This is a genomic window from Streptomyces sp. NPDC052052 (assembly GCF_040680455.1).
Classification (GTDB): Bacteria; Actinomycetota; Actinomycetes; order Streptomycetales; family Streptomycetaceae; genus Streptomyces.
In genome coordinates this window covers 1-114,669 of sequence record NZ_JBFAWU010000006.1, presented here as the reverse complement: position 1 = coordinate 114,669, position 114,669 = coordinate 1, and the positions used below count along the sequence as shown (strand labels likewise).

The window sequence follows — 114,669 nt, the reverse complement described above, 5'->3', positions numbered from 1 at the left end:
GGTCCGAGGACGCCACGACCGCCTCGACCACCGCCGTCCGTGGGTGTGTGTCCCCCGGGGCGGTGAGCGGCGTGGCGTGGGTCTCCACCACCGACCCGGCACCCTCGCCGTCCACGATGCGCATGACGACCGTACGGGGTTCGGGAGCGGTGAACACCGCCCGTACCGGCACCACCAGCCTGCCCGCGACCTTGAACGCGACCTCGACGGCGAACGCGTCGTCCCCCTGGCCCGGCGTCCCGCCACTCTCCGGTACGCCGGTCACCCTGAGCCCGGCGAACGCGTACGGGTGGAACCAGGAACCGTGCCAGGGATCCAGCCGGTTGGCGACCACGTCCTCCGGTTCGCACCGGCCCACCGTCGTGAACACCGCGTCCACCGCGCTCCCGGCGTCCGGCCGCACCGGCACGACCGGGCGCGCGAGCGGGGCCTCGCCGCCCGCCGCGTCCACCCGCACCCACACCAGCACCCCGTCGTCATGCACCGGATACGGCTCCCACCCGGCCCGCCGCCCGCCGTCCAGGGCCAGCCCGTGCCAGTGGCACAGCAGCGTTCCGCACACCACCCGTCCGTGCCGCAGCGGCGCACCGAGGTGGGGGCAGGCCCCCGGTCCGGCCCGCAGTGAACCGTCCCCGGCCCGCCACAGGACGACCTCCTCCCCCGCGACCGTGCGTCCGTGGGGCCGGCCCGCGGCACCGAACGACCGCGAGGCCCCGACGACGTACCAGTTGCCCGAGGGGCGGGCCGCGGACCGCTCCAGCGCACCGGCGATCAGGGAGGGCCGGGCCTCGCGCCAGGTCGGAGGCTGGCGCTCCCAGTCGGGCGCGCGCCGCAGCCGCAACGGAGAGGTCCAGCGCCGCCCGCTCACCGCCCGGGCCTCTTTGCCTCCGCGCCCACGGGGGTGGCCGACCTCGGGGGCGCGGACCGCAGCCGCGCCCCGGCGGCCCCGGCGAACCCCGCCAGCGCGACGGCCATCCGGCGCCGGACCGGGACCACGGCTCGCCGGTGCAGCACGGCGTAGCCGTCGGCGGCGATCGCGTCCAGGATCCCGCCGTACAGGGTGAACGCCGCACGGATACAGGGCCGCGCCCGTGGTTCCAGCATCGCGATGCCGGGCTCCGCCTCCCGGTACACGGCCCGGGTCATCGCCTCGGCCTCCACGAGGGCGGCACGGATACGGTGGTCGCCGCGCCCGGTCCGGCGGCTCCACTCCAGCAGCGGCCGCTCCACCCCGTGGGCGGCGAGCAGGTCGGCCGGCAGGTAGACACGGCCCCGGTCCAGGTCCTCGCCCACGTCCCGCAGGAAGTTGGTCAGCTGGAAGGCCACCCCGAGCGCCGCCGCGTGACCGGCCGCCTCCTCCCGGGCGGTGACCGTCCCCAGCACCGGCAGCATCTGCAGGCCGATCACCGCGGCCGAACCGTGCATGTAGGCGCGCAGGTCCGCGTAGGTCGGATAGTCCGTCACGTGCAGGTCGCTGCGCATCGATCCCAGGAAGTCCGCGAACAGGCCGTGGTCGATGGCGTACCGGTCCGCTGTGTCCGCCACCGCCCGCACCACCGGCTCGCTGCCGCCACCGGTCCGCAGCCCGTACGCCAGGTCGCTCTCCAGTCGGCGCAGCCGGCTGTCCCGCTCGGCGTGGGGCACCCGGTGGTCCAGGCCGTCCACGATGTCGTCCGCCCACCGGGCGAACCCGTACAGCGCGTGCACGGCACAGCGGCGTTCCACCGGCAGCAGCCGGGTGGCCAGGAAGTACGTCCGGCCGTGCCGCGCGTTGAGCCGGCGGCAGGCGGTGTACGCGGCGCGGAGGGCGGGGTCCCGGACCCCGGCCGCGTCCAGTTCACGACGGCTCATCGGTGGCCCTTCGACGTTCCGGCCAGGGGGGCGGGGTGTGCCGGCTGCCGGTGAGCCGGGCCGCCGCGAGCTTGCCGCTGATGAGGACCGTCGGGACCCCCACGCCGGGCGTGGTGCCGCACCCGGCGAGTACGACATTCTCGGCACCGCGTACGAGGTTGCGGGGCCGGAAGGGACCGGTCTGCGCGAACGTGTGCGACACGGAGAACGGGGAGCCCGCCGCATGCCCCTGAGCCGTCCAGTCCGCCGGGGTGACCAGCACCTCCCGTTCGAGCGAGGCCCCGAAGCCGTCCAGACCGCGGCGCTCCAGCTCCGCCAGCAGGCTGTCCCGGTACCGCGGCCCCAGACCGTCCCGCCAGCTGTCGGCGGACGGGCCGGTGGCGGTGTTCGGGCAGGGGGCCAGGACGTAGTGCAGGTGTCTGCCGTCCGGCGCGAGCGACGGGTCGTGCGTGGTCGGCCGGGTGATCAGCAGAGAGGGATCGCTCATCAGCTCTCCGGTGCGGGTGAGTTCCTCGAAGGTGCGCTCCCACGCCGTACCGAAGGACAGCGTGTGATGCGCCAGCTGCGGCCAGGTTCGGTCCGTCCCGGCGTGCAGGACCACGGCCGAAGGGGAGTGCCGCAACGGCACCGGGCGCCGGGGCGCCCGGCCCAGCAGCCGGTGGACGACGGGCAGATCGGGTGTCAGGACGACCGCGTCGCAGACGATCCGCTCGCCGGAGGCCAGCCGTACGGCCCGCACCCGCCCCGCCGGGCGCTCCAGCGCGTTCACCTCCGCCGACCAGCACAGCCGCGCCCCCGCCCCGGCGGCCGCGTCCGCCATCGCCCGGGGCAGCGCGTGCATGCCGCCCTTCGGGAACCAGACGCCGGCGACCGTGTCCATGTACGCGATCACGGCGTATGCGGCGAGCGCGCGGGCGGGCGCCACACCCGCGTACAGCGACTGGAAGGAGAACACCCGGCGCAGCCGCGGGTCCGAGACGAACGAGCCGATCCGGGGTCCCAGCCGGCCGAAGCCGCCCAGCGCGGCCAGCCGTGCCAGGTCCGGGGTCAGGAGCTGGAGGGGCGAGTCGAAGTTGGTGTCGATGAAACGACGCATCTGCGCCCGGTACACCCGCTCCAGCCAGCGGCGCAGCCGGCGGTACCCCGCGGCCTCCGCGCCCCCGGCGAAGCGCCGTACCTCGTCCTCCATCGCGTCACCGTCGGTGTGGACGTCCAGTCGGCTGCCGTCGGCGAAGAGCGCCCGGTACGCAGGGTGCAACGGGATCAGGTCGACGCGTCGGTACAGACTGTCGCCGACGGCCGCGAACGCCTCGTCGGCCAGGTGAGGCATCGTCAGGACCGTGGGACCGGTGTCCAGCCGGTAGCCGTCGACCTCCAGTCGCCCGGCCCGGCCCCCGGGCCCCGCCTCCCGTTCGAGGACCGTCACACGTCGGCCCGCGCCCAGCAGATGCAGTGCGGCGGCCAGCCCGGCCAGCCCGGCGCCGACCACCACCACATGGTCCGTGGGACCGGGCACCGTCCTCACGCGCCCTCCCCCTCGTGCCCGGCGGGCACCGCACCCACGGCCCGCGCCACCGTCCGGGCGAACTCCTGCCGTGCGCGGGCGTCCGCACCGGCGGCGGCGAACTGCCGCAGACTCGACGTGGCGAGCGACGCGATCTTCTCCTCCACCGCCGCACGTGCGCCGGTGCGTTCGAGGGCGGCCCGCATCCGGTCCGGCGCCGCCGCGTCCGCGGGGAACCGGCCCGGGGCGAGGGCGGCCAGTGCGTCGGCGTCGCCCGCATCGGTGGCGCGCCGGACGGCCACCGCCAGGAGATAGGTGAGCCTGCGCCCGCGCAGGTCCTCGTCCGCGGGCTTGCCCGTCGCGGCCGGATCCCCGAACGCGCCGAGCAGATCGTCCCGCAGCTGGAACGCCAGTCCCGCGGACAGCCCCGCGGCCCGCAAGGCGTCCGCGGTCCGGGCATCGGCACCGGCCGCGACCGCCCCCAGGGCGAGCGGCCGGCCCACGGTGTACAGGGCGCTCTTCAGCGCCGCGACGGTCATCGCCTCGTCCGGGTCCGAGGATCCGGTCGCCTGCGCCCGCAGATCCAGGTACTGGCCGGCCGCCACCTCTCCGCGCAGGGCCTGCCATTCCCGCAGCAGCCGAGAACCGTACGGCGAGGCTTGCGCGGTCTCGGCGAGCAGGTCGTCGGCCCACGCCAGCGCCAGGTCCCCGGCGAGCACGGCGGCAGAGGCGGAGTACGAGGCGGCCGACCCCCGCATGTCCGCCGCCCGGTGCAGCCCGGCGAACTCGGTGTGCACGGCGGGCGCACCCCGGCGCACCGCGGAGTCGTCCATCACGTCGTCGTGCATCAGGGCGCACGCCTGGAGCAGTTCCAGCGCCGCCCCGACCCGCAGGGACGTGTCCAGGCCGTCCTTGCCGCCCGCCGCCAGCCACCCGCACCACGTGAACGAGGCGCGCAGCCGCTTGCCGCCCCGCAGCACGAACCTCGCCACCCGGCCGGCCAGCTCTTCGGCGAACACCGCGTCCACCCGGCGGGCCTCCTCCAGCAGGACACCCAGACGAGCTGTCAGGACGGCCTCGGCCGCCCCGGCCGCCCCGGCCGCCGCGGCCGCCGTGTCCGGGGCCTCGTGGGCACCGGGCAGGCCCTCGGCGTCTTCCCGCTTCGCCCCTGGGCCGTACATGGAAAATCCCTCTCGTTCCGGCTGCGTCGCGCCCCGCGCCCGCACCCACCGGCCTCTCCTCGGACGACAGGACACCGGATACGGCGGGGCCTGCCCGGCCCACAGGGCGGCGGCCCCGGCGGGGTTCACTCCAACGTGCGGACCTGGAGCGGCGGATGGCCCCGAGGGCGACTGAGAGGCGTAAGGCCGTCTCACCGACCGCCCTGCTTGCCGCACTCGCGGCATTCGTGCGCGAGGAGGAACGCAGGACACCCCACGCACCCCTCGCTGCCTCCACAGCGCGCACCGGCCCCGGTCCGAGGCCCGGGGCCGGTGCGCCGTGGGGCGGCTATGTGCACTTCTCGTCGATGTTGTACTGGAGCGCCCGCGGATAGTCGTGCCGGCTGAGCCGGACCCGGGCCAGGATCGGGGCGTGGTTGATGTCGTTGCCCGGATCGGCGATGTCGCGCAGCAGCGATTCCAGCTCGGTGTGGGTGGTGAGCTCCCTCCCGTGCATCCGGTCCTTCTCCGAGCCGAAGACCTCGGCCAGCTTCTCGTACTGCCAGGGGTGCAGCACGTTGTAGAAGTCGGCCCCGTCGGACGGCTTCTCCTTGTAGTAGCAGGGGCTGACCAGCATCTGCTCGATGCCGTAGAAGCCCTCGTTGTCCAGGACGAAGACCACCGGCCGCAGGTGGTGGCGCACCTGCGTGGACAGCTCCTGGCAGATCTCCTGGAACGAGCCGTCCCCGACGAACACCAGCGGCCGCTTGAGCGGCTGCTGGCGGGCCAGCGCCACCCCGGTGGCCGCGCCGACCGAGTAGCCGATGGACAGCCAGCTGTTCTGGGCCACGAAACCGGCCCGTTCCGCCATCCGCAGGTTCATCGAGCCCAGCAGTGCGAACGCCGCGTCCGAGACCACCGTGAACGGCGAGGTGGCCTCCGGGCCTTCGCCGTCCGCCTGGCCGCACAGGAAGTCGTTCATGTGCTGGAAGAACCCGTCGTACGTGAGCTCCTCGGGGTAGTCCGTGCTGCTCAGCCCGGTCAGGAAGGCGCTCGTGCTCGCCGGGACCTTCCGGTCCCTGGCGTGTGCCCGGGCGAAGAGGTCGGTCTCGAACGCCCGCTTGCCGAAGGCGCGGCCCAGCGCGTCCCGCAGCGCCGGGACGAACCGCGCCAGCTGGACGTCCGGGAAGTACTGCGCGCCGACGCTGACGCCCTCGCGGGCGGCGACGATCCAGTCGTCTCCGATCGACTTCTCGCCCGCGAGGTTCTTCGACGTCGACCAGGTGCCCAGGCCGATCCGGCACCCGGCGGCCTTGAACGCCTCGCGCACCTCCGGCAGGCTCGCCTTGCCGTTGTAGACGCCCATGAAGCCCGGGGTGTACTCGGATACCACGGACTTCGCACCGACGGTGGTGCAGAACGGGATGCCGGTCAGCTCCACCAGCGAGACCAGCTCCCGCTCCAGCCGGTTCCGCTCGAGCTCCTCACCCGCCCACAGCACCGGCGTGCCGAGCCGTTCGACCAGCTCCACCGAGGCCTCCACCGCCTTGGCGAGCATCTGCTCGTTCCTCTTGGTGAACGGCCGTTCCTGGCGCCGGAGTTCGCCCTGAGGAGCGGCGCACGGGGCATTCCAGAGGTCGTCCATCACCTCCAGGTAGACGGGCCTGCGCTCGGTCAGGGCGGCAGTGATCGCGCTGTCGATCTGCGAGGGCGCGAGCCCGGGGTTGGAGATCACCTGTGCGTCCACCGTGACCTGCCGGTAGACCTCCAGATTGCTCTCCCTGCGCTGACTCATGTGCGAGGTGAGCAGGCCGACCGCCTGGTAGTTGAGCCACTGCTCGTACGGCGGCGCCGCGTTGATCGCGATCACCGGCACGTACTCGACGTACGCGCCGCCGATCGGGTTGAGCATGCTGAACGCGCCCACGCCGTAGGTGACCGCGACCGCGGCGACGCCCTGCTCGCCCTTGGCGAGGTCCGCGTCGGCGGCCCGCACCCGGGCGTAGGCGTCGGCGGCGTAGCCGCCACCGATCTCGGTCGGGGTGCCGACCCAGCGCACCTCGGTGGTGTCGTGCATGATCGTCAGGAACGGGCCGAGGTGGTCGCCCGGCACCCCGAACAGGTGCCGGATGCCCAACTGCTCCAGTCTGGTGGCCAGGTAACGGGCCACCGTCCATTCGTTGTTGCCGCTCACTTGCTGAACACCTCCGCTTTGCGTGCGTGACCGGTCCGCACCTCGGCCCGGATCTCGGGTTCGGCGCGGGGCGGTGGCGCGGGCGCCTCGTGCACGGCGATCGCCGCGCGCACGGCGGTCTCCACCGCGCCCTCGATCCAGGCGTGCTTCAGCGAGACATGCTCGCCGGCGAAGTGCACCGGGCCCTCAGGTTTGACCACGTCGAGGTGGAAGCTGGTCATCTGGTGCGGGGTGTACACCGCGGCCTCGCCGAAGGCGTACGGATCGCGCAGCCAGCTCTGGGTCTGGCCGTAGCCGGTGTAGAACACCTCGATCCGCCGGCCGTGCACCGACTGGAGGTTGCGCAGCGCGTACACATACCGCTCGGCGTCGGCCATCGAGTCCCAGCGCGCCGCGTCGTCCGACCAGCTGTAGCTGGCCAGCACCACGCCGCCGTCGCTCTCGGGCACCGGGTGCGAGGGGTAGTACAGGAAGCGGTTCGGGTTGTCGGTGGTCGAACCGCCGCCGAAGCAGTGGGTGGCGGGACGCACACTCGAGCCGCGCAGCGGGGTGTGCCGGAAGACCTCCAACTGCTCCTGGCTGATCCGGCTCGCGTCCACGCTCCGGTGGGCACCGAGCAGCACCCTCGGTGGTTTGGGCGGCGGCCGGTGCCCGTTGGGCGCGGCCGCCCTGGCCGCCTCGGTGTCCTCCTCGCCGGCCCCCTGGTAGTAGTCGTACAGGCCGGGCTCGATGGATTCGAGCTCCTCCTTCCAGTCCGCCTCGGTGAATTCCCACCACCGGCGGGAGAACTCCAGCAGAACCTTGGTGGCCTGGTCGTAGTGCGTCTCGATGATCGCCCGGCGCTTCTTGTACGAGTACGGGGGCGAGACCTGGACGAACCGCAGTGCGGAGAACGGGACGGTGACGATCGCGAAGTCGCCCTCCCAGAGCGTGGGTTCAGCCTCCGGGTCGCCCTCGGGCACGGTGTGGACGACGACCCGCGGCCCGCCCGGTCCGACGTTCTGTCCGTCCCCGCCGTCGCGGCGCGGGTCCCAGTACTCCATCCGGATCATCCGCTCGCCCATGGCGAGTTCGTCCCGTAGCTCCTCGGCCAGAGTGTGGGGCAGCCGCCAACTGCCGCCGTCGATCTCCCAGTAGGTGGCGTCCGGGTTGATGTCGCTGCGGCCCAGGAAGGTGTGGAAGAAGGACAGGTGCAGCCGCGAGGTCATGTTCTCGATGGTGCCGATCGCCTCGATGGCCTCGTCGCTGAAGCCCGCGTACTCGCGCAGGAAACGGCCCATCGAGTAGCCGTCGAAGTCCTGGATCACCCGGGCCCAGCCGTCCAGCCACTCGGCGAACGGCTTGCGCACCCGCTTGCCGTCTTCTGCGATGTCCGAGTAGTAGTCGCGGACCGGCTCCAGCGCCTGGTTGACCATCTCGGCGGCGGTGATCCGCGCTTCGTCGCCGGTGAGGTGGAAGCCTTCGTTGACGCCGCTCGGGTCGGCGGCGTACTCGCTGCGGCGGGCCTGGATCCGGTTGGTACGGATCCAGCTGTTGAAGCGCTTGTCCGGTTCACGGAAGTGCGGGCTGTCCTCGCCGTACTTCCAGACCTTGCCGTCCTCGAAGGACTCGTAGACCACCGGCGGGACGGGCGGGTTCTGGTTTCCGGTGTCGGGATCGACATCGACGTTGTAGAACAGCTTCCGTTTCAGGCCGAGGCTGTCGACCAGGGCCAGGGTGAGGGGATGGAAGCTGGGCAGCCGCATCGCCCCGGCCTCCCCGTACTGCGCCGGGTCGTGGAACGGGCCGTCCTGATCGCCGGTGGAGCGGAAGGTCTTGATCCGTCCGCCGACCCGGTTGGCGTTGGCCTCCAGGACGGTGACGTGGTGCCCGGCGTCCTTGAGCAGCTTCCCGGCAACCAGACCGGCGATCCCGGCGCCGACGATCAGCACGTCCTTGGGCTCGTCGGTCTCCGGGATGCCTTCCTTGATCAGGACGTCGAGGTAGCGCAGTTTCAGGTCCTTGTCGTCCGGACTGACCAGCAGCAGCTCGCGTGCCAGCTGCCGGGAGGTCTCCTGGAGGGCGCGGTCGTGGGCCGTTCCCTCGCGGGTGGGGCTTTTGTTCATGGCTTCTCCTCGCCGTTCAGGAGCCGGCTGACTTGTGGGGGAGGTCCTGGCCCTCGGCGAGCAGCCGCAGCGTGCTGATCGAGGGGGTGAAGGCGTAGAGCGCGCCCGTGGTGTGGACGAAGCGCTTCATGTCGACCGTGCCGAGGGTGCCGTCCGCGAGCTCGATCGAGGCCTTGCCGGCGAGGCCGGTGACCTTGTCGAACCCGTTGGGGGCCTCCTGGCCGGACTGGCTCTCCCCGGGGGGGAACGCGTCGTCGTTGGACCAGTGCTGCTGGACCAGTTCGAACTGCTCCTCCAGCGAGGTGCCGTAGCAGACGAACATCAGCCCGCGGTCCTTGCCGTCGTCCCGGCTTCCTTGGAACTCAGGACCGTACGGAATGCCGCGGCGCATCAGGCGGTGGCTCTTCGGCTTCTTGTCGACGATTCCGGCGAAGGCGCGCGGATGGGTGCGGCGGATGTGCGCGGCCCAGGGGGTGTGCCGGCCGATCGGGTCGTCCGCGTAGTCGAAGCCGTTGCGGTCCGAGCCGAGGCCGGTCACGGCGCTGCACGGCGGGGCGAGCGGTGTGCCGTCCTTGGCCCGGCCGACCAGACAGGCGCCGAGCCGGCTGCTGTCCATGTTCCCGGTGAAGTTCTTGACGCCGTCGGCCACGGCCTTGTTCCAGCCGGCGACATCCTGGCGAAGGCGGCGCACGACCTGGAGGGAGCCGTTCTTCATCCAGGCCGGCGCCTTCCGGTCGCCCTGTTCGCTCTTGTAGCCGAAGACGAACTCGCCGGGTTCGATCAGCTCGGCCCCGACATGGTTGTCGCGGAAGCCCTTGTGATCGGCGTCCTCCCGGTGGAAGTCCTTGACGCCTGGCTGGGAGATGCCGTCCTTGTAGCCGAAGTGCTCGTGACCCTTCAGGTCGCCCTTCAGGGTGCGGCCCTCGTCCACGTGGACGCGCGTGATCTGGTGGGTCTGCTCGACCGTGTCGAGGTTCTTCAGCTTCTCCTTCAGCAGCGCCTCGGTGTCCGCGGCGACGATGAGGACCGCGTGCACGACCTTGTTGCCGGTTCCGGCCCCGAACAGCCAGGTCTTGGGGTCGCTCTCGCCGGTGTCCCCGAGGTCCTCGGCCCGTGCGGCCGCGCCGGCACAGAACGATGTGAAGGTGCTGAGGTCCTTCTTGATCTGATCGGGCTTGTTGGCGATCTTCAAGAGGCCCTCGAAGGAGAGGGAGACCCCGCATCGGACGGTGGTGATCGACGGGTCGCGGCCGAAGGCCCGGCGGGCCAGCGAGAACTGCTCGTTGAAGTCCTCCGTCTCGTTGGTCGTCGCGACGGTGTTGAGGATCGCGGAGAGCCAGCCGCGCCCCTTGGCGGCGTCCGGGAAGTGCAGGTAGCGGAAATCCATGAAGTCCTTGTTGAACGCGGCAAGGATGTTGCCCTGGATGTCGGTGGACCCACGCAGCTCCGGCTGGGGCAGCTGCTCGATGGACGGGACGGCGGTGGGACGGGTGGGGGTCGTGGTCACGGTGGGGTTCCTCGCGTGGGGTGGAGGGCGGCGGCGGATTCGTAGAGGGATGACACGATCACCGTCGATCACAAAATGTGATGAATGCAACACTTAAAGTAACTACGTGCAGTCATGAGCCCTGTCAAACGGAGGCCACTCCCGATTCCCGCTTCCCCGAGCACGTCAGGGACGCAGACCGACACCGGGGCCGGGATGGCACGGATCCCAGGGGCGCTCCTCCCATTCAGGAGCGAAGCGGCCGGGCAACCCGAACCGGGTTCGACGCACAGCCGGGGTCGAATCGGTCGGCGACTCCCGGCACTGCCCGGCGAAGGCCGTTCAGCGGGTTTCGAGCGACGCATCCGCGTCCAGCACCCGCCCCGAGCACCTCGCCGGCTGCAGCATCCCCTCTCTCGCGTGCAGAACGTCACACCCTCCCCGCTCCGCGGCGCACGAACTCCGGACTTGCGACCAACCCCGGTGTCTCACATGCGAGTTGACCACATGAACGAGTGCGAGGGAGCAGGTCAGGACACCCTCTTCGCTCCGTTGCGGCCGAGGTATTGACGCTCGTTCAACAAGTAAATAGCTTCTGTACATGCGACCCGTAGGGCGCTCGGCATGGAACCACGAACAGCCGGCCCCACCACGGCCCGGTCAACAGGGGGCCGTGCGGCCTGGAAACTCGGCGCCGTCATGTTCGTCACCTCCGCGACTGTCTGCAGGGGACGTCGACCGTCTTTCTGCGCGACCACGGCGTCTTGCGCAACACCGATGAAACGGACCGCCGTTCCGGAGCGGCCCGCCACCCCGCACGTTCCTCACCAGGAGCCCCGATGACCGACACCACCCCGGACACCCCACCCCGCTCGGCGACGTTCACCACCCACTCCCCCGCGACCGGCACAGCACTCGCCGAGCATCCGGTGGACGGTCCGCAGAGGATTGCCCATGCGGTGGCCCAGGCGCGGAAGGTCCAGGCGGACTGGGCCGCACTGCCCGCGTCCCGGCGCCGTGACCAGCTGCTGCGCTGGAAGCGGGCCCTCGCCTCCGACCTGGACACCGTCGCCCGGACCATCGCGGAGGAGACCGGCAAGCCGCCCGGTGACGCCGCGCTGGAGGTCGTCCTCACCCTGGAGCACCTGGGCTGGGCCGCCCGCAACGCCGAACGCGTGCTGCGCCGGCGGCGGGTGGGCACCGGGGTGTTCACCGTGCACCAGCGGGCCTCACTGGTGCACCGGCCGCTGGGTGTGGTCGGTGTGATCGGGCCGTGGAACTACCCCTGCTACACCCCGATGGGCTCCATCGGATACGCCCTGGCAGCCGGGAACGCCGTGGTCTTCAAGCCGTCCGAGCTGACCCCGGGCACCGGTGTCCTGCTCGCCGAACTGTTCGACGCGGCTGTGCCCGCACACGCCGGGCTGCTCGCCACCGTGACCGGCGCCGCGGCCACCGGAGAGGCCCTGGCCCGCTCCGGGGTCGACAAGTTGGCCTTCACCGGCTCGCCCGGGACGGCCCGCAAGGTGATGGCGGTGTGCGCCGAGACGCTGACGCCCTTCCTCGCCGAGTGCGGCGGGAAGGACGCCGTGATCGTCACCGCGGACGCGGACCTGGACGCCGCCGCCGACGCGATCGTGTGGGGCGCTCTGAGCAACGCCGGACAGACCTGTGCGGGCGTGGAGCGCGTCTATGCCGTGCGCGAGATCCATGAGGCCCTGTGCGAGCGGGTGGTGGCCCGTGCCGGAAAGCTGCGCCCGGGCGCCGAAAGCGGCGCAGCCTACGGGCCCATGACCCTGCCGGGTCAGATCGGGATCGTCGAGCGGCACGTGACGGGAGCGGTGTCGTCGGGCGCACGGGCCCTGCTGGGCGGACCGGAGTCCATCCAGGCTCCGTACGTCACGCCGGTGGTACTGAGCGACGTGCCGGAGAACGCGGCGGCGATGACGGAGGAGACCTTCGGACCGGTCGTCGCGATCAATGCGGTGGCCGACGTGGACGAGGCGGTGTCCCGGGCCAACGACTCGCGGTACTCCCTGGGGGCTGCGGTGTTCTGCCGGAACCGGCGCGCCGGAGCGGCGATCGCGGCACGGCTGCGCGCCGGGGCGGTGTCGGTGAACTCGGTGCTGGGCTTCGCGGCCGTGCCGGCGCTGCCGTTCGGTGGTTCGCAGGACTCCGGCTTCGGGCGCATCCACGGTGAGGAGGGGCTGCGGGCCTTCACCTCCGTGCAGTCGACGACGGTGCAGCGGTTCACCCCGCCGATCGCACTGACCTCCTTCGAGGTACCCGCCGCCGCCCGGGAACGGGCGGTGCGGCTGGCCCGGGCGCTGCACAGGCGACGCTGAACCACCCGGCCGGCGGGGCGTCCAGCGGGGGCCGGGCACCGGGCCGCGAAGGCCCGGGCCCGGTCCTCCGCGAGGCGTCCCGCGCCCCGCTCCGCACAGCGCACGCGGGACGGCCGCCCGCCCGGATCGGGCGGGCGGCCGCTTGCCCCGCGCGGGGAGCGCGGGAGGTTGCGAACGCGGGGAGCGCCAGGACCTTGCGTACGGCGGGGAGCGCACCGGAGTGCGCCCGGCTCAGTCCTGGTAGAGCCTGGACAGGGCGTCGGCGTACTTGTCACGGATGACCCGGCGCCGCATCTTCAGCGAGGGCGTCAGCTCGCCGGTCGCCGGACCCCACTCCTCGGCCAGCAGTTCGTACCGCTTGATCTGCTCGGTGCGGTTGAGCCGGGAGTTGGCGGCGGCCACCGCGCGTTCCACCTCGGCCCGGACGGCGGGGTGCCGCACCAGCCCGGCGACGCCGCCGTCCACCTCGACGCCGTTGGCCGCGGCCCAGGCAGGGGCGGCCTCCGCGTCCAGCACCAGCAGGGCGACGAGGTAGGAGCGCAGGTCGCCGTGCACCAGCGCCTGACCGATCAGCGGGTGCTCCTTGAGCGCGTTCTCCACCAGGGCCGGCGAGACGTTCTTGCCCGTGGAGGTGATGATCATCTCCTTCTTCCGGTCGACGAGCCAGAGATAGCCGTCCTCGTCCGTGCGGCCGATGTCGCCGGTGGCCAGCCAGCCATCGGCGTCCAGGGCGGACCGCACCGATCCGTCCGTCCGGAGGTAGCCGGAGAAGACGGACGCCCCGCGCACCTCGATCTCGCCGTCCTCGGCGAGCCGGACCTCCACCGACTCCACGGGGCGTCCCACCGAACCGATCCGGAAGCCGGTCCGGGGGCTGTTGGTGGTGGCCACGCCGGTGGTCTCGGTCAGCCCCCAGGCATCCATGATCACGACACCGAACCCGGCCCAGAACCTCACGACGTCGACCGGCATGGGCGCCGACGCGCTGGCCGCCCAGGTCACCCGGTCCAGTCCGGCCGGTGCCAGCAGCGGCAGCAACACCTCCTTGCGGGCACGGGCGTAGCGCTCCTCGAGCTCGGCGGGCGGTGTCTCGCCCCGCTCGCGGTACCCGACGTGCTCGCGGGCCACCTCTGACGCCTCGTCGATGACCGCCCGCTGCTCGGGCGGCATCAGGGAGAGGACGGCCCGCACGGCGGCGCAGAGCTTCTCCCAGATCCGCGGCACGCCGAAGAACTGTGCGGGGCGCACCTTGCGCACCACCTGGCCCACGCCCGCGGGGTCGGCGCAGAGGTAGACGTGCGAGGCCCGGTGGCAGGGCAGGTAGATGCCCAGCATCCGCTCGGCGATATGGGCGAAGGGCAGGTAGCAGATGTGCTCGACGTGCGGCGGCAGCTCCACCACGGCGTCCAGTGCAAGGGCGTTGGCCATCACCTGGTGGTGGGTGAGGACGACACCCTTCGGCTCCCCGGTGGTGCCGGAGGTGTAGACGACGGTCAGCGGGTCCTCCGGGCGCGCGGCGTCCAGCTCCTTGGCGAAGTGTTCCGGTACCGGTTCGAGGGACAGCGCGGCGTACGGGAAGTGGCTGCCCTCGGCACCCGCCTCGGCCACCACCAGCCGCTCCAGCGGGGTGTCCGCGTCGGCCAGCAGCGGCTCCCACACCTCGACCTGCGCCGTCCCTTCCACCACGGCGACCCGGGCCCGGCAGTTCCGGGCGATGTGGGTGATCTGCTCGGGGGCGGCGGTGCCGTAGACGCTGACCGGGACGGCGCCGAGGCGGACCAGCGCCAGGTCGGACAGCCAGTGTTCGGGCCGGTTGGCCATCATCAGCAGGACATGGTCGCCGCACCTGACGCCGAGCGCCGCGTAGCCGGCCGCCAGGCTCTCGGTGTGCTCGTGGATCTCGGCCCAGGTGAGGGTCGTCCAGTCGTCCTCGTCGTCCGCCGAACGCCAGGAGAGGCCGGGGAGTTCGGGGTATGCGCGGGCGTTGCGGGCCAGCAGCTGCGGCAGCGTCCGGTCGGCTGGTGCGTCCGGCAGTTCGCCGGTGGTGCGGGGCGCTGAGGTCATCGGGGCTCCTTACGGGTCGGAGGGGAACGTCCGGGGCGGTGGGCGCCCCGGTGTGCGTGCCGGGGGGAGCGCGGTCGGAGTGCGGCGGGCCGCCGTGGGGCCGGCCGGGGAGTCGACGGCCCACGGTGACCGGTCCCTGCTGTGGCCGGAACCGTCCGGGTCCCGTTTCCCTGTCAGAGCCAGTTCCTCACGCGCTCGATCAGCCGGGCGGCATCGGATCCGACCGGGGTGACGTTGAGCATCGTCACGCCCGCCTCACGGAAGACCTCGACGCGGTCGCGGACATAGCCCTCCGGGCCGGCCAGGCAGAGCTGTTCCAGCAGTTCGGCCGGCACGGCGGCCTCCGCATCCTTCTTGCGCCCCGCCAGGTAGTGCTCCTGGATGGTGGCCGCGGCGGCCTCGTAGCCGTAGGCACAGACCAGGTCGTGGTAGAAGTTGCGGCCCGATGCGCCCATGCCGCCGACGTACAGGGCGACGGTGGGACGCATCAGCTCGCGGGCCGTCTCGGCGCCGTCGCCGATGGCGAGCAGACCGCCCGCCACGACCGACAGCGGTCCGAGCGCGGGGTCGCGCTTGGCGGCGCCCTCGGCCAGGGACCTGCCCCACACCTTGGCGGCGTGTTCCGGCGCGTAGAGGAACGGCAGCCAGCCGTCGGCGAGTTCGGCGGTCATCCGGACGTTGGCCGGGCCGAGCGCGGCGACGTACACGGGGATGGTGTCGCGGACCGGATGGTTGAGCAGTTTCAGCGGCTTGCCGCGGGTGCCGCCCTTCTCGGGCGGCAGGGGCAGGTCGGTGATGCCGTGGTGCTCGATCACCTCGCGCCGCCAGATGCGCCGCGACAGCTCGATCACCTCGCGGGTGCGACCCAGCGGGCGGTCGTAGCGGCGGCCGTGCCAGCCCTCGACGACCTGCGGTCCGGAGGCGCCGATCCCGAGGAGGGCGCGGCCGCCGGTGAGGGCATCGAGTCCGGCCGCGGTCTGGGCGATCAGCGCGGGCGTGCGCGAGTAGACGTTCAGGATGGCCGAGCCGATCCGCATCCGTTCGGTCTTCGCGGCCAGATATCCCATGATCGTCGGGGAGTCGAAGCCGTAGGCCTCGGCCACCCAGAGGGCATCGAGTCCCGCGGACTCCAGGGCGGCGGCCCGGTCCGCGGTGGCGCGGGGGTCGGCCGCGTACGTCAGGGGTGAGGACAGTTCCATCAGCCGTGGTCCTTCAGCAGTTCGGGCACGTCCCAGTCGGAGGCCACCTCGGCTGTGTGGGTGCCGGGGACGACGGGCGGTTCGACCGGGACCGTACTGAGCGTTCGCTAGGAACGTACGAGCGTGCAGTCGATCGGTCAACGCTCTTGCTGCAATTAGTTTTTGGCGATACTCATCAGGGAAGTGAGACGAAGCCTGACCCCATTCGCCACGATTCCCTGATCGACCGCTAAGCTCCTGGACGGAGAGCATCCGGACTCACGGCCCTACGATGTCGCCCGTCGACGCACGTCCCGAGGAGAGTCGTTGAGTACCGAGCCCAGCCAGGACACCACGGCCACAGCGCAGCACTGGCGCTCCTACGGGCCGCTCGACCTGCACCCGATCCTGATGCACGCCATGGAGGCCTTCAACGAGCACGGCTACCACGGCACTTCGGTCCGGGACATCGCCGGCCGGGTCGGCGTCACCGTGCCCGCGCTGTACTACCACTTCGAGAACAAGCAGGCCCTGCTCGCCACCCTGCTGGAGACGTCCATCAAGGACGTCCTGGACCGCTGCCGGGCGGCGGCCTCGGAGGCCGGGACCGATCCGCTGGCGAGGTTCTGCTGCATGGTCGAGTCGATCGTGCTCTCCATGGCGCACCGCCGGTCCCTGGCCTTCCTGGACACCGAGATCCGCAGCCTGGAGCCAGAGAACCGGGCCCGATACGTGGCCCTGCGCGACTATCTCCAGCACATGCTGCTGGACACGGTCGAAGCGGGCCGCACCGACGGTGTGTTCACCACGCCGATCCCGGCCGACGCCGTTCGCTCGGTCCTCATCATGTGCCAGGGGGTGGCCAACTGGTTCCGCCCCGACGGCCCGCTCACCGCGGAGGAGGTCGCCGAACGCCATGTCCTGCTGAGTCTCGGCACCGTGGCGCACCCCGGCGCGGTCACCGGCCATGCAATGCCCCCGTCCTCGCGGCGGGCCCCCCTCCGGCGCCCCTCATCCGCGCGGCCCGCCACCCCGCACGGCTCGGCCCCTCACACCTCCCCGTGACACGGGCGGGCCGGGCATCCGTGCTTCTGCCGCGCCCCGAACCACCTCCGCGGTCTTCCCAGCGACGAAAGGAAACCCCATGAACCTGCTCGAAGCCCGCGCCCGCTTCCGGTCGCTCTGCGCCGCGGAGGGCCCTGTGGAGTCCGCCGAACTCGACGACATCTGGGCCGCGTTGGAAACGGTCCGCCCCGAGGAGATCCTCGGCGCGTGGAAGGGAGGCGAGTTCGACACCGGACATCCCCTCAACGGCATGCTGCCGAAGGCGGGTTGGTACGGAAAGACGTTCCACACCCTGCACGACGCGAAGCCGCTGCTCTGCCGGGACGAGACAGGCAAGCTGTACTCCAATGTCGAACTCGGCATGGGTGAGGCCAGCCTGTGGACCGTCGAGTTCCGCGGCGAGTCGACGGCCACGATGATCTACGACGGCCGGCCGGTGCTCGACCACTTCAAGCGGGTCGACGAGACCACCCTCATGGGAATCATGAACGGCAAGGACGTCCCCGCCGAAGGCCCCTTCTACTACTTCTTCCTCGAACGCGCCCCCGAGACCGCCGACGGAACGCCGGAGCCCGGGGACACTGCGTGAGGCGTGCCCGTGCCGCGGTCACCCGGACACCGGGCGCACCGTTCACCGTCCTGGATGTGGAGGTCGAGGACCCACGGCCGCGCGAGGTGCTGGTCAGGATGACCGCGGCCGGGGTGTGCCACACGGACCTGGGGATGCAGGCCACCTGGCCCCGGCAGCTCACCCCCATGGTCTTCGGCCACGAGGGCGCCGGCCGGGTCGAGGCGGTGGGCACGGAGGTGACCGGCGTCGTTCCGGGCGACCACGTCTGTCTGACGTTCGCCAGTTGCGGCGCGTGCCCGCAGTGCGAGGCGGATCATCCGGGGTACTGCCGGGCCGCGCGGTCCCTCAACTTCTCCGGCGGACGCGGCGACGGCACCACCGCACTCCTGCTCGACGGCGCCCCTCTGCACGGCGGCTTCTTCGGACAGTCCAGCTTCGCCACCTACGCCGTCGTCCACGAACGGGGAGTGGTCAAGGTGCCCTCCGACCTGCCGGCCGCGGTCGTCGCGCCGCTGGGTTGCGGAGGGCAGACGGGCGCGGGGACCGTGCTCAACCGGCTGCGCCCCGAACCGGGCACCTCACTCGTGGTCCTCGGGGCCGGCGGGGTCGGGCTGAGTGCGCTGATGGCCGCGGTGGCCGTGGGCTGCGACCCGGTGGTGGCCGTCGACCCGGTCGCCTCCCGGCGGGGCCTGGCCCTCGAACTCGGCGCCAAGGCGGCCCTGGCCCCGGGCGAGGGGCTGGTGGCGGATCTGCGTGACCTCACCGATGGCGGGGCGCACCAGGTCGTCGACACCACGGGCCGCCCGGAGATGCTCCGCCAGGCCGTCGGGGCACTGCGCCCGCGTGGCGAACTCGCCCTCCTCGCCCTCGGCGGTGAGGTGACGTTCGACGTGATGAGCCTGCTCGCCAAGGGGGTTCGGGTCCACGGAGTGATCGAGGGGGACTCCGACCCCGCCCGCTTCATCCCCGAGCTCGTCGGCCTGCACCGGCGCGGGCTCTTCCCGGTGGACCGGCTGATCACCACGTTCTCCTTCGAGGACATCGACGCCGCCGTGGCCGCGATGCGCGACGGCAGCGCGGTCAAGCCGGTCCTCACGTTCGCCTGACCGGGCCCGCCTGGGCGGACGTCGCGGTCAGGTGCGCCGTCCCATGGCCGCTCGCCGTGCGGGCCTGCCTCGTCGGTGCCACCGGCGCACCTGGACGTGATGCCGGATGTGCGTCCCGGGCGATCCGCATGGAGGTGGTGCCGGATGTGCGTCCTGTGCGGGCCGCGCCGGGAGGGCCCGAAGCCTTCGAGCAACGTGTGATTGACTGACCGCATGGCCCTGTCCCCGTATTCGCCCGTTCGGCCGTGACCGCCGATCCGACCACGGCCGCTCGGCCCCGCAACCGCAAGCAGCTCATCGTCGAGGCGGCCGGCCGGGTCTTCAGCGAGCGCGGCTACCACCGGGCGTCCATGGAGGAGATCGCCGCCGGCGTGGGCATCACCGCGGCGGCCCTGTACCGGCACTTCCCGAACAAGTACGCACTGTTCGCCGAGTGCGCCGACGTCATGGTCGACGGGCTTGTCGCCGCGCTCGACGAGGTGCCGCCCGGGGCGCCCCTGACGGATGTGTTCACCGCCGTCACGCGGGTCACCGTCGCGCATCGCGCGTCGGGTGGCCTGTACCGGTGGGAAGCCCGGTACCTCAACCGTGTGGACCGGCGGCATCTGAAGGCGAAGTTCGGGCGCCTCGTCGTGCGGGTCGACGAGGCGGTGCAGCGCGAGTACCCGTTGCCCGACGAGGGCCTGCGGGCCGTGGCAGCCCTCGGTGCGATCGGGTCCATTGCGATGCATCACACCTCCTTTGCCCAACGTCGGGCCGAGGAGCTGCTGTTGGAATGCGCGCTGCGGGTGGCCGCGACCGATCCGGCGGCGTCCCGAAGGGGCGCACGCCCCGTCGAACTGCCCGTCCGGACGGTTCCGCCCACGCGACGCGCGGAGATCCTCGGGGCCGCCATCCCCCTGTTCGCCCGGGACGGGTTCGCCAGCGTCACCAACGGACAGATCGCTGAGGCGGTGGGACTGGCGCCGTCCGCGCTCTACCGCCACTACCCCAACAAGGTCGACATCCTGGCGGCGGCGTGCCTTCAGGCGGCGGGACTGCTGGCCCAGGCGGCGGACCAGAGCATTCATGAGGTGTCCGGCCCGCACGAGGCCGTCGTCGCGCTGGCGGCGACGTATGTGGCGTACTGCTTCGAGCACACCGCGCTCAACAGCGTTGCCGAAGCCGAGCTCGCCGGCCTGCCGGCCGACCTGCGGCGGCCCTTGGTCCTCGCACAGCGTGAACACATCGCCGTCTGGGAGCAACAACTGCGGCTGGCCCGGCCGGAGCTGGACCCGCGCCGGGCGCGGGTGCTGGTGCACGCGGCGTTCGGCGTGACGGTCGAGGCCGGACGCAGACTGCGGTGGCAGGACACACCCGGCCACCGTGACGCCGTGACCGCTCTGGTCGTCGGCGCCCTGGGTCTCTGAGCGGACGCAAGGACCGAGCACGTGAGGGGGCGCGGCGCCGTGAAGCGCCTCGCACGGAAACCACCAAGGCGCCCGCCCCTCGGCGCGCTTGCCGCGGGGCGGGCATCTGTGGACCGGATCGCCGGCTCAGCCGGCCGCCCTGTTCCCGGTGGGGATCGTGATGCCGGTCGTGGTCGGGGAGGTGCCCTTGTTGAGGAACAGCATGGCCAGGGCCCGCACGAACTGGTCGACCATGTAGAAGGTGCCGGGCATGATGGGCGACAGCCCCTCGTGGAAGAGGATGTAGGCCGGCCACGCGGTCTTGATCAGGGCCGCTGACACGTAGTCCCGTTCCAGTCCCAGCCAGTCGCCGACCTCGTTGCTGAGGACATAGCGCACGAACTCGTTCAGGAACCCGCGCGTGACACCGAGGTCGATCTCCGCGGTCAGGCCGAGCAGATCCTCGGCCAGTGCGATGCCCTCGGTCGTCGGGGTGAGGATCGGGGTGAGCACCTGCGCGGACTGCGCTTCCGCAGCCGCCCAGGTCTGCGGAATGTGCTCGACCGGCACACCCAGCAGGTAGAGGGCGACCTGCCACGAGTGCAGGAAGGCTTCCTGGTCCGCGGCCGGGAACGGGACCTTCCAGTCGAGCAGCTTCCTGCGGACGTAGGTTCCGAGGCTGTGGAAGGTGACCAGGATGTCGGCGGCGCTGATCGGGATGGACTCGTCGGTGACCGCCGCCCACTGCGGTGACTGCGGCAGCAGATGACGGACCGCGGCGTGCACCACTCGGGTCTTGTTGGCGGTGACGACGAACTGCCCCGTCGGCTCGTAGGCGTCCAGCTGGGACAGGTCGTAGCCGAACGTGAACGTCTTGGCCGCGCGGTCCTTCATGTTGGCGCCACCCGCGGACCAGTAGACGCTTCTGGCCTCGCGCGGGATCACGGTGCTCATGATGCCGCTGCCGAGGCCGTACAGCATGAACAGATAGAGGTCCCTGCGCCGGTTGAAGTCGGCGGCGCGGCGCAGCTTGGTCATGTCGGCCCACGAGGGCAGCTGGTTGACCTGCTGCAGATATGCGGCGAAGTCGGTCGGCAGACCACTGGGCAGCGGGTCGTTGTTGTTCACCCACGTCGCCCACGCGCTGTTGATCGACGGAACCTTGCCGGCGTCGACCATCGAAGCCATCAAGGGATCCGCCGCACTGTCCCAGACGTACTCCGGCCCGGTGCCGGTGCCGGTTCCGGCCAACGAGGGCCCCGCCCACGCCTGACCGGTTTCGGTCACGCCCACCAGGCCGAGCGCGACACCGAGGGACAGTACTCTTCGCCTGCTGAGATTCTGCATTGACTTACCCGCTTCCCTGAGGACGAGACGGTGCTATGCATCTTTTTTCACAAGGCAGTTAGGCGACCATCATGCTGCGCACGCTGCTGAGTGATGTGATTTCCTATTAACATAGCGACGTCCGCCACCGTCGGCAATGGTGCTGACGCAGGGGCGTTGCAGACCTTCCCGAGCCGCACTCCGGTGCGGATCCCATGACCACGGGGTACCGACCCGAAATGGGCCGACACGCTTACCGACGCGGACCGGCGGGCGCATCTGGATCCACTCCATCCCCCCGCCCTTGACGGCGGTCTTCCCACGCTTGTTCTGCAGGTACAGGTCCTCGGATGAGGACGGCGCCGGCCGGGGAAGGGAAGCGGCAGTGCTCAGAGCGCGGGGCTCTCGGCGGCGGCCAGGATGTCCTCGATGAGGTCAGCAGCGCGCGGGGTGCCGCCCTCGGCCCGGCCGGCGGCCTGCAACTGCTTGGACCGGCCGATCCGTTCCGGATCCGTGACCAGGTCGTTCAGCGCCGCCCGAAGGATCTCGGCGGTGGCATCCGCGGTGTCCACACGCCGGGCGACGCCGAGTTCCACGAGCCGGTCCGCGTTCATGAACTGCTCGGCTCCCTGCGGCACGGCGATCATGGGAACGCCGGCGAGGAGCCCTTCGCCGCAGCCGCCCATGCCTGCGTGAGTGACGAAGGCGTCGGCCTCTTCCAGGATCGCGCGCTGCGGGACCCAGGCGTGCACCTCGACGTTGGGCGGGATGGTGCCGAGCTCCTCGGGGTCGGTGTACTTGCCGATCTGGAGTACGACGTGCCAGCCGGGCAGGTCGCCGAAGGCGGCGATGCACTGGCGGTAGAACGCCGGTCGGCGCGTGTACGCCGAACCGAGCGAGATCAGCAGCACATGGTCTGCGGCCGCCGGGCGGGTCCAGCCGTCCGTGTCCGTTCGGCTGTCGAAGCAGGGGCCGACGAAGGTCACCGTGTCGGTGTCGACTCGATCGGCGTGCGGCTGCATCGCGCGCGGGATCAGGGCGAGGGCCCGGGCGGGCGGGCCGGAGAACGTGTCCACGTCCGTGGTGGCCGCCCCGCAGTCGGCGAGCCACCGCCCGAACCTGTCCCGGTACGCGTCGGCGCCCGGCAGCTTCCGCAGATGCGCCGCGACGTCCTCCTGATAGCCTTCCCAGCCGACGAACGTCGGGGACAGCTGCACGAGGGGACGGCCCTGCACTTCGGCGAGGGCGCGCGCGGCATGGGCGCCGATGTCGTAGAGGTACAGGTCGGCCGGATCGTCGGCGTAGGCGGCACGCAGGTGCGGGAGCGCCTGGACGGCGTCGTCGAGGAAGAGGCTCGCCGCGGCGATGGGATCGGCAGGCCAGTCGTTGTCCGCGACGGGCAACGTGGAGGTGCAGGCCACCAGCTCCGCGCCGGCGGACTCGATCAGGTCGGCCACGAACGGGTCGTTGGCACAGGTGACCCTGTGCCCGCGGGCCACCAGCTCACGGATGAGCGCGAGGCTGGGCAGGACATGGCTGACGATGGGGACGCCGACCATCGCGACATGGGCGCGGCGACGGGACATGGGTGATCACTCGTTTCTGGCGCGGGGCAAGTGCGGGCGGCCTGGCGGGGACACGGTGTCACGGCCGGTCGGTCTGCGCGGCAGCCTCCTCCAGGTCGGCGACGGTGCCCGACATGATCGTCCGTACATGCCTGGTGATGTGCCGCAAGGGCCAGTCCCACCACGCGACGGCGAGGAGCCGGGCGATGTCCGCGGCGTCGAAGCGGGTGCGGATGAGCCGGGCGGGGTTGCCGCCGACGATGCCGTAGTCGGGGACGTCGCCGGTGACCACGGCGCCGGCGGCGATGATCGCGCCGTGGCCGATGCGCACACCGGGCATGACCGTCGCGCCGTGGCCGAACCACACGTCGTTGCCGACGACCGTGTCGCCCCGACCGGGCAGATCGGTGATCAGGTCGAAGTGCTCCGCCCAGGAGCCCCCCATGGTGGGGAACGGGAAGGTGGAAGGGCCGTCCATGCGGTGGTTGGCGCCGTTCATGATGAACCGGGTGCCCGTCCCCAGCGCGCAGTACTTGCCGATGACGAGCCGCTCGGGACCGTAGTGGTACAGGACGTTGCGCGTCTCGAACGCGGTCGGGTCGTCCGGATCGTCGTAGTAGGAGAAGTCACCGACCTCGATCAACGGCGACTTCACGAGCGGCTTGAGCAGCACCACACGCGGGTGCTCGGGCATCGGATGGAGCACGGCGGGATCAGCGGGAACGGGCGGCATCGTGGAGGCGGTTCCTCTCAAGTGAGCCTAGAGCGACAACTGTCGCATTAAAATGCTGACACAGCCCTGCCGCCTTGCTCAACCGGATACCGGTGACCCATGACAGACCCACTGGACACGACGACGGACCGCCGTCCGGGCGGTCGCACCGCCCGCATCCGCGCCCAGGTTCTCGATGCGGTGCGCGCCGAACTCGCTGAAGGCGGTCACGAAGGACTCACCGTGGAGGGTGTCGCGACGCGGGCCGGAGTGCACCGCGCCACGGTCTACCGGCGTTGGCGCGATGTCGGCGGCCTGCTCGTCGACGTCATCGACGCTGCCGGCGAAATCGACTGGCAACCGCCGGACACCGGCTCGCTGCGCGGCGATCTGACGGCCCTCAACCAGGAGATCCAGGAATCCCTGGTCGTACAGCCGTCGCTCGCCGTCGCCCTGATGGCCGCCTCGTTCCACTCCGAACAGGCCGCGCGGGCCCAGACGCAGCTGTGGACGGACCGGTATGCCCAGTGCGAGATCCTCGTCGAGCGCGCCATCGAGCGCGGTGAACTCCCCGCACAGCACACGGACGCGCGGAGCCTGCTGATCGCCGCCACGGCACCGCTCTACCACCAGCTGGTGCTCCTACGTGCCGATCCGGACCCGCAACTCCCGGAACGGGCTGCGGAGGCAGCAGTCCTGGCTGCTGCCTCCGGTGCCTTCTACGTCCGCCGGGAAGAGAGCGTGTGATCGCGGCGGCAGGGAGTGAACATGATCTGACGTACCATCAGAAACCGGAGGCCCGATCAGCGGGCCTCGAACCGGAACCACTGCTAACGCCGATCGCGGCACCGCCTGTCCTCGCGCCCGATCCAGCACCGCGCATGACCCGGTGCTCCCTGTCCGTTCGCCGCAGCTGTACGAGAACAGGGCCTTCACCAGCGGTTGCGCGCCTCCTCCGCCCATCCGGTGAGTCCGTCGAGTTCCACCCAGGTGCCGTCGTCGGCCCGTGCCCGCCCCGTGAAGTGGCCGAAGCACTGGTGCGTCTCGCCGGCCACCACCCCGAGGCTGGTCCTGGCGATCTTCTCGTGGAAGGGATGGAAGGCGGCCTCCACGCGGGGGCCGCTGATGCGCCACGGGCGCAGCCAGTCGGAGCGGTCGTAGGTCCACTCCAGCTCGTCACCGATCTTGTGCAGCCGGCCGTCGACGAACAGGGCGTTCTCCGTCGATCCGGTCCCGTCGGTCCACTTGCCGCCGAGCTGGACGGCGCGTCCCGGAGCGCAGCCCGCCGCCCAGTTCCAGGTGACGGAGTACGGCCATTTACCGCGCCCGTGGTCGAGGACGGCGAAGGAGTCGGTCTCGCTGATCGGGATCCGCTCCGTGCCGAGCGTGAGGAGTCCGCGCACGGGGCGGCCGAGGTCCTTCACGGTGTACTGGAATCGGTGCCGGCTCCAGGGCACGACGACGCCGAGCGACTCGTGGCCGTCCGGCAGCGGTACCTCGACGTCCAGGCGGATGCCCGGCGCGGTGGCGGTGACGGTGGTGCCGACCGGGTGCTGGACGAGTTCGATCGTCACACCGCCGCCCCGCACCGAGGCCGTCCCGGCGCCGCTGCGCTCGGGCATACGGACGCCGCGGGCCAGCGGTGTCACGGCGTCCTTGGACAGCTCGCGGCCGGTCGACCGGTCCAGGACGTAGATGCCGTGCACCCCGGCGTAGTCGAGCGAGGAGGCGACCAGCCCGACGATGTGCGAAGGGGTGACGATGCCCCAGTACTCCCAGCGTTTGCCCCGTCCCCAGCCGCGCAGGTTCGAGCGGTGCAGTGGGCGCCGGGTCCAGCCGACCGCGGCGGGGTCGAGCCGGCCGTCGGGCAGGCACAGGTCGACAGGGGCGGTGATCTCGCGTTCGGCGGTCATGACAGCCGGAGCCTTTCGTTGATGGTGCGAACCAGGTCGGCCGGCAGCTTGAGGACGGCGCGGTCGTAGGTGAGCAGGCCGTTGATCTCGTCCTCCACATCGGTGAGCTGGGTGTAGACGGTGGCGCTGAGACCGCCGCGGGTGACGGCGGGGAGGATCTCGCGGTGGTGCAGCCGGGCGAAGGCCGCGGCGAGCTCCTCCGGTGACGTGAAACGCTTGTAGCCGAAGTGCCGTTGCCCCCATACGTGGTTATCGACGGTCATGCTGTAGCCGCCGTACTCCGACAGGACGAGGGCGCGCCGGTCCCGCACACGGCGCCCGGGACGTCGGCCGGCGGCGGACCGGCGCCGGAGGCACGGGGCCGGGGGCCTGAACCGGCGGAAGTACACATGGAGGCTGCGCAGGTCGCCTGCGCCCTGGTCGTGCCACCCGCTGGCGTGGTCCACCACCCGCGTCGGATCCAGTTCCGCCAGCTCCCCGGCGATCCGGGCCGCGTCGAACTGCCCCCACCCCTCGTTGAACGGCACCCAGACCGCGAGGCAGGTCACGCTGCGCAGATGCTCCACCGTCTCGCGCAGCTCGGCCTCGAAACGCGCGCGGCCCGCCGGGTCCGACCGGCCGAACCACGCATGCCGCCGGTCGTCCAGTCGCAGCGGCGTGAGCACCGGTGCGGTGATCACGGCGGGCCGGTAGGGCAGGCCGCCGTTCACCATGTCCTGCCAGACCAACAGGCCCAGCCGGTCGCAGTGGTGGTACCAGCGCAGCGGTTCGACCTTGATGTGCTTGCGCGCCATCGTGAAGCCGAGCTCCTTCATCGTGACGATGTCGTGGACCATCGCCTCGTCGCTGGGCGGGGTGTAGAGCCCGTCCGGCCAGTAGCCCTGGTCGAGCACTCCGGCGTGGAAGTACGGCTCGCCGTTCAGCAGCAGGCGCGGTACGCCGTCACGGTCCGGACCGACACCGAAGGAGCGCATGCCGACGTAGCCGGTCACCCGGTCCTCGCCCAGTTCGACCTCGACGTCGTAGAGGTACGGGTCCTCGGGTGTCCACAGGCGGGCGTCCGGGACGGGCAGCACGATCGGCCGCCCCGCCGGGCCGGTCGTCTCCGCCACCGGCCGGCCCTCGGCCAGCACCCGTACCCGCACCGTGCCCGCGGCGCCGGCGGCTTCCGCGTCACGCGCGTGCACGGTGACCTCCACGGCGGAGTCGGACAGGCGGGGCACGAGGGTCAGCCGTTCGACATACGTCGCGGGTACGCACTCCGCCCACACCGTCTGCCAGATGCCGGACTGTGCGGTGTACCAGATGCCGCCCCGGCGCAGCCGCTGCTTGCCGCGTGACCCGGCGCCGGTGTCGTCCTGGACCGCGACGACCAGGGTGTTCTCCCCCTCCCGCAGCGCAGCGGTGAGGTCGCAGACGAACGGAAGGTAGCCGCCTTCGTGCCCGCCCACCTCGACACCGTTCAGCAGGACCCGGCAGACCTGGTCCACCGCACCGAAGTGCAGCAGCACCCGGCCGCCGGGCCGGGTGAAGCCGTCGGGCAGGAGGAGCGCCCGCCGGTACCACAGCGTGTGGCCGGGCATGAGCTGCCGCCGGACGCCGGACAACGGGGCCTCGGGCGAGAAGGGGACGATGATCTCGCCGTCGTAGACCTCGGGTTCGGTGCCGTACGCGCCGGTCCCCCCGTCGGCGGCTGCGGGCTCGGTGTCCCTGATTGCGTACTCCCACCTGCCGTTGAGGTTGAGGTGGCTGTCGCGTACGAGTTGGGGGCGCGGGTACTCGGGGAGCACCGCGTCGGGGTCCAGCGCCGCACCCCAGCGGGTCAGCAGTTCACCGGACACGTGTCAACCTCCGTCGTTCATGGGATCTGTCGTACACCGACGCACGGGCCGGGCCGGCGGGCCCGAACCCTCCGGTCCACGCTGCCCGGCCGGTGCGGCGGGGCGGGTCGTCGGGTCCGACGCGTACGGTGCAGGCGCTCGGCTCCGTGCCGAGCGGCCTCAGGCGCTCTGCGGCGGCGATCACGACAGCCACGCCGTCGTGTCGGCCGGCAGGCGGTCGCCGTCCAGCGGGCCGCTCGCCAGCAGGACGGAGCCGGGCAACGGCACGGGCCGCGAGCCGAAGTTGGTCACGAGCGTGAAGCCCGGCTCGCGCCGGAACGCCAGCACGTCGGGGCCGAGGTCCAGCCAGGTCAGGCTGCCGTCCCCGGTGCCGAGTGCCGGGTGGCGGCGGCGCTCGGCCAGCGCCCTGCGGTACAGGGCGAGCGTCGACTGCTCGTCGGCGCGCTGCGCCGCGACGCTGAGCGCTCCCCAGCCGTCCGGCTGCGGAAGCCAGGTCGGCACCGGCCGGTCCGCGAAGCCGTACGGCGGCTCCTGACCGGACCAGGGCAGCGGCACCCGGCAGCCGTCCCGGCCGATGTACGTCCGGCCGGTGCGCTCGTACATCGGGTCCTGCCGCTCTCCGTCCGGGATCGCCAGGTGCTCGGGGAGGCCCAGTTCGTCGCCCTGGTAGAGGTACGCCGACCCGGGCAGGGCGAGCTGGAGCAGTGCCGCCGCCCGCGCCCGCCGGGTGCCGAGCGGTAGGTCCACCTCGACCCGGCCGAGCAGGACCTCGGCGGTCGGGGCGCGGACCAGGTCCTGGTGGATCCCGTACCGCGTCACTTGGCGGGGCACGTCGTGGTTGCCCAGCACCCACGGGACCGATCCGCCCGTCTCGGCCGCCAGCCGGTGCGAGTCCTCGATCACCGCGCGGAACTCCGCGGCCGACCAGGGGGTGGGCATGAGCCGGAAGTCGAAGAGCTGGCTGAGTCCGTCCCCGGCGAGATAGGGGCGGGCCAGGTCGGAGGAGCCGAACCAGATCTCGGCCACGGTCGTCGGGTCGCCCGGGTAGGACCGCAGGATCTTCCGCCAGGAACGGTAGAGGTCCAGCAGCTCCGGCTGGTGCTCGTAGGGCAGCGCCGCGTCTGCGGGCGCCAGGTGCGAACCGGGCGAGGCCTCGGACAGATCGGGCAGGCCGTCCTGTTTGAACAGCAGATTGGCCACGTCGATGCGGAACCCGGAGACGCCCCGGTCCAGCCAGAACCGCAGTACCTGCTCGAACCTCGCGGCCACCTCGGGGTGGCGCCAGTTCCAGTCGGGCTGGCCGGAGTCGAACAGGTGCAGGTACCACTGTCCGTCCGCCACCCGGGTCCAGGCGGGGCCGCCGAACTTCGACTGCCAGTTGTTGGGCTCGTCACGGAAGATGAACCGGTCGCGTCCCACCCCGCGCAGCGCCTCCTGGAACCACGGATGCTCCACGGAGCAGTGGTTGGGCACGATGTCCACGATCACCCGGACACCGAGCCGCCGCGCCTCGGACACGAGCGTGTCGAAGTCCGCCAGCGTGCCGTAGCGGGGGTCCACGTCGCAGTGGTCGGCGATGTCGTAGCCGCCGTCCGCCAGCGGCGAGGGGTAGAACGGATTCAGCCAGAGCGCGTCGACGCCGAGGTCGGCGAGGTGGTCCAGGTGCGAGACGAGGCCGGTCAGATCGCCCTGGCCGTCGCCGTCGGCGTCCGCGAAACTGCGGGGGTAGACCTGGTAGACGACGGCGTCGCGCCACCATTCACCGGACACTTCGGATCCTCCATATCAGCAGAGCGCCGCAGACGGCGAAGACCGCGGCCACGCCGTACATGAGCGGATAGCCGCCCGCCGACGTCACCAGGGGCGCGGCGATGACCGGCCCGAGCATGTTGGACGCCGAGTTGGCCAGGCTCACGATTCCCAGGTCCTTGGCCCGGTCGGCGTCGGTGGGCAGGAGCTGGGTGACCATGGCCTGGTCGACGGCGACGAACATGCCGTAGCCGGCACCCAGCAGCCCCGAAGCCACCAGGGCGGCGCTCCAGCTGGTGAACAGGCACAGGACCACGCCGGCCGCGGCCATGGTCAGCCCGCCGGCGCAGACGGCCGGCCGGCGGCGCCCCGACCGGTCCGACAGCCAGCCGGCCAGCAGGGTCGGCACGACACTGCTCAGCGTGAACACCGCGACGAGGACCACCACGCCCTTTTCCACGGTGGAGTCGGGGAAGAGCCTCTCGTAGTGGACGGCGTCGCGCAGGAAGTACTGCAGATAGCCGATGCCCATGGCAAGGGTGAGCGTGATCAGCAGTCGGCTCAGCCATGCCCAGGCGAAGTCGGGGTGCCGGCGGGGGTTGATCCAGAAGTTCCGGGCGAACTCGGCGAGGCTGAAGCGTCGTTCGTCCTCGTGCTCCGGGTCGCGGTTGACCAGACCGAAGGGCAGCACCAGGACGAGAACAAGGACGGCCATCGCCAGGAACCCGGCCCGGACCCCGGTGAGCAGGACGGTCGCCACCACGCCGCCGAGCAGCGGCCCGCTGAGCTGACCCACGCCCGCCAGCGCGGACGCCTTGCCTCGCTGCGGCACGGGCACCTGGTCGGGGACGGTGGCGATCGCCGTGGCCAGGGCGGCGGTGAAGGACAACTGCGCGACCACCCAGCCGACCACCAGACCGGCGACGGTGGTCTGGAACGCCAGGAACACCAGCGAGGCCGCACAGACCAGCGCGCCGCCGATGATCCAGGGCCGACGCCGGCCCAGCCTCGAGCGGGTGCGGTCGGACAGGGCACCGAACAGGGGGTTGGCGATTACCGTGCACACCGCGCCGACCGCGAAGACGAGTGCGAGGGACGCCTCCTTGTGGTCCGGATCGATGTCCGCCACCTGGGAGGGAAGCAGGATCTGGGTACCGACCGTCATCGCCATGACGATCCCCATCTGGGCCAGGGAGAGCAGTGACATCCAGCCGAATGAGACTCTGGCTGGGCCTGCGGTCATGGACGTGCTCAATCGATCCTCCAAAACGTGATGAGGTATCACGTTAGGACATGATGGGGCGTTGTGTTAAGAGAGGGGATCATGGAGCTTTCCGGAGTGCGTCGCCGACCTGTCCAGCAGCGCAGCATCGAGCGGGTGGAGCGCATCCTGGACGCGTGCGGGGAGTTGCTGGACGAGGCGGGTTTCGACGCGCTCACCCCGGCCGAGGTGGCCCGCCGCGCAGAGGTCCCGGCCGCCACGCTGTACCAGTTCTTCGACGGCAAGACGGGCCTGATGCAGGCACTCGCGATGCGCAACCTGGAGCTGCTGCTGGACCGGCTGCGGCGCCGCGCCGCGGCGGAGCCCCTGCTCGGTTGGCCGCGCGCCGCGGAGATCGTGGTCGAGGAGACGGCCGCGATGCGCCGGGCCGTCCCCGGCTTCACGGTCGTGGACTTCGCCGACACCCGCCCGGGCGGCACGCGATTCCTGCCGCCCGGACGGACCGAGGGCGACGACATCTTCGCCGAGCGCCTGTACACCTTCGCGGTCGAGGAGGCCGGGCTGCCCGAACTGTCCGACCCCTATCGCGTCATGCGTCTGACCATCGAGGCCGCCGCGGTGGGCCTGCGGCTGGCCTTCCAGCACTCCCCGGACGGCGACGCTGCGATGATCGGCCAAACCCGGCGTCTGCTGACCGCCTACCTCACCGACGTGACCTGCTGATCCGGGGAACGCGGGGGTGGACCCCCGGTGCCGGCCCGGGACGGCTGGACCAGGACCTTCACCGACATCCGGCTCTGCGCGGCCGCCGTCGACCGGCTCGCCTTCAGCGGCACCACCGTCGACCAGGACCGGATGGACCCGCCACACCCCGACGGCCCGCTTCCCTCACCGACGACGGCGGACCGTCCGCATCATCTTCACGAGGCTGATTCGTCCGGGTGTTCAGAGGACGCACGGCCACGGGCACGTCGCAAGAGGTCCTTCGCCAGGAACACGACCCAGACCGCCAGAAAGAGCGCCGCGACGACCCGCGCCCAGGAGGCAGTGCCGCTACTGGCTGCTGTCCACCCATAGAACACGATGCTCAAGCACATCCCACCTGGGCTGGCGAAGAACTCTTCTCTCGCATTTCGTGACATCCCCACCCTCCTCCGCCACTCCCGGCCCCACTCGGGATCCGTCCCCCGTCCCCAGACGTTCGAGCCGGCGCTGCCGGAGTTGCTCTGCCCTGCCCTGCCCATCAGGAAGAGTAGCGCGATGGGGAATGCCGGACAGAGACCGGAACTGACGGGACGCCGGGCCCCACTTGTGGACCCGAGTCGGACGCTGCCGGCCGCCCAGGACCCGATCGGGCGCCCCGTGTCGCCATGGTGCGGCGCTGTTCCTGGCGGGGCTTACGCCTCGTACTCCTCGTCCTCGTCCTCGTACTCCTCGTCCTCCTCCTCCCCGTTCTCGTCCTCCTCCTCGTTCTCGTTCTCATACTCCTCGTCCTCGGGCTCCTCGCCTTCTGCGCCTTCCGCGTCCTTCTGTTCAGCCTCCTCGTCCTCCACGGCTTCTTCGTGGGACACGACGACTTCGCCATCCCTGATTTCGCCACGCCAGCCCTCGGGCTCTTCCTGCGTGAGGGAGACATACCGCTGAAAGTTCTTGAAGTCGAGCCGCATGCGGCGCCCTTGGGCACGCCAAAGGTTGCCCGTCTTCTCGAAGAATCCGGACGGGTAGTACTCCACGACCAGGACGATGCGAGTCAGGCTGGGGGCCAACTCATGGAAGCTGACCGCCCCCCGGGTAGTGCCCTTGGCGCCCTCCGATGTCCAGACGATGCGGTCGTCGGGAATCTGCTCCTGGACAGTCGCTTTGAAGCTGCGCGAGGAAGGGCCGACCTTGACCTTCCAGTCACTGGTCATCTCATCGCTCTTCGAGACGTCGCGAACACCCTTCGCGAAGCTACTGAAATGGTCGTACTGCGACCAGTGGTCATACGCGAACCGCAGGGGCACTCCCACATCGAGAACCTCGATGATGTTCATGACCTTGCCGCCACTCGACTTGCGCTTCCCCTTTCCGCCCCCAAACGCTTCCTTCACCTTCCCCACGACGCTTTCCTTGACCCCCTTGGCCTTCTCCCCGACGAATGCCTTCAGTGGCGATTCACCCCGGAGGATGCGGGAGCCGATCGCGGGAAGCGATCCGGTCTCGGCCACATCGGTGAGCTGCTCCGTGACGCCGGCCAGTTTGTCGCCCGCCTTCTCGGCGAGTCTCTCCACCTGCGCAGTAAGGAAGTTGGACAGCTCTTCCCTAAGCCTCTCCGCACCCGACTCTTCCACTGCGGGCTGGTCAATTTCCGTTCTGGTCATGGCGGGCTACCTCCGGCGCTCGGCGCGCTTGGATGCTCTTTGTTTCGACGCCGACGTCTTCCGGGCCGCGGTCTTCTTCGCCGGAGTCGTCTTCCGGGCCGCGGTCTTCTTGGCCGGAGTCGTCTTCCGGGCCGCGGTCTTCTTCGCCGGAGCCGACTTCCGGGCCGCGGTCTTCTTCGCCGGAGCCGACTTCCGGGCCGCGGTCTTCTTCGCCGGAGCCGACTTCCGGGCCGCGGCCTTCTTCGCCGCCCGAGGCTTCTCTTCCTGGGCGGGAGCGGCCTTCTTGCGTGCCGCGCCTCCTCGGGGTTCTCTTCCGGGCTTCGCCGGTTGTCGAGAAATGCGCTGCTTCGGCTGCGTCTCTTCCGGCTCCTCCTCTTCTTCTTCCTCCCCCTCTTCCTCCTCGTATGCGCCTTCCGGCTCCTCTTCTTCCTCTTCCTCTTCGGGCTCCTCCTCTTCCTCGTACTCAGCTTCCTCTTCTGGTTCGTACTCCTCCTCTTCCTCCTCTTCCTCCTCTTCCTCCTTTTCCCGCTTCTCGCCAAGCTGGGCGGTACGGTCGCTGAGGGCGTCGGCCAGCGAACTCATGCCTCGGTCGGCAGCAGCCGCCACCGCCTTTCGCCCAGCGTCGAAGACTTCCCCCTTCAACTGCTCCTGCAACTCGGCGAACTGGGGAATCTCGCCGAGTCTGCGCATCCCCTCGGCGGCAAGCTGTCGGGGTTCGAGGCCGAATCGCCTGCCCGCCAAATAGGTTGCAATGGTCAGCGCCAGCCGGCCCTTCTTCGTCCGGCCCAGCACATATCCGCCCACCACTGCAGCCGCAAGGGTCACCTTGGCCGTGTCATCCATGAATGCGTCACCTTCGATCGTTTGGCGCAGGGCCGATTTGTTCGTCATTCAGCCGGCGAACACCGGCCGTTCCTCGCTTCGTACGACTGCCGCGGGCTCATGCCTCCGTCTTCAAGCTCCTGGCGAGGACGGGGCACTCCTGGATCGTGCGACTCACGACCGGCAGCCTCTTCGATGCTTCTCCCCCACGCAGATCACACCGCGTACCGGTGTGAGGGGGAACGCGAGTAATCCCGTGTCAGACTCTGGCGGCCGGGATGTGAGCGCCGCTCGACGTGTTCGCGCTGCGCGGGCGAAACGCTCCGTCACGCTTCGGGAGTCTTCGCTGTTGCCGCGATTGACAGGGAATTACACGGTGAGCAGGTATCCCGGGACGTCCCGTCCAGTGGCTACCCGCACGGACCACGGGTGTATGAGCTCGCGGAGAACTCGTCGACCGGCTTCATATCCGGCACGTCGACGTGCCTCCGCCGGCAGCCGTCGGGAAACGACGACTGCGGCAACCTGCCCGTGCCGGATCGCGCTCGGAGAGGCAGACGGGATACGACCGCCGCCGGCGTTCCTCGGCAGCGGTCGCAGGCATGGGTCGGCCTTCCGGTTGTTGTCACTCATCGGCGGCACCCCGCCGGTAGCGGCGAAGGGCGTGCGGCAGACCGTTGTCGTCAACGATTTCCCGGCGTGCGGCCGACATTCTTCTGCCATGCATGCAAGTCTGATCGCTCTCGGGCCCCCCGCACCTTGAGCAGAGCCATCGGGCGTTCCTGCTGAGCTGAACTGCCCCGGATGCACGCAAGAGGCGCGTCAAGAATGGTGGTGGGAGGACTCCCTGTCGGCCCGTACGACGGATGCTCATCGAAAATGGCCGACGCCCTGATGCCCCCGGCCGGATGTCTACGCCGATCCGGTTCGTACGGCGACGGACCGTCGTGTGCGTGCCCGCTCAACCATTCGGCCCCAGACGCCATACATGGGGGTCCCTACCGCGTACCGGCTCTTCCGCCAGAAGCTCTCGGAGAACGGACGGCTACCAGTAGTGCTTTCGACCGCGCACGGCGTGCCCGACGGAACCCAGGATCCAGAGAATGACTCCGATCACGAGGAGCACGATACCGATGGTCCACAGGATCGACAGGCCGGTCACCAGACCGATGATCAGCAGAATGACGCCGAGAACAATCATGGCGTCCTCCGTCCTCGCAGGTCCTTTCAGTATGCGCCTCACCCATGCACGCAGCGATGCAGGCCAGACGGGGGCCACAGGGGATCCCCCGGCACGGCCGGCATGACGCGACCGGCGGACTGCGTCACATGGCTGGGGTGTCTCCAACGCCGACCGAGCCGTGCACGCCAGCCCGAGGTGCGGTCATCCCAGGCCGTATATCATGAAATGGTCCTGAATGGGCACGGGCAGCGTGTCGTCTCCGATTCCGGAGAGGGAACATGGCCGCAGGCGAAGAGGACGAGACCCAGCACGTCCGGCGTCCGTCGAGCAAGCACAGCACCAGGAAGACCAGTGCGGGACGGACCAGCAGCCGAACGAGCGAGACGAAGCGGGCTCGCAGAGTTTCGGCCCCGCGAGCCATGCAGTACGCATCCGAGCAGCTCCAGGAGCTTCTGGGGCGAGCCCCCGAGTCCGTCTCGGCTCTGAAACCGACCGAGGACGGCTGGCAGGCGGATGTGGAAGTGCTGGAGCTGGAGCGTGTCCCCATGACCACCAGCGTGATGGGGACCTATCGCGTGACGCTGGATAAGGAGGGCGAACTGGTGGCGTACGAGCGCACCCGTCGCTACACCCGAGGGCAGATCGACCGGCGCAGCTAGGTCCGGACCGCTACGCAGCACCGTTCGCAGGACGAGCGGACGGTACGCCCGGAGCCAGGCGTAGGCCGCTGAGAGGAGGCACCATGACTGTGGTGCCGCAAGGCGGAGGAACCATTTCCAGGGGTGGCGGAGGAGGGTCCGGGAACCTCTACGACATCCTCGATCTGATCCTGGACCGCGGCCTGGTCATCGACGTGTTCGTGCGGGTGTCGCTGGTGGGCATCGAGATCCTCAAGATCGACGCCCGCATCGTCGTGGCGAGCGTGGACACCTACCTGCGCTTCGCAGAGGCCTGCAACCGCCTCGACCTGGAGGAGGGGCGCAAGGCACCCGCCGAGCTGACCGACCTGGTCGGCGAGGTGACCGAGAGCGGATCGCACGGCAAGGCCAAGGGAGCCCTCAGCGGGGCCGCCGAAGTGGTGACCGACGCCCTCAGGTCGAGACATGAGGACGACGAGGAGACCGAGGAGAGGCGGGAGCGGCCGAGGCGTCGGCCTGCCGCCCGGCGCCGGAAGGAGTGAGCCATGGCGGTCTACGTCTACTCCATTGTCGGGACCACTCATCTGCAGCGCCTGGACGGCCTCGACGGAGTGGGGAACCCGCCCTCGACCCTCCGCACCGTGCACACCGAAAAGCTTTCTGCGGTCGTCAGCGACGCTCCCGAGGAGCTACGGCCCAAGCGCCGCGACCTGGCCGCGCACCAGGCCGTCCAGGAGCGCCTGATGGCCGACGGTACGGTTCTGCCCCTGCAGTTCGGCTTCACCACCACGGACGACGACGCCGTACGAGCGGTGCTGGAGGACCGTACGGACGAGTTCACCGAACGGTTGCAGGCGCTGGAGGGCTGTGCCGAATACCACCTGAAGGCCGCCCAGGACGAGGATGCGCTGCTGCGGCAGATCCTCCAGGAGTCCGACGAGGCACGGCGACTCAACGACGAGATCAGAAGCGGCAGCAGCAGCCCGGAACTGCCGCTCGCCCTCGGGGAACTGGTCTCCCAGGAAGTGCAGGCACGAGAGGATCAGCTCGCCGCCCGGGTCCTCGATGCGCTGCGCGGATTCGCGCGCGAGGAACGCTCGTCACAGGTGACCGGGAACGACTTCCTGAGCGCGTCCTTCCTGGTGGAGCGGGACAACGAGAAGAGCTTCCTCGGCGCGAAGCGGGATCTCGCCAAGGAACTGGGTGAGGACTTCGACCTCCGGCTGATCGGTCCGCTGCCCGCCTACAGCTTCGTATGAGGAGTCCTCATGGGACTGTTGACACAACTCGCCACCCTGCCACTGGCGCCGGTACGCGGCGTGGCGTGGGTCGTCGAGCGCGCCATCGAAGCCGCGGAGAACGAGTACTACGACCCCGCGCCCATCGAGCGGGAACTCGCCGAACTCGAGCGGGCGCTGCTGGCGGGAGACATCGACGAGGAGACCTTCGACCGGCGCGAGGACGAGCTGCTGGACCGACTGGACGAGATCAGGGCCCATGTCCAGGACACCGGTACCTGATCGCGGCAGTCGCCGCGAAGGCGGAGCGCCGCCACACGCTCCCGTCGCAGCGCCGGAACACCCGGGATAGAGGTGGAGCGTCGTGAACCAACCCGTCGCCAGGAGGATGGGCGACTACCCGTCCAGGGCCGCGCCGTACGGCGGTCAGGGCTCCTCGGCCAATCTCGCCGACATCCTGGAGCGGGTCCTGGACAAGGGGATCGTCATCGCGGGCGATATCCAGATCAACCTGCTGGACATCGAACTGCTCACCATCAAGCTGCGCCTGCTGGTCGCATCGGTGGACAAGGCGAAGGAGATGGGCATCGACTGGTGGGAGCACGATCCTGCACTGTCCTCACGCGCCGATGACGGCTACCACTCACTCGCCCAGGAGAACAAACGGCTTCGCGCCGAGATCGAGGCCATGCGCGCGGGCGGTGAGCTGCCCCCGGCCGAGGACGAGAAGAGCCGCCCTGCCGCCCACCACACCCCACGTAGATCACGCACCAGACGGGCCGAGCCGCAGGAGCGGGATGAGCCATGACCGAGGTCATCACCTACGCCTACGCCGTGACGCAGGACGCCGACGGAGCGCTGGAGAAGGAGTTGGCCGGGCTTGCCGGAGTGGCGGACGCGCCGGTGCATCTGGTGCGTACAGGGCACCGCGGTGACGTGGTGGTCGCCGTCAGCCCGGTGCCCGCCGAGGACTTCCAGGAGGCCGCGCTGCGCGCACACCTCGAGGACCTGGACTGGCTGGAGTCGGTCGCCCGCGCCCATCACCGAGTGATCGAGGCGCTGGCCGCACGCACCACCGTCCTGCCGCTCCGGCTGGCCACCGTGTATCTCGACGACGAGCGGGTGAGGCAGATGCTCGATGCCCGCCGCGAGGCGTTCGCCGAGCGACTGTCCGACCTGGCCGCGCAGGTGGAATGGGGCGTCAAGATCTACGTCGAAGCGCCGGCGGCCACCGGAACCCCGGCGGAGCCGTCCGCAGAGCCGGACCTGAGCCCCGGACGGGCCTATCTCAGCCACCGCCGAGCGCAGCGCCACGCCCGCGACGACGCCTACCGCGACGCCGAACAGGCGGCCCGGCGTGTCGAGGAAGCGGCGCGCGAGGTGGCCGTTGACCGGGTCCAGCACCGGCCCCAGCAGGGCGAACTCGCCCGCGGGCCGGGAGAGAACGTCGTCAACGACGCCTACCTCGTGCCGCTGGCGCAGGCCGAACAGTTCCGGACCGCCGTGATGCAGGCCGCCGAGGGGCTTCAGGGGGTGCGGGTCGACGTCACGGGCCCCTGGGCGCCCTACTCCTTCGCCACGCCCGCCGAAGCCGAACCCTTGAGGAGAGCAGCGCCATGAGGGCGGCGGGCGGCGGACCGCCGGCCCTGGCGGAAGAGCCGCTGCCGGACCGGCAGATCGCACTGATCGACCTGCTGGACCGGCTGCTGAGCGGAGGTGTGGTCCTCACCGGTGACGTCGTGCTCTCGATCGCCGAAATCGATCTCGTACGCATCTCGCTGCGCGCGCTGATCGTCTCCATCAGCAAGGAGAACCCCTCCCCGTGGCCCGCCCCCGCACCGCTGCGAGGCAGCCATGACCGATGAAACCCGCAGGCCCGCCGACCGCTCCGCCGAAGTCGCCGACGCGGCGGCCCGCGCCTTCCGGCTGCTGCCCGCCGCACCGCAGGACGTCCTGCCGCCGAGGGGATCGCAGGCGCGGAGAGCCACACACCGGGTGAGCACCGACCCCGACACGGTGGAACGGGACCTGATCAAGCTCGTTCTCACCATCGTCGAGCTGCTGCGACAGCTCATGGAACGCCAGGCACTGCAGCGGGTCGACGCCGGAGACCTCACCGAGGAACAGGAGGAGCGGCTGGGCGCCACACTCATGATTCTGCACGAACGCATGGTGGAACTCTGCGCTCGATACGACCTGTCGATGCAGGACCTCAATCTGGATCTCGGACCTCTCGGAACATTGCTGCCACCGTCCGAATAGCACGTGACCGAAGGCCCATAAGGAGCAGACATGGGCTTCAGGAAGAAGACCAAGAACGTCAGTGAGATAGCCGAAGGGAAAGCCAAGGAAACCCTCGGGAAGGCCGTTGGCAACGAAAAGCTGGAGAGCAAGGGGCGGGCCGAGAAGACCAAGGGCATGCTGAAGCAGGCCGTGGAGAAGGGCAAGGACAAGTTCCGCCACTGAAAGGCACGCTCAGGCCCCAACAGTCACGGCCCCGCCGCCGCACTCCGTGCACCGACGGGGCCGGCGACGTGTACCCCGGCCCCGGCTGCTCCCGCCTCGCGGGCACCTGGGCCCGAGACGAAGCCGATCGCATGGCACCCAGCCGCCACGGCCGTGCTCGGGCGGGTCAGTGGTCGCGCAGCAGGCTGCCCGCCCCCTCGATGCGTTCGGTGACGCCGTTGTCCCGCAGCGCCATCCACCAGGTGGCGGCGTTGATCGCGATGACGGGCAGGCCCAGCCATCGCTCGGCCTCGTCGGCGAGCCGCACCATCGACAGGTTGGTGCCGCACTGGACGAGGGCGTCGACGCCGGGCAGGGCGGCGAGGGAGGTCAGGGCCTCGCGCAGTTCCTTCTCGGTGACATGGGCGATGGACACCGCGGTGGGGCAGCGCAGCCCGGTGATGCCGGCCACCTCGAAGCCGAGTTCGGTGAAGAAGCGGCGTACGTTCTCGTCGCCGACCGGCTGATAGGGCGTCACCACCCCGATGCGGCGGGCGCCGAAGAGGCGCAGGGCCCGCTCGCACGCCTCGGCGCCGGTGGCCACCTGCAGTCCGGTGATGTCGTGGATCTGCTTGATGAACTCGCGGTTTCCCTCCACCCCGCCCCAGAAGGTCTCGGCGGACATGCCCATCACCATGTAGTCCGGCTCGCAGGTCAGGACCCGCTCGCAGGCGCCGCCGATCTCGGCACGGATCTGTTCCAGGAGGCGTTCCATGCCGGCGTCGCCGTCCATGCCCTGGTCACGGATGTGGATCCGGGAGAAGTGGGCCGTGACACCGGGCACGGTCATCCGGTAGAAGTCGGGCTCCACGATGGTGTTGGTGCTCGGGGCGATCACGCCGAATTTGCGGCGCCAGCCGAGGGCATCGGTCATGGGGTCACCGTCCGGGGGTCGGAGTCGGGGTCGGGGGCCGCCGGGCCGGAGGCCGAGGCGGTCAGCGCGGGGGCCAGCCGCCAGGCGGCCAGGACCGCGGCGGCCTGGGTGAGGGTGTTGCAGGACTGCTCCACCCACTGGAGGGCCACGCTCTGGTCGGGGCGTGAGGCGAGCGGGCCGAGGACGTACATGCCCAGCAGCCAGAACCCGGCCGCCGAGGCGGCCAGGGTGTCGCCGGCGGCGCGTGCCAGGAGGATCAGCCGCACGGCGCACACAGTCACGGCCGCGATGGTGAGGATCATGACGGGGACCGTGGAGGCGAACGCCGCCGAGGCGGCGGCCGCCACGGCCCACAGCCCGGCGAACACCCAGGGCAGCCGGGAACGGTCCGGGGTGCGGCCGTCCATACTCGGCGCGGCGGGCAGCGGCAGGCGCAGCAGGGCGAGGGCCAGGAGCAGGAACCCGGCCGACAACAGGGGGAACAGTGCCTTGTTGAGCGGCTGGATGTCGGGACCGTCGAAGGCGACGATCAGTTTCCACACGGCCTTGGACAGGCCTCCGGCGCCGATCAGTGCGGCGCCGGCCGCGGCCCACGTGCGGCCGGCGCGGCCGGTGCGGGCGGCGGGCGCGACGAGGCGGGCCGCCGCGACGGCGGTCAGCAGCACCGGGACGAAGTCCTCGACAGCCAGCGACACCGGGTAGTCGAGGTCGCTCATCGGGTCGCCTCCTCGTCCTGGCGCGCGGGCGCCTCTCCCCCGTCCGCCTGCGACGGCGGTGCGCCTGCCGGCTGGTCGGGCATGATGTGGCGGCGGCGGAAGGGTGCGGTGGCGAAGCGCACGGCGGCCTTGCGGTTGGTCAGCCAGGCCACCCGGCCGCCGTTGCGGGTGCGGCCGGACAGGACCTGGTCGGCGAGCCAGGGGGTGACGGTCTCGACGGTGTCGGCCAGGATGTCGAAGACCTTGCGGGCCTTCTCGTACTCCTGCGGGCTGTACCCGTGGGTGAGGACGTCGGTGACGACCATGCCGGGCGAGAGGGCCATCGCCCGCACGTCGTGCGGGTGTCCCGCGGCGGCGTGTGTGCGGAGATCGGCGGCGAGGGCGCGGGTGAGGTAGGTGACGGCGCTCTTGGTGGCGCCGTAGGCGCCGAGTCCGGGCAGCAGGCGGCCGTCCGAACCGAAGCCCTCCATGTTCCACACGGTGCCGCGGCCGAGTTCGAGGAAGCCCTGCACGGCGACGGCCGAACCGTTCGCCACGCCCATCAGGTTGGCGTCGACGACGTCACCTGTCTCGTTCTCGGTCAGCTCCCACAGCGGTCGGCGGGCGGTGGTCGTACCCGCGTTGTTGATCCACACGTCGACCGTGCCGAACGCGTCCAGGGCAGCTCTCCACAGCGCGGCGAGTTGGTCGCGGTCGGTGACGTCGGCGGGCCGGCCGATCAGCCGGTCCGGCGGGGCGTCCAGGTGGGTCACGGCCGCCTGGACGGCTTCGGGGGTGCGTCCGCACAGGGCGACCCGGCAGCCCCGGTCCAGGAAGGCGCGCGCCAGCCCGTGACCGATGCCGCGGGTGCCGCCGGTGACGACCACGACGGGTCCAGTGGCGGTCATGGCGCGCTCCAGTCGAGGACGCCGTGCACGACCGCGGTGAGGAGCTGGCCGTCGAAGATCTCGTAGGTCACGGCGAGCCGGCCGCCCGCGTTCATGCCGGGGGTGGCGTCGAGGGCGTACTCGCGGCCGACGACGCGCTGCGCGCGGCCGTCCGCGAAGTGCCAGACGGGGAAGTTGGCCCGTCCGAACGCCTGGGCGTTGCCCCAGGCGCCGGGTCCCTCCCAGAACTCGCGGGTGCCGTCGCGGCGGCGCACCACGGTGGCCTCGCGGTCCAGTCCGCTTCCGGTCCAGGTGAGGTGGTGCTCGGTCCGCAGCAGGTCCAGCGGGGTGAGCCGGTCCTCGACGCGGACGGTTCCGAGGGGCTTCTGCTGGGCGTCCCACACCTCGCACTCCCCCGTGAACGCGCCGGCCTGCTTGGTGGGCAGGATCCACGGCACGGGCCCGCAGCGGGTCTCGGCGGCGAGGTGGGCGGCGATCGCCTCGCGGGTGGCGGGGTTCTCGTCGTGGTCGGTGGTGCGCTTGTAGACGCCGTTGAAGCAGCCGACGACGGTCCAGCCCTGGTAGAGCACCGAGGAGTAGACCTGTGTCTCGCCGTCGGGCAGCACGTGGTTCCAGGTGTTGAGACCCACCTGCCAGCCGGGCCCGTAGTAGCGGGCGTCCACGAAGGTGCCGTAGGGCTGTCCGCTTCCGTGGAAGTCGGGGCCGACGTAGACCCGGGTGTCGTCGCCGTCGGTGACGCCGAAGGCGAACGGGGCGGCGAGCCGGAACCGGCCGGCGAGCGGGCCGCCGCCTTCGAGGCCGCCGTCCATGCGATAGACGGTGGCGCCGTCGGTGTACTCGGAGGAGCGGCGGATGTCCTCGTAGCCGCACCAGGTGCCGGTGGCGTCGAACAGGGAGGGCCGGCCGTGCCATTCGCCGGCGATGCGCTGCTGCCAGACGCTGGGGCCGGCGTCGTCGGCCGGGGCGGGGTTCTCGGTCACGGGGTCTCCTCCACGGCCGGGCGGCCGGTGATCAGCAGGGAGCGCAGGCCGTCCGCGACGTCGGTGCCGACGAGGCGGTCGACCTGGGCCCAGACCGGGTCGACCTCGCGGCTGAACAGCAGGGACCGCATCCGGTGGTCCCGGTCGGCGAGGCCGGAGTCCTTGACCTCGTCGGCGGCCTCGGCGGGGAAGTTCTCGGCGAGGGCGAGCCAGTGGTCGAGGTAGGTGTCGGCGAGCGGGCCCACCTCGGCGAAGGCGGCTGCGTCCGCGCGATGGGCGAGCATCCACGGGGACATCAGGGCCCGCTGCCGGGGGGTGATGTGCGCCGCGGTGAATCCGGTGACCTCTCCGGCCTTCTCGAACGCGGCCGTGAGGGGGACGTAGACCTGTTCGGTGTAGGCACGGTTGGGAGCCAGGTCGGCGCGCTGCACCAGGTCGAGGTGGAAGGCGTGGATGTCGCCGGTGCGCACGGCGTCCAGGGTGAAGTGGGGCAGCGGGCCGTCATCGGCGCCGAACGCGAACACCATGTGGCTGTCGAGGCCGATGGGGGCGACGACGAGGGAGATGTGGACGACGGCGGCCACCTGACCCTCGCCGGTGAAACAGCGGACGGAGCCGGCCGGGCCGGGGAAGGCGTTCGAGGTGAGTTCGGACCACGGGGTGGCGATCTCGGTGACGTCGGTTTCGGCGACGAGGCGGTCCAGGATCCGCAGGGACAGCGCGGTGGGCGGGCTCTGGGGGTCGGTGGTGTGCGACATGACGGTTACTCGCTCTCCGGTTGCTCGGCGGACTGTTCGGCGCTCTCCACCGTCGGGTGGAACCCGTTCGCCTTCTGCTCCCAGGCACGGGCGAACTCGGGGATGTCACGGCGTCCCGGCGAGGCGATCACGGTGGAGGTGCGTTCGGGCACGTCGCCGGTGATGCGGTCGGCGGCTCCCACCGCCCAGCCCTTGGCGGCGAGTTCCTGGCGCCGGCGGCGGTAGGCCACCGAGATCATGTCGGAGCGCAGGTGGAGTTCGGCGCCGAGGTCGGCGGGCAGGAGTTCGGGCCGGGTCGCGTCGACGACGGGGGCGTCCTGGCCGAAGATCCGGTACACCCGCTTGCGGGCGTTGGCATCGGCCCAGGAGCCGGTGAAGAAGTCGCGCAGGGCGATCCACTTGACGAGCGTGGTGGTCTCGTCGATCGGGATGTTGGTGTCGTAGATGATCATGTTGCCGAAGGGCAGCCGCACATGCAGCTTGATCAGGTTGGGGAGCATCCAGCCGGCCGTGGTGACCACCGGCGGCCGTTCCCTGCCCTGGGCCTGGCGGTCGGCGTAGAGCTTGGCCCACAGCCCCTTCGCGCTCGGCGGGTGCATGGCGACGGTCGCGAACGCCGACCACTCGTCGGGCTGTTCGACCGTGTACTCCTCGACCTCGGGCCGGTCGGGGTTGCCGAAGGCGCGGCCGTGGACGAACGGGGTGTGGGCGATGTCGCAGCCGTTCTCCAGCACCCGCTCGTAGTTGGAGTTCCACAGGTACTCCCCGGTGACCGCCCGGAAGCGGCCGCCGTTCTCGACCAGGTCGTCGAACTCGGGCCACACCGGGATCGGCGGGCGCTCCTCCTCGGGCAGATCGCCCATGAACACCCAGACGAATCCGTAGCGTTCACAGACCGGGTACGCGTCGACGCGGGCCTTCTTGGGGATGCCCCGGCCCGGCATGTTCGCCGGGATGGTCGTGCACGCCCCCTCGGGGTCGAACTTCCATCCGTGGTAGGGGCAGACGACGCAGTCGTCGGAGAGGGTGCCGCCGGAGAGGGCGGCGCCGCGGTGGGCGCACAGGTCGGACAGAGCGACGGGCTTGCCGTCCTTGGTCCGGTACAGGACCAGGCTCTGGCCCAGACAGACCACCTTGACGGGCTTGCGGCCGACGCGGTCGACGAACTCGACCGCGTACCAGAAGTTCTTGAACATGGCGGGGAAGCGCTCCTCGGGTCGTACGAGGTGGTGTGGGTCAGCGGCGGTGAACAGCGAGCAGTCCGGGGTGCGGAGGACTGAGCAGTTCGTCGAGGCGGCGGCCGGCGGCGGCGTCGTCGCGCAGCCTCGCCACGCAGAACTCGGTGACGAGCCGGCCGAGCAGGGGACGCGGCGCGGTCAGGTCGTCGCCGGTGTCCTCCAGGAAGCCGCGGGCCGTGGTGGGGTCGTGCGGGTGGCAGGCGGTGAAGTGGCCGGCTCCGGCGAGCCGGGCCCATGCGCTGGCGCCGCCGGCGTCGGGCACCGCCTCCTGGAAGGTGCGCAGCACCGGGTCGTGGGCGGCATCGTCGTGGGCGTAGCGATCTGCGCTGGCCGCGATGACGCCGTCGTGCTCACCGGACAGCAGGAGCACCGGCGGGCCCGCTCCTACCGGCAGGACGGTGCCTTCCGGCCAGCCGAGCATGGTGGCGACCAGGGTGTGGGCGCCGTAGGCGAACACCGCCCGTACACCCGGCGTCAGGGCGGCGGACTGGAGGGCGACGGTGCCGCCGGCGGAGTGGCCGCCGAGGGCCACCCGGTCGAGGTCCAGCAGGCCGTCGAGCGGGGGGCGTCGGGCGAGTTCGGCCAGGGCGCCCAGGAGCGCGCCGATCAGGGGGCTCGTGGGACGGGAACCCCAGCCGGCGGGCGAGGCCGCCTCCAGGTCGACGGAGGGGGTGAGGCCGTAGCTGCCGGCGAACAGTTCGCCGACCAGGTCGGCGGTGACGGCGACCAGCCCGGCGCGGGCGAGTTCGACGGCGAGCCAACGGTAGGCGTCCTGGCCGACGTTGATGCCGGGCAGCAGCAGGACCACCGGGTAGGGAGCGCCCGACGGATCGGCGGGCAGCTCGCCGGTCAGTCGCTCGGTGTCCGAGCCGGTGGGGCGGGCCGGGTAGAAGACGCGCAGGTGGGCGGTGTCGAAGGGTTCCTTCAGGCCGGGGACCCGGCACGCCCACCACAGCGCTCGGACCGTCGGGTCCGCCACGGAGTCGGTCATCGGGGCCTCGGCAGTTCGCGGTCGCCGCCCCACAGGCCGCGCACCAGACGGTCGGTCGTCTGCTGGCCGAAGTAGCGCACGCCCATGACGTTGGCGGGGTCGCGTTCGGCGATGTTGCGCCGGGTCGCGAGGTCTGCGGCGGCGAGCGTGTCCCGCTCCTCCTCCGGGACCCTCTCGGCGGCATCGACCCAGCCCAGCCAGCGGTCCACATGGGCGTGGGTGAGCCGGCGCACCAGGCCGATGTGCTCCTCGTCGCGCGGCAGGGAGTAGCAGTACGCGGTGGGCGAGAGGCTCGCCCGGATGAATCCGGCCCGGCTGGTGAACCAGTCCAGCTTCGGGTGGCTGTCGCGGACCTCCAGCCACTCCTCTTCCAGCGGCGCGTAGTAGCGGTCGTAGGCGTCGCCGTCGGCGAGGAGGTTGGTGCGGGGCACCGAGTCCAGGAAGAACCAGCCGCCGGGCCAGCACAGCAGGGCGACGGCGAGGTGGGGGACGCGGATCTGCGGTCCGAGCCACACCGTGAGGTGGAGGTTGGCGAAGCCCTGGGTGGGGTTGCCGAGCCAGGAATGGACCATCCAGTCGACCTCGGGGCCGCTGTAGGCGGCCAGGGAACCGCCGGGACTCTCCGGCGGGTTGCCGTAGGAATCGAGGGCGAGGGTGGAGGGGTCGCGGGTGAGCTCGAAACGCCCGTCGATCTTCGCCTTGAGTTCGGCGAGCAGTTCCTGCCACTGATGGAAGGTCTCGGTGACGTCGGTGACGGGCGCCGTGTCCGTCATGTCCTGCACTGCCTTGAGAGTCTCGCTCATGGCGCTCCTCGGGGATGACTGGGACGGGAGGGTGACGAGGGGCCCGCCGCCCGTCGCGTACGACGTGGACGGGCGGGCGACGGGCCGCCGCGGCGGATGCGAGCGCCGGGTGCCGGGGCGGCGTGCCCCGTGGTGCGGGGCATGTGCCCGGTGGTGCCGGTATCGGGCGCGGGGCGGACGGATGTCAGGTGGTGCGAGACCCAGGGGTGGTGCGGGAGCCGGGCTCCGGAGCGCCCGGGTCCGGGGCGGTGAGGGCGCCGGCCAGCCGCCAGGGCCGGCCGTCGACGAGGTCGGTGCGGCGGGAGACCAGTCGGCGGACCGCCTGGTCGGGGTGGACGGCGGCCAGGGTGAGCGGGCCGTCGGCAGCTGTGGTCAGGGGGTGGCTGATCCGGCCGGTGAAGCCGCCCTCGCGGCTCTGCCAGAGGCCGAAGTCGGCGGGCAGCGCGTGGATCGCTCCCTGGCCGTGTCCCGCTGCGACCACGTTGATCCTGTTCTCGGCGGAGCGTTCGGGCAGGCCGAGGGTGTGTTCCCAGGACTCCGTACCGGTGTGGCAGACAGCCGCGGTGTCCGCGCCGGCGAGCGCGGCCAGCCGGAAGGTTTCCGGGTGGAGTGCGTCGTCCCCCACGACGAGGGCGACGCGGCCCCAAGGGGCGTCGTGCGTCAGGGGCGGGGCGGCCTTCTCGACCGCCCAGCCCGAGTGCCGGGCGCTGGGGTGGAGTTGCGGGACACGCAGCACCGGCCCGTCCGCACCGAGCAGGAAGCCGGTGTGCACCCCGGCCTCGGGAAGGGTGCAGGCGACCAGGGCGCCGGTCCCCCGCAGCGCACCGGCCAGGGCGTCCAGGGCGGCGGCCGTCAGGGAGGGATCCGGGCCGTCGCCGGGGACGACGCCGTCGGGCCAGAGGAAGAGCTCGGGCAGCACGATCAGCCGTGCCCCGTCCCCGGCGGCGCGGCCGACGAGCGCGACCGCGTCGCGGAGCGCGGCCTCACCCCGGCCGGACGGGCGCAGTACCGCGGCGGTGACGCTCCCGGCGCGCTCCGAGGGGAAAGGGGCAGGTGGGCGTGGCTCGTTCGCGATCGGGCCGTAGAGCCAGGGCCGGCGGGCCGCGAACAGGTCGGTGCCGTCGGGGCGCCGCTTGTCGTCGGCGATGCCCGGCTCTATGTCGGCGACCACGACCGTCTCCCCGGTACGGGGAGCCCGGGCCGCCACGCTGCCGTCGGGGCGGACGATCTGACTCTCCCCCGCTCCGTGCAGCGCCTCGGGCGGGACACCGAGGCCCGCGCTCACGGCAGCGAGGTGGCTTTCCGGGATGAGAGGGCCGATCTTGTTGGCGGCCACGACCCAGACCTTGTTCTCGGCGGCGCGTACCGGTATGTGAAGAGATGCCTCGTCGAGGGCGAAGGAGTTGAGGCTGTTGAGCAGTACCTGGGCACCGCGCAGGGCGAGCCCCCGGCACACCTCGTTGATGACCCCCTCCATGCAGGAGTACAGGCCGAACCGGCCGAGCGGGGTGTCGATCACGGGTCCGGCGGTGTCGGCCGGGTCGAGATGGTCGTTCTCGCTGCCCATCAGCGTCTGCTTGTCGGCGCGTGCCAGGAGTGCGCCGTCGGGCCCGAACAGCAGGCTCGCGGCGGTGATCCGCATGCCGTCGTCGCGGTCCGGGGCGACACCCTCGGTGGCGAGGGTGACATGCAGCTTGACGAACATCCCATGCCTCGCGGCGGCTTGCGCGACGGCCGTCAGGAACGGGTCGGCCGGCCGACAGGCCTCGCGCAGTGCGTGGGTGCGGTCGCGGTACCAGGAGAGGTGGTTGCAGAACTCGGGAAGCACGACCAGTTCAGCGCCGCGGGCGGCGGACTCGTCGATCGCGCGCAGTACGGCGGCGAGGTTGGCCTCTCGGTCCTCCCCCACGGCGAACTGGGCCGCGGCCACCCGTACGGAGCCGGCGACGCGGACCATGGCATCCTCCTGTGGTTCCCCTAGCGGAACAGTGTTTCCCAAACATACACTCGCAACCGCCCCCGCGACAGGGGGGATTCCCCGATCGGATACCGGAGGGCCAGCCGTGCTCACCCATGTCGTCCTGATGCGGTTCGCAGACCCGGACGATGCGCCCGAGGCGCGTCGCCGGCTGGCCGAACTCGCCCCGCTGGTCCCGGAGATACGGTCGATCGACCTCGGCCTCGATGTCGTCGGCACAGCGGTGTCCTACCACCTGTGCATGATCACCCGGCATGACGACGAGGCCGGGCTGAGCGCGTATCAGAACCATCCGCGCCATCTTGAGCTCGCGTCCTGGCTGCGTCCGCGCCTGGCGGACCGGGCCGTGGTCGACCATGTGGAGCCGGACGCGGCCTGAGCCGGGGCGAGTACGGCAGGGGTGCCGCGAGCCGGGCTCGCGGCACCCGCTCACGCGTCAGTCGCCACTGCCGGCGAGGGTCTCGATGGTGCCGGCCGCGACGAGCGACTCGTAGGAGGCGCCGCCGGGATAGTAGGTCGCGGTGGTCCTGCCCGAGAAGGCGTCCACCGCCCAGCCGACAGCCAGGGTCTGCAGTGCGGTGACGTTCTTGGCCTGGGAGGTACCGCAGCCCAGCGATCCGACCGTGTCGGTGCTGGCACCCTCGGCGTCCACGTGCGATCCGGTGGTGAGTCGCACACCGACGAAGGACGCGTCGGGGTAGGCCTCCTGGAGCGCGGTGGTACCGGCCGCATCACTGTTGCACAGGTAGGGCGGCGAGGAGATCGTGCGCACCCGGAGCGAGGTGGCCGACAGCCCGGCCAGTGACGCCTCGGTGTTGTCACCGATCACGGACTTCACCGGATCGAGCAGCACGAGGCCCTTGAGGCGGGCGAACGTGGTCGGTGCGGCGCTGTGCAGCCGCTGGGCGACGTACTCCACGGCCTCACCGCCGGCGGAGTGGCCGGAGAACAGCAACGAGGAGGGCAGCGGCGTGCCGCTGCGGCCCGCCTTCGCCGCGGCGCGCGCATAGCTGGTCGCGAGGGCGCCGGACGAGTCGTCGGCCCCGCTGAACCAGGTGGCCACGTTGTTCAGGAACGGCTTGTTGTTGCCGAGGTTCTGCAGGGTGCAGCCGAAGATGTCGGCGCTGGGCAGGCTCGGGACGAACACCAGGTAGCCGGCGGCCGCGTAGTGGGTGGCGAGGTCCGCCATGTTGCCGCCGGAGCGGGCGAATCCGTGCTGGAGCCAGATCAGGCCCTTGGGGGTGCCGGACGGGAAGTACCAGTCCGCGTCCGGGTGGTAGGTGAAGGCGGCACAGGGGACGTCGACGGTGGTCGATGCCGAGGTGACGGCCTGGTCCGCCTGGGCGGACGAGGGGACGGCGAGAGCCGACAGGGCCGCCGCGACAGCGGGAACGAGGATTCTCAGGCGGGACAGCACACGCATGGAGACCTCCGAGTACGGGGCGGCCGCCGTTTCCACTGTAGAAACACCGTTCCGCTCCCGATGATGAGGGAGATGACAGCGAAGACTCTGACGCACTGTCAAGAGGACACCCCCGCAAGGCCTTCCCCTCGATGTGCCCGGTGCGCGCCATTCGCGACGTCAGGCAATCCAAAAGTTTCACCGCTTACGGTCGACCCTCTGGCGCCCGCGTCCCTCTGAGTGGAACTCTGTTTCCCACCAAGGAACACCCCCCGTGTTCCCTCCCCTCATCGGAGAGTCCGTGAGAAACCGAAGAGCACGTCTCCTGATCCCGCTGCTGGCCCTGGTCGCCGCTCTGTTCGCGGTTCCCGCCCCGGCATCCGCGTCCACGGCGACCACCGTCGCCATGTACCAGACGTCCTACGGCGGTGACGACGCCGACATCTACTACCCGTCCGGCGCCTCCGACCTGCCGGTGGCGCTGCTGCTCCAGGGCGCGAAGGTCGACCGCTCGTACTACGCCCAGTACGCCTCCGCGATCGCCGCGCAGGGCTTCGTGGTCGTCGTGCCCAACCACTACCGCCTGATGTTCGTCGAGACCGAGCGCTACGCGGCGGAGCACCAGGTGACCAGGACGGTCACCTGGATGAAGGACGAGAAGTACAACTCCTCCTCGCCGCTGTACAAGCGCATCGACAGCGGCAAGTTGGTGCTGCTCGGGCACTCCTTCGGCGGGGCCGCCGGGCTTGCCGCGGCCGAGGACACGTGCAGCCTGGTCTTCTGCCCCGCGCTGAGCTTCAGCCTGCCGAGCCAGGTCAAGGCCGCGTCCTTCTACGGCACCAACAACGGTTTCCTCGGCATCTTCGCCGACATCGACAACAAGGTGCCGGTGCAGCTGGTGCAGGGCACCGCGGACGGCATCGCGCCACAGTCCGACGCCGAGAAGACCTACAGCCACCTGCTGAACACGCCTCGGCAGATCGTGCGGGTGGCGGGCGTCAACCACTACGGCATCACGGACGTGCAGAGCCCGTCGCCTGCCGAGAGCGAGACCTCCGCGCAGTCCCTGACACAGAGCGAGAGCATCGAGGTCGCCGCGCGATGGGCCGGTCGCTTCCTGCTGGCCCAGCTCGGTGACGCGGGCGCGGCCGACTACGTGTGGAACATCGGCGACGCCTCCGACCCGGGCGTGACGGTCACCGGCGCACCCTGATCGATGTCCCCGGTGCCGGGCGGGTGGCCCGTCCCGGCACCGGGGACATCGCCCTGCACCGGGACCGCCGGGGAACGTCCGCCGCGAGAACTCGGCTTCGCCTCGGGACATGACCTGCCGGCGGTCCGAAATCCCCACAGGATTCCGGGATGGGTACGGCTCGCACGGACAACCAGCGGGCCGGCCTCAGGCCGGCTTGCGCCATACGGAGATGTGCTGCGTGGAGTCCTGGGTGAACGGCGTCCCGTCCCAGTCCTCGACGCGACGTTCCAGTTCGAGTCCGGCGATCCGTGCCATCAGGTCGAGTTCCGCCGGCCAGGCGTACCGGTGCCGGGAGCTGCCGCGGCGGTAGCGGCCGTTGTCGCCCTCGCGGGTGAAGTGGTGCGAGACGAGAACCTGCTCGACCAGGTCGAAGGTGTCGAAGCCGAGATGCTGTTCGGCAAGGTCGAACGGCACCGCGACCTGGCCGGGCGGCAGGAACCGCAGGGGCGGAATGCCCAGCTCGATGACGAACCGGCCGCCGGGCTCCAGATGACGTGCGGCGTTGCGGAAGCACTCGACCTGCTCGTCCTGCGTGAGCAGGTTCGTGATGGTGTTGTAGACGAGATAGACCAGGCTGAACTCGCCGGGAACGACGGTGGTGGCCATGTCCCCGAGGGCCACGGGCAGCGTGTCCTCGTCGGTCTTGCGCCGGAGCACCGCCGCCATGTGCGCGGACAGTTCGATGCCCACGACCGGCACGCCGCGTTCCCGGAGCGGGACGCCCACGCGGCCGGTCCCGATGGCGAACTCCAGGGCCCGGCCATCTCCGGCAAGCTCGGCGAGGAAGGCGAGAGTCGGTCCGAGAGCGGCTGCGGAGGACCTTTCGGTCTCCTGCGCGTCGTAGCGTTCGGCGGCCTGGCGGCCCCACAGTTCACTGCTCGTCATGGGCGGCAAGTTTGCCCCGTACGAGGGGACGCTGTCGACGCATTTATCCACCGCCGGATTCCGCTGTCACCACGCATGGGGCGAGCGTCCGGCGCCGCGATCACGCCCCGGCTTCCGCGGCCCCCGGCACCGGATAGGCGCCCGGCGCCATGCCGCCGCCGCCCGGGCGGAAGGCCGCGGGGGCGTGCACCACGCACGGTTGCGTGTACTCGGCCAGTCCTTCCGCGCCGTACTCGCGGCCGTGACCGCTGCGTTTGACGCCACCGAAGGGGGCCCGCAGGGACATGCCGGTGCGGTTGTGGGTGTTGACGAAGCAGAAGCCGGCGTCCAGCCGGTCGGCGAACGCGAACGCGCGGTCCTCGTCGGCGCTCCACACCGACGCGCCCAGGCCCAGTTCGCCGGCGTTGGCCCGGTCGACCACCTCGTCCTCGCGGTCGTAGGGCAGCACCGGGACCAGGGGGCCGAACTGCTCCTCGCGGACCACCGGGGCGTCGTCGCCGAGACCGGTGAGCAGGCGTGGGGCGACGAAGTGGCCGGCCGACAGGTCGGTGTCCGGGCAGACCGTGCCGAGCGGTGTGGCCCGGGCGCCGCGGCGCAGCGCGTCGTCGGTGAGCGCGGTGAGCCGTTCGGCGGCCGACGCGGTGATGACCGGGCCCACGGTCACCCCGGGGTGCAGCGCGTCGCCGAGCCGGACGACCCGGTCGGCCGCCGTGGTGAAGGCGGCGGTGAAGCGGTCGTGCGCGCGCCGGGGGACGTAGACGCGTTTCACCGCCATGCACACCTGTCCGGCGGTGGCCAGGCAGGCCATCACCAGCCGGTCCATGGCCTCGTCGGTGAGCGCCGCATCGTCCAGCAGGATCGCCGGGTCGTTGCCGCCCAGTTCCATGGTCGTCGGGGTGAGCGCCGCCGCGGCGAGCGCGCCGACCGCGCGGCCGGCCCGTTCCCCGCCGGTGAACGCCACCTTGAACACGCCGGGATCGCCCACCAGGGCGGCGGCGGTCGCCTCGTGGCCGTGCAGGACGTGCAGCAGGCCCGGTGGGAAGCAGTCGGACAGGGCCCGCAGCAGGCCGTCCAGGGCCAGCGGGGCCAGCGGGGAGGGCTTGACCAGCAGGGCGTTCCCGGCTGCCAGGGCGGGGGCGAGTTTGAGCACGGTGAGCACCACCGGCGCGTTCCACGGGGTGAGCGCCGCGACCGGGCCGTAGGGGCGTCTGCGCACCCTCAGGCGGCCCTGCCCGTCGTCCACCTCATGGTCGGCGAGCAGCTCCGGGGCAGTATCCGCGTACCAGCGCAGTACGGCCGCGGAGAAGGCCAGCTCACCCCGGCAGTCGGCAAGGGGCTTGCCGGACTCACGGGCCAGCAGGACGGCCGCGTCGGCGGCCCGGCGTTCCAGATCGGCGGCGGCGCCGCGCAGCGCCTCGGCGCGCGCGGCGGCGGGTTCCGCCGCCCAGGACCGGGCGGCCGGACCGGCCGTGGCCACCGACCGCCGGACGTCGGCGTCCCGCGCGAGCGGGACCGAGCCGACCAGTTCGGCTGATCGGGAAGGATTATGACGGTGGATCAGTTCGTGGTCGGCCACGGGCTCAGCTCTCCTCGGGCGGGCGCCGCGCACCGCTCAGGAGACGGGGCGCAGCGAGGCGATCATCGAGCTGCGCAGCAGGGCGCTGCGCGCACGGGTGGGATCCGCGGCGGTGGCACGCAGTTCGGCCAGCAGTGACGCACGGGCCTCGGGGTCGCGGACCCGTAGCCGTTCCCAGTTGCGGTGGGTCTGCGCGCCGACGTAGGTGAGGGCGCAGGCCCGGCGGTCCTCGGCGGCCGCGTCGAGCGCGGCGTTTGCACCGGGCTCGCCGTTGACCAGCGCCGCCAGGGCGGCGCCGAGGAGGACCGCGTCGTGGATGCCGCTGTTCATGCCCATGCCGCCGAGCGGGTTGTTGACGTGGGCGGCGTCGCCGCACAGCAGCACCCGGCCCTGCCGGAAGCCGGCGGCGACCCGTTGGTGCACCCGGTAGAGGCTGGCGTGCGCGACCCGCCAGTGACGGTCCGCGCCCATGTCGGCCCGGAGCTGCGCCAACCGTTGCTCCAGACGGGCCAGTTCGGACTCGTCCGAGGTGCCCTCGGGGGTGGGCAGGAGGATCCGCCAGTGGTCCGGGGTGCGCAGCAGCACGAGCCACTCGTCGGGGTCCATCACATAGGCGATCGGCGCCAGGTCGGGCAGTTCGTCGGTGAGGTCCTCGTCGAGGGAGGCGACGAGGAAGCGTTCGGGGTAGGTCATGCCGTCGAAGCCGACGCCCAGCGAGCGTCGTACGGCGGAGTGGGCCCCGTCGGCGGCCACCAGGTGGCTGCCACGCACGGTCCGGCCGTCGTCGAGGACGGCGGTGACCGAGGCTTCGTCCTGGCGGACTTCGGCCACCCGGCATCCGAAGCGCACCTCGGTTCCGGGAAGTTCGGCCAGCGCGCGGGCCAGCAGGGGTGTCAGTTTGCTCTGTTCGCACTGCACCCGGTACGGGTACGGAGTGTCGTCGCCGAGGACGGCGAGGTCGAGTTCGGCGACCGGTCCGGTGCGGCGGTCGCGGTACTGGAAGGTGCGGGCGATCAGTCCCCGGGACAGCAGCTGCTCGACCACGCCGAGACCGTCCAGCATCTCCAGGGTCGGCGGGTGGAAGGTCGAGGCCCGGGACTCGGCGGCGAGTTCGGCGCCCGCCTCCAGGACGGTGACGGGTACTCCGGCGCGAGCCAGCACCAGCGCGGCGCTGAGCCCGACCGGGCCGGCGCCTGCCACGAGTACCGGCGCGGCGGGGGCCGCCCGTCCGGCCGGGGCGCTCATCGAGTGCCTCCGTCGGGTCCGGTGGCGGTGTGCAGGGCGAAGCCTCCCTCGACGCCGGTGACCCGGCTCCCGGTGAAGTGCAGCATGGTCTCGTCGGTGCCCTCGTCGACCAGGCCGGACAGGCCCCAGGCGGGGCGGGGGGTGTCCATGTGGAGGCTGAGCACCGAGGAGCCGTTGACCTTGACCTCCCCGGCCCGGATCCGGGCGGCCGCGGCGAGGGCGGCCTCCTCGTCCTGTCCGGTGACGTAGGCCTCCAGGCCGTAGCCGGTGGCGTTCGCCAGGGCGATGGCCTCGTCGAGGTCCTCGTAGGGGTGGACGGTCGCCACCGGGCCGAAGATCTCCTCCCTGGCGTGTTCCTCGGGGGCGCCGGTGAGCAGCAGCGGGGCCAGCCAGTTGCCCTGGTCCGGGACCGGGGTGAAGGCGTGTTCCTTGGCGCCGCGGCGGGTGAGCGCGGCGACCGCGGCGCGGGCCGAGTCCCGGTGCCGGGCGTGGGCGAGCGGCCCGTATCCGGTCGCGGGGTCGAGCGGGTCCCCGGTCCGCAACCCGGCCAGCACCTCGCCGATGGCATCGACGAGTTCGGCCTGGCGGGCGGCCGGCACGACGAGGCGCCCGAGGGCGCGGCACCACTGGCCGTTGAGGGTGGTGAGCAGTTCGGCGGCGATCCGCGCGGCGGTGGCGGTGTCGGCGTCTTCCATGACCACCAGGGCGTTGTTGCCGCCCAGTTCGAGCTGCGCGGGTTTCAGGGCGTGTCCGCAGGCGGCGCCGACTTCACGTCCGGCTGCGGTGCCGCCGGTGAAGGAGACCGCGCGCACCCGGTCGTCGGCGACCAGCCGGGCGCCGATGGCGGCGTCGCCGTGCAGGAGCTGCAGCACGGCGGGCGGCGCGCCGGCGCCGGTGAGCCCCGCGGTTGCGGCCTCCACCAGCAGCTGGGTTCCGTAGGGGTTGATCTCCGGGGCCTTCACCAGCACGGGGCAGCCGGCCGCCAGAGCGGAGGCCGCCTTGTGGGCGGCCATCGGGGCAGGTGCGTTGTAGGGGACGACGCACAGGGCGGGGCCGAGCGCCTCCCGCCGCACGGTGACGGTGCGGCCGTCGGGGCGGGTGGCGGTGGTGCGCAGCACCGAGTCCCGCAGCCGGGCGGCGGCCAGCCGGAAGGCGCCGCCGAGGATGACACCCAGGACCGCGGTCTGGGTGTGCGGCACCCCGCTGCCGAAGGAATCGGCCAGGGTGATGTCCCCGGCGCGGGCCTCCACCGCGTCGGCGGCCGCGTCGAGGGCGTCGGCCCGGTCGGCGTCGGGCAGCGTGGCCCAGACGCCGGATCGGTGCACCCGGTCCGCGGCGTCCAGGGCGGCGTCCGCCCGGGTGTCGGTGCTGGCGCGCACCGGGTCGAGGTCCTCGCCGGTGAAGGGGTTCTGCCGGTGCGGGCCGCCCGGCAGCGGCGGGCAGTCCCCCGGTCGTCCGTCGACGAGGTCGGCGACCGGCCCGGGGACGAAGGACGTGGTCATCGACCGCTCTCCACCGTCGCGAACAGTGCGTTGGCCCGGTCGTCGGAGGCCATCTTGGCGGCCTCCAGGCGTCCGCGCTCCGCGGGGAAGGTCATCACCAGTCCCATGGCGAGGTCGCGCAGGGTCCGGCCGATGAGCCCGTCGAGGGTGGCCCCGGAGGTGCCGCACGCCTTGAGCGCGCCGAGCGCCACGTCGAAGCACGCCTCGGTGACGGAACCCTTGCCCAGCCGCCATTGCCGGAACACCTCCGGCTTGGGCCGCAACGGCGGCTCGGAGGTCTCCAGTTCGAGCTGGCGGCGCAGCCAGAGGTACGCGGTCTCCAGACGTTGTGTCATGTCGCCGATCAGTACCTGGTGCATGGGGCTGGAGGCAATGGGGCGTCCGGTGTCGGCGAAGGTCTTGCTGGTGAGGCGGTCCAGGGCGTGGTCGTAGACCGCCTGGGCGGCGCCCGTGTACACGGCGGCGATGGCGAGCTGGTTGCCGACGAAGCTGCCCCGGCTGACCTGGAGCATCCGGGTGAAGGCGCCGGGAACGGTCAGCGCGTCGTCGTCCGTCACGATCACACCGTCGAGGCGGATGCCGTGATTGGCGCTGCCGCGCATGCCGATGCCGTTCCACGGCCGGCGGGAGGACACGCCGGGCGCCTCGCGCGGCACGAGGAAGAGGGCGAGTCCGTCCACGCCGTCCACCCCGTCCAGGCGGGCGGTGACGAGGTAGACGTCGGCGACGCCGGTGGCGCAGCCGAAGGACTTCTCGCCGTCGAGCCGCCAGCCGCCCTCGGTGCGGCGGGCCGTGGTGGCGATGGAGATGTTGGCTCCGGAGCTCTTGACCGACTCGCTGGCGAAGTTGCCCAGCCACTGTCCGCCGGACATCACCTTCAGCACCCGCTCGGCAAACGCGGTGACCTCGGGGATCTCGCCTTCGTCGAACAGACCCGCGCGGATCGCCTCCAGGGGCAGCAGGCCGCGCGAGGCACTGGTGTTGTGGAAGAAGAAGGCGAGCGCGGTGGACGGACAGGCGGTGCCCATGGCGTAGGTGGCTGCCGCGAGGTCGCGCAGTCCGCCGCCGAGGCCGCCGTACTCCTCGGGTACCACCAGGCCCAGCAGGCCGGCCTCCCTGAGCAGGCCGACGTGACCGTGCGGGAACTCCCCGGCGGCGTCGGCCCCGGCTGCGGCGTCGCGCAGGGCGGGCAGCACGGACTCGACGCGTCGGGCCCGGTCCTTCTCCTCGGGGGTCATGTCATCGATGAGTTGCTCGCCTGTCAGGCGTGATGCTGTCATGCGTCGGCTCCTCGGCGCGTGCGGAAGGGTGGGCGGGGGACAGTGGTGCGGGGTGGAGCGGTGTACGGTCCGGGCGTCGGCGGAGTCCGGTGGGCGGGCCACAGGCGCCGGTCAGGCGGGCCTGCGGGGCCGTGCGCGCCGCACGAGGCGGCTCAGCTCGGCCCGGCACTCGGCGAGCGGACCGGATTCGACGGGCACGCCGACGCCCATGCGGGAGCACAGCAGCAGCAGTCGCTCGGTGTCCAGCGTGCCGTCGCAGCCCGCGAGGGCGGTGTCGAAGTGGCGGACGCCGCTCTTCATCGCGGTGAGCGCGTTGACCAGTCCGAGACCGTGGTCGTCGCGCAGGCACAGCCGGAGCGGGACCACGCCGGCCAGTTGGACGGCGTCCTGGAGCAGCAGTCTCAGGTGCAGCGGCGAGCTCTGCTCGGGCGAGGCATCGGCCCCGGCGTCCACGGCCTCGTCCAGGGCGATCTCGTCGCAGCCGACCGCGCGCAGGGCCGCCACGAGGTCCAGCACGCGGGGAGCCCGCGAGGGGTTCAGGGCGTCGGGGATCCGTCCGACGACGGTGGCCGATCCGGCCAGCGGGGACAGCAGGGCGGGCACGTCGGCGAGGGGCACTCCGGGGCCTGCCGGCGGGTCGGCCACCGTGAACTCGACAGCGGTGGCTCCCGCGGCCACCGCCGCGGCAGCCTCCTCGGGGCCGGACACCAGGGCCGACACCGGCAGCGGGCGGCCGTCGACCGCCCGCGCGGCCGGGGGCCGGCCACCCGGCTGCCGGACCCGCACCCCGGCGAGGGAGAGCGTGTCCAGCAGCCGGGCGCTGGGCCGGCGGGCCGCCGCACGCAGTGCGAGGTGCCCGGCCGTACCCACGTCGGCGACCGTGACCGCTTCAGGGAGCGGATCGGCGACCTGGCCCCAGGCGCGGGAGTGGAAGAGCAGCGGTGAGACCAGCCGGGGCACCCGTGCGTCGAGCACCTCTCCGACGAAGATGGTGTGGTCCCCGCCCGGGTAGGCGTGCCGGACCTTGCAGTCGACCCAGGCCGCGGCGTCCGCGAGGACCGGGCTGCCGGTGACGCGGGTCTCCCAACCGGCGTCCGCGAAGCGGTCCTTGACGCCCGGCTCCATGCCGGCGAACCGCCGGCCCAGGGCTATGTGGTCGCGGCCGAGCACGCTGACCGCGAAGACACCGTGCTCCTCGATCAGGTGATGGGAACGGATCCTCCGGTCCATGCAGACCAGGACCAGGGGCGGGTCGAGGCTCAGGCTGCAGAAGGAACTGGCGGTCATGCCGTGGCGGCCGAGGGCCCCATCGGTCGTGACGATCGCCACGCCACTGGGCCAACGTGCCAGCGTCTGCCGGAACGTTGACTCGTCGACGGCGGCTCGCATGGCGCCTCCCGGCAGTGTGTTCGATGAGGTACGCATCCCGAGCGGGTATTCACCGTTGTTTCCTCTAGCGGAACGGTGTCACGATGAGCGTAACGACGGCCCTTATTCGGTGTCAATGCCGAACGGTGACGCTCGGGCGACTGCGTTTCCCTTGGGGAAATCCCGGCCGTATGCTGGGCATGGTCGCGGAGTTGCCCCGACCGGCCCCCAACGGCCCGGCACCGCAGAAGGAAGAGTGTGAGCGAGGAGAACAGCAGCAGGTCGATCGCCGCCGTCGAGCGAGCCATGGACGTACTCCTGCTCTTCGGCCGCAGCGGCCGGGCGGATCTCGGCGTCACCGAGATCGCGCAGGAACTCGACATCACCAAGGCGGTGGTGCACCGCATCCTCACCGCCCTGCGCAACCGCGACCTGATCATGGCCGATCCGGTGACGCGGCGTTACGCCCTCGGCCCGGCCGCCATCTCGCTGGGCCGCGCCTACCTGGCCCGGACCGACCTGCGCACCATGGCGGCCCCGGAGCTGCGGCGACTGGCCGCTCAGTGCGGCGAGACGGCGACGCTGTCCATCCGGCGCGGCGACACCCGCCTCTACGTCGACCAGGTCGTCCCGCAGCAGGAACTGCGCATCGAGGTGGCACTCGGCATCCCCTACCCGCTGCACGCGGGAAGCTCCTCCAAGGCCGTGCTCGCCTTCATGCCCGAGCCCGAGATCGACGAGTACCTGAGCCGGCACGAACTGGAACCGCTCACCGAACGGACCGTCACCGACCCTGCCAAGCTGCGCAAGGAACTCACGACGATCCGGCGCCGCGGCTACGCCACGTCGGTCGGGGAACGCGAGAGCGGGTCGGCCTCGATCGCGGCGCCGGTGCTCGGCCACGACGGACACGTGGTGGCCGCGCTGAGCGTGGCCGGTCCACTGTCCCGCTTCAAGCCCCGCATGGCCGACTGCATTCCGCTGCTGATGGCCGCTGCGGAACGCGTCTCCGCCGAGTTCGGGCACCGGCCCGGCACCACCTGATTCTCCGGCCGCCGGCCCGGGCGCTCCCGGGCCGCGTGGGCACCCGACCCCCGTACGGGTGCCCACGCGGTCACAGCGACGCGCCCGGCTTGAGCACCCCCAGGGCCGCCGCCGCGAGCACGCAGCTCCAGATCCCCAGGACGTACGGCACACAGCCGTTGACCGCTCGACGCAGGGCGTCCTCCGTGGCGGGAGTGGACCCGTCCTTGGCCAGAGCGGCGAAGGCCGCACCGAAGGGCCGCAGGGTCAGACGGATGCCGAGGCCGCAGGCGATGGCCGTGGCATAGAGCATCACCTTGCCGCCGAGCCAGTGCGGACGGGTGGTGACGCCGAACGGCTCGGCGGCGAAGAGTGTGTAGGCGCCCACGCCGAGCAGGACCGCCGTCAGCCCGATGCGTATGACCCAGTCGGCGCGGCGCACCAGCGGATACCGGCCGGGGTGATGGTGGTCGGACACCGTCAGCCACAGCCAGCACGCCGCGGCGGCCCAAGCGGCCGCGGCGGTCCACCCGTTCAGCAGGGAGGCGCCGTGCGGGTCGAGGGCCATCAGCGTCACCCCGCTGGGCAGGAAGAGCACCAGACAGATCTTCGGCCCCAAATCCAGCACACCCATGATGCGCAGGGCGGTCAAACGCGCCTCGAAGGTCAGGTCGGAGGCCAGGACATAGCGGCTGGAGACGTAGACACCGAGGTCGCCGCCGAGCCAGAACACGAACAGCACCACATGCAGCAGGATCCACCAGCCGTGCGGATGAGCACCCATGACTGTTCCTCAGTTTCCTTCAGTGGCTGGCAAGTCCGCGGCGGAAGGGACAGACTTCGGCGGCGGCACGGTTCGGTCCTCCGACGCGGCGGTGTCCGGTCGCGAGGCGGGCGGGAAACCGCCGGCCCGGCCGAGCAGTGCGGGCACCGGGTTGCCCAGGCGGTCGCCGAGCCCGCGGCCGATGTCGGCGGCAGCCTCCAGATCGATGCCGGTGCGCACCCGCATGCGCTCCATCAGATAGACGAGATCCTCGGTGGCGATGTTGCCGGTGGCGGCCGGGGCGAACGGGCAGCCCCCGATGCCGCCGAGCGACGCGTCCAGCCAGGTCGCCCCGGCGTGCAGGGCGGCCACGGCGTTGGCGTAGCCGGTGTTACGGGAGTTGTGGAAGTGGCACCGCAGCCCGGCGCCCGGAGCGGCTGCGGCGACCCCGTGCAGCAGGCGGGTCACCGCGTCCGGGGCCGCGACACCGATGGTGTCGGCGAGCACCACCTCCGTGGCGCCCGTCAGCGCGCCGCGCCGGGCGATTTCCACCACGTGCTCCTCGGGCGTCTCGCCCTCGAAGGGGCAGCCGAAGGCCGCGGCGATGGTCAACGAGGGCGCCACACCGGCCGCATGGGCCCGGGCGGCGACGGCCTCCCATGCGGTGAAGGCGTCCTCGGTGCCCACACCCTGGTTGCGGCGGCAGAAGGTGTCGCTCGCCACCACGACGCAGTTCACCTCGTCCACACCGCTGTCCAACGCGCGTTCCAGCCCGCGCAGGTTGAGCACCAGACCGGAGTAGCGCACTGCCTCGGAGCGAGGAACCAGCGCCATCACCTCCTCGGCGCCCGCCATCTGCGGCACCCGGCCGGGGTGGACGAACGCCACCGCCTCCACGCGCCGCGCACCGGCGGCGACGGCGCGGGCGATCAGTTCGGCGCGCTCGGCGGGAGTCAGGATCTCGGACTCGTTCTGCAGCCCGTCACGCGGGGCGACTTCGACGATACCGACGGCGGACGGGGCCGTCGTCGCGGATGTGCTCTCCATGACCGACATTCTGCCTGCCCGGTTCCTCTGGCGGAACAGCGTTTCCCAAATCTACACTCGGCTCATGACTGGACCCCTCTCCGATGTCCGTGTGGTGGAGACCGGCACCTTGCTGGCCGGCCCGTTCTGCGGTCAGTTGCTCGGCGACCACGGCGCCGAGATTGTCAAGCTCGAAGACCCCGGCCGGGGCGACCCGATGCGCCAGTGGGGCCGGGAACGCCCCTATGGCACGTCGCTGTGGTGGCCGGTGGTCGCCCGTAACAAGAAATCCGTCACCTGCAACCTCCGCCATCCCGAAGGCCAGCGCCTGGCACGTGAGTTGATCGCCACCGCGGATGTACTGGTGGAGAACTTCCGCCCCGGGACCCTGGAGCGCTGGGGGCTGGACTACCCGACCCTCTCCGCCCTCAACCCCCGCCTGATCCTGGTCCGCGTCACGGGCTACGGCCAGACCGGCCCCTACGCCCCCCGGGCGGGCTTCGGCTCCATCGGCGAGGCGATGGGCGGCATCCGGCACATCACCGGGGAGCCCGACCGGGCCCCGTCCCGCACCGGCATCTCACTCGGCGACGCGCTGGCCGGCACGATGGCCGCCTACGGGGCGACGATGGCCCTGCACGCCCGGGAACGCACCGGGCGCGGCCAGGTCGTCGACTCCGCGCTGTACGAGGCGGTGCTGGCGTACATGGAGTCGCTGATCCCGGAGTGGGAGATCGGCGGATACCGGCGGGAGCGCACCGGCGCGGTCCTCCCCAACGTGGCGCCCAGCAACGTCTATCCGACGGCCGACGGCGCCGACGTGCTGATCGCCGCGAACCAGGACACCGTCTTCGCCCGCCTCACCGAGGTGATGGGACGTCAGGATCTGGCGGCGGACGAGCGGTACGCCACGCACGGTGCGCGCGGCGCGCACCAGCCGGAGCTGGACGCGGTGATCGCCGAGTGGACCGGGCGCCAGAAGGCCGAGACCCTGCTGGCGGCACTGCACGAGGCGGGGGTCCCGGCCGGGCGGACATACACGGCCGAGGACATGCTGAGCGACCCGCACTTCGCCGCGCGCGAGGCCATCGTCCGGCTGCCGCACCCCGACTTCGGGGAGATCCCCATGCAGAACGTGGTCCCCCGGCTGTCCGACACACCAGGCGAGGTGCGCTGGGCGGGGCCCGCGCTGGGCGCGCACAACGAGGAGATCTGGGGCGGCGTCCTCGGCCTCGACGAGGCCGAACGCGCCCGGCTCGCCGCGGACGGAGTGATCTGAGGTGGCCGGCCGGCTCGCCGGCGACTACGCGGCGGCCGGTTTCGGCCGCCGCGTGGGCTGGGGCGAACGCCCCGCGGTCCTGCTCGTCGACGCGGTCCGCGCCTATGCCGACCCGGGCTCGCGGCTGTGGCTCGAGACGGCCGGAGCCGCCCTGGCGGCCATGGCGGCGCTGGCGTCGGCGGCCCGCGCTGCCGGGGTGCCGGTGGTCTTCACCGCCGTCCACTACGACGGCGACCCGGCCGCGGACGCACCGCACTTCCACCGCAAGGTGCCGGGCCTGGACGCCTTCCGGGCGGACAGTCCGTACGCGGACTTCACCGACGTCTGCCGGCCCGAGAAAGGCGACCTGCTGGTGCGCAAGCACTACCCGAGCGCCTTCTTCGGCACCGGTCTGGACCGCGAGCTCAGCGAACTCGGGGTGGACACCGTGGTCGTCGGCGGCTTCTCCACCAGCGGGTGCGTACGGGCCAGCACGCTGGACGCGCTCCAGTACGGGTTCCGGCCCCAGGTGGTGCGGGAGGCCGCGGCCGACCGGGATGCGGAACCGCACGAGGCCAATCTCTTCGACCTGGACTCCAAGTACGCCGACGTGATCGCGCTGGACGACGCCCTCGCCCGACTCTCGGCGCACAACCCCGGACCCGCCCCGGGCTGACGGCTCGGGGCGGCCGTACCGCCGGGTGCGTGCCGGCCCGTGCAGGCCGTACTCCGGCGACGCGTGGGCCCGTTCCCGTGACACATCCGGTGTCACGGGAACGGGCTCACGTGGGGCCGGGCCCCCGTCAGCTGCGCCTCCGGCGCGGGAGCAGCAACAGCGCCGAGGCGCCGCAGAGCACCAGGGTGCCGGTGGCCAGCAGACCGACCGGGATGCCGTCCAGGGTCCCCGTGGCGGCCAGCGTGTCGTCGGAGCCGGTCGTACCGCCGGACGAGGTCGAGGAGCCGCCGGAGGAAGAGCCTCCCGAGGTGGAGCCGGAGGAGGAACTTCCCGAGGCCGAGGACGACGCGGTGGCCGACGGGTCAGCCGACGGGTCGACCGACGAGGAACCGCCGGCCGACACCGTGAGCGGCACCTGCACCAGTTCCTTGGTCGCGGTGATGAAGACGGCGATCACACAGGCGCCCGGTGCCTGGGTGCAGGTCGCGCCGCCCGCCTTCTCCTTGATGGTCACCTTGACGCTGGTCGCGTCGTTGGAGGAGGCGTGCCAGACACCGGAGGCATCGGTCTTGCCGACGTACGCGGAGTCGGCCGAGGTGTCGCAGTCGGTCGGCCCCGAGGGGGTCGGCTTGCACAGACCGAGCGGCGCGAAGGACTGACTCTTGCTCAGCCCCTTGGCGGAGACGGTGACGGTGTCGCCGACCGCGAGTCCGGTGGTCTTGCTGACGGTCAGCACGCCTGCGGCGGAGGCCGCCGGGGCGGTGAGGACGGCGGTGGCGAACGCCACCGCCCCGGCACAGGCCAGTGCCGTGGACCGGTGGAGCACGGTGCGCATCAAGGGGTACCTCCAGTACGGGTGAGTGGGACGGGCTTCGGGCGGTACGGGAGCAGGGACAGGCCGGCGCAGAGCGCGACCACGGCCAGGCACGCGGCCCACAGCGCCGTCGACGGGCCGTCCCAGTCGGAGCCGGCGGTTGCGCCGGCGGCCGTCGTCTGTGCGCGCCCGGTGCCGGACGAATCCCCGGTGACGGTGCCGCCCTTCAGGCCGATGGGGATGTTGACGGTGTTGGGCGGGCGCAGGGAGGCGGGAGTTCCTGCGGGCAGCGGGGCGACGCCGACGACGCACTGCTTGATACGGCAGTCGGTGCCGGCCACCATGCGGACCACGGTGAGCGTGACCTCGGGCAGCCTCCCCTGACCGTCGATGTTGACCAGCTCGGCGCCGCCGCCCAGCTCGCAGTCCTTGTTGTCGTGGTAGCCCTCCTTGCACAGTCCCACCGCGACCGTGGTGAGTCCGGGCCTGAATCCCTCACCGTTGACGGTGATGTGCTCGCCCTCGACGAGGTCGACGGCCCGCGACACCGTGACGGTGGCGCCCGCGTCCGCGGCGCCGGCCGCGGTGGCCGGGCCGAGCAGGGGGATCAGCAGCGGGCCGCAGAGGGCCACTGCCGTGGCGGCGCGACGGGCGCGCCGCCGTGCGGAGGGGGTCATGCCGGTTTCCTTTCGTGAAGATCCGCCGCCTCGTCCGCCCCGGACGGCCGCGGTGGCGGAACGGCGGAGCCGGGGGCGGCGGGCGTGCGGCGGGTCCGGCCGGCGCGGGGCGGGCGGCGCTCGGTGAGGTCGAGCAGCCGCCCGCCGAGCGGTGTGGCGGCGGTGCCCGCGGTGGCCACCAGTACCGTCGCGCCCTGGCCTGCGATTCGTCTGACGAGGGAGGCGAGTTGAGGGTCGTCGGCGAGTGCGGCGACGGCCGGTGAGGTCAGGTCGAGCAGCAGCAGCCGGGGCCGTGCGAGGAGCGTCTGGGCCAGGGCGAGTACGCAGCGTTCGGCGGGTTCGAGGTCGGCGGGAGAGTCTTCGAGCCGCTCGCGCAGCGCCGGGAAGGCGGCGAGGGCGCCCTGTTCGAGCTCCGGCGCGTGGGCAGGGCCGTGCCGCTCGGCGGCGGCGCGCAGCGCCTCGCCCACCGAACGGTCCGAGGCGAGCTGCGGCAGCACGCCGCCGCCGGTGTTCACCGGGTCCACGGCCGCCGACAGGCCGAGCAGCCAGCGCGAGCGCGCGTTCATCCGCCGTACGTCCTGGCCGTGCAGCCGGAAGCTGCCGCCGGCCGGCCGGTCCAGGCCGGCCAGGACCCGCAGCAGGGCGGCCGCCCGCTGCCCCGACCGCTCGTCGCGCAGCACCAGCACGTCGCCCGGTGCGGCGACCAGGCGCAGTCGCCGGATCTCCGTACGGCCTCCTCGCCGTACGGTCAGGTCATGCACCCGCAGCAGCGGTTCGGCCGCCACTCGGTGCGCGGCCGCGAGAGCAGCGGTACGGGCCGTCAGGACGGTTCCCACCAGGGGAGGCAGGGCGCACAGGGCGAGGGCGTCACCGGCGTCCAGGACGCCTCGCAGACCGGACAGGGCGCCGATTCCGAGGAGCGCGCCGAGCAGCACCCAGCCCGCGTACGCGTCGGGGCGACGGCCGGTGAACGCCCGGTCCAGCAGGCGGCCGGTGAGCGCGGCGCAGGCGAGCAGGGCGCCGAGGGAGACGGCCAGCCTGTCCGGGCCGGAGGCGGTGGCCAGTGCGAGCAGGGTCGCGCAGGCGCCGGCCAGGAGCGTCGCGGCGCCCCGGCGGGCGCGGGCGGCTGACACGCCGTCGGCGGGCAGGCGCCACAGCAGGCACAGCAGGGCGGCCCCGGCGGCGGCCGCTCCGAGGCGGCCGGCCTGCTCCGCGCCCAGCAGTTCGAACCGGAAGGTGAGGAAGTCCTGGGCGGCCAGGGCGCCGGCGCCCACGGCGAAGCCGAGGGCGGCGTGGGCGATCCGTGCGACGGACGTGTCGGGTCCGCTCGCGGCACCGGCTGCGGGGGCCCGTCGCCCGGCTCTCCCGAACCGCCGGAACAGCCCCGGCCGGGTCGGTAGCTCGGCCACCTCCTGGGCCTCCGCGGGACCGGCCGGTCCGAAGTGGCCCGGGGCTGCCGGGTCCTCGTGCGGTGCGCCTCCGGCGGTCGCCGCCCCGGGGTACTCCGGGGCGGGTTCCGTCAGGGCGCGGCGGGACAGGGCCGCCGGAAGGAGGAGCAGCGCACCGGCCGCCGCGCAGAGCAGCACGGCAGTCGCCGGGCGGTCCGGCAGCAGCGCGACGACCGCGCCGCTCACGGCGAGGCCGGCCAGCGCCCCCGGATACCAGGCGGCACCGATGCGCAGGGCGAAGGCGGCGGCGCCCAGGGGCGCGGCCACCAGGACCGCCCCGCAGAACACCGCGGCCCCCGGCACGGCGCCCGCGAGGGCGACGAGCAGGCAGGCCGCCAGTGCGCAGCGGAGGGCGCCGCGCGGGTGGCCCCCGCACCGGGCGACGAGGCGCCGGGTGAGCGGCAGCGCGGCCAGGGCCAGGAGCGCCCCGGTGAGCAGGACGTACCGGACGGCGGCGCCGGGCATGCCGAGGACCCCGCCGAGTTGCTGGGCGCCGAGCACGAGGACGCCGGGCACCAGTCCGGTGGCGGCTCCGGCCGCGGCGGCGTGCGCCGTGAGCGGAGGCCGGTGCGAAGTCGCAGGGGAGAGCGGGTTCACGTCCGCCCCCCGGCCTCAGTGGTGGCGGTGGCAGCGGTGGCGGGACCCTGCGGGGCAGGGGCTGAACAGGGGGCCAACAGGGCCTCCAGTGCGTCGAGTTGCGTGGGGTCGATGAGGGCGGGCCGGTCGGCGAGGCGACGCAGCAGGCCTTCCAGGCCGAGAGGTTCGGCCGGTTCTGCCGGGTCACCGGGGTGGGCGGGCAGCGTGGCGAGTACCGAGGCGAGTCCCTCGGGGGTGACCTGGACGGCCGCCGGGGCGGGGAAGACGGCCGGGGCGGGCGGCGGGACCGGGGCGGGCGGCCGGTTCAGGCGGCGGCGGATCGCCCAGCCCGTGGAGAAGACGGTGAGCAGGACCGAGGCGCCGGCCACGGAGATCAGCCCCCAGGGATAGAGGTCGGTGGTGACGACGAACGTCCGGGAGGCGTACTCGCCGCCCACCGAGTAGCGGCCGAAGGCGGCCAGCGGCATGGTCACCGGGACGCGGTAGGTGGCTTGCTCCCCTGGTTTCAGCGGGGCGGTGAGAGGGGCGGCGATGTCGGTGTCGACGCGTCCGCCGGCGCCCCAGCGGACTGTGAGGGGGGTCCGGCCCAGGGTGGCGGTGCCGGTGTTGCGAACGGTGACGACGAGAGTGCGGTGCGGGCGTCCGCCGAAGAATTCGGAGAGGCCGCCGTTGCCGGTCAGTTCGGCGTCGACGACGGTCACCTCGGGCGCGGTGGTGCCGGTGTCGGGCACCACGCCCTCGGGGACGTCGGCCACGGCGATGTCGGCCGTGGCCGTGCGGGCGTCCTGGCCCGCCCCGGTGGTCGCGCGGATCACGCACGGGCAGTCCGCCGGCGGGCCACCGGCCAGCAGGGTCAGCCGGAAGGTGCCGTCGGCGGCCACCAGGGCGACCGCGCCGCGGGTGGTGTCGCAGTCGGAACTGCCGTGGACGGCGCGCAGCCCGCACACCTCGGCCTGCACGGTGGCGCCTGCGGGCCAGTCGGTGCCGGTGACGGTGACGGGACGGCCGGGGACCAGCCGGGTGGCGTCGGTGGTGATGCCGGGCCCGGTGGTGTCCGCACCGCCTGCCGCCCCCGCGGGCGCGGCGGTGAGGACGACGGCCGCGAAGGCCGCGGCCAGGGCGCCCGGAAGCGGGGCGAGCAGGCGGTGGGCGGCCGGCGGTGCGGCGGACCGGCGAGTGGTCATGCGTGCTCCAGCGCGAGGGTGCGGCGACGTCGGCGAAGCTGGGACAGCCCGACGGCGACGAGGGCCGCGATGACGGCCACGACGGCGAGGGTGGTCCAGGACAGGGCGAGGCGGTGGACGCGGGCGGTCGTGGCGGGCGTCCCGGTCGCGGAGACCGTGACCTTCGCGGTGAGGAAGTCGAAGGGCGGCGAACGGCCGGTGTCCAGGGAGAGTTCGGTGTGCTGACCGGGCAGGATCAGTGGCAGGGACTTCGTGCGGCCGCCGACGGTACGGCCGAACAGTCCGGTGACCTCGATGGCGGCCTTGCCCTGCACCGGGGTGTTGCCGGTGTTGGTGACGGTGTAGTGGACGGTGGTCGTGCCCGACTCGAAGGGGGCGTCGCCGGGCGCGTGGTCGAGCCGGACCTTGCTCACCGAGAGGCCGGGGGTGAGCGGTCCGGAGACGGTGAGTTCCAGCCGGACCGCGATGGCGCGCTGGATGCTCACGTCCACCCCGGAGTCGGTGGCGCCGGCGCCGCGCAGGGCGTTGTCGAGGGCGATGACACCGCCCACGTGGGTGCCGGGGGTGGCGTCCTCGGGGACGGTGATGGTGAACGGGATGTCGGCGGCGCGGCGCTTGGGAATGACCAGCGCGTTGGTGCGGAGCTTCACCCACTCGCCGATGTCGTGCTGGGCCTCGCCGGCCTGACGGTAGGCGAGACCTCCGTCGCGGGGGGTGTTGTAGGCGTCGGCACCGTAGACCTGGAAGGAGATCGGCTCGGTGGAGAGGTTGCTGATGCGCACCGAGTCGCGGATGACGGAGCCGGGTACGGCGTCCAGTTGGAACGCCAGGCGCCGGCCGGTACCCGAGCCCTTGTCGGTCGGCTGTACCGACCACGCCTGGGAGCTCCCGTCCGCGGCTGCGGCCACGGGCGCGGGCAGCGAGCCGACGAGGGTGAAGAGCACCGCGAGCACGGCGATCGGGACCGAACGGGCGGCCGCGCGGCCGCGAGCGGTGAGACGCATCGGTCTGTCAGATCCTCCGGACGGCCGCGGGCCCCGGAGTGCGGGGCCCGCGGCGGGCTGGGACCGTGGCGGGGACGAGCGTCCGCCACAGGGGCGCCGGGAGGTTCCCCGGCGCCGGCTCAGGAGAGGGTCAGGCGCAGGACGGCCGCGTACTCGCCGCTCTGGCTGATGGCCGGAACGTTCAGGGACAGCGCGGCGTTGGCGTCGAAGTCGCCGCCGGTGACCGAGGTGGGGTCGTCGCTCGCGGCCTGGGTGCACAGCGGAGCGGCCGTGGTGGCGCTGAGGGCCCCCGCGCTGCCCGCGGTGACGGTGGACGCCGCGGCGGCGCCGTCGTGGACGTCGCAGGCGGGCGTCCAGGACAGGTTGCCGGCCGGGATGGAGGCGCCGGCGGCGTTGGTGAAGTCGGTGACCGTGCCGACGAGCGACCAGCCCCGGGTGCTGCCGCGGAAGTCCTTGACCTCGACGGCGTTGAGGTTGCCGGTGGAGGAGTGCTCGGTGCCGTCGACGGTGACCGGCGAGAGGGAGACCTCGCCCGCGTCCTGGGACATGGTGAGCGCGCCGCCGGAGACGACGACCTTCAGGGTCTGCTCGGAGCTGCCGCCGTCGGCGAGCGCGGTCCAGCCGGCCTCGGCGGAGTCGGCGCCGGTGCCGTGCTTCTCGGTGGCCAGGATCTTCACGGTGCCCGCGACGGGAGTGAGGGTGGCGGAGAAGCCGCCGCGCGCGTTGACGGGCGCGGTGAGGGTGTCACCGACGGGCGTGCCGTCGGCGTCGACGCCGGTGACGGTGACCTCGTCGCCCGGGTCGAAAGAGGCGCCGGTGACGGTGGTGGGCGTGCCGGGTCCGCCGCCGGACGGGCTGAGCTGGATGGCGCGGGTGCCCAGAACGCCGAGGGGCACGGTGGCGCTGAGCGAGCCCTGGCTGATGACCAGGCTGTGCGGGCCGGGGGTGGCTCCGGCGCCGATCTCCACGGTGCCGGAGAGCTTGCCGTCGCCGTCCACGGTGAGCGAGGAGGTCAGGACGTCCGCCGCACAGGCCGAGGTGCCGTCGAGGCCGCACAGTTCGACGCCGTCGACGACTTTGCCGGCGGTCCAGCCGGTGCCGCCGAGGGTGACGACATCGCCGTGGCGGGCTCCGGTGCTGTCGGCGGTGGGCCGGTTGGAGATCGACTGAACGACCGCGGCCGCGGAGCCGGTGCTGCCGTCGGTGACGGTCACGGTCGACAGCACCGGTGGGGTGCCCTGGATCGAACAGGTGATGGAGAGACCGTAGTTGGTGATGCTGAGGGTGAAATCACCGGGCGCGAGCTGGACGGTTCCCGGCTGAGCGACGGTGAGTTGTCCGGTGAGGGCCGGGATGGGGATCTGCGCGTAGGCGGCCACGGCGGGGTTGGACGCGGGTGCGCTCAGCGTGACCGGGTCCTGACCGGAGACGGAGACCTTGGCGGAGACGGCCACGGTGTTGGCGCTCAGCGCGACCGGGCCGTTGGCGGGTCCGTCGGCGAAGGACAGGGTGAGACCGACAGGGGTGCCCGCGGTGGTGGTGTCGGCGGCAGTCAACGTCGCCGTCGTGTTGAACGCCGAGTGGGACGAGGCGAAAACACAGTCGTAGGACGCCGCGCCGCTGCCGGCGAGCGCCGGGCTCGCACCGCCCAGCACGAGCGATCCGGCCGCGGCAACGACGAGCGCGGCGAGCGATGCCGCCGTGCGGGTCGAGCACGGTGCGATGGTTTTGGTTCTCATAGCGGGAAGCTGCCCCCTCCATGGTGCGGCACGTGCACTCGCACGGGCCGTAGAACCCGGGCGCCGACGGCGCTCGGAGCGTTTCTTATGAGGAAACGGTGTTTCGATTCGGTGGGTGACATGGAGCCACCGCCACACCCCTGTGTCAAGACACATACGGCCTCGGGGCGGTAAATCCCCTGTTTCGAAAAGGTCTTGAACACCACTCCAAGAAGGGAAACACCGGACCGCACAGGGAAACATGGCACTTGACGGGGGGCGAGCGCACTCCCTAGGGTCGGATCGGGAAACCGCCCCGGCCCGTCCGGACCGCCCGGCACCCGGGACCCGCCGTCACTCCACAGCCCCGCCGCACCGCAGCCGGTCGAACCGGGCCGCGCCCCCTGGTACCACCGTCCGGGGCGGCTCACGGCCTCTCGCAACGGCCCCCGGGAGCCCGCATCCGAAAGAGGACGCCATGAGTTCCACCGCCGAGTCCGAGTCCGAGTCCGAGTCCGAGCCTGTCGTCCGCCCGGGCTGGACCGGTCGCTTCTACGAGGACTTCGCCCCCGGCGACCTTTACGAGCATCCGCTCGGCCGCACGATCAGCGAAGCGGACAACACCTGGTTCACGCTGCTGACGATGAACACCAGCCAGATGCACTTCAACCACGTCTACGCGGAGCAGAGCGAGTTCGGGCGCCCACTGGTCGTGTCCACCCTCACGGTCGCCGTCGCCGTCGGGCAGAGCGTCACCGACCTCACCCAGAACGCCTTCGCCAACCTGGGCTGGGACGACATCCGCATGACCGCTCCGGTGTTCGCCGGCGACACCCTGTGGTCGGAGTCTCTGGTCGTCTCCACGCGCGAGTCCTCCTCCCGCCCACAGGCCGGCATCGTCACCGTGCGCACCCGCACCATCAACCAGCACGGCACCGAGGTCTGTTCGTTCCTGCGCACCTTCTACGTACACAAGCGGGGAGCTCCGGCCCTCGCCGATGTCCGCCCCCGGCCCGCCACCCCACTGACCACGCGTCCGGCCTCCGCCACGCGCCCGGCCACCGCGCCGGAGCAGAGGTGAACGCCCCGGCCGTGCCCCGCCTCGGATACGCCCCCTGGGGCGAGGACCTGGCCGAGCTCACCACCGCCGGGCGGGCCGCCGAGGAGGCGGGCGCCGACACCCTGTGGGCGTCGGAACTCCACCGCAGCGCGACCGTCACCGCCGCCGCGCTGGCCTGCGCCACCACCACCGCCCGGATCGGCACCGCCGTGGCACTGGCCTTCGTCCGCTCCCCCATGACCTGCGCGCTGGAACTCCTCGACGTCGACGAACTCTCCGACGGCCGGGCCGTCCTGGGGCTCGGCACGGGGGTGCGCCGGCTCAACGAGGACTGGCACGGTGCCACGTTCGACCACCCGGCGCAGCGACTGCGCGAAACCGTCGACTGCGTACGGACGTTCATCGCCCGCTGCGCCGACGGCGACCCCTTCGAGGCGGGCGGGCCGCTCGTCCCGATGCGGGTACGCGGCTACCGCCGCCCCCTCCCCCGCCGCACCCGCGTCCCCCTCCACCTGGCCGCCGCCGGGCCGCTGATGTGCCGGCTCGCGGGCGAGATCGCCGACGGCTGGATCGGTCACGAGCTGGGGTCCCCCGCCCATCTGCGGGACACCGTGCTGCCCGCCCTGCGCACCGGGCTGGACCGGGCGGAACGCAGGCCCGAGGAGCTGGAGGTGGTGGCGTCGGCCTGCGTGTCGGTCCACCCCGACCCTGCCGAGGCCCTGCGCCGCGCCGCCGGCAACGTCGGCTTCTACGCCTCGGTGCGCACCTACGAGCCGCTGTTCGCGGCGCACGGCCTTTCGGAGCCGCAACGCCGGGTCATGGAGGAGTTCCGCCGCCCCGGAGCCCGAGCCGGCGGCCTCGCCACGGCCGTCGACCCGGCGATGACCCGAGCACTGACCCTGTGCGGCACCCGCGATCAGGTAGCCGAACTCCTCACCGGCTACGCGGGCATCGCGGACAGCATCAAACTCACCACGCCTGTCCACGGTCTGACGGACCATGAGATACGCGAGTCCCAGGCCCACGTCGTCGATCTCATCCGGGAGCTGCGCCCATGACCACGCCCCCCTCCCCCGCCCGACGCCCACTGGAGGACGTTCGGGTGATCGCCGTGGAGCAGTACGGCGCCGGGCCGTTCGGTACCTGGCACCTGGCGGAACTGGGCGCCGAGATCATCAAGATCGAGGAACCCCACTCCGGCGGGGACGTCGGCCGCTACGTCCCGCCCTACCAGGGGGGCGAGGACTCCCTGTTCTTCGAGACGTTCAACCGCGGCAAGCGCAGCGTCCGCCTCGACCTCACCCACCCGTCGGGCCGGGAGGTCTTCGAGGACCTGGTGCGCCACAGCGACGCCGTCTACTCCAACCTGCGCGGCGACGTACCCGCCCGGATCGGCATCACCTACGCCGACCTGCGCCACCTCAACCCGGCCGTGGTCTGCTGCTCGCTGAGCGGCTTCGGGCTGACCGGACCGCGGGCCGCCCAGCCGGGCTACGACTACATCCTCCAGGGCCTGGCCGGCTGGATGGACCTGACCGGCGAACCGGGCGGCCCGCCTGCCAAGTCCGGCCTGTCGCTGGTGGACTACTCGGGCGGCTACGTCGCCGCGCTCGCGATGCTCGCCGGGCTGCACGCGGCCCGCCGCGACGGCGTGGGCTGCGACTGCGACGTGTCGCTGTACGACACGGCCGTGTCGATGCTCACGTACCCGGCGGCATGGCACCTGTCGGCCGGCTTCGAACCGCAGCGCACCCGGCACTCGGCCCATCCCTCGCTGGTGCCCTTCCAGGCGTTCGAGGCGGCGGACGGCTGGCTGGTGGTCGGCTGCGCCAAGGAGAAGTTCTGGCGCAGGCTGGCCAAGGTGCTCGGCCATCCCGAGTGGGCCGAACCCGGCCATCCCTACGCCGACTTCGCGGGCCGCCGCGAGTGCCGCGAGCAGCTGGTGCCCGAACTGGAGGCGCTCTTCGCGACCCGGACGGTGGAGGACTGGCTGGCGGTTCTCACCCCGGCCGAGGTGCCGTGCGGACCGGTGCACACCGTGGCGCAGGCGCTCGCCGACCCGCACACCGAGGCGCGCGGCCTGATCGTCGAGAGCGACCACCCCCGCTTCGGCACCGTGCGCTCCGTGGCCAGCCCGGTACGGGTCGGTGACCGCCCGGCGGGAAAGGCGCCGCGAGCGCCGCAGCGGGGCGAGCACACCGACACCGTCCTGCAGGACCTGCTCGGCTACGACGCCGACCGGGTGGCGGGGCTGCGCGCGAAGGGGGCCTTCGGTGACTGAAGCCGCACGGTCGGCCGGCTCGAACGCCGCACCGGCGGTCTGCGCAACCGATTCCGGGCAACCGTCGCCACCCAGCCTCCAGGAGCCTGGTCAGGGCCACACGCACCCCCATGCGGCCCCGCACGCGCACGGCCCGCACGACCACCGGCATCCGCACGGCCACGGTCCCGGGCACTCCCACGCGCACGGCCCCCACGACGCCACGGACGCACCGGCTGCCGTTCAACTGGCCTGTTGGGCAACCGAACTGACCCCGTCAAAGGTCCCCAGCGTGATCCGTCGCGTCGTCTGCCGTCAGCTCCTCGACGGGCTCGGCTGCGCCCTCGCCGCGGCCCGCTCCGGACAGGCCGCGCCCGCGCTCGCCGTCGCGGCCGCGCTCGGCGGACCGCCGGAGGCCGCGGTGCCGGGGCTCGCCGAGCCGCTCGGGGCACCGGCAGCGGCGCTCGCACTGGGCGCCCTGGTGCACGCCCTGGACTACGACGACACCCACCCCGGGGCGCTGGTGCACGCCACGGCGTCGGTGCTGCCCGCCCTGTTCGCGTCGGCCGCCGCGGCCGGTGCCGACGGACCGGCCCTGCTGACCGCCGCCACCGCCGGCTACGAGACCGCCCTGCGGATCGGGCTGGCCGCGCCGTACCGGTTCCACGCACGGGGCCTGCACGCCACCCAGGTCGCCGCGGTCTTCGCCGCCGCCGTCACCGCGTCGGTACTGGAGCGGCGGTCCGCCGAGGTGACCGCCCACGCGGTGGGCATCGCCGGGAGCAGCGCGGGCGGGCTGCTGGAGTTCCTGGACGCCGGCAGCGACACCAAGGCCCTGCACCCGGGGCTCGCCGCGCACGCCGGACTGCTCGCCGCCCGGCTCGCCGCGGCCGGGGCCGAGGGCCCGGCAACCGTGCTGGAGGGACGCAACGGGGTGTACGCGGCGCTGGCCGACCAGCCCGTGACCGCCGAGGCCCTCGTGGGTGACCTGGGCGAGATGTGGCACGTCAGCGCGGTGGAGAGCAAACTCCACCCCTGCTGCCACCTGTTGCACCGTACCCTGGAGGCGGCGGCCGTGCTGCGCGGCCGACTCGTCCCGTACGGCGGTGCGCAGGCCCTGGAATCCGTCGTCGCCGAGGTTCCGCCGGGAACCGAACCGGTGGTGTGCGTGCCGCGCCCGCACCGTGTCGCGCCGCGCACCCCCTACGAGGCGAAGTTCGCCCTGCCGTTCAGCACCGCCCTGATGCTGTGCGACGGCACCCTCACCCTGGACAGCTACCGCGCCGACGCCCTGGACCGCCCGGACGTGACGGCACTGGCGGCCAGGATCTCCCACACCGTCCGCCCGTACGACGGCCCCGACGCCGAGGCGCCCGGGGTGCTGCGGGCGCGGCTGCGGGACGGCACCGAGCTCGACGTCCGGGTCGACGGCGGCCCCGTACGGCCGCCGGACGCCGAACGCGTCACCGCCAAGTTCCATGCCAACGCGGGCGGGGAGACCGCCCTCACCCGCGAACTCGCCGAACGTGTCCTGCGCCTGGACCGCGAGGAGAGCATCCGCGAGGTGCTGTGCCTCGCCTCGGCGGTCCTGGCCGGACACCCGGCCCCGTGACCCGCCCGCCCGACCGCACCCGTCCCTCTCCCCTCCGGAGGCCCCGTTGACCGCCGCACACCCCCCGGCCACAGGCCGGGCCGACGTGACCGTCCTCGGACGCGGGCCGGGCCCCGGCGTCCAGGCCCGCGCCGCCTACCGGGCACTCGGCGCCCGGCTCGCGGACCTCGACGGGGTCCGCCTCACCGAGTTCGTCACCGTCGCCGCACTCGACGCCCACCCGGAGCTCGCGGCGGCCCGCTCCGCCGCCTTCCCCGACGCGGCCGACGGCGCGCGCACGGTGGTGGTGGAGTCACTGCCCGACCCCGACGCACTGCTCGCCGTGCGGGCCGAACCGGCCGACGTTGGCGGGGTGTTCGCGGAGGGCACGGTCCGGCTCCCCACCGTGCTCCCGGTCGACGACCACGGCGAGATCGCCCATCCGGACGACTTCCCGGCCCAGTACGCGTACTGCCTGCGCAAGGCGGGACAGTTGCTGAAGAACGCCGGGCTGAGCCTCGACCACGCGGTGACCACCTTCGACTACACCACCCCCGCCACCCGCCGCGCGTACCCGAAGTGCGCCGAACCCCGTCGCGAACTCCTCGGCGGGGCAGGGGTGTTCCCGGGTGCGGGCGGCATCCTGATGAGCCGGCTGCACGCGCCGGGCATCCTCGTCGCGGTGGACGTCACCGCGTCCCGGTACCCGCTGACCACCGTCAACCCCGGCTGGCGGCGCTACGACACCCTCACCTACAGCCCCGGCGTACGGGCCGGCCGCACCCTGTTCATGTCGGGGTTCGGGGCGCTCGACATGGAGACCCAGCAGGCGATCCACGCCGGGGACGTGGTGGCGCAGACCGAGTCGGTGATGCGTGCCGTCCTGGAGGTCGTGGCCGCGGCCGGCGGTGGTCCGGAGCACCTGGTGTCGCTGGAGGAGTATCTGTGTCCGCCCGCGGCCGGCGAGCGGGCCGCCGTGGCCGCCGCCCGCGCCCGGGTGCTCGGGGACTCGTCCCGGCCGGCCGTGACCTCGGTCGGCTGCGCCACCCTGCTGCGGCGGGAGTTCCTCACCGAGATCTTCCCCACCGCCGTCCTGCCCGCCGAGGACTCCGCCGCCGCACCGGGAGGCACGAAGTGACCACGGGCATCCTCCTCACGGACGAACTGCGGGCCCGACTGACCGGCCGCACCGCCGTCTACACCGCTCCGGAGGAGCTGGGACGGGCGGCGATCCGCTACTTCGCGCTCGCCACCGGCAACACCGACCCGCTGCACCTGGATCCGGAGTACGCGCGCGCCCACGGCCATCCGGACGTGATCGCCCCGCCCACCCTGATCTGCGAGACCAACCAGTACGCGGACCTCCCGCCGGACGAGGAAGGCTACCCCGGGCACACCTGGGGCATCTCCCTCCCCGGCACCCGGACGGTGCGCGGCGGCAACGCGTACACCTTCCACCGCCCGGTCCGCCCGGACGACCGGATCACCGCCACCTGGACCCTCACCTCCGTCACCGAACGCACCACCGGCGACGGACTGCCGATGCTCGTGGTGCGCTCGCACTGCGCCTACACCTCCGGCGGGGAACTGCTGGCGGAGAACGAGGAGACCGTGCTGTACATCGCCCTCGCACCGGCCGGCGACGCTCCCGACGCAGGCGCCGGGAGCAGCCGATGACCGGCCCGCAACTGCTGCCCGGCTCCGTGGTGCCGCCGCTGCGCCGCGATTTCCCGCTGTCCCGGATGGTGGCCTACGCGGGGGCCACCTGGGACTGGCACCGCCTGCACTACGACACCGCCTATGTGACCGAGCGGGGGCTGCCCGCGCCGGTCGTCGACGGGCAGGTGCTGGGCGCGCTGCTCGCCGAGCAGTTGCAGCGCTGGCTGGGCCCGCAGTGCGCCCTGCGTACGCTGCACTTCCGGTTCGCGCAGCCGGTGTTCGCCGGGGAGAGCGTGCTGTGCACCGGCCGGGTCACGGCGGTCGACGGCGACCTCGTGACCGTCGAGCAGCGGGTCGAGGTGACCGGCACCAAGGCGCGCACCGCCGTGGCGTCGGCCGGGGCGACCCTGACGCTCGCCCCGCCACCCACGGGGCCGGGCCCCGGCGGTCCCAGGTGACGGCGGCGATCGTCGGGGCGGCCACCTCGGACCTGGGTGTCACCGGCCTGCCCGCGCTCGCCCTGCTCGCCCAGGGCGTCACCCGGGCGCTGGCCGACACCGGGCTGGCCCTGGCCGACGTGGACGGCCTGGCCACCGCGGGCACGGGCCGGTTCGCCGCCACCCAGGCCGCCGACTACCTCGGCATCCGCCCGGCGTGGACCGACTCCACGTTCGCGGGCGGCAGCGCCTTCGAGATGTACGTGGCCCGGGCCGCGCAGGCGCTGGCGGCCGGGCAGTGCCGCACCGTCGTCATCGCGTACGGCTCCGACCAGCGCTCGGCCCGTCGCCGCTCCCTGACCGGGCCCTACGACCCGGCCATGCCGGAGGCGCAGTTCGAGGCACCGGCCGGGCCCCTGTTCCCGGCCTCGCACTACGCGCTGGCCGCCCAGCGCTATCTGCACGTGCACGGCCTGGATCGCAGCGCGCTGGCGGAGGTGGCGGTGGCGGCACGGGCGTGGGCCCTGCTCAACCCGGAGGCGTACCGCCATGCCGCGGGTCCGCTGACGGTGGAGCAGGTGCTGGCCGCGCCGATGCTGTCGAGTCCGCTCACCACCGCCGACTGCTGTCTGGTCACCGACGGGGGTGGCGCCCTGGTGATGACCACCGCCGAGCGGGCCCGCGACCTGCGGCGCCCTCCGGTGCTGGTGCTGGGCTACGGCGAGGCCACCTCGCACACCGGATCAGCCGGCCCCGACGACCTGTTGGACGGCGGCGCGCGGGCGTCCGCGGACCGGGCATGGGCACGTTCCGGTCTGGGCCCCGCCGACATGGATGTCGTCCAGGTCTACGACTCGTTCACCATCACCACGCTGCTGTCCCTGGAGGCCCTGGGTCTCTGCCCGCCGGGCGAGGCCGGGGCGTTTGTCGCCGGGGGGCGTATCGCTCCCGGCGGGGAGCTGCCGGTCAACACCTCGGGCGGCGGGCTGTCGTACGGGCATCCCGGCATGTTCGGGCTGTTCCTCTTGATCGAGGCGGTACGGCAGTTGCGCGGGGAGTGCGGGGCCCGCCAGGTCCCCGGGGCCCGGACCGCCGTCGCGCACGGCACCGGCGGGATCCTCTCCACGCACGCCACCGTGGTCCTGGCCCGGGACGACGCCCGGTGAGCGCGCCACGGAACGACCCGGACCCCACCGCAGCCCCCGAGGCGGACGTCCCCGTCCTTCCCGGCCCGCCGCCCGCACCCGCGGACGCCGTCACCGAGGCGTTCTGGGAGGCGACCCGCGAGGGGACCCTGACCGTCCAGCACTGCCCGGCGTGCGGGGGCCACCAGCATCCGCCGCGGGTCCTGTGCGTGCACTGCGGCGGCACCGAGGGCCTGCGCCAGGTGCCGGTGCACGGTCCGGCGGTGCTGGACTCCTTCACCACCGTGCACCGCGCGCCGGACGGCCGTGCGGTGCCGTACACCGTGGGCCGGGTACGGCTCGCCGAGGGCCCGGTGCTGCTGGTCCCGCTGATCGGCGACCCGGACTCCTTCCGCTGCGACCAGCCCGTCCAACTCGTCTGGCTGCCGCTGCCGGACGGCCGACGCCAGCCCGCCTTCACCCCGGCGCCCGGCCCGGCGCCCGAACAACCGGAGCAGTGAACCGTGGACTTCGCCCTCAGCCCCGAACAGGAACTGTTCCGCCGCACCCTGCGGGACTTCGTCGCCCGGGAGATCGAACCGGTCGCCCGCGAGTGGGAGGAGTCCGGCCGGCACCCCGCCGAGATCATCGACACGATGCGCGCCATGGGGCTGTTCGGGCTCACCGTGCCGGAGACCTACGGCGGGCTGGAGGTCGACATGGTGTCCTTCGCGCTGGTCTTCGAGGAGATCTCGCGCGGCTGGATGGGCATCGCCGGAATCCTCGGCTCGCACTCCCTGGCCTGTCTGCTCATCGCCCGGCACGGCACCGAGGAGCAGCGCACCCGCTGGCTGCACCGGATGGCGACCGGCGAGTGCCGCAGCGGCATCGCCCTGACCGAGCCCGACGCCGGTACCGACCTCCAGGGCATCCGTACCACCGCCCGCCTGGAGGGCGACCACTACGTGGTGAACGGCGCCAAGACCTGGATCACCAACGCGCGCCACGCCGGTGTGCTGCCGGTGCTGGTGAAGACGGATCCGCAGGCCCAACCATCCCACCGGGGCATGAGCATCCTGCTGGTGGACACCTCGACCGAGGGATTCACCGTCACCCGGGACCTGCCCAAGCTGGGTTACAAGGGCACCGAGACCTGCGAACTGCTGCTGGAGGACCTGCGGGTGCCTGCGGACTGTCTGCTCGGCGGTGTCGAGGGACGGGGCATGCAGCAGGCGCTGTCCGCGCTGGAGACCGGCCGTATCAACGTAGCGGCCCGCTCGGTGGGCATCGCCCAGGCTGCCTACGACGAGGCTCTGACGTACACCGGGCGGCGGCACGCGTTCGGCAAGCCGATCCACGACTTCCAGGCGGTGCAGTTGCGGCTGGCCGACATCGCCACCCGTCTCCAGGCGGCCCGGCTGCTGGTGTACTGGGCGGCGTCGCGAGCGGACGGCGGGGCTCGCGTGGACACCGAGTCGGGGATGGCGAAGCTGTTCGCCTCGGAGACAGCGATCACGGCGGCGCTGGACGCGATGCGGCTGCACGGCGGATACGGCTACTCGAAGGAGTTCGTGGTGGAACGGCTCTACCGGGACGCGGCGTTGATGAGTATCGGGGAGGGTACCAACGACATCCTGCGCACCGTGATCGCCCGGGGGCTGACCTCCGGCGCGACCAGGATCGGGTGACCCGGTGGCCCGCTCCTACCTCTATGTGCCCGCCGACCGTCCGGCGATGCTGGCCCGCGCCCTGGAGCGCGGCGCGGACGCAGTGATCGTCGACCTGGAGGACGCCGTCGCCCCCGGCGCCAAGGACGCGGCACGCGAGGCCACCGCAAACTGGCTCGCCGGGCTCACACCCGGCGGCCCGACCGAGGTGTGGGTCCGGGTGAACCCCGGCCCGGTGGGCCTCGCGGACGCCGCCGCCGTCGTCGGCCCCGCGCTGTACGGCCTGTGCCTGGCGAAGTGCGAGACCCCGGCCGACGTGGCGGCGGTGGACGGGGTACTGAGCGAACGGGAGGCCGCGCTGGGGCTGGCGCCGGGGTCCGTCGCGCTGTCCCCGCTGCTGGAGTCGGCCGGGGCGGTGCTGACGGCACCCGCACTGGCGGCGGCCCCGCGAGTGGCGCACCTGCAGGCGGGTGAGGCTGACCTGCGGGCCGAACTGGGCATGGAACCCGGCCCGGAAGAACGGGAGTTGCTGCCGATAAGGGTCTCGCTCGTGCTGGCCTGCGCCGCTGCCCGGGTGGGGCCACCGGTCGGTCCGGTGAGCACCGACTACCGCGACACCGAGGCCCTGCGCCGCTCCACCGAGGCGCTGCGGGCCCTCGGCTACCGTTCCCGGGCCTGCATCCATCCGGCGCAGATCCCGGTGGTGCACGAGGTGTTCACCCCGTCACCGGCCGAACTCGACGCGGCGCGCGACCTGGTGGACCGGTTCGACGCCGCGCTGCGGGAGGGCCGCCCGGTCATCGTCGGCGCGGACGGCCGCATGGTCGACGAGGCCGTGGTGCGCACCGCCCGCCGCACCCTGGCGGCGGGGGGCTGAGGACGTCGGTCGGGGGGTGTCTGTATGTCTTTCGTCAAGCAGGAGCTGGTCATGCGGCGATTGCTTCGGGGAGGCGTGATTCGTAGAAGGTTCCGTCGCGGAGCATGGCGAACAGGACGGTGATGCGGTGTCGGGCGAGGCGGAGGAGGGCTTGGGTGTGGGTCTTGCCCCGGGCCCGGCAGCGATCGTAGTAGGTGCGGGAGGCGGGGTCGTGCAGGGCGGCGAAGGCGGAGAGGAACATCGCGCGTTTGAGCTGCCGGTTGCCGCCTCGGGGTGCGTGCTCGCCGTGGATCGAGGTGCCTGACTGTTTCGTTGTCGGGGCGAGGCCGGCGTAGGAGGCGAGGTGGGCGGCGGTGGGGAAGCTGGTGCCGTCGCCGACGGTGACCAGAAGGACTGCGGCGGCCCTGACGCCGACACCGGGCAGCGACGTCAGGACCTGGGAAAGAGACATCCGATGCAGTTGATCTGTCAAGACGGCGGTCTGGGAGGCGTGTCGGTGGTGTGTGGCAGCATCCACGGCATGACAAGTACAGGGATAGGCCGCGGACTGGATTTGTTCCGAAAGGGCGACTTCCCCATATACACGCTGACCTTCGTGCGGGATCTGCCCCCTGCGGAGCTTCTCACCCGCATGGGCGTGGATCCGGGGACCCTTGCACTCCGCGACGCCGTAGACCTGGCAGACGACTTGGGTGACGACCTTCTCGACGAGGAAGAACCCGTCGTCACCAGTGGCATCGACGGCTCGTGGACGTGGGCCTGGGAACAGGGCGGCGTGCATGGACTCGATGAGAGGATCTTGAGTCGCGTCTCCGTCGGCACAGAAGCCGTGGTGCTCCACTACAACGAGAAACCGATGCACTCGTTGAAGTACGCGGTGGGCGGCGAGATCATCGTCGGCTTCCACACTCTCCAGGCGATCGAACCGACCGGGCAGGACCCGGCAAGACTTTATGGCGTCATGAGGCCCCTCGGGCTCGTCCCTGGCCAGGTCGCGCCCCTGCACAGCGTCCTGGCACTGGTAGAGACCGCTTTTGACATCCGCCTGCGGCAACCCGACGACGTAGACGACGAGCGTTGGAGCGGCAGGCTGCTTCCCCTGCCGGACTGAACGCCTCAAGCGGCGGCCCTCAGCGCAGGAGTTCCAGAGGTGGGGAAGGCCGTGCCCTCGTCGTAGGGGGTGCGCTTGGGTAGGCACGGGGTCACATGGCAGACAAGCTCTTGTACTCCGCAGCGCAGTACGGCCAGGATGCGCGTATGGCCCCCTCCCTCGTCTCCCGTCGGCACGTGGATCTGCTGCGTACGTCGGCGGCGCTCTGTCGGGCCGACCGCAGCTGTCGCGCGGCCTGTCGCTGACCCGCACGACTCGCCCGTAGCCGATCGGGCTCTTCCTGACGGCCCCGTACCGGTGACGGGTGCCTCGCCCGTATCCGGCGGCGGCCACCGCCCCGTCGTCGACGCTTTCCGACTTTTCCGGCCCCCGCAGGGGTGTGCCGTGCCCCGTTCACCCACTCGTTCCGCGAGGTTCGTCATGCCCGAAACGCTCCCGTTGCTGCACTGGTTCCTGCCCACCGGCGGTGACGGCCGCGATCCCGGCGGAGTCACCGCCGTACAGGCGCGCACCGCCTCCGCCACCCGGCGGCCCGCCGACATCGGCTACCTCGCCCAGGTGGCGCGCGCCGCCGAGCACGCGGGATTCGCCTCACTGCTGACCCCGGTCGGTCTCGGTTGCGTCGATCCGTGGATTCTGACCTCGGCGCTGGCGCAGCACACGGAGCGGATCGATTTCCTCGTGGCGTTCCGCGCCGGTCTCGCAAGTCCGACACTGCTGGCCCAACAGGCCGACACCTTCCGTCGGTTGATGGGCGGACGACTGCGTCTCAACATCGTCACCGGCGGCGACCCCGTGGAGCAGCGCGCCTACGGCGACCAGCTCGACCACGACGCCCGCTACGCGCGCACGGACGAGATGATGGCGGTGCTGCGGGATCTGCTGGACGGCAAGCGAGTCGACCACGAGGGCAGCCATCTGCGGGTCGAGAACGCCCACTTGACAGACCCCGCGACCGATCATCCGGTGCCGCTCTACTTCGGCGGAGCGTCACCCGCGGCCCAGGATGTGGCCGTGCGGCGCGCCGACGTCCAGCTCCTGTGGGGCGAGCCGCCCGCCGCGGTTGCCGCCAGGGTGGAGCAACTCCGAGTACGTAATCCCGCGTTGCGTTTCGGACTGCGCCTCCACATCATCAGCCGGGACACCGCCGACGAGGCGTGGCGCGAGGCCGATCGGATTCTCAGCGGCCTCGACCCCGAGGCGGTGCGTGCCACGCAGGACCGTTTCGCCCGGATGGACTCCACCGGGCAGGCGCGCATGGCCGCCCTGCACGCGGGATCGGCCGACGCGGACCGGCTGACCGTCTCACCCAACCTCTGGGCCGGGATCGGTCTGGTCCGCGAGGGCGCGGGCACCGCGCTGGTCGGCTCGCACGACGAGGTCGCGGCCAGGCTGGACGAATACCGGAGCCTGGGCATCGACGAGTTCGTCCTCTCCGGTTACCCGCATCTGGAGGAGGCGTTCCGGGTGGGCGAGGAGGTCGCGCCGCGCCTGCAGGCGCTTTCCGCTGCGGACACCGTCACTCCGCCTCCCGGGAGGACGCCCCCTTCGCCCTCCGGGCTCCGGTCCCCGGGCGCCGGTTCATGACGGGTCCGTGGTGTCCCGGCGCCGGTTCGCTGCGGGCCCGTGGTCACCCGGCACCGGTTCATGACGGGCCTGTGGTGTCCGCACCGCTCTCGGCGAGGATTCCCCGGCCGAAGGGGTTCATGCCTCCGTCATATTCACCCCTTGCCGTCCGTTCGTACGCTCCCCCATGATCTACGGCATGTCAGCAGACGAACGAGCGGACCACGGACCGGTTCCGCACCTGCCGCGTCGGGTGCGGATCGGATACGGGCTCGGCTCCCTGTGCACCGGCACCTTCGCCACCGTGCCGGGCCTGATCCTGCTCTACTACCTCACCGACGTCCTGGCCGTACCCGCCGCTGTCGCGGGCGCGGCGGTCTTCCTGCCAAAGGCATGGGACGTCCTGATCAACCCGCTGGTCGGAGCGGTGTCCGACCGCAGCAGGCTGCGAGGCGGACCACGTCGGCCGTTCCTGCTGATCGGCGCCTGCACCCTCCCTCCGCTCTTCGCGCTGATCTTCGCCGCGCCCCCGCTGCGTGGCGCCGCCGCGGCCGGCTACGTGGCGGTGCTGTTCCTGCTGGCCGCCACCGCGTACGCCGTCTTCCAGGTGCCGTATGTGACGATGCCCGCCGAGATGACCGAGGACCCGGCCGAGCGCGGGCGGGTCCTCGGCTGGCGGGTGGGCTTCCTCGGCGTCGCGATCCTGCTGTCCGGCGCTCTCGCCCCGGCGATCGCCCACGCCGACGGCGACAGCCCGGCCGGCTACCGGATGATGGGGGTCGCCGTCGCCGTCCTGCTCGCGTCGGGCATGTTCGGCGCCTGGTTCACCACCCGCTGGGCGCCGTCGGTGGCCCGCAGCGAGGCCGAACCCTCGCTCCGCGCCCAGTTGGCCGCCGCCCGTTCGAACCGGCCGTTCCTCTTCCTGGTCGGCATGTGGACCCTCCAGGCCCTCGCCATCGGCGTGATGCTCGCGGGCGTCCAGTACTTCGCCACGTACACCCTTGGCTCGCCGAGCTCGGTCACCGCGCTGTTCGTCTGCCTGATCGGCCCGCTCGTCATCGTCATGCCGCTGTGGAACCGGCTGGCCCACCTGCACGGGGTGAAACGGGCGCAGTGGTGCGCGTCCCTGCTCCTTCTCGCCGGGACGCTGCTCCTGAGCCTCACCCCGACGGCCGGACCGGCGATCGGCTACGGGGCGGTCGCCGTCATCGGTGTCGCCTACGCCGGGCTCCAGCTGCTGCCGCTCACCATGCTCGCGGACACACTGGCCGCCGACGTGGCCCGCACCGGGAAGCGGCGGGCCGCGACGTTCACCGGGCTGTGGACAGCGGCCGAGACCCTGGCCTTCGCGCTGGGCGCGGGGCTGTTCGCCCTCGTTCTGGCGGTGACCGGGTTCCGCTCCTCCGACGCGGATCACCGGTCGGCCCAGCCGGAGGCCGCGCTGACCGGCATCACCGCGGGCATGAGCCTGCTGCCCGCCGTGCTCGCCGCGGCCAGTCTGTGGTTTCTGCATCGCTACCGCGAGGACAGCACCGCGACCGCCCCTCCGGCGTCCGCACCTCCCTCTCCGGCGTCCGTGCCCCCGCCGCCCCTCCCCCGCACTCCGTAATCCAGCAGGAAGAGATCCACCGTGCCGACTGAACCCACCCGCGCCCTGCCGGCCGGCCGCCCCGCGGCCGACGTGCTCGCCGAGCTGCGTGACCTGCGCACGTCCGACGCACCCACCCGGGGCGGCCGCACCTTCGCCTACGTCTACGACGCGGGCCTGGACGGCCTCGACGAGCTGACCGCCGCCGCGTACACGGCGTACGCCACCGTCAACGGCCTCGACCCCACGGTCTTCCCCAGCGTGGCTCGGCTGGAGAACGACCTGGTGGGCGCCGTCGCGGCACTCCTCGGCGCCCCCGGCGCCCAGGGCACGTTCACCAGTGGCGGGACGGAGAGCATCATGCTCGCCGTCAAGGCGGCCCGGGATCACGCGCGTACGGTACGAGGGATCACGGCGCCGCAGCTGGTTCTCCCGTCCACCGCGCACGCCGCCTTCCACAAGGCCGCCCATTATCTCGGCCTGGAGACGGTCGTCGTCCCCGTCGACCCGGACACCTTCCGCGTCGACGCCGACGCCGTGGCCGCCGCGCTCACCGACCGCACCGCGCTGGTGGTCGCCTCGACGCCCTCGTACGCGCACGGCGTGATCGACCCGGTGGCCGAGATCGCCGCGGCCGCCGCCCGGCGCGGGGTGCTGTGCCATGTCGACGCCTGCATCGGCGGCTGGCTCCTCTCCTATCTGCGGCGCGCCGGACGTGAGGTGGAGCCGTTCGACCTGTCGGTGCCCGGGGTCACCTCGCTCTCCGTCGACCTGCACAAGTACGCGTACGCCGACAAGGGCGCCTCCGTCGTTCTCTACCGGGACGCCGAACTGCGCCGGTACCAGTACTTCGCCCATGCGGGCTGGCCCGGCTACCCGGTCGTCAATCCGACGGTCCAGGGAACGAAGTCCGGTGGCCTGCTGGCCCAGGCGTGGGCGGTCCTCCAGCATGTCGGCGACGACGGTTACACCGCACTGGCCGGGCGGGTCGCGGAGGCGTCGGACCGGTTGCTCGCGGGCCTGCGCGGGACCGACGGCATACAAGTGCTGGGGGAACCGGCCGCCGGACTCGTCGCGTTCACGGTCCTCGGCGGCCCGGTGGCCGACGACCCCGACCTGAGCCTGCTGCTCCACCTCGCCGACGAGATGCGCGAACGGGGCTGGTACCTCCAGCCCCAGCTCTCCTTCGACGGCCTGCCCCCCAACCTCCACCTCACCCTGACCCCGGCCACCGTCGACCAGGTGGACGCACTGTTGGAGGACCTCGCCATCGCGCTCCGGGCGGCCCGCACGCTGCCGCCGGTGACCGTGGACCCGGCCATCGCCGACCTTGCCGCCGGACTCGACCCTGCGACACTCGGACCGGACGAGGTCGCGGCCGTCCTGGCCTTCGCGGGGCTCGACGGCAACTCGGGGCTGCCCGGCCGGATGGCCCCCGTCCTGGTCCTGCTCGATGCACTGCCCCAGCCCCTCAAGGAACGGCTCCTCGCGGAGTTCATCGGGTCGGTGTTCCAGATCTGACAGTGCGTCAACAAGGGTCACTTCCCGCCATGTCGGACGAATAGTCGTCTTGGCCGGGGCCTTCTGTGAAGCGCGCGTTGCAGTCGTGCGGACGACTCGACGCGAGGGCTTATGACGGGGCGCGAACGGGGCTAGTGTTCGCGCGCACCCAGTGATGCACCCCCCATAACCCTGTTGCTGAAGAGGCCCCGGTGACCCCTGTTCCTGTGCCACCCCTGCCCCGCCGTCGAACGAGATTCCGTACGGCCCTCGTCTCCGTTCTCCTGGCGCCCGCGCTGCTCGCTCCTCTGCTCGTCGCCGGCCCCGCGCAGGCCGCCGCCGGCGTCGATCCCCTCCCGGCCGTCGGCGACCCCTGCCTCGGCCAGTGCCAGGACATCCTCCCGGCGGGGCAGAACGGCCACGCCACCCTCGCGGGAATCCTGCTGCACCAGAGCATCGGTACCCGTCCCAAGCACTCCGCCGACCAGATCGAGCCCTACGACAACCTGCTGCACGACTACTCCGGACTGACACCGGACCAGCTCGCCGCCTACTTCAACGACGCCTCTCTCGGCGTGCCGACCGGTCAGGTGGAGAGTACGGAGTCCCCGCGGTCCGACGTCACGATCACCCGCGACAAGGCGACCGGCACCCCGCACATCAAGGGAACCACCCGCGCCGGGACCGAGTTCGGCGCCGGATACGCGGCCGGCCAGGACAAGCTGTGGCTGATGGACATCCTGCGCCACGTGGGCCGCGGCGAGCTGTCGTCCTTCGCGGGCGGCGCGGCCGGCAACCGCGCCCTGGAGCAGAGCCTGTGGGCGGTGGCGCCGTACACCGAGAGCGATCTCCGGACCCAGCTGGAGCGCGTCCGCGACTCGGGCGCCAAGGGCGCGCAGGCGTACGCGGACATCCAGAACTACGTGGCCGGCATCAACAAATGGATCGACGACACGGTCGCGGCCAACAGCTACCCCGGTGAGTACGAACTGACCGGCCACGGCTCCTCGATCAACGACTTCACCGCCACCGACGTGGTGGCGATCGCCGCGGTCGTCGGGGCGATCTTCGGAGGCGGAGGCGGCGGCGAGGTCGAGAACGCGCTCGCCAAGCTGGAGTTCCAGCAGCGCTACGGCTCGGAGGCGGGCAACACCGCCTACGCCGCATGGCGGGCGCAGAACGACTCCGAGGCAGTGACGACCCAGGGCCAGGGCACCTTCCCCTACGCGAACACCCCGGCCTCGCCGACCGGCGTCGCCGTCCCGGAGCGCGGCACGGTCCAGGCGTTCGCCCACGCCCGGAACGGCACCGGAACGGGCGCGACGACGGCCGCCACGACGACCGCGGCCACCGGTGTGCTGCCCGCCGACCTGATCACCGCGAAGAAGGGCATGTCCAACGCCCTGGTGGTGTCGGGCGAGCACACCGCCTCCGGCCACCCCGTGGCCGTCTACGGACCACAGACCGGCTACTACGCACCGCAGTTGCTGATGGTGCAGGAGCTCGATGGCCCCGGGCTGCGCGCCCGCGGCGCCTCGTTCCCCGGCCTGAGTTTCTACGTGGAGATCGGCCGCGGCCTCGACTACTCCTGGAGCCCCACCTCCGCCAACCAGGACATCACCGACACCTTCGCCGTGGAGCTCTGCGAGCCCTCGGGCGCCACGCCCACCACGGCTTCCTCGAACTACCTGCTGCGCGGGGTGTGCACCCCGTTCGAGACGCTCACCAAGCGCAACAGCTGGACCGCCACCACGGCGGACGCCACCAAGGCCGGCGCCTACGACCTGGTCAGCCGGCGCAGCGCGTACGGACTGGTCACCCACACCGGCGAAGTCGGCGGGAAGCCGGTGGCCTTCACCGCGCTGCGTTCCACGTACCACCACGAAGTCGACTCGGTGATCGGTTTCCAGCAGTTCAACGATCCGGCCGAGATCACCTCCGCGCAGTCCTTCCAGAAGGCCGCGCAGAACGTCGGCTACACGTTCAACTGGTTCTACGCGGACGCCGATCACACCGCCTACTACAACTCAGGCACCAACCCCGTCCGGGCCATCGGCACCGATCCCGACCAGCCGATCCTGGCCCGAAGCACGTACGAGTGGCAGGACTGGGACCCGGTCACCAACACCTCGGCCGTCACCCCGCCGGCCGAGCACCCGCAGTCCGTCGACCAGGACTACTACATCAGCTGGAACAACAAGCAGGCCAAGGGCTTCGCCTCGGCCTGGGGCAACGGCTCGGTCCACCGCGCGGACATCCTCGACACCCGGGTCTCCGCCCTCGTCGAGGCCGGCGGTGTCACCCGCACCAAGCTGGTCAAGGCCATGGAGGAGGCCGCGACCGTCGATCTGCGTGCCGAGGAGGTGTTGTCCATCCTGCTCGACGTCATCGACACCGCACAGGTCACCGACCCCGACCTGGCCGCCACCGTGGCGAAGCTGCGGGCCTGGCACACCGCCGGATCGAACCGCAGGGAGACCGCGAAGGGCTCCGGCACCTACGCCCACGCCGACGCGATCCGCATCCTGGACGCCTGGTGGCCGCTCCTCGTCGAGGGCGAGTTCACGCCCGAACTGGGCGACGACCTCTACCAGGCCCTGACCGCCGTCGCCCCGATCAACGAGTCGCCCTCCGGCGGCCAGAACGGCACCGGGGGCGCTGCCACCGGTATCGCCGCGAGCGAGGCCCACAAGGGCTCGTCGTTCCAGCACGGATGGTGGTCCTACGTCGACAAGGACCTGCGGTCCGTACTCGGCAGGGCCGTCGGCAGCCCGCTCGACAGGAAGTACTGCGGGGCGGGCTCGGTGACGGACTGCCGCCAGATCCTGCTCTCCACCCTGACCACCGCCGCCGCCACACCCGCGACCACCGTGTACCCCGGGGACACGTACTGCGACGCGGGCAACCAGGTCTGCGCCGACGCGATCGTCCACCGGGCGATGGGCGGCATCACCGTGCCCCGCATCGCCTGGCAGAACCGTCCCACCTACCAGCAGGTGGTCGAGTTCCCGGCCCGCCGCACCGACGACCTGACCAACCTCGCCGCCGGAGCGAGCGTCATCGCATCCGACTACCAGGACGCGGTCGTCGTCTCCTACCCGCCCCGGAAGGCCATCGACCAGGACCCCGCCACCCGCTGGGCGAGCAAGACCGTCGCCACAGCCTGGATCACGGTCGACCTCGGCGCCACCCGCCAGGTCGGCCGCGTCACCCTCGACTGGTCCGACCAGTACGCGCTGGGGTACCGGATCGACGTGTCGACGGACAACACGAACTGGCGGACCGTGCACACCACGACGGCGGGCCGGGGCGGTGTGGAGAACCGCGCCTTCACCCCGGGCGACGCCCGCTACGTACGGATCACGTGCCTCGTACGCGGCACGGACAACCGGTACTCACTCAATGAGATAGGCGTCTACGGTCGCTGAGCCCGGACCCGGGCCGCCCGCGATCAGGCGTGCGGGCGGCGTGACCGAGGGCCGGGAGCGAGTCATCCCCTTCCGGCCCTCGGCCCAGCGCCAGGGCCACGACAACCGGCGGGCCGTCTCTTCGACGCCGAGAACGGGAGAAGGCGCGCGCCCGGAGGACCCACTGTTGGACGAGTCGTGCAGCCGGGCGATGCCCAGCGGCACGTGAGGGATGCCCTCTCCTTCGGGCCGCCAGGCGCGCACGATATTCCAGCACGTCAACGGGGTGAGCCGAGCGCCCTGATCGGCGGCCCCGGATCAGTCCCCCGACGGGACCGGCTCGTCCGCCCGGCACGCTTCGAGGAGCCGGCCGGCGCAGCCCTTGCCCGCGCCCGGCAGGGCCCGGACGGCGGCCGCCAGTTGGTCCGCGCGGTCGGTGCCGAGGACCGGGGCCGCACCCAGCCGGTACTTGGTCTCCAGTTCCGCCAGGGTGAGGGGGGCGGCCGGGCCGCCGCGCGAACCCGGTACGCGGTGCTCCCAGCGGGTCCCGTCGTGGGCGGTGACCCGCAGCACGGCGCTGAAGGCGTGCGGGAACTCGTCGTCGCAGACCATGTCCTGGACAACCTCGACCCGTTCGGCGAGCGCCCGGCGTCGCGGGTCCTCGAAGGCGCGCGGGGTGAAGTCGGCCAGATGCAGGCCGAGTCCGGGGCCCTCACCGGCGAGCAGGGCGGCGGCGACGGTGTAGGGGCCGGAGAACTTGGCGTGGTACGGGGTGCGCGGGCGGGTCTTCTCCTCGCGCGGCTCGCCGATGGTGCGGCGCGGGGCGCCCGCGACGCCCAGTTCGGCGGTGGCGACGGCATCCGGGTCGAGGCCCTGGGCCCGCAGGGCAAGGGCGCAGTCGATGCCGGGGTGGGTGAAGTGGTTGGAGGGATAGGGCTTGTAGACGGAGCGCGGGTACTGCCAGTGGGTGGCGTCCTGCATCGCGTCCAGGCCCTCGGTGAGGGGTCCGGTGTGCCACTGGTCGCCGAGGAAGGCGGTGAGGAAGCCGAAGCGCCCCTCGATGACGGTGGGCGGGCCGGTGACGCCCTCGGCGGCGAGCTGGGCGGCCGTGACGCCACAGTGGGCGGCCCAGCCGCAGTGCACGCGTTTGACGCTGCCGCCGGTCCGGTTGGCCTCGATCACGCCGGCCCCCATGGAGCAGGCGATGCCGATGGCGTCGGCGATGCCCTCGGCGGGCAGGCCGAGCAGGACGGCGGCGGCGACGGCGGCGCCGACGGTGCCGCAGATCGAGGTGGCGTGCAGCCCCCGTTCGAAGAACACCGAGTTGCGCAGGGCCGGTTCGTAGGAGGCCATGCCGAGCCGTACGCAGACCTCGCCGCCGGCCGCGAGGGCGGCAATCAGGGCGGCGCCGTCGGCTCCCTCGGCCTCGGCGACGGCGAGGGCGGCCGGCAGCACGGCGGCCGTGGGGTGCAGGACGGACGGCAGATGCGTGTCGTCGAAGTCGAGGGCGTGCGCGAGGGTGCCGTTGACCAGCGCGGCCCGGTCGGCCGGCAGCCGGTCGCCGGTGCCGATGACACCCGACTCGGGGTGTCCGCCGGCCCGGCGCGCGGCGCGCAGGGCGGCCCGGTGGGGTGCCGCGTCGTCGTTCTCGCCGGTGTCCGGGCCGAGGGCGGCGAGGCAGTTGCCGAGGAAGTCGAGAATCCGGCCGGTGGCGTCGGCGCTGACCGCCTCGGGCACGCCGTCCCGGCAACGGGCGGCGAACACGGCCAGTCGGGCGGCCAGTCCGGGGGACGCGGTGGGTGTGGTGGTGGGGTTCACTCGGCGGGGTCCTCGGGGAGCAGGGCGAGCGGGCGGGCCGGGGCGCCGGTCGCGCCGACGAACGGCAACGGGGCGAGGACGAGGAGGAACTCGGCGGCCCCGGTGGCGGCGAGCGCGTCCAGCCGCATGGTCTCCACGATGTGGATCCCCGCCTCCACGAGCAGCGTGCGGTGTACCGGAAGGGTGGCGTGGCCCCGGCCGGGCGCGATGTGTTCGAAGGCGATGGTCTCGCCGCCGACGAGGGCGGGCCGCCGGGCGGCCAGCCACTTCCCGGCCGCGGCGCCGGGCCCGGGGGCGCCGCCGGTCTGGCCGGTGAAGACCGCCGCGTCCGGCCAGTGCTGCGACCAGCCGGTGCCGATCAGAACGGCCTCGCCGGCGGCGACGGTGACACCGGCGGCGCGTTCGGCGGCGTCCAGGTCGTCCGGGGTGATCTCGTACCCGGCGGGCAGTACGGGCACGCCGTGCAGGCGGGCGATGTCCAGCAGGACGCACCGGCCGACGTATGGGGTGAACTCGTCGATGCCGAGGCGGGCGAAACCTTCGTGGCTCTGGTGTTCGGCCGCGGCGAGCCCGCCGTACAGCAGCCCGTCGTGGGAGACATGGGCCAGCGCGTCGACGTGGGTGCCGACGTGTCCGCCGGTGATGACGATCTCGTTGGCCGCGGAGCCGCCGTCCTCGCGCACCATGTCGCCGTGCCGGCGCTCCAGCAGGAGGCGGAACGGCGGGTGGTTGGGCGACTGGGGCATGCCCCGTCGCATGGGCTGGGCGAGGTCGACGACGCGAGCTCCGGCGAGGGCCCGCCAGAGCGATGTGGGCAGGACGCCGGGGGCGCCGGTCATGGGGATCCCTTCGTCGGGCGTCTCGGGGAGGCCGGCCGGGCTCGGCGGGCCGTACGGTGCCGCGTGCGCGGGCGGGCCCACGCGGCTCGGGTGTGCGGGCCCGGTCATACGGTGCCCTCGTCGGCGAGCGCCTTCAGCTCGTCGGCCGTGAGGCCGAGCCTGCCGCCGTACACGGCCTCGTTGTCGGCGCCGTGCGGGCGCCCCGTCCAGCGGATCGAGCCGGGGGTGGCGGAGAGCCGGTAGAGGACGTTCTGCATGCGCAGAGGCCCGAGTTCGGGGTCCTGGACGGTGGTGATGGAGTCCAGCGCCTGGTACTGCGGGTCGGCGAACACGTCACGGATGTCGTAGACGGGGCAGATGGCCGCGTCGGCCTCGGTGAAGGCGGTCATGACGGTGTCGAGCTCGCGGGCCGCGATCCAGCGCCCGACGTGGCCGTCGAGGAGGTCGGCGTGGGCGGCGCGGCCGGACCCGGTGGCGAACCACGGCTCCTCGACGACCTCGGGATGTCCGACCAGGCGCAGCACCCGTTCGGCGACGGACTGCGCGGAGGTGGACACCGCCACCCAGCGGTCGTCGCGGGTGCGGTAGGTGTTGCGCGGCGCGTTGTTGGCGGAACGGTTGCCGGTGCGGGTCGGTACGGTGCCGAGCTGGTCGTAGGCGGTGGCCTGGGGGCCGAGCAGGGTCAGCAGCGGTTCGACGATGGCGAGGTCGACGACCTGCCCCTGGCCGCCGTTGAGGGACCGGTGCAGCAGCGCCGTCTGGACGGCGGAGGCGGCGACCAGGGCGGCGACGCCGTCGGCCAGCCCGAACGGGGGCAGGGTGGGCGGTCCGTCGGGTTCCCCGGTCACGGCAGCGAAGCCGCTCATCGATTCGGCGAGGGTGCCGAAGCCGGGCCGACGGGCGTACGGTCCGAACTGGCCGAAGCCGGTGACCCGGGCGATCACCAGGCCGGGGTTGGCCTCGTGCAGCCGTTCGGGGGCGAGGCCCCAGCGTTCCAGGGTGCCGGGGCGGAAGTTCTCGATGAGGACGTCCGCGCGCTCGGCCAGGCGCAGCAGCAGCGCGGCGCCGGCGGACCGGGAGAGGTTCAGTGTGACGGTGTGTTTGTTGCGGCCGAGCATCTTCCACCACAGGCCGGTGCCGTCGCGGGCGGGGCCGTGGGTGCGGGCGGGGTCGGGGCGTTGGGGGTGCTCGACCTTGATGACGTCGGCACCGTAGTCGCCCAGGACGGTGGCGGCCAACGGACCGGCGAACAAGGTGGCGCAGTCGAGCACGGTCAGTCCGGCGAGCGGGCCGGGAGAGGACACGGACCCGGCTCCGGCCGGGATGCGGGACGGCACAGCGGCTCACACCTTTTCAGTCAAGCCTGTTTCTCCTTGCGGAACAGCGTTACCAAAAGTTAGCATGCGGCACGCTCGCACAGAAGAGAAACAACGCTTCCCCCGAGGGGGATCCGGGACCGGAAGGCGGTAGTGGGCTTGGCACGCTACGACCTGCTCGTGAAGAACGGCACGCTGGTCCAGCCATGGACCGGTGAAATCCGCGCCGACCTGGCGGTCCGGGACGGGGTGGTGGCCGCGATCGGCGACGACCTTCCCGCATCGGACGCCGAGGAGGTGCTCGACGCGAGGGGCCGGGTGGTACTCCCGGGGGCCGTGGACGCCCACTTCCACCTCGGCATCTACCGGCCACTGGGCGTCGACGCCGCCGAGGAGACACGCTCCTCGCTGGTCGGCGGTGTCACCAGCGTGCTGTCGTACTTCCGCACCGGGGAGCACTACCTCAACCGCACCGGACCCTATGCGGAGATCCTGCCCGAGGTCCTCAAGGCGGTGGAGGGCCGGGCCCACACCGACTACGGCTTCCACCTCGCCCCCATGGACAGCGCGCAGATCGGGGAGATCCCGGCACTGGTCGCAGACTCCGGGGTCAGCTCGTTCAAGTACTACATGTTCTACAAGGGGTTCAACCTCTCCGCCGACTCCCGCGACGCGCGCGGATTCCGGATGACCGGCGAGGGCGAGGAGTACGACCTCGGTCACCTCTACCAGTTGATGGAGGCGGTCGCGGCGGCGGACGCCGCCCGCCCGGACGGCCGGGTGTCGCTCTCGCTCCACTGTGAACAGGCCGAACTCATGCGCCTGTTCATCGAACGCGTCCGCGCGGCGGGCGATCCGCAGACGCTGCGCGCGTACAGCGAGGCGCGTCCGCCGCTGACCGAACGGGTCGCCATCGGCGAGGCGGCCACCCTCGCTCATGCCACCGGCTGCCCGGTGAACCTGCTGCATCTGTCCAGCGCCGAGGCCCTGGACGCGGCACGCGCGGCACGGGCCGCTTCCCCGGGGGCGGATCTGCGCACCGAGGTGACGCTCCATCACCTCTGCCTGGACCACGAGAGCCTGGACGCGGCCGGCGCGGGGCTCGGCGGCAAGGTGAACCCGCCGATCCGTACGGCGGCGGACAACGAGGCACTGTGGGCCGGGGTGCTGGACGGCACGGTCGACTGGGTGGCCTCCGACCACGCCTGCTGCATGGAGGAGAGCAAGGGCGACGCACTGTGGCCCGCACTGCCCGGCTTCGGCGGGACCGCCCTGCTCTACCCGCTGCTGCTCTCGGAGGGTTACCACCGACGGGGGCTGCCGCTGCGCCGGATAGCCGAACTGGTCTCGGCCACACCGGCGGCGGCCTACGGCCTGACCGGCCGCAAGGGCTCGCTGATGGTGGGGCACGACGCGGACCTGGTCGTCGTGGACCTCGACGCGGAGCACACCGTCACCCCGGACCTGCTGCTGTCGGGTCAGGACCACTGCCCGTTCGCCGGCCACTCGGTCCGCGGCTGGCCGAGCGCCACCGTGCTGCGCGGCCGGATCGCCTACCGCGACGGCGAGGTCACCGGGCCGCCTCAAGGCCGGTACCTCACCCGCTGACCCTGCCGGGGACGCGGAACGACGCCCCTGCCCGGACCGGCCAGTACGCCGGCCCGGGCAGGGGCGTCCCGTTCTTCCGGTTGTCGTATGCACCCACGCACCGACGGACACCCACACACAAGCGCTCGGCCAGGAAACCCCGGCCGAGCGCTCGCACACACCGTTCACCACCCGAACCGACTGTGGTCACAACCGGCTGTGGTCACATCCCGTCGCGGGTCCACTCGCCCCGGGAACGGGAGCGCAACGGCATGGTGGAGGGCTGCGGCGCCTGGTGGGGCTCGTAGTTCTCCGCCTCACCGCCCCAGTTGATCCACTCCTCGGTGGTGTACCAGTTGATGAGCTCACCGTCCGAGCGGATGATCCACGTGGTGTCCTCCTCGGCGACGAAATGCCCGTGCTTCACGAAGGGCGGGCGAAAGCAGTAGGTGCCCGGGTCGATGTCACCGAAGTTGTAGGTCATACGCCCACTGAGGGTGTAGAACTCCTCGTAGCAGGGGTGATGGGCGAGCCGGTGGTCGGTCCAGCCCTTCGGAGCGAGGATCAGCCGGGTGTAGAAGCCGGTCTTCTCGTCACGATGCAGCAGCTTGATGTACAGCGGTGTGATCGGCCCCACGGTGGGGGCGGCGGTCCATTCCAACGCGTCCGAGTCGTGCACGGTGACCTCGCCCTCGGCATCGGCGGCACGCTCACCGCCGAGGACGAAGTCGGCGGGACCGTACTCGCGCCAGTGCAGCACCCGGCTTCCTGCGGCGATGGACACGGCGTCCATCGGCACCCCGGTGGGCACCTGGACATAACCACCCGGCCCCAACTGCGTGTCACCGTAGGTCAGCCGTCCCGACACCACGAAGAACTCGGTGTCCGCGGAGGGCACACCCGCTCCGCGCGACCAGTCGGTGTCGAACTCCAGGGAGAGCGCGCTGGATCCGTCCTCCTCGTCGGTGCTGAGCCGACGCTCGCGCACCTCGCCCGTGCCGCCCGGCAGTTCGGCCGGGTGCCAGACGTAGTCGTCCTCATGAATGAGTTCCACATGCGGGCGCACCGCGCCACCGCCTTTCGTTCGTCATGCTGTAGTGGGATCCTGATCGCCCCCGAAAGGGCCTGCCGCGTCCCGGAGTTCACGCTTGAGCACCTTGCCCGCGGAGTTGCGCGGAAGGGCGGCCACGGCCTCGAGCCGTCGCGGCAGCTTGTACCCCGCCAACCGGGGGCGCAGGAAGTCGGCGAGGTCGTCCACGGGAGCCGGGGTCGCGCCGGGTGCCCACACCACGAAGGCGGTGACCCGCTCCCCCCACACCGGGTCGGCCGTGCCCGCCACCGCGCATTCGGCCACGGCCGGGTGGGCGAGGAGCGCCTCCTCCACCTCACGCGGGTAGACGTTGAGCCCGCCGGAGACGATCATGTCCTTCTTGCGGTCGACGATGGCCACGTATCCCTCGTCGTCCATGGTGGCGACATCGCCCACCGACACGGCACCGTCCGGGGCCCTGCACGCGGCGGAGGCCTCGGGGTCGTCCAGGTAACCCGCCATCAGGAAGGGTGAGTTGCTGAACAGCTCACCGGGCTCACCGGGCGGCACGGGGCGGCCGTCGTCGTCGACCACACGGACCTCGGTCAGGTACCAGGCGCGGCCGACCGAGCCGGCCTTGCGACGGGCGTCCACCGGCCGCAGGTCGGTGACCACGCCGCCCTCGGTGGATCCGTACAGCTCGTGCACCCCGCAGCGCGGAAACGCGTCCAGCACCCATTCCTTCAGCGGGACCGGCAGGGCGGCGGCGTTGAAGTACAGCGTGTCGAGCGCGTCGAGGCGGTACCGGGAGGGTGCGTCCTCGCCCAGCGCGCGAAGGGTCTGTGCATGCGTCGGCACCAGGAACACGGACTGGACCCGGTGCTCCTCGGCCAGGCCGAGCATGTGGGCCGGGTCCCAGCGGGGCAGCATCACCACGGTGCCGCCGGTCAGGACCGGCGCGTAGCCGAACATGAACCCCGCCCCGTGGCTCATCGGAGCCACCGCCAGGCTGGTCCGGCCGGCCCCCAGCCCCCACTCATGCGCCGAGAGCAGCGCGGTCAGGGCCCGGCCGCGGTGGGTGAGCAGCGCCCCCTTGGGGCGACCGGTCGTGCCGGAGGTGTACTGGATGCAGAAGACGTCGTCACCACCGACCGGCACCAGCGGGTCACGGTCACGCGCACCGGCGAGCGCCTCCTCGTACGCGCGCCCCGGACCCGGCCGGCCCACGGTGAGTACGACGGCGATCCGGTCGGCACTCGCCGAGACCGCGGCAAGCGCCTCCTCTGCCCGTTCGTCCTGGACGATCAGGGCCCGCGCGCCGCTGTGCCCGACGATCCAGGCGATCTCCGGTCCGGTCTGCCGGATGCCCAGCGGCACCATCGGCAGCCCGGCCTTGGCCAGGGCGGCGGCCACCTCGGGGTACTCCAGGCAGTTTCCCAGCAGGACCGCGACCGGGTCACCGGGCACCAGCCCGGCACCGAGCAGCGCCTGGGCGAGCCGGTTCGACCGCTCATGGACCGCGGCAAAGGTCAGGGTGCGGTCGGCATCGACGACTGCGGTCCGGCCGGCGGCGTCGAGGGCGCGCTCGCGCACGCCGGTAGCCATGGTGGCAGTGACACCGCCGGCCAGGATACGCCGGACCGGGTCGGGCAAGGATGATGCATCGGGCATGACGACGTCCTCCGCGGACCCGGCGGGCGTTCAGGGATGTACCCCTCTTGTGTACTGGCCAAGTTCCACCTACGTCAACACAGTTTCCATCAGCGGAACGAAACGACGCGGCGTGAACCCTACCGACTTCTCGGGCCGGGCACTGACGGGTTCGCGTGTTCAACCGTCGCCGATTCCCCGGTCCTCAAATGCCATCCTTGACGGACCGTCTCCGCGGGGCACGGAAAAGCGCTGTCCCGCATCGAGGGGAGGCTGGTAGAAACTGAAGGTGATCGATGAAGCGCTCGACCCCATGGACCGCTTGCTCGCGGAGCGAGCCTGCGAACGTCTGATCGTCGACTTCGTCCACCGCCTCGATCTGGGAGAACCTGGTTCGGTAGCCGACCTGTTCACCGCCGACGGCGTCTGGGAGTGGCCCCAAGGGGGCCGCCGCATCGAGGGCCGGGAAGCGCTCCGCGTGTACTTCGCCTCTCGGCCGGCGGACCGGTTGTCGCGTCGCATGATGACGAACATCCTGGTGACGGTGGACTCCGCAACGACGGCGACGGCGACGTCATATCTGGCGACCTACCGCGTCGACGGTTACGCCGGCCGGATGCTCCCGCCGCGGCTCCCCGCGAACGTCGGCCACTACGAGGACACGTTTCAGATGGTCGACGGCGACTGGTTCCTCGGCACCCGAACCGTGTTCCTGCCCTTTGGCGGCGATACGGAGCGTCTGCCCTCCTCGCCTCGTGACGTATGAGAACGGACTACCGCGGGGCCGGAGTCCCATTCTTGATGATCACGCGTGATCGCCGGGGGCGTATCGGCTCCGGGTTCCTCCGGCATCGGACGCGAGGCGAGACGTAGCAGGACCGGCCCATCCCCCGACGCGGCCTGTCGGCCCCTCCTCGGGGGACGCACGGGGACCGTCCCGGGCGGAAGGGACTACGGGGCCAGGGCCGCGTGGACGGCCGCCTCCGCGTGCAGCCGCGTCGTCGGGAAGACGGGCACGGGGCTGTCCTCGGCCTTGATGAGAAGCTCGATTTCCGTACAGCCCAGGATGATGCCCTCGGCGCCCGCCTCGACGAGGTTCCCGATCACGCGCTGATACTCCTTGCGCGATTCGCCCCTCACCCTACCGAGACACAACTCGTCGTAAATTACCCGATGCACAAGAGCCCGGTCCTCGGCATTCGGGACGCACACTTCCAGGCCGCCCGTTTCCAGGCGCGCACGGTAGAAATCCTGCTCCATGGTGAACGCCGTCCCGAGCAAGCCGACCTTGCGCAGCCCCGCAGCCCGTACCGCATCCGCTGTGGCGTCGGCCAGGTGCAGCAACGGGACCGCCACGGCCGCCGCCACCTGGCCGGCGACCTTGTGCATCGTGTTGGTGCAGATCAGCACCATGTCAGCACCGGCGTTCTCCACGGAGCGAGCGGCGGCGGCAAGGATCTCCCCCGCCTCCTCCCAGCGCCCCTGGACCTGCAATTCCTCAATCTCCGCGAAATCCACCGAGTACAGCACGCACCGCGCGGAATGAAAACCGCCGAGCCTGTCGCGCGTGAACTCGTTGAGGAGCCGGTAATACTCGGCCGTCGACTCCCAACTCATGCCGCCAATCAGGCCGATACGTTTCATTTCTCCCTCTCGCCGCACGCAGATGCGCAGATGGCAGATGCGCAGATGCTAGTACTCCAGCCGTAGATCGTGATCTGTGGTCTGTACCGATGGGGATGACCAGTTTGTTGCCGCGATGGCATCGCGTGCGATGTCGGTGACGGAGCGGCCGTCGGTGGGTACTCGTGCGACCCATGGAGGCGCGGCGGCTTCCAGGTGTTGGGCCATGGCAGTGCTCCGGGTGACGTGGGCGTCGAGTTGGCTTCCGATCTCCCGGGTGCCCAGGCGCTGCCGGGCGGTTGCGTCGTCGGCGGTCAGGAGGACCGCGGTGATGCGGGGTGTGCCGCCCATGGCGCGGGCGATCAGGTCGGGTTCCAGAACGGAGACGGTGTTGGTGTAGATCAGCCTGCGGTATCCCAGAGCGGCGTAGTTGCGCCAGATGGCGGCGAGGTTCGCCTCGGTCATTTTCGTGCGGGCGGGGTCGTCGGCCGGGGCGGGGAATGCCTGGTCCAGGTTGTCGCCCTCGATCAGGCAGTGGGCGATGCGTAGGGCTTGCAGCTGCGCGGAGATCTCCCAGCCGACCGTGGTCTTGCCGACTCCGGCGCGGCCCCCGATGAGCAGTGCTTCGTATGCTGCGGCCTGCACAGGTGGTCTCCTCGCGTTCGCAGGGGCCGATGGCGTCTGAGGCGACAGGGGTGCAGCCACCGTTGATCATCGGTGTGTGAAGACAAACGATCACACGGTGGCCGCGGGTCACAGCGTAGACCCTGCCCGCTGGCAGGAGGCGTTCGACGGCCTGATGGGCCGGATCGCAGGTCGGTTCGCGCGGGTCGAACCACGCCGCCGCGTACGGAAGTTGGTACTCGGACTGCTGTCGGACCTACCGCGCAAGAACTGCTGGACGATCGCCGAGTGGGCCGGGGAGACCACTCCGGACGGCATGCAGCACCTGTTCGGGCGGGCCAAGTGGGACGCCGACGCCGTCCGTGACGACGTGCGCGGCTACGTGGCGGACCATGTGCACGACGACCAGGCGGTGCTGGTCGTTGACGAGACCGGGGACGTGAAGAAGAGCAACGGCACGGTCGGCGTCCAGCGCCAGTACACCGGCACCGCCGGGCGGATCGAAAATGCCCAGGTCGCTGTTTATCTGGTCTACGCCGGTCGGCGTGGGCACGCCGCGGTGGACCGGGAACTATACGTTCCGCGTTCCTGGACCTCCGACCCTGCCCGCTGCCTTGCCGCCGGACTCGGCAAGGAGGCGTCATTCGCCACCAAGCCAGAGCTGGCCGCCCGCATGGTCGCCCGTTTCCTGGACGCCGGCCACCAGGCCGCCTGGGTCGCGGGCGACGAGGTATACGGCGGCAACCCCACGCTGAGAGCCGTGCTGGAGGAACGCGGCACCGGCTACGTACTCGCGGTGGCCTGCTCGCACGAAGTCACCACCGGCGCAGGGAGGTACCGCGCCGATGCCCTGGCCACGAAGGTACCCAAGCGGGCCTGGCAGAAGCTCTCCGCAGGGACCGGGGCGAAGGGCCACCGCTTCTACGACTGGGCCGTCATCGACCTCGCCGACCCCACCCCCGGCAGCCGTCAGCTACTGATCCGCCGCAATCGCACCACCGGTGAACTCGCCTACTGTCGTTGCTATTCGCCCCGCCCCATGCCACTGGCCGAGCTGGTGCGCGTCGCTGGATCAAGGTGGCGGGTGGAGGAGTTCTTCCAGGCCGGGAAGGGCCTGGCCGCACTGGACGAGCACCAGGTCCGCCGCTACTTGTCCTGGTCCCGGTGGGTCACTCTGGCCATGCTCGCGCACGCCTTCCTCGTCGCCGTCCGAGCAGATGAACACGCCCGCAAGCCCACACCAGACGGCCTCATACCGCTCACTTGCAACGAGATCCAGCATCTGTTCGTCGTCCTCGTCGTCCGGCCCGTGCACGATACGGCCCACCGGCCCGGCTGGTCCGCCTGGCGACGCCGCCATCAGGCCCGATCACAGACCAGCCACTACCGGCGGCAAGCCGTTCAGGCATGAAGATCACGATCTACGGCTGGAGTACCAGCCGGGAACGGCGGGCAATCGGAGCCCGGGACCGGGCGTCGCCGCAGGACGTCTCCGGCGCGCGTACCGTCGGCCTTCTTTACGTCGCACACCGTTGCGTCTACCGTCGCGCGGGGTGCGGGACATGACAACAGCCCCGTGCACGGCAACGGCCGTCCGCCGGAGGCCGAGCGCTCCGACCCAAGGGGTACACAGATGAGATCGCGCACCATCAGGGGCCGGTGGGCCGCCACGCTTGCCGGAGTCGGAGGCCTGCTGTCCGGTCTGCTGCTGGCCACCCCGCCCGCGGCCGCGGCCGCAGCGTGTGCGGACCTCCCGGCGGCGCACGCGCACGGCATCACCTGCAAGGCCGTCACGGACGCGGTGCAGTCGGACGGTTCGATCCTGCGGGACATCACGATGACGACCCCGGCGATCTTCCAGCCGTCGGGCGGCACTCCGCAGATCAGTCCCGTGAATCCTGAGATCACCGTCCGGGTGTATCTGCCGCCGGGCTACGACCCGGACCGGACCACCGGCTACCGCTCGCTGTATCTGCTCAACGGCGGCTCCGACAACTACGACTCGTACACCACCAAGGGAGACATCGTCTCTCTGCTGAGAGGCACCGCGCAGGATCCCCAGCCGTACGACGGCATCGTCGTCATGCCCACGGGCGGGATGAGCGGCTGGTACACGGACTGGGCGGGGCGCACGGACGGCTACTTCGCGCCGCAGTGGGAGACGTACCACATCGAGCAGCTACTGCCGTGGATCGACAGCAACTTCAACACCTCGGCCGTCCGCGCCTCGCGCGGCATCGCCGGGATCTCCATGGGCGGCTTTGGCGCGCTGCGGTACGCGGCACGCCACTCGGACCTGTTCTCCGTGGCGGGTGCTCTGTCCCCGGGGATCGAGCTGCGAGCCAACCTCGCGCAGAAGCAGATCAGCGACTCGATGTGGCAGGCGGGCGCGGCCATCACGCTGCTCGACTGGACCAACGGTAAGTTCCGGGTGAACAAGTACGTCGACGGCGTGCTCGTCACGAACGAGACCGAGCAGAAGCTCTACCGGCTCGACGCGCTGTTCGGCCAGCACACGACGACGTACGACTCCGTCGGCAACCCGGTGTACAACTGGCCCTCCTCCAACCCCGGCCAGTTCGCGGAGGACGGCGGGTACGCCCCCTACCACCAGAAACTGGCGCTCTACGCGGGCGGCTGCGCGGCGCTGCCGACCACATCGGACGGCAGCCCGCAGTACGCCACAGGCAGCAACCCCGCGCCGGCGTCGTGCGCGTACTCCACGGCGAACACCGACGAGCCCGGCCTCGGCGCGTACGCCTCGCGGCTGGACGCGACGCTGACCTCCCAGGGCGTCCAGCACCGCTACTGCTACGGCACCGCCGGCCATGACTGGGCGGCGTGGAAGAAGGATCTCGTAGACTTCCTGCACTACGCCTACGGCACGGCACAACCCACCTGCAACCACGGGACCTGAACCGGCCGGTGGGATCGTGAACACGGCGGCCACCACGCCCCGTTGACGGGCGACACCTACCAACCTCTGGCGCACATGAGGCGCCAGGGGCCGGGCGGGTACACGGAAGCCGGCCGCCTCCTCCCGGAAGGCGGCCGGCCGCGGCACACGGAGGTGGTCGCCCGGAACCGTCCGAGCTCTTCGCGCCGTCAGATGTCCGTGGCCTCCGGCCCGAACGCGGCTTCGGCTTCGGCCTCGGTGATCAGCCGTCCGCGCCTGCCCCGCAACACGTTGACCTCGCCGCCGATTTCCAGGCGCACGGCGTTGCGTACCGCGTCCCCGAGGAACCAGGGCCGCCACCCGACCGCGCGCACCATTTCGGCACCCGCCTTCTTGCCTCGCGCGTCGCTCGCGCCGTAGGCGAGGACCGCAGGATCAGCGAGGTCGGCTCCCTCGGCCAGCGCGTCGGGCCCGATGGAGCTGAACACCTTGACGTGCGAGGTGCCTTCGGGGAGGAGTCCGGCGACGAAGGCACCCGACGACTGGTGCGGCGACAGGGCGCGGATGATTCCGTGGGGGGTGACATCGAGCGGGTTGGAGACGTCGACCACGACTCGACCGGCCAGTTCGTCGCCGATTTCCTGGATCACCTGGCGCTGGGCCTCTCCCCACAGGGTGGCGAGGACGACAATGTCGGAGGCGGCCGCGGCCCGGTGCAGGTCGTTCTCGACGGCGACCCGGGAGGGGTCCTGGGCAACCGCGCGAACCTGGGCCGCGGCGGCCTCGGCCTTCGCGGGCTTGTAGTGGTACAGCGTCACACCGACTCCGTGCCGCGCCAGCAGAGCGGCGATCATGGTGCCGTGGACTCCGGGGCCGACGAGGGTGACGTTCATGGGGTTTCTCCAGTGCGTGTGGGGGAATGACGGGCGGTGGCCAGATGGTGCGGGCCGTTCCGTGTCAGGCGGAGGCGCGGAGCAGGAGCTTGCCCCGGGTGTGGCCCTGGTCGAGGACCCGATGGGCGGCGGCCGCGTCCTTCAGGTCGAAGACCTGCTGGACGGTCACGGTGAGGCTCTTGTCCGCGACCGCGGCGGCCAGTTCGTCCAGCCGCCGCGCGCTGCGTCGCACCTGGAGCAGCGGGATGCCGAAGGGCTGCGCGGTGCGGGGGACGATGCTGGCGACACGGTTGCGCGGGGCGACCTCCAGGGAGACCCGGGCGGCCTCCGCGGACCCGCTCATCTCGATCGCGGCATCGATGCCCCCGGGGGCGAGAGCCGCTATCCGGTCGGCCAGACCGGCCCCGTACACGACCGGTGTGGCACCGAGCGCGGCCAGGTACTCCTGGTTGCGTTCGCCGGCGGTGCCGATGACCTGGATGCCGCGGCGGCGTGCGAGCTGCACCAGCATCGTGCCGACTCCACCGCTCGCCCCGTTGGCCAACAGCGTCTCGCCGGTACGCAGTTCGAGTGCGTCGAGGATCGTCAGCGCGGTCTGTCCGGCGCCGGACAACCCGCCGGCCTCCTCCCAGCTGACGCCCGCGGGCTTGCGGGCCAGGTTGGCGGGGTCGGCCACCACCTGTTCGGCGTAGGAACCGAGAGTGCCGAACCCGATCACCTCATCCCCCGGGGCGAAGTCGCTCACCCGGCTTCCGACCCGCAGGACGACGCCCGCGAACTCGGTGCCGAGCCGCAGTGGGGGCTGCCCACCGAACTCGCCTCGCCGCATCATGCCGTCCACCGGGTTGAGCCCGATCGTGCGGACCTCGACCAGGACGCCCCCGTCCGGGACGGAAGGTTCCGGCGCCTGGACTGCTTCCAGGACCTCGGGACCGCCGAAACGAGGCGCGATGATCATGAGCATGACTATTCCCTTTCTTCGGTGACAACGATGAATGGGCAGCCGGCCGAGCGGCCCGGCCCAGGGGTGCCGAACAGCGGCCGATGCCAGAACGGGCTTCAGGGTCGGCGCCCGGACAGTTCAGGACGGTGACGCGGACACGGGCCGAGAGGCGTCCCATGCGACCGGCCCCGCCCCGGACCGGTCGGGCGGCATCTGCACGGCCGGACTCGAGTCGCGAGCGGGCGCCGCACCGGCCTGCAGGCCAGGTCAGTGCGCGGAACGGCCCCTCTGACCGGACTGCCCCGCCTGACCGGCTTCGGTGGCCTCGAAGCAGGCGCGGGCCTGCGCCACGTCGGGCGCCAGCCGCATGATCGTGTAGAGGAGGTCGGACAGCGATGCACACACCTGCCGCCCGACGTCCGTCAGTTCGTACTCGACGTGCGAGGGGATGGTGCGCAGAACCGTTCGGGTCGCCAGGCCGTCACGGACGAATCCGCGCAGAGTCTGCGACAGCATGCGGTCACTGATCGCGGGCACGCTGCGCTTGATCTGGCTGTACCGCTTGTTCCCGCTGTTGAGACTCGTCAGCGTGAGCATCGCCCAGGTGCTGCCGATGGTGTCCAGGGCGCCCCGGACCGACGACTCCGCCTCGATCAGGTCCCCGATGGTGACGGTCGCAGCCCCCTTCCGGGCTCGGATGCGCTCCACCGCCGCAGCGGACCTGGCCGCCGACTCCTCGTCCTCACTCGCGCTGGTGCCGGGTGAACCGTCGTCGTTGTTTCTCATATGTCCTGTATACCACGCACTTGCATTTTGAGAGTACCCACGTAATGCTGGTAGCAGGTCAGGGTGAACCGCACGACCGTTCCCACCCGTGAGATACGCGTGCCGCCTTCACCCCGCCCATAGCGAAGGCGCACCGGTCCACTGCCGCCCACGCCGCCCCGTGCGTTCCGCGGACCTCCCGGGCCGGGAGTACGGCCCTCGAGACCCGCCAGGTCGGGCGGAACCCGCCGGCCGCGTCTTCGGCACCGGAGAAAGCACGAAGGATGGAGCCCCCCATGTCCCGCACGCCGCACAAGGAAACCTCCGAGATCGCCCGCACCCTGTTCCGCGACCACCTGGTCAGCGGCCCTTACGAGCGCCTCTTCCTCACCCCCGGCGAGGAAGTCGAGTACGTCCACAACTACCTGACGCTGCTCGACGGAATCCTGGAGTACAAGTTCAACATCGCCGAGTACCACAACCTCGGCGTCATAGGCCTGCAGTCGGTGCTCGGCAACGTGTCGGCCGTCGTCATCGAGCCGGAGAACCTGAAGAAGCTGCCGACGTTCATCCAGGACACCCGCACGATGTACGTGGTGGACTCCATCGACGCGGTGTACGAGCAGGTCGAGAAGCTCGGGGTGCCGATCCTCCAGCCCCGCACCCCCAACATCATGGGCGCGCAGGGCCGCCTCCAGTTCTCCTCGAACTACATCATCGAGATCGTCGAGGCGACCAACGAGGACCTCTTCCACCCGAACCCGAAGGAACTCGGCTACCTCTGAGCCGCGGCGATCGAGCGTTCGTCGCACCAACACGACGTGGCTAACGGGTAGTTGACCTCGCGGCCACCACATGCGCGTACCTGCGCCGCTCCCGCCTGAGGTGACGTGTGCGCGCTGCCCGCACGCCTCGGCCGCGGGCGGTGGCGCAGGCGGCCGAGGGTGCCGATCCGGCACCTCTCAGCGCGGGCTGCGGTCCCGGAGCGCCAACCCACGACACCGGCTGACGTGAGGCACCTCCTCACGAAGCCGGTGTCGTCGGCGATCAGCACACCGTCGTCCGCGCCGAGGTGCCCGACGACGTACCCCTGCAGGCCATCGCGGACCTCGTCGCCTCCCGGCGGCCCCGGGAGCGGATGCATCAGCATCTGATCGGAGACGAACGCCCGGAAGGTCTTCTTCACCGCCCCGTCGGTGCGATCTCCGGCTTCACCACCGCCGCCGGATCCACCCCGAACAGGCCATCCCCACCAGACAGACTCCCCCTAGGGAAGATCACGAACAGGAGGCAGCGTCGGGCTCAATCGCCTGATCGACTGCCAAGATCCGCGGACAGCGCCGCGTAGATGTACTCGCTGCCCCAGCGATCCCCGTCGAGGTCGTTCTCGACCAGGTGCGCCTCCCGGCGCATCCCGAGGCGCTCACAGACCCGCACAGACCCGGTGTTCTCCACATCCAGCCGTGCGTAGAGCCGGTGCACGCCCAGCGTGTCGAAGGCAAACCCGGCCAGCGCCGCGGCCGCCTCGGTCGCGTAGCCGTGTCCCTCGTGACCCGGGTCGAGAGTCCAGCCGATCTCGGCCTGGGCGGCGCGGGCATCGGCCAGGGTGAGGCTCACCTCTCCAAGGACGCCGGGCTCATCGCGTCGGCAGACAGCGAGCGCCAGCTTGTCCCCGTCGGCGCGCCAGGCCGTCTGCGCCGCACGCTCCGCGGCAACCTGCTCGCTGCGCTCACGCGTGTGCGCCGGCCGGTACAAGTAGCGCGCCACGCTCGGCAGGCTCTGGTAGGCGTACAGGTCGTCGGCGTCGCCGGGAGTGAACAGACGCAGCGACAACCGGGACGTGGTCAACGGCAGCAGCGAGGCGATGTCCATGCGGACCTCCGGGACGCGGATGTGGATCAAGTTGCGGACGGATTGTCGCATCACGACTGCCCGGAAGCCACGACTTTTCAAGAGCGGCGGTCGGCAGCCGCGCTTCACCACGAGGCGCGGCATTCCAGGAGTTGTTTCCTGACCCACGCCCCTGGCTGCCGACCGTTCCGCGACCCACAGGGCCAAGGAGCCCAGGGGCCTTGGTCCCGCATCCACCTCCAGGGTTCCCTGGAGGTGAAAAGGCCCCCGATCCACAAGAGGAGATCGCCAAGTCCCCCTTCCGGCAGTTTCGTTGGGGCGTCGCCCATGCGGGCGGACTGCCCACAACCTCGCCACTGCAAGAAGCCGGGCCACACGTTCCTGAGACGGCCCGCCCGAGGCCGTCCCCCGTTCCAGCCCGCTGGGTCCTCCACGCCCACGAGCCGTCGACCGGCGCTGTCGGCAGAAGTCCGGCCGAAGCACCAGACCGTGCGCCGCGATGGCAGCTCCGGCCTCCACCGGCACCCCCCGCTCGGCGACGCACTGGCAGCCGGCGGGTCACGGAACGTCCCCGGCAGCTTTCACCTCGGCGCAAAGAAAGCGTTGACGACGGGGGGTCCGCTCCTTAAGGTAAACGCTGACCTCAACGATTACCCCCAGATGAAGGGACCGTTAATGCGAGCTTCCGGACGTGTGACGCTCAAGACGATCGCCGATTCGCTGGGAGTCTCCGCGAAGACCGTGTCGCGGGCCTTGGCAGGCAAGGACTCGGTCAGCGAGGAGCTGAGAGCGCGCATTCGCGCGGAGGCCGACCGGCTCGGCTACGTGCCGAACTCGATGGCCAGGTCGCTGGTCTCGGGCGCCGCGATGACCTTCGGCATGGTCATCACCCATCCGGCGAACCCGTTCTACGCGCTCCTGATCAGCGCCGTCGAGGAACGCTGCCGCGCGAACGGCTACTCGCTGCTGCTCATGGTGACCGAGGAGGACCCGGAGACGGAGCGGCACGCGGCGGAGGAGCTCCTGCGCTGGGGGGTGGACGGGGCCGTGGTCATCCCCGTCCAGGAGGGCGCGGACCACTGGCAGCGGCTGCAGGACTCCGGGGTGCCGATCGTGCTGGTCAACCGTCGGCTGGACGGCTTCGAATGCGACTTCGTAGGAGTCGACCACGAACGTGGGGCCTACGAAGCCGCCTCCTACCTCCTGGACGCCGGCGCCACCAACCTCTACGCGCTGGAGGAGGACGTTCCGTTCTCCTCGGCGGCCGACCGGCGCGCCGGCTTCCACCGCGCACTCGCCGAACGCGGTCTCCCCGTGCAGGACGACACCGTCACCTTGGTGCCGCCGTCGACAGCGCCCCTGCGGGAGCTGCCGTGGGAGCCGGACGCCGCCTACCGGTGCGCCCAGCAGCTGGTGAGCCGGCTCGAACCGGGCTCGGCAGTACTGACCGGCAGTGACTACTTCGCGCTCGGCCTGTACCGCGCACTGGCCGAGAAGGGCATCGAGGTACCCGCACATGTCGCGGTGATCGGGCACGGTGACCTGCCGTTCGCCGCCTACCTCCAGCCCGCGCTGGCCAGCGTCCGCCCGCCGGCCGCCGAGATCGGCGCACGGGCCGCGGACCTGCTCTTCGAGCGCATCCAGGGCTCGACCGCCCCGGCCGCAACCATCTTTCTCCCGCCGGAACTGAGGATCCGTACCTCGGCCGGCGGCAACGACCGACATGCAGAGAACTGAGAGGTAAACGGATATGCCGACTGTGGGAGACCCACAGCAGATGGTGCACGAACAGGCCCGGGAGATCCCGGTCGTGGCCGATGTCGACGTCCTGGTCGTCGGGGGCGGACCGGCGGGGGTGTGCGCCGCCGTTGCCGCGGCGCGGGCGGGCGCGAGCACGTTCCTCGTGGAACGGCACGGCGCTCTCGGCGGGATGTGGACTACCGGAATGGTCCTCACGCTCGCCGGCTACAACTCCTGGCTGCGGCCCTACCAGCGGTGCGTGGAAGGAGTCCCCGCGGAGTGGCTCGCCCGCGCCGCCGAGCAGGGTGGCGCCGTCGACGGTGACGGCTGGGTGCTGAACTCCGACCCGGAGGTCATGAAGCGCGTCGCCGACGACATGGTCGAAGCCGAAGGCATCGGCATGCTGCTGCACACCTGGGGCGCTCGCCCGATCGTCGAGAACGGAGCCGTGCGCGGCATATTCGTCGAGAACGTCGACGGCCGGCGCGCCATCCTCGCCAAGGTCACCATCGACTGCACGGGCAACGGCGACGTCATGGCCGGTGCCGGAGCCGACTGGGTGAAGGGCGACACGCTTCAGCCGATGACCATGCCGTTCCGGGTGGGCAACGTGACCCCCGATCCGGACCGTGAGCACGCCACACCGGTGCGGATCCCCATCGGCCCGGAGGCGACGCTCCTGAAGGAGCCCCTGCTGGGGCAGGTCGCCTCCACCCGCAAGGACATCGACCTCGACGTCGACGCCATGCGGGCGGCCCGGGCCCGCGGCGAGCTGCCGACGTTCGGCGGCCCCTGGTTCGGCGGCATGGAGAAGGACATCGCCTGGATCAACACCACGCGGGTGGTCGGCGACGCGTCCGTCGCGGACGATCTCACCCGTGCGGAGATCCAGGGCCGCAGGGACTCCGTCGCGCTGCTCGACTACCTGCGCGAGCACAGCCCGGCGTTCACCAACGGCCGCCTGCTGCACACGAGTACACAGATCGGCGTTCGTGAGACCAGGCGCCTGGTCGGGGCGTACACACTCACCGGCGACGACATCCGTTCCGGCGCACGGTTCGACGACGGCATCGCGATCGGCTGCTGGCCGATCGACGTGCACCCGGCCGGTGAGGTGGGAGTACACGCCATGTACGTGCCGCTCCCGTACGAGATTCCGTACCGCACCCTGCTGCCGCAGGAGACCGACGGCCTGCTCGTGGCCGGCCGGTGCATCTCGGTGGATCGCGAGGCGCTCGGATCGGCACGTGTGGGAGCCACGTGTGCGGCGACGGGCCAGGCCGCGGGGGTTGCCGCCGCGCTCGCCGCGACCGGCGGGAAGCAGCCGCGACAGCTCGACAGCAAGGACGTTCAAAGCACCATCCAGGCGCAGGGCGGCCGCGTGTCGCCACCGGCACCATGACATCTCAGGGGAACACCGTGCACAGTGAAGCAGAGACGGAAAGCCAGAAGATAACCCCGGAAACCCGGAAGGTTCTCGTCGCCGCGGGCATCGGCCACTTCATCGAGTGGTACGACGTCGGGGCCTACGGGCTGCTGGCCACCTTTCTCGCCGCGAACTTCTTCGTCGACGGCAATCCGACGGCCGCGCTGCTGTCCACCTTCGCCGTCTCTGCCATCGGGTTCGTCCTGCGGCCGCTCGGCGGTCTCGTCTTCGGACCGCTCGGAGACCGCATCGGCCGGCAACGGACCCTGGCCATCGTCGTCCTGCTCACCTCGGGCTCGACGTTCGCGATGGGCGTGCTGCCCACCTACGACAGCGTGGGCGTGCTCGCCCCTGTCCTGCTCGTGATCGCCAGGATGGTGCAGGGCTTCGGCGCCGGTGGCGAGACGTCCAACGCGGTGGCTCTGCTGTTCGAGCATTCTCCGCGCACCCGGCGTGGGTTCATGACGAGTTGGATGGACGGGATCGGGTTCATCGCGTCCGTCGCCGGTTCCGGACTCACCCTCGCGTTGATCACCGTGCTCGGCGACGACACGATGAAGGACTGGGGCTGGCGCATCCCCTTCATCATCGCGCTCCCGCTCGGTCTGGTCGGCCTCTACATCCGCGTGAAGCTGGAGGACTCCCCCGCCTTCCGCGAGTTGGAGGCCGCCGGAGAGGTGTCGGACTCTCCGACGAAGGAAGCGTTCCGCACGGGTGCCAAGCCCATGCTGGTGCTGTGCGGCGTCCTGGTCTTCAAGGCGATCGGGCACTGGGCGCTGGTGGCCTTCCTGCCGAGCTACCTCAGTGGTGACCTCGGCTTCAGCACGACGGGGGCCTTCACCGTCACGACCGTCGCCATGGCCATCACCGCGGCTGCCGTGCCGTTGATGGGCGCCCTCTCCGACCGCGTGGGCCGCAAGCCGATGCTCATCGCGGGGAGTGCCGGCTGTGTCGTGTTGATCTGGCCGGCGTTCTTCCTGATGTCGATCGGCACCGTCGCGTCCGCGATCGCCGGCATGCTGCTGCTCGGTCTCCTGATCGCGGCCTTCGACGGCGCGCTGAGTGCGGCGATGGCCGAGCAGTTCCCCGCTCGGATCAGGAGCGGCGCGATGGCCATCCCGTACAACCTGGCTGTCTCCGTGTTCGGAGGTACGGTCCCCTACGTCGCCACCTGGCTGATCGCCTCCACCGGCTACCGGCTCGCTCCCTCCTTCTACGTGATGCTCCTCGCTGCCATCACTCTGGTCGTGACGATCACGTCGGTCCGCGAGACCGCCGCGCGGCGGATCGAGGCCGCACAGCAGATCCCGGCCGCAACGGAACAGGAAGCCCGGCCGGCACGGCAGTTGTAGTTCTCGATCGGAAGGGCATCGTCGCCGCTGAGGTTTCGGCAACGGCGATGTCGTTCCCACCACGGTGGAGGCCTCTGCGGCCTGGTACCGAGGCCTCGGGAGATGACCGGGGCCGGGGCGTCGATCAGCACAAGGCCGGGACAGCCCCACCGACCCTCGGTCCGCACGGCCGGCCATCGGTACGCCCTCCGTATTCAACGGCGCCCCTCCTTCCCTGCCTCCCCTCCCCTCGCCTCCCCGCCGGGCCGCTTGCGCCCGGATTCCAGGCCGCCCCCTCCACCGCACACCACCACACACCACCCGGACCGAACGGAGTCCCCTCCCCATGTCTCAGCGAAACCGCCGCGTGCTCGTCCGGGCCATCGACGACATCAGCATCGAAGAGGTGCCCGTACCCCGGCCCGGAGACAACGAACTCCTGATCCGCAGTACGGTCATCGGGGTATGCGGATCCGACACCCACGCCGCCCTCGGCCGACACCCCTTCATCGACCTGCCCTACCGGCCGGGACACGAGGTGGTCGGCGTGGTTGTCGCCGCCGGCGAAGGAGCCGAGGACTTCGCCCCGGGCACACGCGTGATCATCGAACCCAACCTGTACTGCGGCCAGTGCGCCCAGTGCCGCTCCGGCCGCTACAACATCTGCCGTGAGCTGAAGGTGTTCGGTTGCCAGACCCCCGGCGGCATGGCCGACTTCTTCACCATCCCGGTCGACCGCGTCCACCGGGTGCCCGAAGCGATGTCGGACCTCCAGGCCGCCCTGGTCGAACCGCTGGCCACCCCCGTCCACGCCGTCGCCAAGACCGGTGACCTCACCGGCCGCACCGTAGCCGTCCTCGGCGCCGGGCCCATCGGGCTGCTCGTCGTGGCCGCGGCCCGGCACGCCGGTGCTGCCCGGATCGTGGCCACCGACCTGCTGGAGACCAAACGAGAGCGGGCCGTGCGCCTCGGCGCCGACAGCGCACTCCCGGCCGACGCGGCCGACCTGGTCGCGCAGGCCCATGCCGTCCTCGACGGTCCGGCCGATGTGGTCTTCGACTGCGTCGCCCGCGAACAGTCCATGGCCCAGGCCATCGACCTCGTGGCCAAGGGCGGCCGGGTCATCGTCGTCGGCGTCGGAGCCCCCGGCCCCACGCCGATCCGCCTGGACCTCGTCCAGGACCGCGAAATCCGCATCGAGGGCACCCTCATGTACACCTCCGACGACTACCGGACCGCCCTTGATCTGATCGCCTCCGGCTCCATCGGCACCGACGCGATCATCACCGCCACCTACCCGCTGGAAGACGCGGCACAGGCCTTCGCCGCCTCGCTGCAGCCGGAACACGTCAAGGTATTGATCACCGTGACCGCCCCATGACAGACGCCGGATCCGGACCTGGGAGCGCGGGCTCAGGGCGTCAATCTGAAGACAGCCAACTCCCAGATGGACGCGGGCAAGGAACTGTCCAA

101 protein-coding genes and 1 pseudogene (1 of these 102 only partly in view) are annotated in these 114,669 nt (G+C 71.7%); 47 read left to right on the top strand and 55 right to left on the bottom strand.

Annotated features, from left to right (window positions below; translation table 11 throughout):
* From AB0L71_RS09290 to AB0L71_RS09260, 7 genes are all read right to left on the bottom strand, one after another.
* Positions 1–868, bottom strand: partial view of a DUF5914 domain-containing protein gene (locus tag AB0L71_RS09290; protein WP_365240020.1) — the 5' portion only. Its footprint begins 143 nt before the window's first position; only the first 868 of its 1,011 coding nucleotides appear in the window; its start codon is at positions 866–868; its stop codon lies beyond the left edge, outside the window.
* Positions 865–1,851: a phytoene/squalene synthase family protein gene (locus tag AB0L71_RS09285; RefSeq protein WP_365240018.1), complete on the bottom strand. Its 987-nt coding sequence runs from the start codon at positions 1,849–1,851 to the stop codon at positions 865–867. Before AB0L71_RS09285 ends, AB0L71_RS09290 begins: the two co-directional genes overlap by 4 nt.
* On the bottom strand, positions 1,838–3,376 hold the full coding sequence (gene crtI, locus AB0L71_RS09280) for a phytoene desaturase family protein (protein WP_365240016.1): 1,539 nt from the start codon (positions 3,374–3,376) through the stop codon (positions 1,838–1,840). Before crtI ends, AB0L71_RS09285 begins: the two co-directional genes overlap by 14 nt.
* Entirely contained in the window at positions 3,373–4,536 is a 1,164-nt protein-coding gene (locus AB0L71_RS09275; RefSeq protein WP_365240014.1) for a polyprenyl synthetase family protein, read from the bottom strand. The genes crtI and AB0L71_RS09275 overlap by 4 nt, the downstream gene beginning before the upstream one ends.
* A 328-nt stretch (positions 4,537–4,864) precedes the next feature.
* Entirely contained in the window at positions 4,865–6,709 is a 1,845-nt protein-coding gene (locus AB0L71_RS09270) for a thiamine pyrophosphate-binding protein (RefSeq protein ID WP_365240012.1), read from the bottom strand.
* A complete protein-coding gene (locus AB0L71_RS09265) occupies positions 6,706–8,814 on the bottom strand; it encodes an FAD-dependent oxidoreductase (protein ID WP_365240010.1) in 2,109 nt (702 codons plus the stop codon). Before AB0L71_RS09265 ends, AB0L71_RS09270 begins: the two co-directional genes overlap by 4 nt.
* 16 nt (positions 8,815–8,830) lie before the next feature.
* Positions 8,831–10,321 carry a Dyp-type peroxidase gene (locus AB0L71_RS09260; RefSeq protein ID WP_365240007.1) on the bottom strand — a complete coding sequence of 497 codons (1,491 nt, stop codon included), beginning with the start codon at positions 10,319–10,321 and terminating at the stop codon, positions 8,831–8,833.
* Positions 10,322–11,139: 818 nt separating this feature from the next.
* Here AB0L71_RS09260 and AB0L71_RS09255 point away from each other — a divergent pair.
* Positions 11,140–12,645 carry an aldehyde dehydrogenase family protein gene (locus AB0L71_RS09255; protein ID WP_365240005.1) on the top strand — a complete coding sequence of 502 codons (1,506 nt, stop codon included), beginning with the start codon at positions 11,140–11,142 and terminating at the stop codon, positions 12,643–12,645.
* A gap of 231 nt (positions 12,646–12,876) precedes the next feature.
* On the opposite strand, the gene AB0L71_RS09250 is transcribed toward AB0L71_RS09255, so the two are convergent.
* Both AB0L71_RS09250 and AB0L71_RS09245 read right to left on the bottom strand, forming a co-directional pair.
* Positions 12,877–14,709, bottom strand: a complete 1,833-nt coding sequence (locus AB0L71_RS09250) for an AMP-dependent synthetase/ligase (RefSeq protein ID WP_365240003.1) — start codon at positions 14,707–14,709, stop codon at positions 12,877–12,879.
* A 173-nt stretch (positions 14,710–14,882) separates the two neighbouring features.
* Positions 14,883–15,908: an LLM class F420-dependent oxidoreductase gene (locus AB0L71_RS09245; RefSeq protein WP_365240001.1), complete on the bottom strand. Its 1,026-nt coding sequence runs from the start codon at positions 15,906–15,908 to the stop codon at positions 14,883–14,885.
* Positions 15,909–16,214: 306 nt separating this feature from the next.
* Between AB0L71_RS09245 and AB0L71_RS09240 the strand changes: the two genes are divergently transcribed.
* The 4 genes from AB0L71_RS09240 (at position 16,215) to AB0L71_RS09225 (ending at position 20,038) form a co-directional block, all read left to right on the top strand.
* Positions 16,215–16,952 carry a TetR/AcrR family transcriptional regulator gene (locus tag AB0L71_RS09240; protein WP_365239999.1) on the top strand — a complete coding sequence of 246 codons (738 nt, stop codon included), beginning with the start codon at positions 16,215–16,217 and terminating at the stop codon, positions 16,950–16,952.
* Between the two features lie 79 nt (positions 16,953–17,031).
* Positions 17,032–17,541 carry a DUF4334 domain-containing protein gene (locus tag AB0L71_RS09235; protein ID WP_365239997.1) on the top strand — a complete coding sequence of 170 codons (510 nt, stop codon included), beginning with the start codon at positions 17,032–17,034 and terminating at the stop codon, positions 17,539–17,541.
* Positions 17,538–18,629 carry an NAD(P)-dependent alcohol dehydrogenase gene (locus AB0L71_RS09230; protein WP_365239995.1) on the top strand — a complete coding sequence of 364 codons (1,092 nt, stop codon included), beginning with the start codon at positions 17,538–17,540 and terminating at the stop codon, positions 18,627–18,629. The genes AB0L71_RS09235 and AB0L71_RS09230 overlap by 4 nt, the downstream gene beginning before the upstream one ends.
* Before the next feature lie 245 nt (positions 18,630–18,874).
* Entirely contained in the window at positions 18,875–20,038 is a 1,164-nt protein-coding gene (locus tag AB0L71_RS09225) for a TetR/AcrR family transcriptional regulator (protein ID WP_365239993.1), read from the top strand.
* A 126-nt stretch (positions 20,039–20,164) separates the two neighbouring features.
* Here AB0L71_RS09225 and AB0L71_RS09220 read toward each other — a convergent pair whose 3' ends face one another.
* The 3 genes from AB0L71_RS09220 to AB0L71_RS09210 form a co-directional block, all read right to left on the bottom strand.
* Complete coding sequence (locus AB0L71_RS09220) at positions 20,165–21,364, bottom strand: oxygenase MpaB family protein (protein ID WP_365239991.1); 1,200 nt, start codon at positions 21,362–21,364, stop codon at positions 20,165–20,167.
* A 368-nt stretch (positions 21,365–21,732) separates the two neighbouring features.
* Positions 21,733–22,929 carry a macrolide family glycosyltransferase gene (locus tag AB0L71_RS09215; RefSeq protein WP_365239989.1) on the bottom strand — a complete coding sequence of 399 codons (1,197 nt, stop codon included), beginning with the start codon at positions 22,927–22,929 and terminating at the stop codon, positions 21,733–21,735.
* A 58-nt stretch (positions 22,930–22,987) separates the two neighbouring features.
* Positions 22,988–23,641, bottom strand: coding sequence for a CatB-related O-acetyltransferase (locus AB0L71_RS09210; protein ID WP_365239987.1), 654 nt, complete (start codon positions 23,639–23,641; stop codon positions 22,988–22,990).
* Between the two features lie 99 nt (positions 23,642–23,740).
* Here AB0L71_RS09210 and AB0L71_RS09205 point away from each other — a divergent pair, with 99 nt between their 5' ends.
* A complete protein-coding gene (locus tag AB0L71_RS09205; protein WP_365239985.1) occupies positions 23,741–24,367 on the top strand; it encodes a TetR/AcrR family transcriptional regulator in 627 nt (208 codons plus the stop codon).
* A gap of 185 nt (positions 24,368–24,552) precedes the next feature.
* Here AB0L71_RS09205 and AB0L71_RS09200 read toward each other — a convergent pair whose 3' ends face one another.
* The 4 genes from AB0L71_RS09200 to AB0L71_RS09185 all read right to left on the bottom strand — a co-directional run bounded on the left by AB0L71_RS09200 (position 24,553) and on the right by AB0L71_RS09185 (position 30,366).
* Complete coding sequence (locus AB0L71_RS09200; protein WP_365239984.1) at positions 24,553–25,533, bottom strand: DUF2804 domain-containing protein; 981 nt, start codon at positions 25,531–25,533, stop codon at positions 24,553–24,555.
* On the bottom strand, positions 25,530–27,374 hold the full coding sequence (locus AB0L71_RS09195; protein ID WP_365239982.1) for a sugar-binding domain-containing protein: 1,845 nt from the start codon (positions 27,372–27,374) through the stop codon (positions 25,530–25,532). The genes AB0L71_RS09200 and AB0L71_RS09195 overlap by 4 nt, the downstream gene beginning before the upstream one ends.
* 180 nt (positions 27,375–27,554) lie before the next feature.
* On the bottom strand, positions 27,555–29,144 hold the full coding sequence (locus tag AB0L71_RS09190; protein WP_365239980.1) for a glycoside hydrolase family 13 protein: 1,590 nt from the start codon (positions 29,142–29,144) through the stop codon (positions 27,555–27,557).
* On the bottom strand, positions 29,134–30,366 hold the full coding sequence (locus AB0L71_RS09185) for an MFS transporter (RefSeq protein ID WP_365239978.1): 1,233 nt from the start codon (positions 30,364–30,366) through the stop codon (positions 29,134–29,136). Before AB0L71_RS09185 ends, AB0L71_RS09190 begins: the two co-directional genes overlap by 11 nt.
* Before the next feature lie 96 nt (positions 30,367–30,462).
* Here AB0L71_RS09185 and AB0L71_RS09180 point away from each other — a divergent pair, with 96 nt between their 5' ends.
* On the top strand, positions 30,463–31,068 hold the full coding sequence (locus AB0L71_RS09180; protein WP_365239976.1) for a TetR/AcrR family transcriptional regulator: 606 nt from the start codon (positions 30,463–30,465) through the stop codon (positions 31,066–31,068).
* Between the two features lie 674 nt (positions 31,069–31,742).
* Here AB0L71_RS09180 and AB0L71_RS09175 read toward each other — a convergent pair.
* The 3 genes from AB0L71_RS09175 to AB0L71_RS09165 all read right to left on the bottom strand — a co-directional run bounded on the left by AB0L71_RS09175 (position 31,743) and on the right by AB0L71_RS09165 (position 34,728).
* Positions 31,743–32,705, bottom strand: a complete 963-nt coding sequence (locus tag AB0L71_RS09175; RefSeq protein WP_365239973.1) for an SRPBCC family protein — start codon at positions 32,703–32,705, stop codon at positions 31,743–31,745.
* Positions 32,706–32,711: 6 nt separating this feature from the next.
* The gene (locus tag AB0L71_RS09170; RefSeq protein WP_365239971.1) at positions 32,712–33,548 is read right to left on the bottom strand and encodes a histone protein; all 837 of its coding nucleotides are present in this window, start codon (positions 33,546–33,548) and stop codon (positions 32,712–32,714) included.
* A 1,024-nt stretch (positions 33,549–34,572) separates the two neighbouring features.
* Positions 34,573–34,728, bottom strand: coding sequence for a DUF6131 family protein (locus AB0L71_RS09165; RefSeq protein WP_365239969.1), 156 nt, complete (start codon positions 34,726–34,728; stop codon positions 34,573–34,575).
* A 260-nt stretch (positions 34,729–34,988) separates the two neighbouring features.
* On the opposite strand from AB0L71_RS09165, the gene AB0L71_RS09160 reads away from it, so the two are divergent.
* The 9 genes from AB0L71_RS09160 to AB0L71_RS09120 all read left to right on the top strand — a co-directional run bounded on the left by AB0L71_RS09160 (position 34,989) and on the right by AB0L71_RS09120 (position 39,052).
* Positions 34,989–35,369, top strand: coding sequence for a gas vesicle protein (locus AB0L71_RS09160; RefSeq protein WP_365239967.1), 381 nt, complete (start codon positions 34,989–34,991; stop codon positions 35,367–35,369).
* Positions 35,370–35,452: 83 nt separating this feature from the next.
* Positions 35,453–35,890 (top strand): gas vesicle protein GvpJ, encoded by a 438-nt coding sequence (gene gvpJ, locus AB0L71_RS09155; RefSeq protein WP_365239965.1) that lies wholly within the window; start codon positions 35,453–35,455, stop codon positions 35,888–35,890.
* Positions 35,891–35,893: 3 nt separating this feature from the next.
* Positions 35,894–36,607, top strand: coding sequence for a GvpL/GvpF family gas vesicle protein (locus AB0L71_RS09150; RefSeq protein ID WP_365239963.1), 714 nt, complete (start codon positions 35,894–35,896; stop codon positions 36,605–36,607).
* A 9-nt stretch (positions 36,608–36,616) separates the two neighbouring features.
* Entirely contained in the window at positions 36,617–36,868 is a 252-nt protein-coding gene (locus AB0L71_RS09145) for a gas vesicle protein GvpG (RefSeq protein ID WP_365239961.1), read from the top strand.
* Between the two features lie 106 nt (positions 36,869–36,974).
* On the top strand, positions 36,975–37,394 hold the full coding sequence (locus AB0L71_RS09140) for a gas vesicle protein (protein WP_365240367.1): 420 nt from the start codon (positions 36,975–36,977) through the stop codon (positions 37,392–37,394).
* Entirely contained in the window at positions 37,391–38,206 is an 816-nt protein-coding gene (locus AB0L71_RS09135) for a GvpL/GvpF family gas vesicle protein (RefSeq protein ID WP_365239958.1), read from the top strand. The genes AB0L71_RS09140 and AB0L71_RS09135 overlap by 4 nt, the downstream gene beginning before the upstream one ends.
* The gene (locus AB0L71_RS09130; protein WP_365239956.1) at positions 38,203–38,451 is read left to right on the top strand and encodes a gas vesicle protein; all 249 of its coding nucleotides are present in this window, start codon (positions 38,203–38,205) and stop codon (positions 38,449–38,451) included. Before AB0L71_RS09135 ends, AB0L71_RS09130 begins: the two co-directional genes overlap by 4 nt.
* Positions 38,441–38,848: a gas vesicle protein K gene (locus AB0L71_RS09125; protein WP_365239954.1), complete on the top strand. Its 408-nt coding sequence runs from the start codon at positions 38,441–38,443 to the stop codon at positions 38,846–38,848. The genes AB0L71_RS09130 and AB0L71_RS09125 overlap by 11 nt, the downstream gene beginning before the upstream one ends.
* Before the next feature lie 30 nt (positions 38,849–38,878).
* A complete protein-coding gene (locus AB0L71_RS09120) occupies positions 38,879–39,052 on the top strand; it encodes a CsbD family protein (RefSeq protein ID WP_365239952.1) in 174 nt (57 codons plus the stop codon).
* Between the two features lie 166 nt (positions 39,053–39,218).
* On the opposite strand, the gene AB0L71_RS09115 is transcribed toward AB0L71_RS09120, so the two are convergent.
* From AB0L71_RS09115 to AB0L71_RS09075, 9 genes are all read right to left on the bottom strand, one after another.
* Positions 39,219–39,965: an arylmalonate decarboxylase gene (locus AB0L71_RS09115; protein WP_365239950.1), complete on the bottom strand. Its 747-nt coding sequence runs from the start codon at positions 39,963–39,965 to the stop codon at positions 39,219–39,221.
* A complete protein-coding gene (locus AB0L71_RS09110) occupies positions 39,962–40,681 on the bottom strand; it encodes a hypothetical protein (protein ID WP_365239948.1) in 720 nt (239 codons plus the stop codon). Before AB0L71_RS09110 ends, AB0L71_RS09115 begins: the two co-directional genes overlap by 4 nt.
* On the bottom strand, positions 40,678–41,568 hold the full coding sequence (locus tag AB0L71_RS09105; RefSeq protein WP_365239946.1) for an SDR family NAD(P)-dependent oxidoreductase: 891 nt from the start codon (positions 41,566–41,568) through the stop codon (positions 40,678–40,680). The genes AB0L71_RS09110 and AB0L71_RS09105 overlap by 4 nt, the downstream gene beginning before the upstream one ends.
* Positions 41,565–42,548 (bottom strand): hypothetical protein, encoded by a 984-nt coding sequence (locus tag AB0L71_RS09100; RefSeq protein ID WP_365239943.1) that lies wholly within the window; start codon positions 42,546–42,548, stop codon positions 41,565–41,567. Before AB0L71_RS09100 ends, AB0L71_RS09105 begins: the two co-directional genes overlap by 4 nt.
* The gene (locus tag AB0L71_RS09095) at positions 42,545–43,306 is read right to left on the bottom strand and encodes a hypothetical protein (protein WP_365239941.1); all 762 of its coding nucleotides are present in this window, start codon (positions 43,304–43,306) and stop codon (positions 42,545–42,547) included. Before AB0L71_RS09095 ends, AB0L71_RS09100 begins: the two co-directional genes overlap by 4 nt.
* Before the next feature lie 5 nt (positions 43,307–43,311).
* Positions 43,312–44,502 (bottom strand): aromatic ring-hydroxylating dioxygenase subunit alpha, encoded by a 1,191-nt coding sequence (locus AB0L71_RS09090; RefSeq protein ID WP_365239939.1) that lies wholly within the window; start codon positions 44,500–44,502, stop codon positions 43,312–43,314.
* A gap of 40 nt (positions 44,503–44,542) precedes the next feature.
* On the bottom strand, positions 44,543–45,535 hold the full coding sequence (locus tag AB0L71_RS09085) for a hypothetical protein (protein WP_365239937.1): 993 nt from the start codon (positions 45,533–45,535) through the stop codon (positions 44,543–44,545).
* Positions 45,532–46,338: a hypothetical protein gene (locus tag AB0L71_RS09080; RefSeq protein ID WP_365239935.1), complete on the bottom strand. Its 807-nt coding sequence runs from the start codon at positions 46,336–46,338 to the stop codon at positions 45,532–45,534. The genes AB0L71_RS09085 and AB0L71_RS09080 overlap by 4 nt, the downstream gene beginning before the upstream one ends.
* A 184-nt stretch (positions 46,339–46,522) precedes the next feature.
* On the bottom strand, positions 46,523–48,295 hold the full coding sequence (locus AB0L71_RS09075) for a nitrilase-related carbon-nitrogen hydrolase (RefSeq protein ID WP_365239933.1): 1,773 nt from the start codon (positions 48,293–48,295) through the stop codon (positions 46,523–46,525).
* Positions 48,296–48,401: 106 nt separating this feature from the next.
* Between AB0L71_RS09075 and AB0L71_RS09070 the strand changes: the two genes are divergently transcribed.
* Positions 48,402–48,695 carry a Dabb family protein gene (locus AB0L71_RS09070; RefSeq protein WP_365239931.1) on the top strand — a complete coding sequence of 98 codons (294 nt, stop codon included), beginning with the start codon at positions 48,402–48,404 and terminating at the stop codon, positions 48,693–48,695.
* 57 nt (positions 48,696–48,752) lie between these two features.
* Here AB0L71_RS09070 and AB0L71_RS09065 read toward each other — a convergent pair whose 3' ends face one another.
* On the bottom strand, positions 48,753–49,739 hold the full coding sequence (locus tag AB0L71_RS09065) for a hypothetical protein (protein ID WP_365239928.1): 987 nt from the start codon (positions 49,737–49,739) through the stop codon (positions 48,753–48,755).
* 280 nt (positions 49,740–50,019) lie between these two features.
* Between AB0L71_RS09065 and AB0L71_RS09060 the strand changes: the two genes are divergently transcribed.
* Positions 50,020–50,931: a dienelactone hydrolase family protein gene (locus tag AB0L71_RS09060; RefSeq protein WP_365239926.1), complete on the top strand. Its 912-nt coding sequence runs from the start codon at positions 50,020–50,022 to the stop codon at positions 50,929–50,931.
* Between the two features lie 186 nt (positions 50,932–51,117).
* On the opposite strand, the gene AB0L71_RS09055 is transcribed toward AB0L71_RS09060, so the two are convergent.
* The 6 genes from AB0L71_RS09055 to AB0L71_RS09030 form a co-directional block, all read right to left on the bottom strand.
* Positions 51,118–51,858: a class I SAM-dependent methyltransferase gene (locus AB0L71_RS09055; protein ID WP_365239924.1), complete on the bottom strand. Its 741-nt coding sequence runs from the start codon at positions 51,856–51,858 to the stop codon at positions 51,118–51,120.
* Between the two features lie 100 nt (positions 51,859–51,958).
* Positions 51,959–53,434, bottom strand: a complete 1,476-nt coding sequence (locus AB0L71_RS09050) for an aldehyde dehydrogenase family protein (RefSeq protein ID WP_365239923.1) — start codon at positions 53,432–53,434, stop codon at positions 51,959–51,961.
* A gap of 36 nt (positions 53,435–53,470) precedes the next feature.
* On the bottom strand, positions 53,471–54,679 hold the full coding sequence (locus tag AB0L71_RS09045; protein WP_365239921.1) for an NAD(P)/FAD-dependent oxidoreductase: 1,209 nt from the start codon (positions 54,677–54,679) through the stop codon (positions 53,471–53,473).
* Positions 54,676–56,181, bottom strand: a complete 1,506-nt coding sequence (locus tag AB0L71_RS09040; RefSeq protein WP_365239919.1) for an aldehyde dehydrogenase — start codon at positions 56,179–56,181, stop codon at positions 54,676–54,678. The genes AB0L71_RS09045 and AB0L71_RS09040 overlap by 4 nt, the downstream gene beginning before the upstream one ends.
* Positions 56,178–57,461, bottom strand: coding sequence for an acyl-CoA dehydrogenase family protein (locus AB0L71_RS09035; RefSeq protein WP_365239917.1), 1,284 nt, complete (start codon positions 57,459–57,461; stop codon positions 56,178–56,180). The genes AB0L71_RS09040 and AB0L71_RS09035 overlap by 4 nt, the downstream gene beginning before the upstream one ends.
* Positions 57,462–57,572: 111 nt before the next feature.
* A complete protein-coding gene (locus tag AB0L71_RS09030) occupies positions 57,573–58,850 on the bottom strand; it encodes a flavin reductase (protein ID WP_365239915.1) in 1,278 nt (425 codons plus the stop codon).
* Positions 58,851–59,087: 237 nt separating this feature from the next.
* Here AB0L71_RS09030 and AB0L71_RS09025 point away from each other — a divergent pair, with 237 nt between their 5' ends.
* Positions 59,088–59,873: an IclR family transcriptional regulator gene (locus tag AB0L71_RS09025; RefSeq protein ID WP_365239913.1), complete on the top strand. Its 786-nt coding sequence runs from the start codon at positions 59,088–59,090 to the stop codon at positions 59,871–59,873.
* Between the two features lie 70 nt (positions 59,874–59,943).
* Here AB0L71_RS09025 and AB0L71_RS09020 read toward each other — a convergent pair whose 3' ends face one another.
* Together AB0L71_RS09020 and AB0L71_RS09015 are read right to left on the bottom strand one after the other, a co-directional pair.
* Positions 59,944–60,636, bottom strand: a complete 693-nt coding sequence (locus tag AB0L71_RS09020) for a hypothetical protein (protein WP_365239911.1) — start codon at positions 60,634–60,636, stop codon at positions 59,944–59,946.
* Between the two features lie 9 nt (positions 60,637–60,645).
* Positions 60,646–61,662 (bottom strand): hydroxymethylglutaryl-CoA lyase, encoded by a 1,017-nt coding sequence (locus AB0L71_RS09015; protein WP_365239909.1) that lies wholly within the window; start codon positions 61,660–61,662, stop codon positions 60,646–60,648.
* A gap of 64 nt (positions 61,663–61,726) precedes the next feature.
* On the opposite strand from AB0L71_RS09015, the gene AB0L71_RS09010 reads away from it, so the two are divergent.
* Together AB0L71_RS09010 and AB0L71_RS09005 are read left to right on the top strand one after the other, a co-directional pair.
* The gene (locus AB0L71_RS09010) at positions 61,727–62,920 is read left to right on the top strand and encodes a CoA transferase (RefSeq protein ID WP_365239906.1); all 1,194 of its coding nucleotides are present in this window, start codon (positions 61,727–61,729) and stop codon (positions 62,918–62,920) included.
* Position 62,921: 1 nt separating this feature from the next.
* Positions 62,922–63,575 (top strand): isochorismatase family protein, encoded by a 654-nt coding sequence (locus AB0L71_RS09005; protein ID WP_365239905.1) that lies wholly within the window; start codon positions 62,922–62,924, stop codon positions 63,573–63,575.
* 127 nt (positions 63,576–63,702) lie between these two features.
* On the opposite strand, the gene AB0L71_RS09000 is transcribed toward AB0L71_RS09005, so the two are convergent.
* The 6 genes from AB0L71_RS09000 to AB0L71_RS08975 form a co-directional block, all read right to left on the bottom strand.
* On the bottom strand, positions 63,703–64,410 hold the full coding sequence (locus AB0L71_RS09000) for a neocarzinostatin apoprotein domain-containing protein (RefSeq protein ID WP_365239903.1): 708 nt from the start codon (positions 64,408–64,410) through the stop codon (positions 63,703–63,705).
* Positions 64,410–65,066, bottom strand: coding sequence for a neocarzinostatin apoprotein domain-containing protein (locus AB0L71_RS08995; protein ID WP_365239901.1), 657 nt, complete (start codon positions 65,064–65,066; stop codon positions 64,410–64,412). The genes AB0L71_RS09000 and AB0L71_RS08995 overlap by 1 nt, the downstream gene beginning before the upstream one ends.
* Entirely contained in the window at positions 65,063–67,111 is a 2,049-nt protein-coding gene (locus AB0L71_RS08990; RefSeq protein WP_365239898.1) for a hypothetical protein, read from the bottom strand. Before AB0L71_RS08990 ends, AB0L71_RS08995 begins: the two co-directional genes overlap by 4 nt.
* Positions 67,108–68,295 carry a hypothetical protein gene (locus AB0L71_RS08985; protein WP_365239896.1) on the bottom strand — a complete coding sequence of 396 codons (1,188 nt, stop codon included), beginning with the start codon at positions 68,293–68,295 and terminating at the stop codon, positions 67,108–67,110. Before AB0L71_RS08985 ends, AB0L71_RS08990 begins: the two co-directional genes overlap by 4 nt.
* Entirely contained in the window at positions 68,292–69,299 is a 1,008-nt protein-coding gene (locus AB0L71_RS08980; protein ID WP_365239894.1) for a DUF916 domain-containing protein, read from the bottom strand. The genes AB0L71_RS08985 and AB0L71_RS08980 overlap by 4 nt, the downstream gene beginning before the upstream one ends.
* Before the next feature lie 119 nt (positions 69,300–69,418).
* Positions 69,419–71,038: a WxL domain-containing protein gene (locus tag AB0L71_RS08975; RefSeq protein ID WP_365239892.1), complete on the bottom strand. Its 1,620-nt coding sequence runs from the start codon at positions 71,036–71,038 to the stop codon at positions 69,419–69,421.
* Positions 71,039–71,495: 457 nt separating this feature from the next.
* Between AB0L71_RS08975 and AB0L71_RS08970 the strand changes: the two genes are divergently transcribed.
* The 11 genes from AB0L71_RS08970 to AB0L71_RS08920 are packed head-to-tail and all read left to right on the top strand — an operon-like array spanning position 71,496 to position 81,692.
* Complete coding sequence (locus AB0L71_RS08970; RefSeq protein ID WP_365239889.1) at positions 71,496–72,098, top strand: MaoC family dehydratase; 603 nt, start codon at positions 71,496–71,498, stop codon at positions 72,096–72,098.
* Positions 72,095–73,135 (top strand): LLM class flavin-dependent oxidoreductase, encoded by a 1,041-nt coding sequence (locus tag AB0L71_RS08965; RefSeq protein ID WP_365239887.1) that lies wholly within the window; start codon positions 72,095–72,097, stop codon positions 73,133–73,135. The genes AB0L71_RS08970 and AB0L71_RS08965 overlap by 4 nt, the downstream gene beginning before the upstream one ends.
* Positions 73,132–74,358: a CoA transferase gene (locus AB0L71_RS08960; RefSeq protein WP_365239885.1), complete on the top strand. Its 1,227-nt coding sequence runs from the start codon at positions 73,132–73,134 to the stop codon at positions 74,356–74,358. Before AB0L71_RS08965 ends, AB0L71_RS08960 begins: the two co-directional genes overlap by 4 nt.
* Complete coding sequence (locus AB0L71_RS08955) at positions 74,351–75,949, top strand: MmgE/PrpD family protein (protein WP_365239881.1); 1,599 nt, start codon at positions 74,351–74,353, stop codon at positions 75,947–75,949. The genes AB0L71_RS08960 and AB0L71_RS08955 overlap by 8 nt, the downstream gene beginning before the upstream one ends.
* Positions 75,950–75,995: 46 nt before the next feature.
* Positions 75,996–77,066 (top strand): RidA family protein, encoded by a 1,071-nt coding sequence (locus AB0L71_RS08950; protein WP_365239879.1) that lies wholly within the window; start codon positions 75,996–75,998, stop codon positions 77,064–77,066.
* On the top strand, positions 77,063–77,605 hold the full coding sequence (locus AB0L71_RS08945) for a MaoC family dehydratase N-terminal domain-containing protein (protein ID WP_365239877.1): 543 nt from the start codon (positions 77,063–77,065) through the stop codon (positions 77,603–77,605). The genes AB0L71_RS08950 and AB0L71_RS08945 overlap by 4 nt, the downstream gene beginning before the upstream one ends.
* Positions 77,602–78,045 (top strand): MaoC/PaaZ C-terminal domain-containing protein, encoded by a 444-nt coding sequence (locus tag AB0L71_RS08940; RefSeq protein ID WP_365239875.1) that lies wholly within the window; start codon positions 77,602–77,604, stop codon positions 78,043–78,045. Before AB0L71_RS08945 ends, AB0L71_RS08940 begins: the two co-directional genes overlap by 4 nt.
* Entirely contained in the window at positions 78,042–79,190 is a 1,149-nt protein-coding gene (locus tag AB0L71_RS08935) for an acetyl-CoA acetyltransferase (RefSeq protein ID WP_365239873.1), read from the top strand. The genes AB0L71_RS08940 and AB0L71_RS08935 overlap by 4 nt, the downstream gene beginning before the upstream one ends.
* Positions 79,187–79,669: an OB-fold domain-containing protein gene (locus tag AB0L71_RS08930; protein ID WP_365239870.1), complete on the top strand. Its 483-nt coding sequence runs from the start codon at positions 79,187–79,189 to the stop codon at positions 79,667–79,669. The genes AB0L71_RS08935 and AB0L71_RS08930 overlap by 4 nt, the downstream gene beginning before the upstream one ends.
* Before the next feature lie 3 nt (positions 79,670–79,672).
* Positions 79,673–80,836 carry an acyl-CoA dehydrogenase family protein gene (locus tag AB0L71_RS08925; protein WP_365239868.1) on the top strand — a complete coding sequence of 388 codons (1,164 nt, stop codon included), beginning with the start codon at positions 79,673–79,675 and terminating at the stop codon, positions 80,834–80,836.
* A gap of 4 nt (positions 80,837–80,840) precedes the next feature.
* Positions 80,841–81,692, top strand: a complete 852-nt coding sequence (locus AB0L71_RS08920; RefSeq protein ID WP_365239866.1) for a CoA ester lyase — start codon at positions 80,841–80,843, stop codon at positions 81,690–81,692.
* Between the two features lie 49 nt (positions 81,693–81,741).
* On the opposite strand, the pseudogene AB0L71_RS08915 reads toward AB0L71_RS08920, so the two are convergent.
* A pseudogene (locus tag AB0L71_RS08915) lies at positions 81,742–82,137 on the bottom strand (transposase); the annotation flags it as partial.
* Between the two features lie 9 nt (positions 82,138–82,146).
* Here AB0L71_RS08915 and AB0L71_RS08910 point away from each other — a divergent pair.
* The 6 genes from AB0L71_RS08910 (at position 82,147) to AB0L71_RS08885 (ending at position 90,885) form a co-directional block, all read left to right on the top strand.
* Entirely contained in the window at positions 82,147–82,803 is a 657-nt protein-coding gene (locus tag AB0L71_RS08910) for a DUF6461 domain-containing protein (RefSeq protein ID WP_365239863.1), read from the top strand.
* 95 nt (positions 82,804–82,898) lie between these two features.
* A complete protein-coding gene (locus tag AB0L71_RS08905) occupies positions 82,899–83,048 on the top strand; it encodes a putative leader peptide (RefSeq protein WP_365239861.1) in 150 nt (49 codons plus the stop codon).
* 175 nt (positions 83,049–83,223) lie between these two features.
* Complete coding sequence (locus AB0L71_RS08900; protein ID WP_365239859.1) at positions 83,224–84,390, top strand: LLM class flavin-dependent oxidoreductase; 1,167 nt, start codon at positions 83,224–83,226, stop codon at positions 84,388–84,390.
* Positions 84,391–84,568: 178 nt separating this feature from the next.
* Positions 84,569–85,978, top strand: coding sequence for an MFS transporter (locus tag AB0L71_RS08895; RefSeq protein WP_365239856.1), 1,410 nt, complete (start codon positions 84,569–84,571; stop codon positions 85,976–85,978).
* A 21-nt stretch (positions 85,979–85,999) separates the two neighbouring features.
* Positions 86,000–87,478, top strand: coding sequence for an aminotransferase class V-fold PLP-dependent enzyme (locus AB0L71_RS08890; protein WP_365239854.1), 1,479 nt, complete (start codon positions 86,000–86,002; stop codon positions 87,476–87,478).
* Positions 87,479–87,669: 191 nt separating this feature from the next.
* Positions 87,670–90,885, top strand: a complete 3,216-nt coding sequence (locus AB0L71_RS08885) for a penicillin acylase family protein (protein WP_365239853.1) — start codon at positions 87,670–87,672, stop codon at positions 90,883–90,885.
* A gap of 297 nt (positions 90,886–91,182) precedes the next feature.
* Here AB0L71_RS08885 and AB0L71_RS08880 read toward each other — a convergent pair whose 3' ends face one another.
* The 3 genes from AB0L71_RS08880 to AB0L71_RS08870 all read right to left on the bottom strand — a co-directional run bounded on the left by AB0L71_RS08880 (position 91,183) and on the right by AB0L71_RS08870 (position 94,825).
* On the bottom strand, positions 91,183–92,682 hold the full coding sequence (locus AB0L71_RS08880) for an MmgE/PrpD family protein (protein ID WP_365239851.1): 1,500 nt from the start codon (positions 92,680–92,682) through the stop codon (positions 91,183–91,185).
* The gene (locus AB0L71_RS08875; protein WP_365239849.1) at positions 92,679–93,521 is read right to left on the bottom strand and encodes a cyclase family protein; all 843 of its coding nucleotides are present in this window, start codon (positions 93,519–93,521) and stop codon (positions 92,679–92,681) included. The genes AB0L71_RS08880 and AB0L71_RS08875 overlap by 4 nt, the downstream gene beginning before the upstream one ends.
* 104 nt (positions 93,522–93,625) lie before the next feature.
* A complete protein-coding gene (locus AB0L71_RS08870; RefSeq protein WP_365239847.1) occupies positions 93,626–94,825 on the bottom strand; it encodes a CoA transferase in 1,200 nt (399 codons plus the stop codon).
* A 165-nt stretch (positions 94,826–94,990) separates the two neighbouring features.
* Here AB0L71_RS08870 and AB0L71_RS08865 point away from each other — a divergent pair, with 165 nt between their 5' ends.
* Positions 94,991–96,445, top strand: a complete 1,455-nt coding sequence (locus tag AB0L71_RS08865) for a dihydroorotase family protein (protein WP_365239845.1) — start codon at positions 94,991–94,993, stop codon at positions 96,443–96,445.
* A gap of 202 nt (positions 96,446–96,647) precedes the next feature.
* Here the strand turns inward: AB0L71_RS08865 and AB0L71_RS08860 are convergent, their stop codons facing one another.
* Both AB0L71_RS08860 and AB0L71_RS08855 read right to left on the bottom strand, forming a co-directional pair.
* Positions 96,648–97,478, bottom strand: coding sequence for a DUF4437 domain-containing protein (locus AB0L71_RS08860; protein WP_365239843.1), 831 nt, complete (start codon positions 97,476–97,478; stop codon positions 96,648–96,650).
* A 33-nt stretch (positions 97,479–97,511) separates the two neighbouring features.
* Complete coding sequence (locus AB0L71_RS08855) at positions 97,512–99,125, bottom strand: AMP-binding protein (RefSeq protein ID WP_365239840.1); 1,614 nt, start codon at positions 99,123–99,125, stop codon at positions 97,512–97,514.
* A 268-nt stretch (positions 99,126–99,393) separates the two neighbouring features.
* Here AB0L71_RS08855 and AB0L71_RS08850 point away from each other — a divergent pair, with 268 nt between their 5' ends.
* Positions 99,394–99,870 (top strand): nuclear transport factor 2 family protein, encoded by a 477-nt coding sequence (locus AB0L71_RS08850; RefSeq protein ID WP_365239838.1) that lies wholly within the window; start codon positions 99,394–99,396, stop codon positions 99,868–99,870.
* 185 nt (positions 99,871–100,055) lie between these two features.
* Here AB0L71_RS08850 and AB0L71_RS08845 read toward each other — a convergent pair whose 3' ends face one another.
* Positions 100,056–100,748: an aspartate/glutamate racemase family protein gene (locus tag AB0L71_RS08845; RefSeq protein WP_365239837.1), complete on the bottom strand. Its 693-nt coding sequence runs from the start codon at positions 100,746–100,748 to the stop codon at positions 100,056–100,058.
* Between the two features lie 48 nt (positions 100,749–100,796).
* Positions 100,797–101,372 carry a hypothetical protein gene (locus tag AB0L71_RS08840; protein WP_365239834.1) on the bottom strand — a complete coding sequence of 192 codons (576 nt, stop codon included), beginning with the start codon at positions 101,370–101,372 and terminating at the stop codon, positions 100,797–100,799.
* A 154-nt stretch (positions 101,373–101,526) separates the two neighbouring features.
* Between AB0L71_RS08840 and AB0L71_RS08835 the strand changes: the two genes are divergently transcribed.
* Positions 101,527–102,762 carry an IS701 family transposase gene (locus AB0L71_RS08835; RefSeq protein ID WP_365240365.1) on the top strand — a complete coding sequence of 412 codons (1,236 nt, stop codon included), beginning with the start codon at positions 101,527–101,529 and terminating at the stop codon, positions 102,760–102,762.
* Positions 102,763–102,984: 222 nt separating this feature from the next.
* Positions 102,985–104,268: an alpha/beta hydrolase-fold protein gene (locus tag AB0L71_RS08830; RefSeq protein ID WP_365239832.1), complete on the top strand. Its 1,284-nt coding sequence runs from the start codon at positions 102,985–102,987 to the stop codon at positions 104,266–104,268.
* A gap of 188 nt (positions 104,269–104,456) precedes the next feature.
* Here AB0L71_RS08830 and AB0L71_RS08825 read toward each other — a convergent pair whose 3' ends face one another.
* From AB0L71_RS08825 to AB0L71_RS08815, 3 genes are all read right to left on the bottom strand, one after another.
* Positions 104,457–105,140, bottom strand: a complete 684-nt coding sequence (locus AB0L71_RS08825) for an NAD(P)-binding domain-containing protein (protein ID WP_365239830.1) — start codon at positions 105,138–105,140, stop codon at positions 104,457–104,459.
* A gap of 64 nt (positions 105,141–105,204) precedes the next feature.
* The gene (locus tag AB0L71_RS08820; protein ID WP_365239828.1) at positions 105,205–106,098 is read right to left on the bottom strand and encodes an NADP-dependent oxidoreductase; all 894 of its coding nucleotides are present in this window, start codon (positions 106,096–106,098) and stop codon (positions 105,205–105,207) included.
* A gap of 252 nt (positions 106,099–106,350) precedes the next feature.
* Positions 106,351–106,869, bottom strand: a complete 519-nt coding sequence (locus AB0L71_RS08815) for a helix-turn-helix domain-containing protein (RefSeq protein ID WP_365239825.1) — start codon at positions 106,867–106,869, stop codon at positions 106,351–106,353.
* A 275-nt stretch (positions 106,870–107,144) separates the two neighbouring features.
* Here AB0L71_RS08815 and AB0L71_RS08810 point away from each other — a divergent pair, with 275 nt between their 5' ends.
* Positions 107,145–107,633 (top strand): hypothetical protein, encoded by a 489-nt coding sequence (locus AB0L71_RS08810; RefSeq protein WP_365239823.1) that lies wholly within the window; start codon positions 107,145–107,147, stop codon positions 107,631–107,633.
* A 517-nt stretch (positions 107,634–108,150) separates the two neighbouring features.
* Here the strand turns inward: AB0L71_RS08810 and AB0L71_RS08805 are convergent.
* Positions 108,151–108,720, bottom strand: coding sequence for a GNAT family N-acetyltransferase (locus AB0L71_RS08805; protein WP_365240363.1), 570 nt, complete (start codon positions 108,718–108,720; stop codon positions 108,151–108,153).
* Positions 108,721–109,392: 672 nt separating this feature from the next.
* On the opposite strand from AB0L71_RS08805, the gene AB0L71_RS08800 reads away from it, so the two are divergent.
* The 4 genes from AB0L71_RS08800 to AB0L71_RS08785 all read left to right on the top strand — a co-directional run bounded on the left by AB0L71_RS08800 (position 109,393) and on the right by AB0L71_RS08785 (position 114,577).
* A complete protein-coding gene (locus tag AB0L71_RS08800) occupies positions 109,393–110,436 on the top strand; it encodes a LacI family DNA-binding transcriptional regulator (RefSeq protein ID WP_365239820.1) in 1,044 nt (347 codons plus the stop codon).
* Between the two features lie 13 nt (positions 110,437–110,449).
* The gene (locus tag AB0L71_RS08795) at positions 110,450–111,841 is read left to right on the top strand and encodes an FAD-dependent oxidoreductase (RefSeq protein ID WP_365239818.1); all 1,392 of its coding nucleotides are present in this window, start codon (positions 110,450–110,452) and stop codon (positions 111,839–111,841) included.
* A 17-nt stretch (positions 111,842–111,858) separates the two neighbouring features.
* Entirely contained in the window at positions 111,859–113,217 is a 1,359-nt protein-coding gene (locus AB0L71_RS08790) for an MFS transporter (protein ID WP_365239816.1), read from the top strand.
* A 325-nt stretch (positions 113,218–113,542) separates the two neighbouring features.
* Positions 113,543–114,577, top strand: coding sequence for an alcohol dehydrogenase catalytic domain-containing protein (locus tag AB0L71_RS08785; RefSeq protein WP_365239813.1), 1,035 nt, complete (start codon positions 113,543–113,545; stop codon positions 114,575–114,577).
* The last annotated feature ends 92 nt before the right edge of the window (positions 114,578–114,669 follow it).

Coding starts and splice junctions, on each gene's coding strand:
- AB0L71_RS09285 (WP_365240018.1), bottom strand. CDS start 1,851: ATGAGCCGTCGTGAACTGGACGCGGCCGGGGTCCGGGACCCCGCCCTC.
- AB0L71_RS09275 (WP_365240014.1), bottom strand. CDS start 4,536: ATGTACGGCCCAGGGGCGAAGCGGGAAGACGCCGAGGGCCTGCCCGGT.
- AB0L71_RS09265 (WP_365240010.1), bottom strand. CDS start 8,814: ATGAACAAAAGCCCCACCCGCGAGGGAACGGCCCACGACCGCGCCCTC.
- AB0L71_RS09255 (WP_365240005.1), top strand. CDS start 11,140: ATGACCGACACCACCCCGGACACCCCACCCCGCTCGGCGACGTTCACC.
- AB0L71_RS09250 (WP_365240003.1), bottom strand. CDS start 14,709: ATGACCTCAGCGCCCCGCACCACCGGCGAACTGCCGGACGCACCAGCC.
- AB0L71_RS09245 (WP_365240001.1), bottom strand. CDS start 15,908: ATGGAACTGTCCTCACCCCTGACGTACGCGGCCGACCCCCGCGCCACC.
- AB0L71_RS09235 (WP_365239997.1), top strand. CDS start 17,032: ATGAACCTGCTCGAAGCCCGCGCCCGCTTCCGGTCGCTCTGCGCCGCG.
- AB0L71_RS09220 (WP_365239991.1), bottom strand. CDS start 21,364: ATGCAGAATCTCAGCAGGCGAAGAGTACTGTCCCTCGGTGTCGCGCTC.
- AB0L71_RS09215 (WP_365239989.1), bottom strand. CDS start 22,929: ATGTCCCGTCGCCGCGCCCATGTCGCGATGGTCGGCGTCCCCATCGTC.
- AB0L71_RS09210 (WP_365239987.1), bottom strand. CDS start 23,641: ATGCCGCCCGTTCCCGCTGATCCCGCCGTGCTCCATCCGATGCCCGAG.
- AB0L71_RS09205 (WP_365239985.1), top strand. CDS start 23,741: ATGACAGACCCACTGGACACGACGACGGACCGCCGTCCGGGCGGTCGC.
- AB0L71_RS09200 (WP_365239984.1), bottom strand. CDS start 25,533: ATGACCGCCGAACGCGAGATCACCGCCCCTGTCGACCTGTGCCTGCCC.
- AB0L71_RS09185 (WP_365239978.1), bottom strand. CDS start 30,366: ATGACCGCAGGCCCAGCCAGAGTCTCATTCGGCTGGATGTCACTGCTC.
- AB0L71_RS09175 (WP_365239973.1), bottom strand. CDS start 32,705: ATGACCAGAACGGAAATTGACCAGCCCGCAGTGGAAGAGTCGGGTGCG.
- AB0L71_RS09170 (WP_365239971.1), bottom strand. CDS start 33,548: ATGGATGACACGGCCAAGGTGACCCTTGCGGCTGCAGTGGTGGGCGGA.
- AB0L71_RS09165 (WP_365239969.1), bottom strand. CDS start 34,728: ATGATTGTTCTCGGCGTCATTCTGCTGATCATCGGTCTGGTGACCGGC.
- AB0L71_RS09160 (WP_365239967.1), top strand. CDS start 34,989: ATGGCCGCAGGCGAAGAGGACGAGACCCAGCACGTCCGGCGTCCGTCG.
- gvpJ (WP_365239965.1), top strand. CDS start 35,453: ATGACTGTGGTGCCGCAAGGCGGAGGAACCATTTCCAGGGGTGGCGGA.
- AB0L71_RS09150 (WP_365239963.1), top strand. CDS start 35,894: ATGGCGGTCTACGTCTACTCCATTGTCGGGACCACTCATCTGCAGCGC.
- AB0L71_RS09145 (WP_365239961.1), top strand. CDS start 36,617: ATGGGACTGTTGACACAACTCGCCACCCTGCCACTGGCGCCGGTACGC.
- AB0L71_RS09140 (WP_365240367.1), top strand. CDS start 36,975: ATGGGCGACTACCCGTCCAGGGCCGCGCCGTACGGCGGTCAGGGCTCC.
- AB0L71_RS09135 (WP_365239958.1), top strand. CDS start 37,391: ATGACCGAGGTCATCACCTACGCCTACGCCGTGACGCAGGACGCCGAC.
- AB0L71_RS09130 (WP_365239956.1), top strand. CDS start 38,203: ATGAGGGCGGCGGGCGGCGGACCGCCGGCCCTGGCGGAAGAGCCGCTG.
- AB0L71_RS09125 (WP_365239954.1), top strand. CDS start 38,441: ATGACCGATGAAACCCGCAGGCCCGCCGACCGCTCCGCCGAAGTCGCC.
- AB0L71_RS09120 (WP_365239952.1), top strand. CDS start 38,879: ATGGGCTTCAGGAAGAAGACCAAGAACGTCAGTGAGATAGCCGAAGGG.
- AB0L71_RS09115 (WP_365239950.1), bottom strand. CDS start 39,965: ATGACCGATGCCCTCGGCTGGCGCCGCAAATTCGGCGTGATCGCCCCG.
- AB0L71_RS09110 (WP_365239948.1), bottom strand. CDS start 40,681: ATGAGCGACCTCGACTACCCGGTGTCGCTGGCTGTCGAGGACTTCGTC.
- AB0L71_RS09105 (WP_365239946.1), bottom strand. CDS start 41,568: ATGACCGCCACTGGACCCGTCGTGGTCGTCACCGGCGGCACCCGCGGC.
- AB0L71_RS09095 (WP_365239941.1), bottom strand. CDS start 43,306: ATGTCGCACACCACCGACCCCCAGAGCCCGCCCACCGCGCTGTCCCTG.
- AB0L71_RS09090 (WP_365239939.1), bottom strand. CDS start 44,502: ATGTTCAAGAACTTCTGGTACGCGGTCGAGTTCGTCGACCGCGTCGGC.
- AB0L71_RS09085 (WP_365239937.1), bottom strand. CDS start 45,535: ATGACCGACTCCGTGGCGGACCCGACGGTCCGAGCGCTGTGGTGGGCG.
- AB0L71_RS09080 (WP_365239935.1), bottom strand. CDS start 46,338: ATGAGCGAGACTCTCAAGGCAGTGCAGGACATGACGGACACGGCGCCC.
- AB0L71_RS09075 (WP_365239933.1), bottom strand. CDS start 48,295: ATGGTCCGCGTCGCCGGCTCCGTACGGGTGGCCGCGGCCCAGTTCGCC.
- AB0L71_RS09065 (WP_365239928.1), bottom strand. CDS start 49,739: ATGCGTGTGCTGTCCCGCCTGAGAATCCTCGTTCCCGCTGTCGCGGCG.
- AB0L71_RS09055 (WP_365239924.1), bottom strand. CDS start 51,858: ATGACGAGCAGTGAACTGTGGGGCCGCCAGGCCGCCGAACGCTACGAC.
- AB0L71_RS09045 (WP_365239921.1), bottom strand. CDS start 54,679: ATGAGCGCCCCGGCCGGACGGGCGGCCCCCGCCGCGCCGGTACTCGTG.
- AB0L71_RS09040 (WP_365239919.1), bottom strand. CDS start 56,181: ATGACCACGTCCTTCGTCCCCGGGCCGGTCGCCGACCTCGTCGACGGA.
- AB0L71_RS09035 (WP_365239917.1), bottom strand. CDS start 57,461: ATGACAGCATCACGCCTGACAGGCGAGCAACTCATCGATGACATGACC.
- AB0L71_RS09030 (WP_365239915.1), bottom strand. CDS start 58,850: ATGCGAGCCGCCGTCGACGAGTCAACGTTCCGGCAGACGCTGGCACGT.
- AB0L71_RS09020 (WP_365239911.1), bottom strand. CDS start 60,636: ATGGGTGCTCATCCGCACGGCTGGTGGATCCTGCTGCATGTGGTGCTG.
- AB0L71_RS09015 (WP_365239909.1), bottom strand. CDS start 61,662: ATGGAGAGCACATCCGCGACGACGGCCCCGTCCGCCGTCGGTATCGTC.
- AB0L71_RS09010 (WP_365239906.1), top strand. CDS start 61,727: ATGACTGGACCCCTCTCCGATGTCCGTGTGGTGGAGACCGGCACCTTG.
- AB0L71_RS09000 (WP_365239903.1), bottom strand. CDS start 64,410: ATGCGCACCGTGCTCCACCGGTCCACGGCACTGGCCTGTGCCGGGGCG.
- AB0L71_RS08995 (WP_365239901.1), bottom strand. CDS start 65,066: ATGACCCCCTCCGCACGGCGGCGCGCCCGTCGCGCCGCCACGGCAGTG.
- AB0L71_RS08985 (WP_365239896.1), bottom strand. CDS start 68,295: ATGACCACTCGCCGGTCCGCCGCACCGCCGGCCGCCCACCGCCTGCTC.
- AB0L71_RS08980 (WP_365239894.1), bottom strand. CDS start 69,299: ATGCGTCTCACCGCTCGCGGCCGCGCGGCCGCCCGTTCGGTCCCGATC.
- AB0L71_RS08975 (WP_365239892.1), bottom strand. CDS start 71,038: ATGAGAACCAAAACCATCGCACCGTGCTCGACCCGCACGGCGGCATCG.
- AB0L71_RS08970 (WP_365239889.1), top strand. CDS start 71,496: ATGAGTTCCACCGCCGAGTCCGAGTCCGAGTCCGAGTCCGAGCCTGTC.
- AB0L71_RS08960 (WP_365239885.1), top strand. CDS start 73,132: ATGACCACGCCCCCCTCCCCCGCCCGACGCCCACTGGAGGACGTTCGG.
- AB0L71_RS08940 (WP_365239875.1), top strand. CDS start 77,602: ATGACCGGCCCGCAACTGCTGCCCGGCTCCGTGGTGCCGCCGCTGCGC.
- AB0L71_RS08910 (WP_365239863.1), top strand. CDS start 82,147: ATGCAGTTGATCTGTCAAGACGGCGGTCTGGGAGGCGTGTCGGTGGTG.
- AB0L71_RS08905 (WP_365239861.1), top strand. CDS start 82,899: ATGGCAGACAAGCTCTTGTACTCCGCAGCGCAGTACGGCCAGGATGCG.
- AB0L71_RS08900 (WP_365239859.1), top strand. CDS start 83,224: ATGCCCGAAACGCTCCCGTTGCTGCACTGGTTCCTGCCCACCGGCGGT.
- AB0L71_RS08895 (WP_365239856.1), top strand. CDS start 84,569: ATGTCAGCAGACGAACGAGCGGACCACGGACCGGTTCCGCACCTGCCG.
- AB0L71_RS08875 (WP_365239849.1), bottom strand. CDS start 93,521: ATGACCGGCGCCCCCGGCGTCCTGCCCACATCGCTCTGGCGGGCCCTC.
- AB0L71_RS08855 (WP_365239840.1), bottom strand. CDS start 99,125: ATGCCCGATGCATCATCCTTGCCCGACCCGGTCCGGCGTATCCTGGCC.
- AB0L71_RS08845 (WP_365239837.1), bottom strand. CDS start 100,748: ATGAAACGTATCGGCCTGATTGGCGGCATGAGTTGGGAGTCGACGGCC.
- AB0L71_RS08835 (WP_365240365.1), top strand. CDS start 101,527: ATGGGCCGGATCGCAGGTCGGTTCGCGCGGGTCGAACCACGCCGCCGC.
- AB0L71_RS08830 (WP_365239832.1), top strand. CDS start 102,985: ATGAGATCGCGCACCATCAGGGGCCGGTGGGCCGCCACGCTTGCCGGA.
- AB0L71_RS08825 (WP_365239830.1), bottom strand. CDS start 105,140: ATGAACGTCACCCTCGTCGGCCCCGGAGTCCACGGCACCATGATCGCC.
- AB0L71_RS08820 (WP_365239828.1), bottom strand. CDS start 106,098: ATGATCATCGCGCCTCGTTTCGGCGGTCCCGAGGTCCTGGAAGCAGTC.
- AB0L71_RS08815 (WP_365239825.1), bottom strand. CDS start 106,869: ATGAGAAACAACGACGACGGTTCACCCGGCACCAGCGCGAGTGAGGAC.
- AB0L71_RS08810 (WP_365239823.1), top strand. CDS start 107,145: ATGTCCCGCACGCCGCACAAGGAAACCTCCGAGATCGCCCGCACCCTG.
- AB0L71_RS08805 (WP_365240363.1), bottom strand. CDS start 108,720: ATGGACATCGCCTCGCTGCTGCCGTTGACCACGTCCCGGTTGTCGCTG.
- AB0L71_RS08795 (WP_365239818.1), top strand. CDS start 110,450: ATGCCGACTGTGGGAGACCCACAGCAGATGGTGCACGAACAGGCCCGG.
- AB0L71_RS08785 (WP_365239813.1), top strand. CDS start 113,543: ATGTCTCAGCGAAACCGCCGCGTGCTCGTCCGGGCCATCGACGACATC.